This window comes from Paenibacillus sp. P5_B5 (genome assembly GCF_056400365.1).
The window spans coordinates 57,672-167,345 of sequence record NZ_JBFULK010000014.1 but is presented as its reverse complement, the minus strand read 5'-3'; the positions used below and the strand labels follow the sequence as shown (position 1 = coordinate 167,345).

Genomic DNA, 109,674 nt, shown 5'->3' with positions numbered 1-109,674 from the left:
GACTTGCTATAATTAGAGCTGATTGCTCAAAATTTCTTGCTAGCTTGTCTCAATCACTTACGCCGAAGCGCTCGTTCTCTCAACGTTTTGAGGTTAATAACCTCTTGTATTTCTTCACTCGTTGTTCAGTTTTCAAAGGACAATTTGTTGCTGTATTTCTCGTGTGTTGCCGTGTTGTTCAGCGGCGACTTAAATAAGATAACACAGATGTAATTTTGAAGTCAACCCTTTTGGCTCTATAGAGCCAAGCCAAAATATTACAGTAGTTATAGGGATGCTAGACTAGGACAAATTTCAGAGCCCCGAGCAGAACAACTCCCGGCAACCCTAATAGTCCTATAACCCCTAATGTCACTAGGTTTATCGGTAGTGTTAGATGAGTGTAATCTGCGAATAAATTGATCCCAATTAGAACAATAGCTCCTATCACTATATGCAAAGCAAACCGCGATAACGCACGTCCAACTTTACTACGATTTGTAAACAACTGATACAACAAACCTGCAGAAGAGATGAATAATAGTCCCCACATTACCGTTTTCATGTTACATCACTCCTCAGACTATCCTGTTGAAATTTATAATACTGTTTAGCTCGTTTATATAACGTCATATACTTTATCTCAGCTGCATTCATTAAGTAGATAATATGATCGATCTCATCTGGATCAACGACATTGTCGAACATATACTGGGCTGTAACCCAATCATGATGGGCTTTTTGAATTTCCTCTTTCAATAGCTGCGCTTCACTCCGCTGTTCATTTAGTAGTTTGCTTCTTATTCGGTTTTTTCGCCAGTTCATCCTATTATCACCTACTACTCATCCTTATTCTAAGAAACTCGTCCTACTCTATAGATATTGAGAATCATAGTTTTTAAGAACTAGCAGTTTCAGGAATTACGAATAACGAATTGTCTGGTGACGAAGTAATTGTTTAACAATGCTTGTGTAAAAACAAAAAAAGAGCCTCTCGGCTCCTTCTTGTTCCATACATTATAATTCACGTCTACCTTCAAGCGCTTTGGATAATGTGACCTCATCTGCATACTCCAGATCTCCACCAACTGGCAGACCATGAGCAATACGAGTTACTTTAAGACCAAAACCTTTGACTAACCGAGATAAATACATAGCTGTTGCTTCGCCCTCAATGTTCGGATTCGTTGCCAGGATAAGTTCCTGCACCTTCTCGTCACCGAGACGTTTGAGTAATTCAGCTACATGTATCTGATCGGGACCGATCCCCTCCATAGGAGATATAGCTCCATGAAGCACATGGTAGTACCCTGGGAATTCTTTGGTGCGTTCCATCGCAACAAGATCTTTAGATTCTTGGACCACGCAGATCACAGAAGCATCACGTGTTTTATCTTGGCAAATACGACAAGGATCAATATCCGTTATATTGCAGCAAATAGAGCAATAGTGTAAGTTTCTTTTGACATTAATTAACGATTTGGCAAAATCGACGACATCCTCTTCTTTCATGCGAATGACATGGAACGCAAGCCGTCCAGCCGTTTTGGGACCCACGCCAGGTAAGCGTGAAAAAGCATCGATCAATTTGGATATCGGTTCAGGATAATACACTGTGTTTCACCTTTTTCTATGTGAGGCTATATGTAGAACCACCTTTGACTCCTATTCAAGGACGAAAGCGGTTCTATATACTATATATTTCAAGAAGAAACGGATTCGTCTTCTTAATGCAACGAGTCCGTTTCTTAAATTAATACTAGATTTAATTGTTAGATTCTATTGTATCTATAAAACCAAGTGATTAGAACAATCCAGGAAGATTCATACCACCTGTGAATTTACCCATTTCTTGTGAGCTTGTTTCTTCAGCCTTCGTCAAAGCGTCGTTAATAGCTGTTAGTACAAGGTCTTGAAGCATTTCTACGTCATCTGGATCAACTGCTTCTGGCTTAATTGCAACAGCAAGAACCTTCTTATGACCGCTCACTGTAACAGTAACAACACCGCCGCCAGCAGAACCTTCGAATTCGCGACTACCAAGCTCTTCTTGTGCTTTCACCATTTGTTGTTGCATTTTTTTTACTTGCTTCATCATTTGATTCATATTGTTCATTGTTAGTTCTCCTTTGTTATCTTAGTTTCGATATAACGTTGTCGTACCCAATTAGTCTTCTTTAAATACAACCAAATCTTCACCAAAAAGCTTCAACGCTTCATCAACGTGAGCTTTCTCTCCGGCTGAGTCATCAGGAGCTTCTAGAAGAAGGTCCTCAGCAGGCGGAGGATTTGAAACGGTCTGCGCATCTTGCCAGTCTTTGACCATTGCAGTGAGTAATCTAACAGGCTTACCGAGCACTTCTTGCATAACCTGCTCAATGACCCCTTTGTTAGCAGGCTTCTCGGTTGTATCCCGGTGCATACCGCTACGGAAAATAACAAGTAGCGTATCACTATCATACGATACAGGCTCGCCATCTACAAGCCAAGCATGCACAGTTATCTTACGTTCCTTAACAGAGCTAAGTACTTGACTCCACTTGGCAGCCGCAGCTCGGAAATCAGCGCTAGTTACCCCATTGATAAATCGATCGAGCTGAACTTTCGTCCGAGTAGCTGATGACGTCCGGCCACCTGTTGAAGCAGCGCGTGACGGCACGCCTATTGAACTGCCGCGAGGAGCGCTATTAACGCTTCCTGCTCCGCCTTGGAGCAACTGATTAAGCTGTTCCTCCATACGCTGAATGCGCTGATTAAGTTCAGAGGTATCCTGACCTTGTGCTCCATGCCCATGTGGTTCGGCTGTAGGAGACACGGTAGAAGTCGCACTAGCAATACCAATGTTTCTTGGATCATTCTTGGCCGTACATAAACGCATGACAGCAATTTCAAGCATGAGTTGCGGCTGTGCAGCGAATTTCATTTCTCCTTGATAATGATTAAGTACATCAATCATTTGCATCAATTCACTCGAAGAGAAATCCGTAGCCAATGCTTGAAGCCGCTTAGCATCAAAAATTTGTTCAACAAGTATACTTTGTTCCGGCATTAATTTAATTAACAGTAAATCGCGGATAAAATGGATAAAGCCTTCTATAAATTTATCAGCACTCTTACCTTCCTGCATGAATCGATCAACAAGTTGCAGGGCTTCACTTACATCTTGCTTCTGCACAGTTTCGATTAGTTGCTCATAACTTTCAGACGGTAATCCACCAGTCATAGCAAGAACATCATCAATTGTGATCCGGTCGACACTAAAAGAGGATACCTGATCGAGCAAACTAATAGCATCCCTCATGCCCCCATCAGATAGCCTTGCAATATAATGCAAAGCTTCATCCTCAGCTTCAAGCTTCTCTTGCTCACACACGTAACGAAGCCAATGTACTTGATCCTCAAGAGATACACGTTTGAAGTCAAAACGTTGACAGCGCGAAAGAATCGTTGCTGGTATTTTCTGCGGGTCAGTAGTTGCTAGAATAAAAATAACATGCTGCGGCGGTTCCTCTAATGTCTTCAAGAACGCATTAAAAGCCCCTTGCGAAAGCATGTGAACCTCATCAATAATATATATTTTGCAACGAACCTCTGTCGGTGCATACTTCACTTTATCACGCAAATCGCGAATTTCATCTACACCATTATTAGATGCAGCATCAATTTCCACGACATCCATGAGTGTACCTTCCAACATTCGCAAGCAAGCTGAACACTCATTGCATGGCTCTTCAGCCGGTCCATTCTCGCAATTGACTGCTCTAGCTAATATTTTCGCTGTACTCGTTTTACCTGTACCTCTAGGTCCAGTGAACAAATAGGCATGCGATAAACGATTTTCTCGAAGCGAATTTTGTAAAGTTTGTGTGATATGCTTCTGTCCGATTACTTCGCTGAACGTTCGCGAACGCCATGTACGGTATAACGCAATATGTGCCATATTCTCCTCACTCTAATCCTAATAAATTCCTTCCTCGATCATACCAAAGAAAGGACGCGTAGGGAAGTCACTGATATGGAATACAGATTGTAAAAGAGGTACCAAATCCCTTAGAAGCTACTCGAATACTGCCACCTACATCATGAATGATGCGCTGACATACCGATAATCCAAGTCCTGTGCCATTATCCTTCGTAGTGAAAAAGGGATCAAATATCTTATCCATAACGTAGCTTGGAATGCCCGGACCTGAGTCATGGATTTCAATCCAAACATACCGTTCATCTTGATCAACTTTCTCTGTAACCGTCAGTGTGCCCCCTCCATCTGTCATTGCTTCGATGCCATTCTTGCAAATATTCAGAAATACTTGCTTGAGCATTTCTTTATCAGCTACTACAAGCGGTAAGTTAGGATGTGGAATATACTCAAGCTGGACTGTATGTAGAAGTGCCTCACCTTGAATAATTGGGAGAATATTAAGCAATACATGAGAAATATTAGTTGGTTGATACTTCACATTCTTAGGTTTAGATAACATCAGAAATTCATTCAGTAATTCATTAACACGGGTAATTTCAGCTAGCATCAAATCCACATATCCCTGCTCTCGCACCATTCCCCTTCCTTTGAATGAATTCCGGAACAATTGAAGAAAACCCTTGATAGAAGTAAGCGGATTGCGAATTTCATGTGCCGTTCCAGCAGCAATCTGACCGATCATCGAAAGTCGATCGCTTCGCTGAACCTGCTCTTCTAGTGACCGAAGATTGGTTACATCTTTAAAGAAAAGATAAGCACCTACTATTCTGCCATCATCATCCCGAAGAACATTAGAATCAAGCAATAGCTCATACCGCTTCTGATTATTGGTCCATGACACAGCGTGATTGCGCACAATAATGCCATCAAGTAAGGTTCTTTGTACTAATTGGTATTCGATTGGAACAGAAGCAAACACCACTTCCATTGATTTACCTACAATTTCATCTTTTTCGAGACCGAGAATTTTGCAGGCCATCTCACTAATTTCAACCAGACAGTATTCAGAATTAATCAGGATAACGCCTAGATTCACATCTTGTAAGAATGTTTTGGAAAAGCGCTGAAACAGGTTCTGTGCAGCCTCTTCTATCTGACGAAACACAATCATGTAAGCTTGTGATTGACCTTTTATGTTAATAACGAAGTATTCCATAGGGATTTTCTGATCTGAGATTGACGTAGCGTATGCAATACGAGAATTGTGCAAAGAAAACTCAGAAGCCTGCTTATGGGCATTCTCAAAGACTGCTGATGTAGACACATCAAACTGGACGATTTCGTCTATAGGTTTATTCGTCAATTGATCTTCTTTATATCCCAGCAGAGTTACAAAGCTGTGATTGTATAAAGTAACCGACTTCTCGACGTTAACCAAAATCATCGGATACATGAAATATAAATTCCAATAATGATTAACATCATGTAAATCATTTGTACAGTCTATATTTGTCATCTATATCACAGCCCCCTTAGGCGCGCTTAAACGATAGATCTGTAATCTTTAAAAAACTTAATTCGTTAAAACTATTTAATTTCCTGCTAATATTTCCAAAAATAAACAAAAAAAGCCGATTTTTCGTTAAATGGTTCATAACGAGTTATCGACTTAATAGTAAAACCTATATTTACTTAGTAAATTAGCCGTGCACCTGTTATTGTTCTTGCGACATAAGCGGACCTTTATCGTTAGCTCAAATCAGGTAACCCTTCGGCACATGAATAATCCTACTTACGGCTGCTTCCTTCCGGACCTGACCGGGTTCATAGGCATTCATTGCGAAGGACCCGACTCTCAACACCACGTGTAAAGGGCGGACCCTACATCTACAAGATCTCTAACAGGAATTCAACCCCGCTATAGCGGATTGCGAGTTACAGGACACCGCTACCTCCCCGTCTAGCACGGCAAAACTAAGTATAGCGGATAGTTGGACAAATATCAACTAGTGGATACAATATCCAATCATTTTTTGATCACATATCCAATAATTAACATAAAATCGCAAAAAACCTCCCAAATCACAGCGTAGCGTGTTCGCACGAATGTACGAGACTGGCTTTAGCCGCGATAAGGAAGGTTCTATTATGCAAATAATTAAATACCGTATTTCTTCTTGAAACGATCGACACGACCGCCAACATCGATAAACTTCTGCTTTCCAGTATAGAACGGATGGCAGTTCGAGCAAATTTCTACGCGAAGGTTCTCTTTAACAGAACCAGCCTCGAATGTACTACCACATGCACAAGTCACGTTAGTAATATTATAGTTCGGATGAATAGCCTCTTTCATTACGTTCACCTCTTTCCGCCCTGAACCATTATGCGGCCCAGAGTTAAATTGACACATGATAGCATTATATCATGCAAAACAATAATAACGCAATACCATTTCTTAGTTAGACGAAAGCAATCGTTACTTGATTACTTACTCATAAAAAAATCTGGCGTGTGGGTGTAAGAACCAATTTTGACATTTGGTAATTCTTCCTGAAAAATTTCGATCATTTGTTTCATCCCGAGTACTTCTCCCTGAGCTTTCGGAATTAGAGAGAGATAGCTCTCAGGGTCAATATTCAAGTTGCGCATTTGAATTAATTTCAAATCAGTCTTACGTACGAACTCAATCATTGCCTCGATTTCTTCTTCCCTATCTGTAACCCCAGGAAAAACAAGATAATTAATTGATGTATATACACCCTTCTCTGCAGCGTAACGAAGTGATTTCGCCACATTCTCAAGTGTATAACCACGTGGTCTATAATACGCGTTATAATGGTCATCCAGCGCTGAAATCGTACTAACACGCATTAAATCAAGACCTGCGTCTACGATGCCACGAATGAAATCAGTTAAACCTGCATTCGTATTAATATTAATGTACCCTAATTTTGTTTGACGACGCACTTCCTGCATCGCAGGAATAATAATTCTAGCCTGTGTCGATGGTTCTCCCTCACAGCCTTGTCCGAATGATACAATACTCTTTGGAGTTTTGAGATGTTCAAGCATAACCTCAACAAGCTCTTCAACAGTTGGTTTAAAGTCCATTCGCGTCTGAGGAGAAGGGAATCCACTATCGTCTGGCTGCTCTGAGATGCAACCGAAACAGCCTGCATTACAAGAGCTAGAGACCGGAACAGAACCTTCCCACCTACCAAGGAATGTGTTAGAGGCAGTGAGACACTCGTATTCGAGCGCACAATTGGATAAGTGCGTAAATAACCGATTGTCCGGATATTGCTCACGAAGTCTTTTGACGCCAAGTTCGAGTTCACCCAAATCACAATTACGAGGATCCCATAGCTCAGGATCATCAGTGGAATGAGCGGCAACATAAAATCCGTTATCCTTCCAAACCACTGCTGTGTATCCAAACAAAGGAAATAGCTTGGTTCGATCTGTTTTGACATAACTCGGCACAAGTAGCCGAGTGTATCCTTGGGGCAGCAAAGCACCGACTGCCTGCATGCCACTTAATCGTTCCATTGCTCCAGTAACGGGATTCATTCCGACTGCCTCTGTAAACGGTAAGGATACGAGCGTTGCTCCTTGAGGCAATGGGATTAGTTCATCATCCATAATCTCAACGATCATATCTGCACTTCGTGCTAACGCTATATAATCGGGGTGGTCATACACCTGCCCGGTTTGATCTGCAAATACCAAGTTCATGCTCATGATGCTCCTTTATTTCAACGTACCTGTTACTCTGCTTTCTCTGCCACGTGATACGCTTACGCCATTGCCAGAGCCTTTAATTGTTTCCAAGCTATCTAAGAACTCTTGGTTTGTTTTGGTATTCCCTAATTTCTTAATTAAGGCTTCCATATATTCGTTCGAATCAATCATGCCTTTACGTAGCGTCCACACCTTCTCAAGCTCTTCCTTACCAAGAAGCAGCTCTTCATGACGTGTTCCTGAACGACGGATGTCGATAGATGGGAAAATGCGACGTTCTGCTAACTTACGATCCAGATGAAGCTCTAAATTACCAGTACCTTTAAATTCTTCATAAATCACATCATCCATACGTGATCCTGTTTCAACTAGCGCAGTTGCAAGAATCGTTAAAGATCCGCCTTCTTCGATATTTCTAGCTGCACCGAAGAAACGCTTAGGACGGTGGAAAGCTCCAGGATCAATACCACCTGATAACGTACGTCCGGATGGAGGAACTACTAAGTTATAAGCTCTTGCTAAACGTGTAATACTATCGAGTAAGATAACAACATCTTTCTTAGACTCAACTAGGCGTTGTGCCCGTTCAAGTACAAGCTCTGCTACCTTGATGTGATTCTCAGGCAATTCATCAAATGTCGAAGCGACAACCTCACCTTTGACAAAACGCTGCATGTCAGTTACTTCTTCAGGTCGCTCATCGATTAGTAGAACAAACAATTCAATATCAGGATAATTAGTAGAAATGGAGTTAGCGATTTCTTTAAGCAGCAACGTTTTACCTGCTTTGGGCGGAGCCACAATCAGTCCACGTTGTCCAAGGCCAACAGGTGCAAGCATATCCATAATACGTGTTGATAGCTTATTAGGAGTCGTTTCTAGTGTAATTCTAACTTGTGGGTACAAAGGTGTAAGTGCAGGGAAGTGTAACCGTTCAGCAGCAGTATCTGGACTTTCTCCATTAACCGCTTCTACATGTAGCAATCCAAAATAACGCTCATTCTCTTTAGGTGGTCGACACTTACCTGAGACCATGTCTCCGCTTCTCAAATCAAATTTACGAATTTGTGATGCGGAGATATAAATATCTTCTGCACTAGGTAAATAGTTTATCGGTCGAAGGAAACCAAATCCCTCAGGCAAAATTTCTAATACGCCCTGCATAAACATGAGACCCCCATGCTCAGCCTGGGCTCTTAAGATAGCAAAAATGAGTTCTTTCTTCTTCATTTGGCCGTAATACGGAATTTGATATTTTTTTGCAAGTTTATAAAGCTCCGTTAGTTTCTGTGTTTCTAGCTCACCTAAATTCATATCCATGGTTCGGTTGATCACCACACTTTTTCTTATTATTATATTTCATCTCAATTTACCGCTCTATAGAAATACTACTTAGTTTGACCGCAGTTCATGTAATTTATTCCAAATCATGTAGCGTTAAAGCGAATATCTAGCACCCTATTCTTGTTCACGCCAAATCTCAGCACCTAGTGTAGTCAAATTTTCTACTAGATTGTCATATCCACGCTCAATGAACTCAAGACCGCCCACTTCTGTAATACCATTCGGAACTACCAGACCCGCTATCACCAGAGCAGCCCCTGCACGGAGGTCAGTTGCCTTAACTTTAGCAGCACTTAATACACTGCTTTCGATAACCGCTGATCGGCCTTCTAATTTAACCTTAGCTCCCATACGAAGTAACTCCGGAACTTGTTTGAAACGGCTACTATACACATGGTCAGTAAGAATACTAACCCCTTTGGCTTGTGTTAATAGAATAGACATCGGTGATTGTAGATCAGTAGCAAAGCCTGGATACACGAGTGCTTTCACGTCTACACTGTTATATTCAGGTTGACCTACGATACGAATGGATTCATCCATTTCATAAACATGAACACCCATCTCGATTAGCTTAGCAGTTACAGCCTCCATATGTTTCGGAATTATCTGATCAATGGTAACATCGCCACGCGTTGCTGCAGCAGCAATCATGTATGTGCCTACTTGAATCCGGTCCGGAATAATCGAGTGATGACATCCATGCATCGAGTCTACGCCTTCAATACGAATCGTTTCCGTTCCGGCACCCTTAATTTTGGCACCCATTGCATTTAGTAGTGTAGCTACATCAACAATCTCTGGTTCCTTGGCAGCATTCTCAATCACGGTTGAACCCTTAGCTCTAGAAGCCGCAAGCATAATATTAATCGTTGCACCTACACTAACCATATCTAAATATATTTTAGCACCACGGAGCTCATTGGCTTTAATCCGCAACGCACCATTTTCGTTCGTTACAACTGCACCTAAAGCTTCAAAACCTTTAATGTGTAAATCTATTGGACGCGGTTCGAAATTACATCCACCGGGTAAGCCTATCGTCGCTTCCCCAAAACGGCCAAGCAAAGCTCCCATTAAATAATAAGAAGCACGTAATTTGCTCACTTTTCCATTTGGCATCGGAATTGATTGTAAATCTGAAGGATCAATTGTCATTTGGTCTTCGTTCCATGATACCTTAGCACCAAGCTCGCCTAGAATATCTGCATACACTTCCACATCACTTACATGTGGTAAATTATCTAAAGTAACCGCTGATTCCGCCAAAACAGCAGCTGGAATGAGCGCAAGAGCGCTGTTCTTGGCACCGCTAATACGAATGGTGCCTCTTAATGGGCGACCACCGGCTATCATAAGTTTGTCCATATCTTTTCCTATTCCCCCTACAAGCCAAACATGGATAATTCCTGGAGTTAATCAATGAAGGATTCTAAAAGAAATGGCTTCTCTATCCTTTACAGGATGGATGCATTTCTTAAGGTTATACCGAATTTATGGAGCAAAACTTATAAATTCTGTATAACTAAGCGGAAACGACTACACCATTCTCACGGACGGGTACGTTTCCTAGATGTTAATAGAAGAAGGAAATGGTGTTGGTGCTTGCAAGGCAAGCACCAACAATAAATCCATTTCCATAATTAGTGGCTTTGGAACTTTATGCTTTACCTGCACTACCGAATAGTTGAATTTTGGATTTAACCACTTCAACCATTGCTTTACGAGCAGGAGTTAGATATTTACGAGGATCATACACTTTGCCGTCAGCATTAAGTACATCGCGAATAGCTTGTGTCATAGCAACTTGATTCTCAGTATTTACGTTGATTTTGCCTACACCAGCTTGAACCGCCTTACGGATCATTTCGTCTGGCACGCCTGAACCACCGTGCAATACAACAGAAGCAGGGATTGCATCAACAACTGTTTTAATAATATCAAAGTGAATGTTTGGCTCGCCAGCATACATGCCGTGTGCAGTACCTACAGCAATTGCCAATGCATCAACTTTAGTTTCTTCATAGAAACGAATAGCTTCTTCTGGCTTAGCAAGGCTTGCATTCTTCTCGTCAACAGAAATATCATCCTCTGTTCCGCCGATTGTACCAAGCTCACCCTCAACAGAAACGCCCATTGCGTGTGCTGCTTTAACAACTTCTTTAGTCAAACGAATGTTATCTTCAAATGAGTGGTGGGAACCATCGAACATAACTGATGAGAATCCAGCACGGATACATTTCATAGCTACTTCGAACGAACTACCATGATCTAAATGAAGTGCAATCGGTAATCCAGATTGCTTAGCAGCAGCTTCTGCAATCGCAACTGTATACTCGATACCCATATATTTCAAAGCACCTTCTGATACACCAAAAATAATCGGTGAATTTAATTCCATTGCAGCTTCAGTAATCGCTTGTGCAAACTCTAGGTTGTTCATGTTAAACTGACCTACTGCAAATCTTTCTGCTTTAGCTTGAGGTAAAAACTCATTCATAGATACAAGTGGCATTCTTAACTCCTCCTAGTCGATTGTGTAAGCATCTTTATAATCTAAAACACACGCTGATATTATAGCACACTTCATACCAAATATTAAACGACGCTTGTGATAAAACTAACAAGTTAATATGATCGGCTATTTTTAACGCGAGATTTCGTTAGGTATATCGGTGAATTGCTCGTTTACTGCATGACGTAGTTCATCGATATCAAATGGCTTCGTAAAATGCATCAAAGCACCATTCATGGTTGTTTCTTTGATCATATCCAGTTCACCATATGCTGTCATCATAATGACTTTAATCGACGGATCAATATCCTTAATATGTTTTAAGATTTCTAAACCATCCATACCTGGTATTTTCATATCGAGCAATACAAGATGAGGTGATTCTTTTCTAACTAGTTCAAGCGCTAATTTACCGTTCGAAGCTTGAAAAGTCGTATAACCTTCCGTCATAAACAATTCGGTCAGGAGTATGCGGATCCCATGCTGATCATCAACAATTAACAGCTTCTTTTTCAACTATATCCCCCCCTTGAATTGAATAGCGAACTTTCATTTAAATCGCACTTCTCATTTACTGAGATTAATTCGCTACTCATTTGGAAAATCCTTCTATAGTCAAAGGGGGAGTTATATATTTCAATTCATTCTACAAATGTTGTTTTAGGGCTGCCTTAACAAATTCGCGGAATAATGGTTGTGGACGATTTGGTCTTGAAGTAAATTCCGGATGGAATTGAACAGCAAGGAACCATGGGTGATCTGGCAATTCCACTATTTCTACTAGGCGACCATCAGGTGATGTACCCGTAACTCGTAGACCAGCTTCTTCAATCGCATCACGATATTCGTTATTAAACTCATAACGGTGACGGTGACGCTCATACACTAATTCATCTTCATAGCAATCCGCTGCTAATGAGCCTTCAACCAATTTACATGGATATAAACCTAATCTCATCGTACCGCCAAGATTTTCAATATCCTTCTGTTCAGGTAGAAGATCAATAACTGGATATGGTGTTGCAGGATTAATTTCTGAAGAGTTAGCTCCAATAAGTCCTGTTAGATTGCGTGCATATTCTATAACAGCTACTTGCATGCCAAGACAAATACCAAAGAACGGAACTTTGCTTGATCTTGCATATCGAATGGCTGAAATCTTACCTTCAATACCACGATCGCCGAATCCACCAGGCACAAGGATACCATCCACTCCAGCTAGGCTTTCAGCAACGTTATCATCCGTTAATTCCTCAGCATCAACCCAGCGGATCTTCACCTCAGAATTAACTTGGAATCCAGCATGACTAAGGGATTCAACAATACTTAAATAAGCATCATGCAAAGCAACATATTTACCAACAATAGCGATTTCGGTCGTATGCTTTAGGTTCTTAACAACTTCAACAAGACTTTCCCACTCGCGATTGTCTGGCTTTTTCGTCTCAAGCTTCAAGTGATTAACGACGATATCGTCTAATCCTTGTTCATGTAACATAAGTGGCACTTCATAAAGTGTATCTGCATCTCGACATTCAATAACTGCATTCGCATCTATATCACAGAACAAGCTTACTTTATGTTTGATGTCTTCAGACAAAGCATGTTCTGTCCGGCATACGATAACATGAGGTTGAATTCCTAAACCACGCAGCTCTTTGACACTGTGCTGAGTCGGCTTCGTTTTCACTTCACCTGCTGCCTTAATATACGGAATTAATGTTACATGAATATACATCACGTTATCGCGGCCAATATCACCTTTAATCTGACGAATGGCTTCAAGGAAAGGTAAGCTCTCAATATCCCCTACTGTTCCACCTATTTCCGTAATTACAACATCAGAATGTGTTTCACGTCCTGCACGAAACACACGGTCTTTGATTTCATTTGTAATGTGTGGAATGACTTGTACCGTTCCACCTAAGTATTCTCCGCGGCGTTCCTTCGAAATAACAGATGAATATACTTTACCTGTTGTCACGTTGGAATTCTTAGATAAATTAATATCAATAAAACGCTCGTAGTGGCCTAAATCGAGATCCGTTTCAGCACCATCATCAGTTACAAATACTTCACCATGTTGATAAGGGCTCATTGTTCCTGGGTCCACGTTAAGATAAGGATCGAATTTTTGGATCGTTACTTTAAGGCCGCGGTTCTTAAGCAGTCTTCCAAGAGATGCTGCTGTAATCCCCTTGCCTAAAGAAGAAACTACACCACCTGTAACAAAAATGTATTTAGTCATTGATTGATAAACCCTCCCACATCATTATGATTGTATACTTTCTGATTCACTCAATTCTTTGTCCAATGAGCATATAAACATGAAAAAACAGATTCGTATCCTTTATAGGACGAAAAGAACGTTTCTTCAGGAAACCGTGATGTCTGTCCATCTTTATATTGCTTTACAAACGGTTTCCTAATGTATGCAAATCGGATAAACCACTATAAAAAATAAAAAAAGTGACACCCGTATCGTTAACGGGGGCACTTTTTGTAGTTTCTTTAACTTCTATTTTTCAAGTAAAGATGTATTGCCATTTGAAGCCCATGCAATAGTTTACTCTGAACCAAGCAGGCTGTCAAGACAAGATATTTAGAAGTTATTTATCATCTTCTTCTGAATCATCGTCGTCCTCAGAGTCGTCAGCAAATTCATCTTCCTCTGCAACAACAATCTCTTCAGTATCAATTTCTTCGATTTCTTCTTCCTCTTCGACCTCTTCATCTTCATAGAAAGCAGGATCGGCCTCTGTTTCGGCTTCGCTGTCAAACTCACTATGCGAATCATAATTATCGAATCCGGAATCATCGTAGCTTTCCTCTTCTTCCACATAATCATCAAGATCGTCATCTTCATCATTGATGATTCTTGGACGCTTAGCCCCTGCTACAGAGTCTTCGCCCTTCTCAACAGGATACCAACGCTTGAGTCCCCACAAATTCGTGCCGACACAAGCAAATCGTCCGTCGATATTTATTTCCGTATATAGTTGTGCAATCACATCCATCATTTGCTGATCAGATAGTCCTTTAATTTTCGCAATTTCTTGCATTAGGTCACGATAATAATACGGCGTATTTGCCGTTTTCAACAATACAAAAGCTAGATCCACCATGGGCATTTCACGAGCTTGATCCTCGGAAATTTTGAGCGTAATTGGGCTGCTCATCACTAGCACATCCTTTCGACTACTTTTCTATAAACAACATACTTAATACCTTATCCAATATCTTCATTAAGTAAAACCTATTTTATGTAAAAATGCAACCCTAGCTAGAACTCCACTAGGATGGAATGAATTTATCCATCTCTGTTAGACAAATGCCCCATTAAAAAGGACAAAGCGAAGGTTACCCTTCGCTTCAGACTGTATCCTGCAAGAGACATAAACAATAATCTCTCCCTTCCATCGTATGATGTTCCCCTCCTATTGACACGGCATCAAACCAATTTATTTATAAAAGGCAAACGCTCGGTCAGGTTGTATCGCATGTACATACAATGTTGAAAATTCGATACAAGGTGTGTACTGGGGGAATGAGAATTTGGACTCTACAGACTTGTTCGACACGCTACAAGAAGAAATCCAACTCTCACAAGGGGCAATGGACAAACACATCATCCGATTTCACACCAAAGAAGACTATGAGGCATGTATCGATTACATGAACGAATTGAATGATGTGGGTAACGAGCTTGAAGAAATACAGTATCTTGGCATTATAAGTGCTATCTCTTGTTCCATACGATCTCATTCCGCACTTTTGAAATTTCCTCATATCAAGTCAATTGAAGAAGATACTCGAATAAACATTCATTTCGCATCTGTTACTAGTAATAACACACTCGAAATGTCTCGAAATAAACTGTATAACGGCACACAGATGATTCCATGGGGAGTTAACCAAATTAAAGCCCCCCAAGTTTGGAAAAAGTCTCAAGGAGGCAAAATCAATATTGGGATCATTGATACAGGAATTGATCCAACTCATCCCGATCTTAGATCATCTGTTTACCAAGGAATCAATTTAATATTTCCTGGTATGCCACCAACGGATGATAATGGCCATGGGACTCACATTGCCGGTATCATCGCAGGAGCATCAACACGCCAAGGGATACTTGGGGTTGCACCACTCTCTGCCATCCATGCTGTCAAAGCATTCGACAGATTTGGAAGCGCCTATGTCTCAGATATAATAGCTGGCATCGACTGGTGTGTTGAGAACGATATGGACATCATCAATATGAGTTTCGGAATGAAATCCTATTCACTTGCTCTAGAGAGCACAATTAAATCCGCATATAAAGCAGGTAAAATCATCGTTGCATCATGTGGAAATGAAGGTAGAAAAGCATCAATCGACTACCCAGCCAGGTTCCATCAAGTCGTCTCTGTTGGCGCTACAACTCGTACAGGAAAAGTCGCAAGCTTCAGTAATAAAGGTAAGCGTATCGATATCTATGCTCCTGGCGAGAAAATTTATTCCTGCTGGTTGAATAGCAAATATAACGAGCTCAGCGGGACATCAATGGCCACAGCGCACGTTACGGGTGTTATTGCACTCATGCTTGGAGCGAAGCCGAGTTTGAAGCCGCTTCAAGTGAAGCAGGCTCTCAAACGGAATTCGATCTCCTTCACAAAGGAGAAACGAGAAGGCATTCCCGGACAGCTCAATGCTAGACGGGCTCTAAGCTCCATTACACGCTCCACATCCAAGAAGGGTACAACAAGCAACAAGTCCGACTAATTAATTTATTCATACACATTATTCCAAGTTTCTTATATCGAACCTCACATCATTACATGCGTTCTGGCGCAGATACTCCAACAGCAGCAAGTACGTTGCGAAGTACGATCTGTAGCGCACGTAAGAGCGCAAATCTTGCTTGTGTCTGCTCTGCGTCTTCTGTAATAACTCGCTCTGCTTTATAGTAAGAGTGGAATTGGCTCGCAAGTTCGTAGACATAACGAATCAAACGATGCGGCGCATACTGGCGAGCTGCTTCCGCAACTTCTTCAGGTAGCTCACCCATTTTACGAAGTAAGTCGAATTCCGCTTCAGCCGTTAGACGTGAGAGATCAACTTCCGAGAGCTCTTGAAGAACAACTCCTTGTTCTTCAGCCTGTCTGAAGATTGAACATATGCGAGCATAGGCATATTGCACATAGAAGACAGGGTTTTCATTGGATTTTGATACAGCTAAATCCATGTCGAAATCTAGGTGTGAATCCATACTGCGCATCGTGAAGAAATAGCGAATGGCGTCGACACCAACTTCATCCATCAGGTCTTCCATTGTCACAGCTTTACCTGTACGCTTCGACATTTTGACCTTCTCACCATCTTGGAACAAGGAAACCATTTGAGCAATCAGCACGGTTAGCTTATCTGCATCATAACCAAGTGATGACATAGCTGCTTTCATCCGTGGAATATAACCGTGATGGTCTGCTCCCCATATGTTAATCATTTGATCGTATCCACGTTTATATTTATTCCGGTGATAAGCAATATCAGGTGTTAAATAAGTGAAAGTCCCATCATTCTTAATAAGTACCCGATCCTTGTCATCACCAAAATCCGATGTCCGAAGCCATGTAGCACCTTCATGCTCGAATACATAACCACTTGCTCGTAGATCTGCTAGTGCGAGTTCAAGTTGTCCGCTTGTATAAATTGAGGTCTCTGAGAACCATTCATCGAACGTAACACCGAAGCGACCCAGATCACGTTTGATTTTATCTAATTCGCGTGACAGCCCGTAATCTCGAAAGAACGTAAGTCGTTCTTCCTCTGACATGCTTAACAGGCTATCTCCCTTCTCAGCTACAAGCTCATTAGCAAAGCCTTTAATATCCTCGCCGTGGTAGCCATCCTCTGGCATATCTACTTCACGACCTAGTGCTTGCAAATAACGAGCTTCGATTGACTTAGCAAGGTTCCCGACTTGGTTACCGGCATCATTAATATAATACTCACGTGTCACTTCGTAACCAGCCATCGATAGTACATTACAAAGTGCATCACCTACCGCCGCACCACGTGCATGTCCAAGGTGTAAGGAACCCGTAGGGTTAGCACTTACGAACTCCATTTGCACTTTACGTCCTCCGCCAACATCAACAGAACCGTAGCGATCCTCTTGACTGAGCACTTGACCTATAACAGGATAAACATAGCTTTTATTCATATGAAAGTTAATAAAACCAGGTCCCGCAATTTCAATCTCGGAAATATGCGCTTTATTTTTATCGATCTCAGCAACTAGCTTCTCAGCGATTACACGCGGGTTCTGCTTGGCAATCCGAGTTAATTGCATCGCAATATTAGAAGCAAAATCACCATGTGTTTTATCTTTAGGGATTTCAAGTACGATCTCAGGCAATTGGTCAGCAGTTACTAAATTGGTTGCTACAACGGCTTCAATAATGGCTTCCTTCAAATCATTCTTTACTTGTTCAAGCACGTTCATTAGGTTAACCCTCCATTTTTATATAGCTATATCTGTAATTGTTAGTTTAATTGTAAAAAGACCAGCAGGATCATCCATTACTTCCAGATCATATTCCCATTCAACCAAACCGTTGCCACAATCATCTAATTTCGTATGTAGATAATGTGTGTACAAGCGTAAATTCATCTTCCCATGGACAGTCTGATAATATCCATTCATCCACTCTCCGGGCAAAAATGTTTGCTCAGCGGAAATTTGACCATGTCGAATAATTTTCATACGATCAACATCTATTTTCATAGTCGTCGTCGTTCGCCCCGTCTCAGGCTGAGTTTCCTCATATCGAATATAGATGTGGTCGTTCTTCAGATATAAGTCACCCTCAGCTTCTTGCACGATGTGCTGTCCCATATTCGCGCTATCTAACGTAATACGCACCTTACGTTTAGCTGTCATGACTCTGCTCCCTTAAGTTAAGTTAGCTACTAGTGTATAGCATCATCGTAGTAAATTCAATGGCGCCACTTCTACTTTCTTACAATCCCGATCATCTTCCTTAAACGAAAAAAAGCGCATCAATCCTAATTAGGAATGAAGCGACTTCTATGATTCTACATAATTAATAATTAATATATAAATTTAAAGAAGAGAAAGCTTTCTAAGCATACCAATGCATGGCAGCTGTATTATTAGGAACCTTGTGAGCACTTACTTGATTCAGCTCCTGCTCCGAACTTCCGATGACTTCAATTAGGGCTCTCTGTTCCCTTGCTGTCACCCCGATAAGGGAAGCCTTCCCATTAGCAACAAGTGTAACCACCTCTTTATTGCGCATTAAATAATCCACCATTCTCTTAAGCATATATCTTCACCCCAACTAAGTTAACAAGAGTTAGTACTGTATCAACTAAAATTACTCTAACATAATTTGATTTAGCTTACACCGCAAACTTTTTGCGGCATACCGCAATCGATTGCGGTGTTTTTAACTATCTTAATCATTAATGTAAAAAATAGGGATATAATGTCGTCTAATCTCCTTGCTTTTGTCGATATTTTACGATGAAACCAAGAATTATGACAATTAATAAGAGCGACAAACTATTCGTTATCAAAAAGGCATATCCCACTCCATCCGCGGCTAGCTTGATGCCGTAGATCTCCATTAGACTTATCCCTACAAACAGAGACCAGAATGTTCTTTTATTCAAATCTTTAACTGATTTGGTCCGTATAATTTGCAGGATTTGTGGAATCCAACCGAATGCTAGTATAGCTCCACCAATTAATTGAAACAAGTCAAAAATCATCCGTCCCCCTCCTCCAGATACCTTATAATTACTATACTCTTGAAGGAGACGGATATATGCTGTTTAAGGCAAGGGCGGATGCGTTTCTTAAGGTGATACTTAGAATTTATAAGCTGAAAGATATAAATTCTATATCACCAAAAAATACGATGCTTTATCAACATCGTATTTCTTAGGTTATACATTAAATTAGGTTCTAAATCATAATCATCATTTGCCTGCAGGCACAAGACCAAGCAGGATCTCACGAATGACTTTAGAAGCAACGATTTGTGTTTGTTCCGTTGGATCATATACTGGTGCAACTTCAACGAGATCTGCACCAACGATGTTGATACCAGAAGCAGCAATTGCATGGACAGCTTCTAATAACTCTTTAGAAGTGATACCACCTGCTTCTGCAGTTCCAGTGCCAGGTGCTGCTGACGGATCGAGTACATCAATGTCGATCGTTAAGTAAACGGGACGACCTGCAAGTGATGGTAGAACCTTCTTGAGCGGCTCAAGTACTTCAAATGGATGGAAGTTGATATTCTCACGAGCGTATTGCCATTCTTCGCGTGAGCCTGAGCGAATACCGAACTGATAAATGTTCTTGCCGCCCATTAGTTCAGCTGCTTTGCGAAGAGGTGTCGAGTGAGATAGTGGTTCTCCTTCATACGATTCACGTAAGTCCGCATGAGCATCAAAATGAATGATGGCTAGATCCGGATATTTAGCATATACAGCTTGGAAGATCGGCCACGAACATAAATGCTCACCACCAAGACCAAGTGGAAATTTATCATCACGAAGTAAACCTTGTACATATTCGCCAATCACATCGAGTGATCGTGCTGGATTACCGAATGGCAGTAAGAGGTCACCTGCATCAAAGTAAGTGATATCAGTTAGGCTCTTGTCTAGATAAGGACTATACTCTTCAAGTCCAACAGAAACTTCACGAATACGTGGCGGACCAAAGCGAGAGCCAGGTCGGAATGATACTGTGAAGTCCATCGGCATACCGTAAATAACAGCTTTAGAGTTCGCATAATCATCAGAAGAGCAAATGAATACGTTACCTGAATAAGCTTGATCCAAACGCATGAATGACACAACCTTTCATTATTAAGAAGGGATTCGCTATCAGCGAGTCGCTATTATTTCACTAGATCTTCCACGAACTTCGGCAATACGAAGGCTGCGTGATGCAGGCGTGGAGAATAATATTTCGTTTCAAGTTCAGGAATTGCAGCTGCATCCACCGTTAGTGGATCATATTTCTTCGAACCCATTGTGAATGTCCATAATCCACTTGGGTAGGTTGGGATATTCGCATTGTATACACGAACGATTGGGAAGATTTCTTTCACATCACGATTAACGGTTTGAATTAAATCAGCCTTAAACCAAGGATTATCTGTTTGTGCTACGAAAATACCATCTTCCTTAAGTGCATCATAAATCCCTTGATAAAAGCCTTTTGAGAACAATTCTACTGCAGGACCAACAGGCTCAGTGGAGTCGACCATAATAACATCATACGTATTCTTATGATCATGAATATGCATATAACCATCACCAACAATGACTTCAACACGTGGGTTCTCAAGCTCACAAGCGATCGTTGGTAAATATTTCTTGGAGTATTCAATTACTTTCCCGTCGATATCAACGAGTACAGCCTTCTCTACCCCAGGGTGCTTCATCACTTCGCGAATAACACCACCATCTCCTCCACCAACAACAAGGACATGCTTAGGATTCGGGTGAGTAAACAAAGCTGGGTGCGCAACCATTTCATGATAAACAAACTCATCTTTAACAGTTGTCATTACCATATCATCTAGTGTAAGCATCGTGCCCCACTCTAGTGTTTCAATCATTGCAAGGTCTTGAAAATCTGTTTGTTCTCTTACATAGGATTCCTTTACCTTCGCAGTAATTCCATAACTCTCCGTTTGCTTCTCCGTAAACCATAATTCCATTTAGCATACCTTCTCTCTTTATATTTAAATTCACATTTTTTAGATCAACTCGAAAATTTCCGATCGGCTCAAATTGTATTATAGTAGATTGTTTTCAAAATGAAAACATTTCTAAGTAAATCACAATTTATTTTTGAAAAAATTGTCGTATTCGAGTCCTTTATTGAATACCTATCCCCTCACTTCTACATAATGGATAATGTAATTGGAAGCAATTGCAACTCGAACCATGATGAGGTGTTAGCTTTTGAAAAAACCTATGAAGAAGATTTTATCATTCACCATTAAATCATTGGTTGTATTCGTAGTCTGTATTGGTGGGTTAGCCGTATATCTCAGCCTACAATCGCTTCCAGTCTCCAAGGTGGAGCAAACGACCCAAATGGTTGATCTGAGCGGCGAGGTCATTGAAACTGGAGGCGTTGGCGAGAATCGACAAAGTGTGCCGCTTGAAGATATGTCCCCTTACCTTGTTAATGCAACTTTAGCGATCGAGGATCAGCGATTTTATCAACATATAGGACTGGATTTCAAAAGTATTGCTCGGGCTACTGTCGTTAACATAGAGCATATGAGCAAGGTTCAAGGCGCTGGTACGATTACACAGCAATTAGCACGTAACCTATATCTAACACATGAACGAACATGGACACGTAAGGTCAAAGAAATGATGTATGCTGTTCAGCTTGAATTCAAATACAGTAAGGAAGAAATTCTGGAGAAATACTTAAATCAAATTTACTATGGGCATTCGACTTACGGAATTGAATCAGCCTCGGAGCTGTTCTTTAATAAGCATGCCAAAGAGTTAACGTTAGCAGAAAGTGCCTTGTTAGCCGGCGTGCCAAAGGGACCTCGCTATTATTCCCCTTACTATGATGAAGAGAGGGCACTAGAACGACAAAAAATCGTACTTGCTGCGATGGTCGATAATGGGTTCATCACACAAGAAGAAGCAAATATAGCTGCTGCAGAAACCTTACAATTCATGCCTCTAGAAGCGCGCAAGCCTTCGATTGCTGCCTATTTTCGAGATTATGTACGTATCCAAGCTATTGATAAACTTGGAATGACTGAGGATGAATTCGACCAAAGCGGTGTTCGCATTTATACCACATTGGATTTAACAGCGCAGCGAGTAGCCGAAGATGTTGTGACCCGTAAAATAATGAGCACAAGTGAGCTGCAGGCTGCACTAGTTGCGATCGACCCACGTAATGGCTACATCAAAGCAATGGTCGGAGGCAAAGATTACAATACGAATCAGTTCAACCGAGCTGTGTCGGGTATGAGGCAGCCTGGCTCCTCCTTTAAACCAATTGTTTATCTAACTGCACTTGAGAATGGGTTTACTCCCCTCACCAAAATCAAAAGTGAGCCAACTGTCTTCTCTTATGATGAAGGCCGGCATACGTACATGCCAAGTAATTTTAACGAGAAATATGAGAATGACTTTATTGATATGCGAACTGCAATCGCCAAATCGGATAATATATATGCCGTACAAACACTCATGGATATGGGGGCTGACAAAGTAATAGCTGCTGCACACCGAATCGGGATTAACTCACCACTCAAACCTCTCCCATCACTCGCACTTGGGACGTTTCCTGTCTCCCCACTGGAGCTGACGACTGCATATAGCACAATTGCAGGACAAGGCATACGTACAGAACCTACGGCGATCATACGAATTGAGAACGCAGCAGGTACTGTGCTGTATGAAGCCAAACCACTCGCGGAGAAGGTAACCTCCCCTGCTGCTGCCTATGTCCTGACGCATCTCATGGAGAGCGTCTTCGAGGAAGGCGGCACTGGCGCGCGCGTATCCGCGATGATTAAGCGCCCGATTGCTGGCAAATCGGGCACAACCGACTCCGACTCCTGGATGGTCGGATTCACGCCTGAGCTGACGACCGCTGTCTGGGTCGGCTATGATAAGGGCCGCACCATCAGCGCGGCCGATTCCCACCTCTCGGCGCCGATATTCGCCGAGTTTATTGAAGGTGCTTTGGCGGCTGTTCCACCAAAGCTATTCACTCCGCCTGACGATGTTGTCACCGTCAGCGTGGATCCTGTCAGCGGCAAGCTCGCAAACGACGACTGCAAGGTAAGCAGCAGACTGGAGTCGTTCGTAGCAGGCAGCGAGCCGATTGCTTACTGCACCGAGCGCGGAGCGACGGGCACGGATCAAGACAACAGCAAGGCTACCCGCTCTTGGTGGAATAAACTAAAGCGTTGGTGGACTGAGGATTGAGCAGCTACAATCACTAGAGCAATAATTTACTATTTTTGTAAATTGCATAGTAAAACAACCAAGCGCTTACTTATGTTATAATAGTTAGTGATAATAAACCGAAAGGTGACAACTACGACTATGCACAATAAACGCTGGATACTATCGATTGCATCTGTGCTCGCCGGGTTGATTGCGATTACTGGATGTAGCAGTCCTATGCAGGAGCCTGGACCCAAAACAACCACACTTGCAGCCTTAAACGAACTCTCACAAGCTAACTCTTATGAGTTTAATAAAACCATACTGTTAAATGAGTTATCTACAAATGTATTGCTAACAGACACGATGGAGGAATCGGAGTGGATCTTCTCCTTCTTAAATAATTCCAAGATTAACATAGCCGGTACTTATCAGAAGGAACCGCTCCGAATAGAGATGAATTTAGATTTTAATTCTTATAATGAAACACCGTATGACATCCAAATGCCCATCGTGATGACGGAGGACAAGACCTATATCAAGATACCTGAATTACCAAGTTTGTCTTTTCCACCAACTGAATATAAAGATAAGTATGTAGAGATTGATAATGTTAATAATCCTACTCATTTTAATCCTAATAAGCTGATAGAAACGGAGCAAGCCATCTTCAGCAAAACACTCTCACAGTTTGATGAAAACACTAATTTCAAAAAAACAAATAAACGAAGTTCAGACATTCCACTCGAAATCGAAGCTGATCAAGTCATCACTTTCTCTGTAAATGAAGATACCTTCGATCAATTAGCTGTTGTGTTAGTTAATGATGTTCTGCCTAAATTTCTTGAACTGCTGTCTACTGCTCCCGATGAACATCATATCTTAGACAAAAATGAAATTATAAAGCTTAAGCAAGCATTGACTCAGATTCAGAAAACCGACATTCAAGCTTGGATTGATGGATTAAAGAAATCATTTAAGTTAAATGACTTCCATATAACAACGGCGATTGATAAGGCTGGCTATATTCGTTATCAAGAAACGATTGCAAATATGGCTTTCCTAAACGGTAATGACTTCTTTAAACTGGATATGGTTTATTCTGAGCAGTATAACAAGCTTAACGAGCCTGTCCAATTTACAATGAGCATACCAACCAAAAACAATATCATTAAAGAAGCAGAATTAAACCAAATATTAAATGACATAGAATATAAACCTACTAAGTTAGAAAGCATGCCTTGGGATGAATGAAGAAAATCAAATTGTCTAGCGTTAATATTTATCAGCTGACCAAGGCATATCTATCTACTTAAACCATTAAGCTATGCTATACAATGCAAAAAGGCATACCGAGCGTCCTCGGCATGCCTTTTTGCTGTCCTAGTATACGGGTATATACTAGCATTTAGTATACTCACTTCATGCATCCCCCACAATGGGTGACACATAATTTTCGAAAATTTTAATTAAATAAACTCATTATTAAGCTAGAGCTGTTTTTAACTCATCACCTGAATGGTTCCACATATCCAGATTATGATTCATCAGCATTTCTCGAAGTAATTGCTTCTCTTTATCGCCCAAATTCTCAACCATAATACGGCGTTTCATAGCTGCATCCATCCGATTCACATGATCAACGAGAAGCTTCCAGCCTTTCTTCGCTTCCTTATCAATTAACATCTCGCAAGCTGTTACGCCTCCGTAGAATTGACCTTCTTCATCGCGATCCACCGCAACCCAGACGAGCCAGACTGTTCGGCCATTTGGTACAAGAGATTTATCTGGAGAGAAGCGAATACGCATCTCCACCTTACTCTTCGCATGCAATGCACCTTCGTCTATATAACACTCATCACCATCAATAATAACGGAAGATACATTATTCAAATCAATTGCACCTGCGCCAAAGCCCTTGTGATTAATCTTAGAGCTTACAATATTAAGTGCAAGTGGCTTTTTTATCTTATTTTCATCCATGATAGGCACCTCTTTCGAATAGTGTGACAGTAAAACATGTACTTTCTTATTCACCGAAAAAATAATTCTTCTATCCTCTTATTATTTTAGCTAATAATCGCCTGATTGCAAACATATACATGCTGTAGATGCTTGTCAGGCGAGGTGAGGTTGATGAAGTTTCGTTTATCCGATCGACGAATCCAATGGTTTCTGTTATTTATTTTGGCGGGTTTACTGGTTTATACAGTTACAAATGCGCTACGCAGCAATGTTGAAGACACTCCGGCTTGGGCTCAAATCAAGGACACGCCTACTGGCATTAAGCTGAATGCACCAATTTCTGCTGGGCCAAATGAGGACAAACCACTTAGCAACCGGATTGTCGAGTACCACATGAATGTTGAATATGATCCAAATGCCAAAGCGCTTCAAGGACAACAGGTCATTACATGGAAAAACCCTGGATCTATGCAGGTGGATGAGCTCTATTTGCACACCTATCCGAATGCTTTCAGTTCCAAGAAGACAACCTTTATGAAGGAATCTGGCGGGAAGCTTCGAGATGATCGCGCCGTGGATGGCAGCTACGGCTCTATGAAGATCACTTCGATTACAACCCAGAAGGGACAGGACCTTGCAGGACGTATGTGGTATGTTCAGCCTGATGACGGTAACATAGATGACCATACACTCCTCAAGATTTCATTACCAGAAGCTGTCCAGCCAGGAGAGAGCATTACCTTCAGCACGAAATTTACCGTAGGTCTACCGTATCCATTTGCTCGAATGGGTGTAGTCAATGACTTTGTCATGGCTGGTCAATGGTTTCCCAAGCTTGCAGTATATGAACCAGCAGGTACACGCGGCCGCACTGAGGAAGGCTGGAATCTACATCAGTATCATGGTAATTCCGAGTTTTACGCTGACTTTGGCATCTTTGATGTTCGCATTAAGGTGCCCTCAGATTACATTGTTGCAGCAACGGGCTTCCCAACAAAGCCTGCAACAGAGGATGCTGCAACCAAGACGAAAACATACGCATTCTATGCTGATGATGTTCACGACTTTGCCTGGTCTGCTTCACCCAATTTCCGTTACTATGAAGAGCCTTTTGCCGCGAAACAAATTCCTGGTGTGAAAATCAAACTGTATCTTGACCCTCGTCATGATGCACTCAAAGAACGCTATTTCGCCGCAGCTAAGAAAGCACTCACTCGCTATAGCGAATGGTACGGTGAATATCCTTATGCGACCCTATCCATTGTTGTTCCACCACAAGGTGGCAATGGTGCAGGTGGAATGGAATATCCAACCCTAATAACCTCTTGGAGTGCTGAGAGTGAAATGCCATCCTTAGCGCTTGAGCGCGTTGTCGTTCATGAAATTGGTCATCAATATTGGTACGGCATGGTTGCTTCGAATGAATTCGAGGAAGCATGGCTTGACGAAGGATTCACCTCCTATGCCGAGGATGCCGTCATGGAAGCAGAATACGGAGCTAGATCAAATCTCCCTATTGAAGCAAGCTATATCACTTCACCTGCTGCACTCAAGCTAAATAGCTGGGGTTACCGCGACCATAATCATTACGCTGACAATGTATACATTCGCGCTAAGCTGGTGCTTAAATCGATTGAAAGCAAGGTTGGCAAGCAAACAATGGAGCGTATAATGAAGGTGTATTTTGAGCGCTGGAAGTTCAAACACCCGACGACGCGCGATTTCCAAACCGTTGTTGAGGACGTAACGAAAGAAGACTGGGATGACTACTTTAAGCAGTATGTATATGGATCTCTTATGATGGACTTCTCTGTCGATTCGATAAAGGTTAAGAAATTAACTCAAGACGGCTCAACTGTATATGAGAGCACTGTTTCGATTCGTAAACGCGGAGGAACTGCGCCGAAGGTTCCAATTCTGTTTCATTTTACAGATAAACAGAACACAGAACGTATTTGGAATGGTACTGGATCGCAAACAAATTTTAAGATCTACCATACTTCACCTGTAGAATGGGTCATGGTCGACCCAGGTTACTCCCTCGTACTAGAGAATAAACATATTAATAATTTTTACAAAAAAGATATTGATCCCAAATGGCAGGTCCGCTGGAATCTTGGCATTTCGCAATTTATCGAAACCGTATTTTCTTGGATAGCTTGGTAGACTGGAGGTGAGCTCATGATCAGCTATATAAAGAATGGCTTTATTGCCGCATGGAAACAACCATTTGTAGTCGTTACTCTGTTCCTGTACCAGCTAATATGGAGCGTCATTTTGTATAAATTAATTAGTTCTATCATCGTACCGATCCTACACCGATATCCGAATGCTGAACAAGGTTCAATGGCTAAGCGCCTATTCTTTGCTGAAGGACAATTTCAATTATTAAAAACCGATCTACCTTACACCTTCGTCTGGCTCGGACTTGGCTTACTAGCCATCAGAATGATCCTACATCCTGTGCTGAATGCTGGCGTCTATTACTCTTTAGCAAATAAACAATTAAATTCCGGTTATCGATTTGTTACAGGCATTAAGCAACTTACTTTACCTTATCTACTTTATTATCTGATTCAAACGACTCTTACCGTCCTCCCCATCATTTGGTTATGGCCAAAATTTGCAGCAATCGTTTCACTTGGTACCAATTTCACACAACTTGGAATAGATTTATTACCTTGGTTAGGCGGTTATCTGGTTTACGTCTATCTCGTGCACTTTTGTTTTATGTATATTCAATTCGGTCGAGTGCATCAAGTTAGAGCGTTCCCCTCTCTATTCAAGTTATTGCGATCCAGTCCTACTATCATTTATTTAGCGCTAATTCTTCTACTTATAACAGGTGCCTTTACGATAGCAGCTTATACGGCTTCTTATATTTGGGCAGGCTTTCTTGCCTTAATTGTGTATCAAATATTCCCGCTACTGAATATGTTCTTTCGTGTATGGTCAATTGCGTCACAATACGAGCTATGGAGTACTAGAGTAAGCAAGCATTAAATAAATGAATATCTACATTCGTTCCCTTGAAAAACACCCTCGACGCTCATCGAGGGTGTTTCATTTTTGGACCATTACACTATATACGAATTTATTGAAATATTGTAAAATTTAATTAATATAATAATAGTTTCAAAGATTATTAGCATTATAAATAAGTTTCACGAATTTAGATTATTTTGTGAACATTATGTGACAAAAGAGGTTTTATTTGTGTAGTGTCGAATTGATATCCTTTGTGAAGTAATAAAACTAAATGCCGAGTTCCTGCTTTATGTGGGGAAACGGGGGAACCATACTTTGGGTGAATTGATCTCGATTTAGAGTGATCATAGGGAACCTTCAACCGAACCCTTAGCTAACCTCGTAGGCACCGGAAGGGGCTTTATATTTGAAGAAGTTAGTAACAATGCTGTGTAGTTTGGTGCTTGTACTTAGCTTTGGTACTGGAAGCGTTTTCGCTTCTAGCACGCTCGATAAGACAGTTGAAGAATTGCTTGGAACGAAATACGTTGCTGGAGGAAGCACTACTAAAGGTTTTGATTGCTCCGGATTTACATCGTATGTGTTCAAACAATTTGGAATCAAACTATCTCGCTCATCCGACGACCAAAGCCTAGATGGTGTTAAGATCAAGAAAGCAGACCTTATACCTGGCGATCTAGTGTTCTTTGACACTAACAGCAGTGTCAACAACGGAACAATCTCACACGTAGGTATTTATTTGGGAGATGACGTTTTTGTACATGCTGCGTCTGGATCCAAAAAGCAAGCAGGTCGTGTAATGAAGAACAAGCTCAGCGAGAAATATTACGCTAACAGCTATGTTACCGCTGCACGCGTGCTGAGTGAAGACGAGTTCAAGAAGCTAGCTAGCGAGCTCGTGCAAGCGGCAAAGGAAGAAACTAAAGTCGAAGTCAAGTAAGAAGCATAAAGGTTTCAATAAAACCTCATTCATCCATTTCTATGGATAAATGGGGTTTTATTGTGTTTACATGAGGGTTCCATTAGCTTCATGGTCTAAGACGAAACGTAGCGCCTTCTACTTTTTAGCAAAATGATCAGCGCGATTGGCAATAAGATTAACACAAGCAATAAACTCATGATGATATCTTGGGTATTAATCAGCCGTTCAGCGAATAAACGATAATAGGTATAAACGGAATATGGTAATACAACGATAATAGACGTAACAACGCCTGGTGTATAAATTCGGAAATAAATCGTTTGACCAACATGTGTAAACACATGGACAAAGAAAACATGAAGAAGTACTAAGAATAATAGGTAAACCTTGAAGAAGACCGTAATTGCTGTCACAGTCACGATCGTTATATAGACCCATAATACGTCCTTTGCAAAGTGATGTGTATTCATTTGAAAGGAAGAATGGTACATTGGCTGAGCAAAGCGGGGTAATCGTTTATATACCCCCTCTCCCTTCGTCTTTATCCATTGCTCAATCGTTAGAATCTCTTCGAAGTCATGGAACATAAACAGAATCGGAAATAACCACAGCAAGCTTAACAAGTGAATTTGAGAATCAAGGGTTTCTAAGATCATCCTGATCCAGCTCCTATCTTTTCAATAAAATTCCGTTGAGGAATAAATTTGCAAACTGCTGACCCAATTCCTCTTTCGATCTCTCTTCAGTAATACTAAAGCGATACACTAGTCTCTCAACCGATGCAATGACTGATTCAGCCACAATCTCCGGATCTACGATAGGATTCACAATACCTAGTGACTGGTTGTTCTTCATATTTCCTACAATTCGGTCAACCAACTGCTTCCGAAATCGCTCACTCTCTGCTGTCCCCTGCAAAGCAATTTTGGTCGCATTCACATTCTGACTCAAGAGATCAAACAAACGGATAAAGGTTCCCGTAACATAAGTCTGTAGTTCTCCCTCTGGCAATTGACCTGCTTGCCTTCCTGCATCACTGTATGTCAGCATCATGCGCTCGAATTTATCCAGTATTTCCTTTAGAATGTCATCCTTGCTTTTGAAATAAAGATAGAATGCTGCCTGCGTGAGACCTGCATTAGCCACGATTTGACTCACCGTTGTAGCCGAGACTCCTTTCAAAGCAAATAATTCTTCTGCAGAGTCAAGCAACCTCCCTCTACTCAGTTCTCCCTTAGATGTAAGCATCATTTCAACTCCCCCTTAAAAAACTAACTAATTAGTTAGTTATATGATAACTATAATTTTCGGAAAAGTAAATGCCAACCTGATTAATTCTTAGATTTTTGAAAATTTAGATAAATTATTGCAATGCTTGTGATAAAATGTAACTGAGAAATCTAGTTCAAGAAGATTTTAATAACTTGTAAAATACATTAGCATTGCTTAGTGATATAGGAGGAATAACATTGCTACATCCCGATCAGGCTTATCCCATGCTGGATCAGCTATCCCCCGAAGAACTGCAGCAATTAGATCCAGAGATACAAGAGCATCAATACTCAGTGGGTCAACTGATCATGGAGCATGGCGCAGTTAGTGAGCATGTCCATATTATTGTGTCAGGTCAAGCTCGCGTATTTATAGAGCACGAAACGAAGGTTGAACTAGCTATATTGCAAAGTGGACAATTCTTTGGCGAGATGTCTTGTTTGACGGGAGACCCTGTGAGTGCGTATGTTGAAGCCGTTACTAATGTCCATACGATTACAGTATCTCGTACGGGTATGCTGCTGTTAATGGATAAGAATGCTGATTTCCGCAAACAGTTGATTGAAGCTATGATCAAACGAATTCAGGGCTCCAACGAGCGTCTGTTAGAGGAGCATACGAAGAGTCTATTACTTATGAAACAGCATGAAACCGAGGAGCAAGAACGCTATGGCGAGCTTATCGGGGTAAGTCCAGCCATGCAACAGCTACTAATACATATCGAACGCTTATCCATCAGACAAGAGCATGTTGTCATTGTAGGTGAGGATGGCACAGGTAAGATGAATGTTGCTAGAAAGCTCCATTACACAACAACACAGGGACACTATCCATTATTGACCCTTAGTAGGAATGACTTTGATTTACTTACTTGGGATACGAAAGTACGCGCAGCTAAAGGCGGTACCATCATCATAGAACAAGGGGATCAGTTACCTCATGATATTCTCAAACAACTCATAGAAACCAGTACACAGACTCGAATTGTGATAACCACTACAGTGGACTTAAACCTGCCTAACATTTCGACGCTCCGCATCCCCCCTCTTCGCGAAAGGGTTGAGGATATTCCCTTATTAGCCCAATATTTTGCTAGAAAAGCAGGTGCTGTGCAAGAAGAAATGGCGATCTCTCAGGATGCATTACGGCTACTTAGTCTTTTCCCCTACTTAACTAATAATGTTGAGGAATTACGGAGAATTGTACAGGAAGCCTATATTCTAAGTGAGGGGCGTACGATTTATAGCAATCATCTGCGTTTTGGCCGAATACGCAAGGCTGGAGAAAGACCAACTATCGGACTAGCTTTAGGTAGTGGTTCACTCAGAGGAATGGCTCATCTTGGTGTATTGCGCGTACTCGAGGAAGAGGGTATTCCGATTGATATGATCGCTGGGACAAGTGTCGGTTCTTTAGTTGGTGGTGCTTATGCAGCTGGAATACCAGTCGAGGAGTGCGTACGTATTCTCTCATCGTTGAGCTGGGGGAAATTAGTTAGACCAACCTTACCCAAACGTTCATTTGTTCATAATACACCGATGATTGGATTTATCGAGCAGCATCTAGGTGTCTTAAATATTGAAGATCTACCCATTCCCTTTGCTGCCGTCGCATCAGATGCCTCGACAGGAGAAGCTCACATCATGCGAAAAGGCTTACTAGCTCATGCGATCAGTGCAAGTACAGCAATCCCTGCCATTATGCGCCCAGTGCAATATCAAGGTAAGACCCTTGTCGATGGAGCAGTCGTCCATCCCGTACCAGCAGCGCTAGTCAAAAGTATGGGAGCTGATATCGTGATTGCTGTAAACGTATGCACGGAGTCATTCGCTAAGGGAGCATCAAGAAATTTTATCGATTCATTAATGAATACCATCGATATGATGAGCGCCAAGATGGTGAAGGAAGAGCTTCAGCTCGCGGATGTCGTATTGCGTCCTGATCTTGGTTACTATCAAATCAGCTTCAAGGATTCGGCATTTTGTATCGCTGCAGGTGAAGCTATAACACGAGAAGAGATTATTCGTATTAAGCAGAAGCTTATTGTGGTTCAGTAGCGGTTTAAGTAACACAACCAGTCATCTAAAAAGAAAAAAGAGCTGAGAGTTACTCGCAGCATAAAAAATACATCGCCAAGGCTTACAACCCTTGTGGCGATGTATTCAGCATTTACACACTACTATTCACATAGTCCTTAAACCCTCTTGCGATTGTGATCGAAGATGTGTCTACGATATTCGTAACACTGGGTAAGAGGAAGTCGTTTGTGCGGCCGTGCCGTTCACGGGCAGCAATCGTCAGATAAGGCGCTATTGGTTCGGGTTCGGGTTCAGGTCCGTATCCGTATCCGTGTCCGTGTTTGGCGTTGGTGCCGTTGATTTCCCGTTGACAGCCTTCACACTAGAAAAGTCATTGCCATTCACGAAAACCGTGGCAGGATTTACTCCCGGTGGAACGATCAGATTAGTGATAGAAGTGGAGGCTCCCAGATCAAGCTGAGGATTGCCTCCAGTTATCCAAAGACTTCCGATCGTCCCCTTTACATCCAGGCTAACTTGTCCGGCATTGCCGAATACTGTCATCTGTCCGATATTCGCTGCACCGGTGAAGGAGGTGCTGCCGGGTGGTGTATTGAAAACCGTATTCGCATTACCGATGTTCAACGTACCGATTGGTGCTGGACTTAAATATCTCACTTCAAAGCCAGGCTGAAGGGCGAGTGTATTAATCGTAGAGGACGTATCGGCGCTGAGTTCGGTATTCGCCGCCGCCGTAACCGTGGCGTCTATGTTTTCAACCTTAAGTCGAACGGCGCTCACATCAGGAGCCGAATCGCCAAAGACTCCGGAGTTTGTACCACCCGCTGCGTAAAAACTTCCAGCAATAAACGCAAGACCTGCCGAATCTACTTCTCTTCCAAATAAATTCGAGAATGTATCGCTGCCAAATACTCCTCCATCTTGACCGCCAAAACCCAAGAAGCCGCCGGATCCCGTAGAAACGACGGTTCCCTCATTACCATTAATGGCGTTTCCCCAATATTGAAGGCCCGCGGAGTCGTCAGGGCGGTTAAAGTATGAAACATAAAGTTGTTGGACGTCGTTTATGTAATCTGTCGCTGCCAAGGTGCGGACTTCTCCCTTTGACTTGGAGCTTGACTTAGACGTCTTGTCTGCACTTCTATCAACTTTTTTCACTAGAGCGCTGTTAAACAAATATAATTTGCCGAGATAGCTATGCTCGAACCATATATTTGTGATCTGTGATTTCGGACGACCGTTATCTTTCAGGAAAACCGTTTTGCCTTGAACGAGTACATTGAAGGCAAAGAAATCCGACTGTACTGCCGGGGTCAAATTTAAATCCCCTTTAACTTCCAAGTGAGCTAGCGCGACTTGATTGGAGCTCACCATTACGGTTCCGTTGACCGTGTTGCCTTTGGCATCAAATATGATAGGTGCATCCATTCCGGTTAATGCGTCTTTGTATCCGATAATCAACCCTTCAACAGAATTTATCGTATCCCCCTCATAGGTGAACTGAATCGCCGCTTTGTGCAAAGCAGCTTTGTTCGACGATTGAAAAATGCCTTGTACCGATGCGCCCGCGCGATAGGTCTGGCCATCGATCTTAATTGTGCCGTCATTGCCAATGTCTTGAATGATAGACGGACTGAAGAAGGAGCGATAAAGCAGAGTTATCCCTTCGGCCAGCACAATGTTTGCATTTGGGTCGAAGTCATCCTTCGATTTCCCGTACGCAAAACCCGCTTTCGTCAAGGCGCCTACTGCGCCAGCATACCAGCTTTTCTGCGGAACATCACGAAATCCACTACCGACTTGCGGCTCTGGCTTCAGCTTCTTGGCCGTAACAATCAAGCTCGCCACTTCAGCCCTTGTAATCTCTAAGTTCGGACGGAACGTGCCGTCCGGGAAACCTTTCGCCACTCCCGCATCATGGAGGGCAGCAACATACCCAGTTAATGCGCCGTCAACAGGCATATCCTTAAACGGTGAGGCGCTTTTGGACGGGGATAGACTTAGTGAGATGGCAAGAAACTTAGCAAAATCGCCGCGTGTCATAACAAGCTGGGGACTCAGCTTATCTCCTTGCTTCGGATTAAGAATTCCCAGCATAATCCAAGTGTTAACAGCCTCTGCGTACCATGCTGTATCTGGTACATCCGAATAGCGTTGCTGGTTCATGGGTTGTTGGGCAGAAGTAGCAGATCCAACTTGGCTTCCCTGCGGCTGCGGAGATTGGGCTGCAACACTAAAAGGAAAGCAGATGGTCAGCAACAGCAACGAAACGAGCGCAACAGTCAGCCATTTTGTACGATTAATATTAAATAACATTAGGATTCTCCTTTTTGGTCGTCCAATAAAATACAATTTTTGAAAATTCAATTATCGGTTCGCGAGAGGCAGCAATAGCTCCTGAAGGAATCCAATACGATAGACCTGATAAGAGCCGCTGCGGTCACCTTGCACCATCATTTGTTGATTATGCGTTGATTTCATATTGCAATCTGCATAAAGTGTTGACTTTGCATCTATGTTAGAACTGAGCTTCAAGATGTGTCTACGTTATTCCACTGGGTAAGAGGAAGTCGTTTGTGCGGCCGTGCCGTTCACGACAGCAATCGTCAGATTAGGCGCTATTGGTTCGGACTGTTCGGGTTGTCCGGACTCGGGCTCGGGCTCGGGCTCGGGTTCGGGTCCGTATCCGTGTCCGTATTCGTATCCGTGTTCGAGTCTGTGTCCGGGATCGGGCTCGATGTCGGTGGTGTAGTGGTCTTAGGTTTGGTGACTAAAGATCTGTCTACTGTAACCGGGATCGGTTTATCCCCATCATTTTTCACCGAGTTGCCAAATAGTGTCGACAGGTGGTCGGTTATATCTATCAACGGCATTTTGTCCGGATTAAATGGTAAAGCCTTGTGCAATCTGATAATAATAGACTTCTTGTCCTCGGACAGCTCGAAGCTGTCTAGCTTCGGATCGAGCGCCACACCATTGATTTTGATCTTAGACAGGTCGATAGACTTTGGATCTATCATCCCCGTGAACTTCAGATGCAAAATGTCTCCTGTTTCAAAGCGTGCTCCTGCCGGATGCACAAGGCTCAACTCTTCGACCTTTTTAGCGGATTCAAAGGCTCCAGTAGCGAGCTGTCCTCGATCTGCTGGTGTATTTCCGCCGAACGTACCTCCCGTACCTCCAGCACGGTTACCTAGTAAATTAAGCCTGAGTGCCATCTCTACGTAACCTTTAGCCCAATTGGAAACGGTCGGATCGTCAACAGCTGGGGCTGGGGCTGTCTTTGCTTCCTCACCCTTGCCTAATCCTTTAACTAGAAATGTGGCTAATTGCTCATTGGTCACCATGCCCGCAGGGTTGAATGTACCTTCACCATAGCCAGCCGTTATTCCTGCACTCTTCATCGCCTCGATATAGGGTAACGCATAGCCGAAGTCGGGAGTGTCGATTTCTACGTCTGTGAAGGATGATTTCTTGAGATCCATGTCGACTTTTAGGCCAAAAATTAACGCTGCCACCTTCGCGAATTGGGCGCGATTCATCTCTTCTTTCAATCCGAAACTACCATCGGATATACCGTCAAAGATGCCTGCTGAAAACAACGCATCGAACTTGGCCTTCGTCGCTGCGTCCAAGTCCTCTAGATCGCTGAAATCTGCCGATGTCTTCGCTGAAATCATGCTGCCGCCAAACGACGCGGCAGAGGTCAAACCAAGAGCCAATACGATAGTCCTAATAAGAGATTTCTTGTTCATGATCGTAACTAAACCTACCTTCTAGTAATATTTTTTTACTTACCACATGTCATATATCATCCTAACAATATTTACATAAAGAAATCTTAATGAAATCTTAATGGATTTCCACTTCATAAAGTGTTGACTTCTAAACATAAAAATACATCGCACCGAGGTACTTGCCTCAGTGGCGATGTATTCAGAATTTACATACTACTAATCAGCTTACGCCTTCTCTTCTTCCCCCACAGCCACCGGATTTCCCTCGTAGCTAATCCAATCGCTCCATGAACCGGAATATAGCTTAACCTTCGGATAACCCGCTTCTTGTAAGGCGATGACATTCGGACAAGCAGATACACCTGAACCACAATAAACGATAATCTCATCCTCTTGGTTGATCGCATTAAATCGCTCTGCTTGACGCTCTGCACTACCCCAAGCTCCTGCAGCAGTCAGCGTATCTTTCCAGAAATAATTACGTGCCCCTGGAATATGACCTGCGACAGGATCAATCGGCTCTTCTATTCCTAAGTATCGACGCGGCTCTCTTGAATCAATGAGTACCATGCCAGTAGTTCCTAGCTTATCTCTTACTTCCTCCACAGAAGCTAACATTTGACGCTGCACTTTAGGAGAGAATATACGTGTCTCAACTGTGGTCGGAACCTGATCCGTTACTGGATAACCTTCTGATTTCCAGTTAGAATAACCCTGATCTAGCACATAGACTTCCTTATGATTAAGAAATTGCAGTAGCCACCACAGCCGTGAAGCCATTACGCCTCCTTGATCATCATAAGCAACAACCACTGCACCTTCTCCAATTCCTATAGAGCCAAAGTGCATTGAAAGTGTTCCTAAATCAGGCAATGGATGTCTTCCTCCATGCTCTCTTACGGGTCCAGATAAATCTTGCTCTAGATCAAGGTAGTATGCTCCTGGTATATGATCCTCTTGATAGGCTTTTCTTCCTGACTCTGATTGACCAAGTGCAAACCGACAATCCACAATAATTAAATTGGACTCTTGCAAATGTTCCGATAACCACTTAGGGCTTACAATCGATTTCATCTTCATACACTCTCCCTCAAAGTAATTTCTATATCTTCCCTGTCTCTCTTATACTATACGATAATTTAGCTGTCTAAAAAGAAAAATTCTAGTATAAGTTCTTTAACCTATATGCTGAACAAGTAGAAACGGTTTCACTGTCCTTACAAAGGCAGATGCGTTTCTTAAGGTGATACTTAGAATTTATGATTTGAAAGTTATAAATTCTATATCACCAAGAAGAAACGGTTTCACCGTCTTTACAAAGGCGGATGCGCTTCTTAAGGTGATACTTAGAATTTATGATTTGAAAGTTATAAATTCTATATCACACAGAAAAACCCGTCTAAAGTCTAGTTTTTGCCTAAACTTTAAGATGTTTTATAAGTTAGCTTTATAGTGTAAAGTATACTTAAGATGAATACGCTTATGGAGGTTCAGTATGCAAGATAATACAGTATTACAGCTTCGTAATGTCACGAAGAAGATTGGTTCGAAAACAATTGTCGATCACCTGACATTCGATATTCCGAGTGGGGAAGTATTTGGCCTACTTGGTCCGAACGGTGCTGGTAAAACGACTACGATTCGTATGATCGTAGGGCTTATATCTATGACAGAGGGCGAAGTATACATCAAGGGTACTTCTGTTAAACAAAATTTCGAACAAGCGATGAGTCAGCTTGGGGCTATCGTAGAGAACCCAGAGATGTATAAATTTCTTACTGGTTATCAGAACTTAGTTCATTTTGCACGTATGCATGATGGAGTAACGAAGGAAAGAATTGATGAAGTAATTGAGCTTGTTGGACTAAAGAACCGTATTCACGAGAAAGTGAAGCGCTACTCACTTGGTATGCGTCAACGTCTTGGGGTAGCACAAGCGATTCTGCATAGACCGTCTGTGCTTATTCTAGATGAGCCGACCAATGGTCTTGATCCAGCTGGTATTCGAGAGCTTCGTGACTATCTACGTCATTTGGCACAGTCAGAAGGAATTGCTGTTGTCGTCTCTTCTCACATGCTGTCCGAGATGGAACTCATGTGTGACCGTGTCGCGATTATTCAGAATGGCAAACTAATCGATGTCCGTTCATTAGAAGAAACGAAAGAGAGTGCAGCACTCAAGCGCGTAATTATCGAAGTGGATTCACCAGAAGATGCGATTAGAGCGCTCGCTTCAATCTCAGAGAATATAGCTCTTACGGTCACTTCAAGTGGTGTAGAGTTACAGGCAGACCGAGAACAAATTCCTGAAATAACCGTGTTACTTGTTCGCGCAGGTATCAAAGTATATGGAATTCGATCTATTACTAAATCATTAGAAGATCAATTCCTCGAAATGACAAGGAGTGAGCAAATTGTCTAGTTCCATCGCCCTTATTCGTAATGAAAATATGAAAATATACAGAAGGCCTCGCACATGGGTTATGTTCTTAATTCTAGTTAGTGTGCTAATTCTTATGACCGTTCTCTTTCAGGTGCTCGACAAAGGCGGTAATGAACCAGTCGATTGGAGACAGCAATCTGAACAATCCATTCAACAAAATAAGCAAAGTATCGCTGACATATCAGGTGATCTTTCAATAGGAGCAGAAGCTTATGTCAAAAATATGGAAAACTCTATTAAAACAAATGAGTATGCGCTAGAGCACAACATTAACCCTTACGAAGAAACCATGTGGAGTACAATGGATACATTAGCAGGAATGATTGGACTCGTCACACTCCTCACCATCATTGTTGCAGCCGATATGATTGCAGCTGAGTTCTCATGGGGAACCATTAAACTTCTGCTCATTCGTCCAGCTACACGGACCAAAATTCTAGTGAATAAATATATTGCTACACTATTATTCTCAGTAGTTCTATTAATCGTTATGTTCATTGTCTCCTTTATACTAGGAGCAATAACGGAAGGGTTTAGTGGAATTACCCAAGTTCAACTATATGTAGGTAGCGATGGATTAGTTCATGAGCGTTCGATGCTTGTTAAAGTCTTGCAGACCTACGGCTTTCAAATCGTTTCACTTATTATGTATGTAACGCTTGCGTTCATGATCTCTTCTGCATTCCGTAGTTCAACGATGGCAATCGCCTTCTCACTTGGACTCATGTTAGTCGGTAATACCGTAGTTGGCTTGTTTAGCCATTATGATTGGATTAAATATGTGCTGTTCGCCAACATTGATCTAAACCAATATTTTGGCGGCAATCCACTAAGACCTGATATGTCATTGGGATTCTCAATAGCCATATTAGCTATTTACTTTATCATCTTCCATCTTATTTCCTGGATTCTATTCATTAAACGTGATGTTGCAACCTAGTCTAGTGCCGCTTACCGAAGAACATGGTCGTTACATCTGTTCGTGGCGTTACCCAGAGCCATACAACGTATACAATTGGCCTTCATGGGATGAAATGGTTCACAATCAAGCAGAATTTGCAGATCCTTTTATCCGTGAAACACAGTATATGGCTTATGTCGATTCAAACGAAACCCTTATTGGCTTCATCCAGTTGTTCCCTATGCAAGGTGTAACAAGACTAGGGCTAGGTCTTCGCCCTGATCTCTGTAGTAAAGGTAGTGGTGTAGCTTTCGTGCAAACCATCGTCCAGACTGCAGCCAAACTAAACCCCGAGCATCAAATCGATCTGGAGGTTCTCACTTGGAATCACCGAGCTATCAAGGTGTATGAACGTGCTGGTTTCACCATCTCAGACACCTACAAACGCTCAGCAGGAGAAAGTACTATTGAGGTGCATTGTATGGTGATTGGGTGATTTCATTAAAACCCCAAGAAACGCATCTGTCTTTAATAGACGGATGCGTTTCTTTAGTTGATTGGGCGATGAAACCAAAGATCGATAGAAGTAATTCTCCGACTAATGTCGTGGGCTTTAACAGGATTTTCTCCCTGTAATTTCATAAGTGTAAGGCGATAAATTAGAATAGCTGGAAATCCTCCTTCTATTTCGATAGCGACAGACTGATTCGTTAATAAAACCTGCAAAAGGCAGGAACATTTCCCGCTAAAACTATCATCAAGGTTGAATTCACAGAAATTAACATGATTAATTCCTGTTAATGAAGTTGGATAACTTACATCAAAAAGGAGCTCGTCCCATAAGTAGAGAATTCTACTTATGGGACAGCTCCTATATTTTTACGAATAATAGCTATTCAAAAGCCCCTACATCATCTGAGAACTCAATATCACTTGCATATTGACGCAGTAACTCAAGGAATGGCTCCCCGTATTTGCGATACTTCGTTTCGCCGACTCCCTTAACAGAAAGCATATCGTATGAGGTGATCGGGCACCGCTCACTCATTTCACGCAGCGTTGCATCGTTGAAAATAAGATATGGCGGTACCTTCTCACGCTCAGCAATTTCCCTACGAAGCAGACGAAGCTGTTCGAATAGTGTGCTGTTCGTCGCCGCTGCAGCATGACGTTCTGGTCGACTCACCTTCTGGAAGACGCGAGTTGTCCCTTTGAGCACATCTACTGCGGGCCATTCTAGCTTAACCGTTGGATATTGACCTTCAGTTAGACCAAGATACCCCTCTGCAATCAAGACGTTAATGAGATCCGCTATAGCTTTCTCGGTCATCGTATTCAGTGCACCATGAGTCGGCAATTTATCGAATCGATTCTGCATAATACGCTGTGCACGTGAACCCTTGAGTACACCAGCCACAAGCGTAACACCGAAGCGTTCTCCCATACGACGGACACAGGAGAATATTTTCTGTGCTTCAACTGTGATATCTACTGTTTCTCGTTCGTCCTTACAGGATGAGCACTCCCCACAATTCACTGCTTCACCAGCATCGCCAAAATACTGGAGAATATAAGTGTGAAGGCATTGTGGTGTATAGCAGTAATCGACCATCAGCTGCATTTTGCGATAATCCTGCAGCTTGCGTTCATCGCTCTGCGTCCCCTGCTCGATCAGAAATTTCTGTGTGATGATATCCTGTGCGGAGAATAATAGAAAGCATTCACTTGGCTCTCCGTCACGTCCTGCACGGCCTGCCTCCTGATAATAGCTTTCCATGTTCTTCGGCATGTTGTAATGGATCACATAGCGAACATTAGACTTATCGATTCCCATGCCAAATGCATTGGTCGCAATCATGACACGAATGTCATCATAGAGGAATGCTTCCTGCGTGTGAGCACGCTCGCTCTCAGGTAAGCCGGCGTGGTATTTGCCGACGGCGATGCCGTTCTTGCCTAGGTGGGCGTGTAATTCGTCCACCTCTCGTCTTGTCGCGGCATAGATAATGCCGGGACGATGGGTATGAGCGCGGGCATAGCTGAGGACGAAGTCCCGCTTATTCTCCCCGCGCAGCACGGACAAGGCGAGGTTCTCACGACCGAAGCCAGTTACATGTGCCTCTGCTGAGCGCAGCCGCAGCAGGCGGGCAATGTCCTCCGTCACCTCTTCGGTGGCGGTAGCTGTAAACGCAGCGACTAGCGGGCGCTGCGGCAGTTCGTCAACAAACGGCGCGATGTTCGCGTAGCTCGGCCTAAAATCGTGACCCCATTGGGATACACAATGGGCTTCATCTACAGCAATAAGCGGGATGTTAAGAGCCGCCATCCGCTGGCGAAACCCACTTAACTCAAGCCGCTCAGGTGCTACATAGAGCAGCTTGAGCTTCCCTTGCATCGCATCTCGAATACGCTGCTCGACTGCTTGCCAGTCTAGAGTGGAGTTAATATAAGCAGCGGGAATCCCTACCTGATTGAGCGCATCCACCTGATCCTTCATAAGTGAGATCAAGGGAGATACAACAAGCGTTACGCCTGGTAGCATTAAAGCAGGAATTTGGTAGCAAATCGATTTACCTCCACCAGTAGGCATGATCCCAATGACATCATGTCCTTCTAATAAGCTAGTAATAATCTGCTCCTGCCCTTTACGAAAATTGGGATACCCATAATATTGTTTCAGAAGCGTTTTGGCTTCTATTAATCGTTCCATAAACTTGCTTTCCTTTCAGGTGTCGCAAAATAAAACACAGTTTAGATCAAATGAATTAGTTTGGTTAATCCACCTTGAGAGGACACTTTAATCAGATGGCGACTAGCATCGTAACGAATCGTCCCTTGCCCGATTTCAACCTGTGCATCTGAACCTAACGCATAGAAAATATCATCCGTTAATGTCCGAATGCATTCCTGTTGCTCCTCTTCCTCTAGTCCCTGCCAATCGGCAGATGACATTTCAAAAAAAGCATAGACTTCATCAATTCCAGCGACTGCCTCGGCGAGCTCACGGTGAATGTCTTCATATTCTCTGGCAAACTTTACTCCCATTCGTTTCGTTCCTTTCCAAACTGATCGTTATCGTTACGAGTGTACCACATTTTAAGTCTAGATTCCTTACCCAAGTAGAACAGTCTTCAATATCTGATCCAAAAAATAAAATGAAAATGGGCTTTTATTCTTAAAATTTGGTATGATAAAAGGATCAACATTTTTACAAAAATGGTTTCGGAGGCCTCTTTATAATGTCGAAGCTTCAAATTCCGAAAAATCGCATAAATTATTTGCTTAAGGAGCTATCCAAATACAACGAGCCTGATGAACTTGAGCGTGGCTGGTCCCTTTACCATAAGGGTCATGTTGTGAGTATGCAGCCTAAGTTAGATATTCTTCGAATTGAAGCTGTTGTTCGAGATGAGCAGCTCTTTGAAGTTACGCTAGACTTAGCCAAATTTGATGCTAGCACATGCACTTGTGATGCTACTCAAGCTTGTGAGCATATAGCCGCTGTCGTATTTAACTTATACGCTGCACATGGTCGACCAGAGCTCTTGCTTCAAGAGCTTAAGCTACTCGCAGCCAAGAAGCCACGTTCGCTTAAATCGCGTGCAGATCAGTTGAACAAGAAGATCGAAGCCCCTTTGGAGTCAGGTACTTCACAGGATTGGCAACGTTTCTTTGATATGCGATTCCGTGGGTTTGCGATATCGCATTCCTATACATTCGATATGTTTGCTGCAGCAGTATGGGATTCACTGTCTCCTTATGGAAATACTTGGTCTAAGCCGGTTCAGCAGATCTATTTGCTAAATATCATTATTTTCACCTTACATAAAATCGATGAATTCTACCTGACCTCTAAATCGTCTTATCTTTCCTCTTACCACGAGACGAGCTGCAAACAAGCGATGATTTTCTGTCAGGATAAATTGAATGAGCTAATGGATGCTGTCCAGAAGACAGAATTACGACCACAAGACGAACGTTCTTGGCATAATTCGCTTCGATTACTGGGTGTAACAGCATTACAAGGTAAAGAATCCCCTATCGACTGGCTATATGTTTATAGACGAATATGGTCGAGCCTAAGTAGCCGTAAACAATGGATCACGGCAGAAGTCCGTCGATTAGACGAAGAAATAAGGAAACAAAAACAATTACATATCAAATCTGTAAATGATCAGACTGGTAAAGTAGCCCCTACCTCTTCCAAACAAGATGTATTACTGCTCGCACGAGCACATTTTGAAATTATCGCTGATCGTATTGATCCAGCACACCAATTGCTAAGTGGATTACATAAGCGTCACGTGAGTGATTACTATTTATATCTAGAGCAGTATGCAGCAAACGGACAATGGGAATTAATGCTCAAGTGGTTGCGTTGGCTATATCCAGTGATGAAAACAGCAAGTCAGGAAGATTTCCGTGTCTTATGTCAATACTGGACAGAAACAGCTGAACAGACAAACACGGATTACGAATGGGTACAGACGATGGAAGCTCTACTACCTCGTTCCTATTACTATTACACCTCCTATTTGTTGAAGTCCAAGCGTTATCGTCAATGGGTAGACCTTCAACTGGCCACTCGTGTATCACCGCTGAATCTATATGCGCTGGAATTACGTGCAGTAGAAGAATTCGAACCGAAGTTATTGCTACCGCTCTATCATCAAGCAATCGAAAGATCCGTATTAGAGAAAAATCGTGCATCTTACAAAATAGCAATGAAGCTGCTCGGTAAGCTCTCAGAATATTATCGCAAGCTTGGAATGACAGTAGAATGGACCTTGTTCATTCAAGAGCTGGGTGATAAATTCAGCCGGTTACGTGCATTTCAAGACGAATTAAAGAAAGGACGCTGGATGTCATGATCGATACATCTGCACTCACCGTCCACTCCAGTACGTTACCTGATGGGTCCTTGTTTCTGTGGGGACTTCGAGATAGCGGTGGCGTCTGGGATGTACTCGACTTTAAACATATTATGTTCGCTTGGGATTCTGCTTCCTTCTATGGAACATTCGTAACCGAGAAAGAATGGCAGGGCCGTGAAGGTGTAGAGCTATCTCCACTTGATGCTCTTGACTATCTAACTGCTCCGGCACATGCCGAGCATGTGCGAATGAAATGGAATGAGACAGCGGCTTTAGTTCGTAAGCTTGCTCCAGCAATGAAAGAAGCGCTGATGACTGAACGCTTCATGCCAAGTTACGAAAGCTGGAACAAAGGCGAGGTTGGCTGGAAACTATCACTCCCAGAGGAATTGCAACCGTTAATTAATGAGGATGCAGAGAAGTGGATTGCAGCGGTAGTTCCAGCATGGGTGGAAACTCATGGCGGAGGCGAACGTCTGCGAAGATTAGAACAAGCATATCCATTAATGAAGCAAGGAGAGCTGCCAAGCAGCCTATGGCTAGATGAGGAAGACTGGCTTCTTGCGATCGGTTGGAAACAAGATGCCTTGCCATTCCGTACCTGCCTCCAGCTCTCAGAGCCGGATAACGGACGGAACTGGCAGCTTGGCATCGTGCTGCAGGATCGTTCAGAACCTGGCTTGCTGCGGGCTGTAACGAGCAGCGGCGAGCTGATGCCAAGCGAGCTTCCAATACCAGAAGCTTGGCTGCCGCACATCGCCAAGGTGCCCCGTGATGCCAGCAAATGGCTACGCCTATTGCCATGGCTGCCCGCCACGGAGGATGGCGAAGCCGTGGATCTTCCCGTCGTGCTCGGACACGACGGCGCTTGGCGCTTCCTTGTTGAAGGAAGCGGTCGACTGATCGCAGCCGGCTACACTGTATTCTTGCCGGCTTGGTGGGATCGCGTCCGCCGCTTACGGCCGCGGCTCCGCGCCAAAGCACGTGCGGCCACAGGTAACGGCCGCGCAGCATCGGCAATGTTCGGGCTCGGTCAAATTATGCAATTTGACTGGAAGCTCGCCATTGGCGACTTAGAGCTGACGGAAGACGAATTCCGTCAGCTGCTCGAACAAAAGCGCAGCCTCGTCGAAATCCGAGGTCAATGGATTCAGCTTGACCCTAAGATGATGGAACAGATTGAGGCCATCATCCTCAAAATGCAAAAAAATCAAGGGATCAGTGCCCGTGACGCAATTGCCCTGCACTTGATTGGCAATAAGAATATAAATGACAACGATGCGTTAGGTTTAGCTGAGGTTGATCTAGATGTTCATCCAATAGAAGATGATTTAACTGAACTTGGTAAGCTTCAATTGGAAATTGAGTTATCCGATCAATTAGAGAAGCTAATCGAAACCCTTACACATACCTCTCAAATTCCACTTGTAGAGCCAAGTGCTGATTTCAAAGGTTCTCTGCGACATTATCAGCAGGAAGGCTTCTCGTGGTTGTTATTTCTACGACAATTCGGCTTAGGCGGATGCCTAGCTGACGATATGGGTCTAGGTAAAACGATTCAGTGGATCACGTATTTACTTGCCATCAAAGAGGAAGCGAAGCATGCCATTGAGAATGAAGCTTTAGCAATAGCTACCGCTTCTTCCCCATCTGCGGACAGTCCAATTAGACAGGCCACTCCATCCCTACTGATTTGTCCAACTTCGGTGCTTGGTAACTGGCAAATGGAGCTTAAACGATTCGCTCCTACGCTAAAGGTTCACCTGCACTATGGTCCTCAGCGACTTAAGGGGGAGCAATTTGTAGAGTATCTTGTGGATGAACAAATCGATCTTGTGCTGACCTCCTATAACCTTTCTCACTTAGATGAAGATGAGCTAGTAGCGATTAACTGGAATTCGATCTGTCTAGACGAAGCACAAAATATTAAGAATGCTTATACCAAGCAAGCATCTGCCATTCGCCGATTATCAGGCTATCACCGAATTGCGATGACAGGAACACCGATTGAGAACAGACTCTCAGAGCTATGGTCCATTTTTGAGTTTATCAATCCCGGCTATTTAGGCACTGAACGAGATTTCAATCAACGATATGTCAATCCAATTGAACGAGAGCGTGATCCTGAATCTCTGAAGGCTGTACAACGACTCATTCATCCGTTCCTGCTGAGAAGAGTGAAGAATGATCCTGCGATCCAGCTCGATCTCCCTGAGAAGAACGAGAACAAAGTATTCATATCGCTGACAGCGGAGCAAGGATCTCTATACGAAAACTATATTCAAGACCTCTTCTCGCGTCTGGATAAACTGTCAGTCATGGAACGCCGGGGCTACATTCTAGCTGCACTCACTAAACTCAAGCAGCTCTGTAATCACCCTTCTCTGCTACTTAAGGAGGGAGCAACAGCACCATGGCGTCTGCGATCCAATAAGGTTGAACGCTTAACTGAAATGGTTCATGAGTTGCGACAAGAAGGTGACAAATGCCTCATCTTTACGCAATACGTAGAAACAGGAAACCTCCTTCAACGTATTCTGCAGGAAGAGCTTGGCGAGCCTGTGTCGTTCCTCCACGGAGGTACACCAAAGCAAGCGCGTGATGCAATGATCGCCCGTTTCCAGGATAGTGAACAAGAGCCCAAAGACCAGATCAACGTATTCATCCTATCTCTAAAGGCTGGCGGAATCGGTCTCAATCTCACAGCGGCGAATCACGTCTTCCACTTCGATCGTTGGTGGAATCCCGCTGTAGAGAATCAAGCCACCGACCGAGCATATCGCATCGGTCAATCCCGTAACGTTCAGGTTCATAAATTCATTACCTTAGGTACACTCGAAGAGCGTATCGATGAGCTTATCGAAGGCAAACTCAGCCTCTCTGAAGGCATTGTCGGCGGCGGTGAGCAATGGATTACTGAGCTTTCCGAAGGTGAGCTTCGAGATCTATTCTCGCTACGATCAGAATGGGTCGAACCACAGTAAGAAACTACTGAGCCCAAGCAATATAATTTCTTCAGGTGAATACTAGATAGTATACGTGTAAAACTTATACTTTCTTATTCACTAACGAAAACCAACACCCCCTTTTACATTCAGTTGTAAGAGGGGGTGTTGGTTTTCTCTATTCTTGAGCATGCATAAACACTCATTTATCATTTAAATTACATAATTTGGTTATATATGCAAACCTAATAATTTGAATTGCACAACTTTTAATACTACTTTAACAAAAGTACAGACTGGATTTTACAAACTAATTTTATAGTAGAGCTGCAAAGACCAGAATTATGATTATAATTCTACTACATCTACATTCTATAATTGGGGGAGATTTGCAAATGAGAAAGTTCATCACGTTATTAGCAGTTGTTATGGTTATGCTTACATCAGCTTGTTCAGGTACAAAGTCAGCGAATGATACAAATGATGGAGGTAATTCGCCAGCTCCTACTCCGGTTGTTGAAGATACAACACCAGTGAAGATTCAGTATTGGCACTCGCACGCAGAGGCTCAGATGGCAGGCGTAAATTACATGATCGAAGAGTTTCAGAAAAAATATCCTTACATAACAGTAGAACCGGTATTCCAAGGCGGATACGATGATCTACATAAAAAATTACAAGCTGCTGTAGCGGCGAAGGATGTTCCTGCTGTAACAAATGTCGAAGTTGCTTCACTTCCGAACTTTGCCGATAGTGGTGTATTTCAAGATTTAACGGAGTTAATCAAGCGCGATAAGGTAGATGTTGCTGATTTTTCACAAGGTATGTTGAATGCATATGCTTTTAATGGCAAGCAATTTGGATTCCCATTAATCGTAAGTACAAGTGTCATGATCTATAACAAAACGTTGTTTAACGAATTAGGTGTCGAGCCTCCACAAACATGGGATGAAATAGAAGCATTTAATAAAGCAGTCACGAAAAAAGAAGGCGATAAAGTTACTCGTCATGCCTTCTCCGTACCAGGTTGGGACGTATGGTACTACGATCCATGGAACCTCAATGGCGGTGGTTCAATTCTTACAAGTGATATGAAAAAGGCTGCAGTTGATTCTCCTGAAAGCTTACGTTATATCAAAAACTTCAAAAAATGGTCAGATGAAGGCTCCTTGCACATCGGGTATGGTAAAGGTGCTTCCGACACCATGCGTCAAATGTTCTTAGAAGGCAAAATCGGTATGGTTCAGCACTCCTCCGCTATTATCAAAACCTATGTACAGAATGCTAAGTTCGAAGTTGGCGTATCCTTCCTCCCAGGTGACAAGCAGCGCATATCTAACATTGGAGGCGCAGGTATCGTAATGATGGCAGGCGTAAAGGACAACCAGAAGGAAGCAGCTTGGAAGTTTATCCAGCATATGACTTCAGCTGAACATAATATCAAATGGGCAGAGTACGTTGGATACTTGCCAACACATAAATCAGTAATCGATACAGAAGAAGGTAAAGCGTATCAACAAAAATGGCCGCAATATAAAGCCGTTCTGGACAACTTCGATAACGTAAAACCTCGTATGCAGCATGTTGGTTATTCAGAATTCAGTAGCTTCTATAAAGAAGCAATGGGCAAAATGGTGCTTGAGAAGGCAGATCCTGAAGCAGCTATGAAAGAGGCTGCTAAGAAAATGAATGAAGTCCTAGATGATCTTTAATCAATAGTTTGAGAGTTTGAGAGTTCGACCAAATAGTTTGACAATAGTAGGTGCGAATTTTATTTCGCACCTACCATTATTATGATCTATGTATGAAATGGGGTTAATGAATGGAAACACACACAAATGTAGATCAATTTATCGTAATAACCAAACGCAAAAGATTTAATTATCAGTTTTTTGATAAACTAAAAGACTTTTCATTTGCAGCCCCTGCTCTTATATTCCTAAGTGTATTTATTTATTATCCACTGCTTTATTCCCTGTATATTAGCTTTACGAATTGGAACATGACGAAGCCTAACAAAACGTTTATAGGATTCGAGAATTATGACAAGCTGATCCATAACGAGCTCTTCTACAAAGTGTTAGGAGTAACCTTTACTTATACCATTATCGATGTTGTATTAACGCTTGTGATCGGTCTTCTATTCGCTTTATTGTTTAATTCAACAAAAAAAATCTATAATTTCATGCGGATGATCGTATTTATGCCTTACTATATCTCGATGGTTATTGCCGCTATGATATTTGTTTGGATCTTTAACTCTCAGTTCGGATTAGCTAATCGCATCATCGAAGTATTTGGCTTTGATCCCGTCAATTGGCTAACGAATCCAAGTACAGCTTTGTGGTCACTGATCACCGTTTCTCTCTGGAAAGGCGTAGGATTTGCTATGCTCATATTTATCGCAGGCTTGCGTGGAATTCCAGTTGAATACTATGAAGCTTCAGGTATGGATGGTGCAAGTAAATTCAAACAATTTATCCATATTACTCTTCCGCTTCTATCACCGATTACACTTTTCTTGGTTATCACTAACTTTATTTCCTCCATGCAGGTATTCCAATCGGTAAATGTGATGACAAATGGTGGACCGCTTAATGCTACGAAGGCAATGGTCTATTGGATTTATGAAATGGCATTTACAGAATTTAAGACAGGCAGGGCATCAGCACTCGTTATTATATTCTTCTTGATCATCATTCTATTAACAATAGTACAGTTTATGGTTTCTAAAAAACGAGTTCACTATGAAGGGTAGGCAGATAGATGACATTCCGAATTTCTAAAACCCTACGTATACTGACAGCAATTATTGTGACTGTAATTATGTTTTTTCCAATCTATTGGTTGCTTATTACCTCTTTGAAATCCTCTCATGAGCTAAGACAAGCTATCCCGACTTTCTGGCCTGAGCAGTTCAACTGGTCCAACTATGCAGATGCGTTTAAAGCAGCTCCTTTTGATCGTTTCTTTCTCAATACGGTCATTCAAACAGGAGGTATTCTATTTTTACAAATTAATATTGCCATCATAACTGCATTTGCGTTTGCTAAGGGGAACTTCTGGGGGAAAGACAAGCTGTTCTTATTAGTGCTTGCTGCTTTAATCGTACCGGATCAAATTACGTTTGTACCTGTTTATGTGATGATGGCTAAAGTGAGCTGGCTGGACACGTTCTTTGCGTTAATCATACCTCATGGCGCATCTGCTTACGCTATCTTCCTACTCAGGCAGTCGTTTAAATCCATTAATAACGATGTCGTAGAAGCAGCTCGTGTAGATGGAGCAGGCCGTCTGCATATATTGTATAAGATATTAGTTCCTTTGGCGAAACCAACCATTAGCACACTTGTCGTTCTTACTTTCATCTCAAGCTGGAATTCTTATTTTTGGCCACTTGTTATGACCAACTCGAATACAATGCGCGTTCTAACTGTAGGTATTTCGATGATGAAAGACTCTGTCGCTGGTGATGAAGCTCTTAACTTCCATCTGATCAGTGCAGCAAGTGTGATGATTATTCTACCAATCGTTCTCGTATTCATACTCGCTCAAAAGCATATCGTAGCTGCTATGGCTCACTCTACATTTAAATAGCCTAAGGAGAAGGATATAATGAAACGATTTCTCTCTCAGCTTGTCAGGCGTAACTGTCAATAAGAAATATGTCTGGATAAAGAACCTTCAATTCCACTTTTCATATCGGTTTTGAAGGTTCTTTTGCAACCCTGTGGTGAATGATAGGAATTCTATTCTTTCCAATCTATATTAACCTCTTTAATGCCATCGATTTGCCAGATGTGATCGAATAAGTCTAGCATTCCTTTGCGTCTAGAGGTGTGTATTCTAAATTCCATGAATATTCGCTTATTATTAATTGGATCTATCTCTTCCCTGACGGCCATTTGTTCAACAGCCATCTTCTCCTTTTGCAACAAGGACGTGATTACTTCTACACTTTTGGGTCTGTTAGCCATGACTATTTTGAGGCTACCATATTTCTTAAAAAGAATAAGCTTGCTCTCTAATTTATCAATTAACCAAATCATCAGCATGATAATGAGAATCGTTATAACAGCTGGCCAGTAGAATCCCGCTCCTACACTTAAACCAATAGCAGCAACTAACCACAATGTAGCAGCTGTCGTTAAACCCGAAATCACATTATTCGAACGCCTTAGAATTGCACCTGCCCCCAAAAAACCAATACCGCTAACAACTTGCGCGGCTAAACGAGCAGGATCGAATCTCGCATTGGGATGATTCAGTAAATGATCACTAAACCCATAAATCGAAGTTAGCATAATTAAAGCTGAACCAACTGAAACGAGAAGATGCGTTTTAAAACCGGCTTGTTTATTCTTTCTCTCTCGTTCCCAACCAATAACTCCCCCTAACAGCGCTGCTAGGAGCAACCGAAACACGATCGTCCCTATACTTATTTCAATGTTATACATGAGTCAACATCCCCTTCGAAGCTACAATTAAATGATTGTATTATTATGTAAACGATTTCAAATTACTTGACCAAGTGTATCTCCCTATCTATTCCTCCCCCAATCTAAGACATCTTACTTCTACAAGAAGATCTCTATAACAGGACAGAGTTGTTACAGAATGAAATAAAGAACCCTTTCGCATAGAAATACACATACATAAATAGTGCGTGTAATGCAAAAGGGTTCTCAATGTCTCCGCCCATATCTCATTATATTAAGCAATATTATATGCCGTTCATAGTCATATGTCTACCGCTTTATGACATGCTTCGCATGAAGGTTCCACTTGTGATTGTGACAATCACGACCACGCACTTGCACTAGGTCCTTGTATACTTCCACTACTAACCCCTCACTGCTACCTTGAATCGCTGGAATAGGCATATCTGCAGAATTCCAAGGCTCATAAACGGAAGAAGAGTTGATCATCGTGAATTGATCTTTAACAACCATATTCGGCAGCTTTAATTCCCAGTGGGTGTGACCTGTAAATAAAATCACCTTTGGATACTCAGCAAGCAGTTCCTTTAACCTCTGATGCTGCACGACTCCCCTGTAATTGGGTACACTACTTCCCGCTACCGTACCCGGTAATGGTTGATGTAGAAATACGAATGCCGGTCTCGATCTTTCACCTTCGGTAAGCTTGGTAGAAAGCCACGTTAATTGCTGTTGTGATAAGTAAGCATCATCCCCTACACCCGGATCTGTCTGCCGATATCTCTCCGAACCGAGCATAATAAAGTGATACCCATTAACCCATCGATCATAATAAACCTTCTGTTCTCCTGTCAGTTGCAGAAACCGTTCGATCGAAGAAGTCTCCTGCTCCCCATTGGGAAAGGAATCCTTACTCCATTCTCCATGCCTGTTGTACCAGGCCTTGTAAAACTCATGATTACCTATCGTATAAAACAATTGCTTAGGATGTACCTGACTGTTCATCACTTTGTTCAGTGTTGCATAATCCTCAGGACGCCCATTGCCTAGATCACCATTAATAACAAGAGCATCTGACCTAGGAGATGCCAATTGCAAATCAATTAACGCATTACGAAACTTGCTTACTGCAGCATCCGTTACCAAATGAATATCACTCAGTACTTGAAATGTCAGAACTGGGGTCTCATTGTCTGCAGCAATGGCAACGCTCCGTGTATCGTACCCTGCTGTTACTAGGAAGGTCATCGTAAGTGTTAATGTCATTAAACGTTTCCATAATCCCATTCCATTACATCCCCCTGAATCATAAATATGGAGTTTCTCTTAGCTCCTTGTATAGGTTTCCAACTTTTGTCGTATTTTATAAAGGCGAAGTTAACACAGAGTAGGAAGGGGGAAGGATGATTTGGTAGAGAATAAATCACATGCTGATAATTATGTAGGCACAAGCAGTATGAACGCAGAAAATCAAGACATGGAGTTTGTAAACGATACATTGCAGCTCGCTGAGGATAAGAAAGCTATTGTAAATGAAGAGGAAGAGGCACTAGAAGAACATGAGTAATTCACAACTGACTCTCTAGTTTCTGAAGGTATTTTCTAAAAAATACTCAAAAAACTGCCTAGATGGATCATCTAGGCAGTTCTTTAATCCCATATAACTAAGTACGTACAATCTCAGTTCTACCTAGTTTCAACGACTACATCACGACTTAGCTCATTACCTTGTATTTTATCAACTACTATATTCCTTATATTAAAGGGATTCCCTATCAAAATTACAATAACAATTACAAATGTGATCAACAGCCCTTTAGGCATAGTCGTGTTTACGTTCAAGTTGATCTCCACCTTTCTTCATCTTATAACTCTAGCCTACCTGATAGAGTTGAAGGAAGTGATAAGAAAAGTTAAAGAAAATCTTAAGAATAGAATAGGGACAAAGAAAAAAGACTGTATCAAGAGTTGATAGTATCCCCTTAAAGCAGATAAGCCTCCTCTTAAGACAGCCCTGTAGCGCTTATTAAATTCTTGAACAAATGGAATCGAGTCGATTGATGAACGCTGCGTGGACGGATTGTCCTTACGATCGCTGCCGTATTTATTAACCTCTTTTAATCCAAAAAACACTTCTCTTCCGTGCACTCAGCAGTAGTCCCATTAAGAACACAACGAGTACAAGCAGCACTTCTGTAAGGTTCGAAAGGCTTACCTCTGGCATCCATTCATCAATGATGTGTACAACATATATATCAACAACAATTCGAAACAGACTAAACAAAATCCTTGTCGCCTGACTCGGCTGCAGCAGCATCTTCGTTAAGCTTCCAATCATCTTGGTTGCTTCGTTATCACTACCGAGTGAATTGCGGAAAATTCCAAAACAAATGATTTTAAAAGCAAATAAACCGATCTTGATCGCAATCTTGAACATGAAGAACATCGCGAGAAAACCAAGAATAGCTCCCCATGACGTATACTCAACCCCGACAATTTTGAAAATCCCGACTTGTACGAAGAAGAACAGCCCAAAGAATAATAGACCAAGGAGCAGTAGAACAAGCAATATACTTGTAATTAACACCGTCTTTTGCTTGCCACCGAAACGAATAATTTTGATTTTGGGCTTGTTCTGATCTTTGTTGTATGGATCTTTGTTGTATGGATCTTTGTTGTATGGATCTTTGTTATATGGATCCTGATCATCCATTTATTATTTTCCTCCCATCTGTCACACACTGCTTATAGGTTTTTAACACTATGTTATAATAAAACAAAGGAGTGAAGCCATATGATGACTACAATAGGACTCATTAGACACGGTATTACCGACTGGAATGTCGAGAATAGATGGCAAGGCCATTCAGACATACCTCTTAATAAACAAGGCATTGAACAGGCCGAGGCAATTGCTGGTCGTTTAACAGGTGAGCACTGGGACGTCATTGTCGCAAGTGACCTGTCCCGCGCTAAGGCTACCGGTGAAATGATCGGTCAAGCACTTAATCGTGAGGTATTAGTTGAACCAAGGCTGCGCGAACGCTTCTGTGGCGAGATTGAGGGTACAACTTCACCCGAGAGACTTGCTAAATGGGGTCCTGATTGGATGGATCTGGACTTAGGCTTTGAAAGTGATGAAGCTCTTGGAGCACGTGGTGTGCAAGTAATTGAAGAATTAGCTTTTACCTATGAAGGTAAAAAGATACTTATTGCCACTCATGGTGGGCTTATTCGCACTACTTTAAACATCCTGATTCCTAGTCTTCAAATCCAAGTGGCTGGAATTGGAAATACCTCGCTCACTATCTTACATAAAAAGAATCAAGATTGGGAGTGCTCCCTCTATAATTGTACCACGCATCTAGATGCATAATCGAATTTCCTACTCCCATATCTGAGATAGATCGAGATCAGCGGCAACAATATGTTGCCGCTATTTCTCGTATTTCATCATAAATCCCAATCTTTTGACATTATTTAAATTGTCAGAACACATTTTCGCTAAATTCATCCTATTACAGACAAAAAGAATTATAATAAGATAACATTGTATTTTTCCGACTATTTAATTACTGAGATGAAGGAGTATGTTAATTTTGAAACAAAAACTTTTTTATGTACTCTCTGCTTTAAGTGCTCTCATCATCATATTTCTTCTAAGCAATATTGATAAAGGAATTATAATCAAACCCGTTGAACAGATGCAACTCGAATTCAGCGCACTTACACCTGTAACAATTGAAGAAATTAAAGAACGCCTGCCCCATATTACGATTGAGGATGCTGAACAAAACATAATACGGGTCGATCCTCAGATGTTTATGAAAACCATCAATGATGTGAAGCTAATACCTGGTGTTGTGCATGTAAACTTAGTTCCAGGAATGCCTGATTTCTCCTGGCATAATTACGGACAAGGTATCGCTGAACAACTATCCAAAGTCCTAAATGGTGATTTAGGGACAGTCATCTCTAGGTCTCAAGGCAAGGAATCTCCACTGACAGATTACCTTCCTACTATGATCGCAACCTCCTTCTCATATTTAATTCCAGGTCTACTACTAGGTATCCTAATTGGAATCCTATTTGCGATCTTTGCATCTTTGCGTCCTAAGATTGGGTATTGGTTTGATCAAATACATAAAGTGTTTATTCTTTTCCCTGATTTTGTAGTCGTGGTCGCTCTGCAATTAATAGTAATTTATTTAACCAAGTTTGCATCTGGTCGGATTATCTTGATCGCTCAAATAGGTACTGAAACACCATTTCTTCTCCCCTTATTGACGATTTCATTCATACCAGGCGTTATGGTTTATGGCACGGTTCGGGCCGCAATTGTACGAGAACTAGCAGAATCATATGTAAAAACCGCTTATGCCAAAGGCTTATCTGCTATGCAAGTCCTTATACGGCACATTATGCGGAATGTAATGGAGGATTTATTCGCTATTTTACCAAGAGCTACTACATCAGCAGTAACCGCTATGGTCATTGTTGAGGTCATGTGCTTAATCCTAGGGGTCGGCGGGTTTGTGCTCAGCAAATACTATGTCTCCATAGGTACACTACCAACTATTTGTATAATACTAGCTTTGTTCACCATCGCAATGCATCTTATCTTCGCCTGGCTTCGCCAAAAATTCGTCATTCCTACTGGGGAGGTTGATAGAGGATGAATAAATACCGACTTCCTTACTTACTTGCATGGACTCTCATGATACTTATGATTCTCGTTGCTATATTCGGCTTTTGGCTTATGCCTCATGGGATCACGATTAATGATCAGCTCTTTTATATCGATCATCCAAATCCAAGCATTCATAAGAAAATAACACCGCCATTCGGACCCAATCAAGCATACTGGTTAGGTACCGATCACCGTGGGTATGATATGCTGAGTCTCATTCTGAATGGAATGAAGTATACATTAGGCATCGCTTTCTTGATTACTCTAATTCGGTTTGTGATTGGCATTCCAATTGGTTTGTTATCTGGCGTTACTGGCAAAGGTCGTACTGTCTTATCGACACTTAAATGGATTACGACTTCTTTGCCGCCGCTGCTGTTCGTATTCCCTTCCCTGTTCATTATCTTTCGAGCATTGCGTCTAGAGACAGGGATACCTGAAGGTCACCCTAATCAGATCGTATTTCACATTATATTTGTTGCTATGGTAGCGCTTATTGGCTTATTCCCACTTGCTTATCAGTTTAGCGAAAGGGCTCGTTTTTATCATGAGAAGCTATATGTTACATCTTCTACTATACTTGGAGCCTCGGTGAAGCATCGGATTACCAAGCATCTAATTCCCAATCTTAAATCTGAGATGTTGTATGCTTTCCTTACCGATTATGTTCAGGTCTTATTTCTGATGGGTCAGCTCGCTTTATTGAATGTATTTATTGGGGGTGGTGAATTGCTGAAATGGGATGTCGGTATAACAATTCCGATGACTACTTCTGGCGAATGGTTTGCGCTTATCGCACAGGGACTGCCTAAACTACGCATTTACCCTTGGTTAACTGTTGCTCCAATGGCATTCTTTGTCGCGTGTTTATTTATTATTCAATTTTTCATTTCTCAAATCAAGAAGGAAGGCGCGTTACGTAATAGTCATTAATATTATCCATACGGAATCCGCAAGACTGATATAGAGATAAGGCTCTCTCATTCTCAGTTGCAACTTCTAGTATAATTTGATCATCAGGGGCTTCAGCTTGGATTCTCTTAATTGTATGAAGAAGCGTGTATCGTCCAAATCCAAGTCCGCGGTATTCTGGCAGCATGCAAAAACCAAAAATAAAGGAAACACCTAGAAAGCTTTGATATCGAATATTACCAACGGGCACATTATTATAGTTAACAATTAGGGTCGTTATATAATCGTTATCCGAAACACTTAGAAGATGCGTTCGAACATCCTCTTCATCGATCCCAAACCCATTCGTATGAATATGAACAATCGTCTCGATATCTTCTGATGTATTTGTAGCGACCCGAAGCTGAATATCTGAGCGTGGTATCACTGAAAACTCACTAACATTGGATTTCTCAAGCTCCATCCAGTATTCAGATAAATGATATACCGCTCCATATTGCTCTAAGAAGGCCTTACCCGATATTGAACCACGCTGATTCATAAATATCATTTGAGGGAAGCCTCTACTCATACATGCCTCGCGTGCTTGTTCCACAAGCAGGCGAAATATACCTTTACGCCGATGATCAGGGTGAACCATGCCACTAAGTTCGGCTTCAGATAATGTAAAATAATACAGTCCGAGGAAAGCAATGAGCTTACCATCTTCATAAAATAGCCAGTCATTTGTTTCCTCTGAACTACGTGTTTCAAGAGAATCCCAATTGAGCTTTAGACGAATTTGATCATGATCATTACAAATCTCAGAAAGCTGCCTAATTGCGGCAAGTTGTTCCTGATTTAGTCTTTGACATGCTAATAAACCATTCATAATCGCCATAAAGCAATCTCCTTTATCTGGATATTCTTTATACATACATTCTTTTAGCAACATCGCAAAACCTCTTTTATAGTCATGTATAATTGACTTCACATATATGATTATGATTTTTGGATTAATTTTGGCCTTTTTAAAGTGATGGTTTTTTTGTTAAAATACGATAGTGCAGTTTTGGCAACTAGGAGAGGACGGTTATATGTTAATTATAGGGATCGCAGGGGGAACAGGCTCTGGCAAGACTTCCGTTGCAGAAGCAATTGCAAGTCAATTAGGCTCTGATAAAGCAGTTATCATTTCGCATGACAATTATTATTTAAACCATACGAATTTATCATCTGAGGAGCGCGCGCGGATTAATTACGATCATCCTAACGCTCTTGACAATGATTTATTGCTTGAACATCTCATGATGCTTAAACAATGTAAAGAAATCTCTATCCCTGTTTATGATTTTGTGAAGCACGAGCGTTCATCACAAACGATTCAGGCCTTACCAAAGCCCATTATTATCGTTGAAGGCTTACACGCATTATCTGTTGAGAGCATTCGTGAAGTGATGGATGTGAAGGTATTCGTTGATACAGATGCGGATATTCGTATCCTACGACGCGTAGTTCGTGACATGAATGAACGTGGACGCTCACTTGAATCGATCTGTAAGCAGTATATGACGACCGTGAAACCTATGCATGATGCATTTATCGAACCTTCTAAGAAATATGCAGACGTTATTATTCCTGAAGGGGTAAAGAACGAAGTAGGCGTGAATTTATTAATGACGTTAATGGAACAGCATTTAAGTCTTTAGAACCCTATCATAAACGATTCCGAAAATTGCTTTATTCCTGAGAAAATAAACAGAAGCACAAATAAGAAGCATAACTTGTCCATTATCAAGGACGAGTCATGCTTCTTTCTGTTGGTTCTAAATAAGATCAGTACCTGTGCAAAATACAATCGTGTTGATCGATGACCGCTGCGCGGACGGATTGTCCTTACGATCGCTGTTGTGCACTATACACTGATTATGATTTAGAGTCATACTTACTTGGATTAATTAAGCTTGTATCCACAATCACTCATATAACGAGCAAATGCTTGTTGCCCCTCTGTATCTTGTTTATAGACACCACAATATTGCAATACTTCAAGGAATTTATTCCCGACCTCTTGCTGAACTACCTGAACTGCTTGTTCCGACGGTAAGTGTGTACCGTTGTTCTCAACTAATTCTGTGATCCATTCAGTATGATGCGGCAATGCTTCTTGAACATCACTAGCCTGCTGCTCACCACTTAATGCAGCTGCAATCGTTTGTAGTTCTGTGTCTAATCGAGATGGAAGTACAGCTAGCCCCATTACTTCGATTAAGCCAATATTTTCTTTCTTAATGTGATGCAAGTGTCGATGTGGATGATAAATACCTTCTGGATGCTGTTCATCCGTCCGATTGTTCCGAAGGACAAGATCAAATTCATACTCTCCTTGATCATTACGGCGAGCAATTGGTGTGATCGTGTTATGTGGCGTTTCACCACTAAACGCGTGTATACCGACAGATGGGTCACTATAATTCCGCCAGCTACTAAGCATAGCTGTTGCCGCTGCATAGAGCTGCTCCCGATTATGACTCGCAAGTCGTACAACAGATAATGGCCATTTTACAATTCCACCATGAACTTCCGAGAATTCAGGGTGTGTAAACTCGGTGATGATTGGTGACTCTTGTAGCGGGAAGCGATGTCTGCCGCCCTGGTAGTGATCGTGAGTGAGAATCGAACCACCTACGATTGGTAGATCTGCGTTCGATCCTACAAAATAATGCGGGAACGCATCAAGGAAATCGAGTAACCGTTCGAATGTTCCTGGTGTAATTCGCATGTCTTCATGCTTACCACTAAAAACAATGCTGTGTTCATTATAATAAACATAAGGTGAATATTGTAGATACCAATCGCTGCCACTTAATTCAAGCGGAACAACCCGTAAATTCTGTCTTGCTGGATGATCAAGTCTACCTGCGTAGCCTACGTTATCTAAACATAGAAGACACTTGGGATAAGACGTCTGAACGACATTCTTCATTAAAGCAATTTCTCTAGGATCCTTCTCAGGTTTAGAAAGATTGATTGTAATTTCAAGCTTGCCATAAGGTGTTGGACTGAACCATATCTTATTCTTCTTAATGCGGTCCATACGAATATAACAAGCATCAATTGCAAGCTTATACCAATAGTCTGTAGCCGTTTGAATACCTGTTTCTTGTTCCTTAGCACGGAATTTTCGGATTGCATCCGATGGTCTAGGAATTAATAATCCCATCAGCTTCGTATCTAACAGGTCACGATAGGTAACCGTATTATGTGGTAGAATCCCTTCTTGAAACGCATAATCAAGCAGCAGATCAAGTATGGCAAAAGGTGTATCCTTATCTTCATTCTCCAGTTCAGGTGACCCCGAGGTCTGCTCGCATAAGAGATGTGATGTCCTAGCTTCCGGTGAAGAACACGGCGCTGTGAGGCTTAATTCAGCAAGTAAAGCATTACGCGCAACAATCACATCAAGACCTTCTAATAGTTCTTTGCGAAGCGCATATTGGAGCAGCTGTTCAACGGCAAGTGCCGCCTGTTCAGTGGTAATCGTTCTATTAGGTACGGATGCTAATTCCATCGCCGTAATCCTCCTTCAGTTATGCGTGTAAGTGCTGGCGAAGTAAGTCTAGGAAGATGCTGTAGCTACAGCATCTTCCCGCCTAAGTTAATCTTATCCCCGATATCCTTGGGGATGTGTACTGTGCCAGCGCCATGCACTGGCAATGATGTCGTGCAAGCCTGGTCGCTGCGGAATCCAGCCGAGCTCCGTGCGAGCTCTGTCTGCGGATGCTACCAGCACCGCTGGGTCGCCCTCACGGCGGCCTTCCATCGCCGCCGGAATCGGGTGGCCCGTTACTTCGCGGGCCACTTCGATTACTTCACGGACGGAGAAGCCGCGTCCGTTCCCTAGATTGTAGACGGTGCTCTCGCCACCGTCTAACAAACGATCAAGCGCACGAAGATGCGCATCAGCAAGATCGCTTACGTGGATATAGTCACGTACGCATGTGCCGTCAGGTGTCGCATAGTCATCACCGAATACGGAGATGTGCTCGCGTTGTCCAAGCGCCACTTGCAGTACTAACGGAATCAAATGTGTTTCAGGATTGTGATCTTCACCAATCTTGCCGCTCTCATGCGAACCTGCTGCATTAAAATAACGGAGAGCTACGAACTTCATACCATGAGCTACATCGAACCAGTGCATCATTTTTTCCATAGATAGCTTGGTTTCGCCATAAGTATTTGTTGGTAAGGTACGATCACTCTCTTGAATCGGCGTACGTTCTGGTTCCCCATAAGTTGCTGCGGTTGAAGAGAAGACAATCTTGTTAACACCCGCATTGCGCATTGCTTCTAGCAAACATAGCGTACCGTACACATTATTATGATAGTAAGCATAAGGCTCTTTCATACTGACACCAACAAGTGAGTTCGCTGCAAAATGAACGACCGCTTCAATCTCGTGATCGCGAAATACCCGTGCCATGAAGTCAGTGTCGCGAAGATCGCCAACTTCTAACGTACCACCGATTACCGCATCACGATGACCCTGCTGCAAATTATCAACGACTACAACTTCCTTACCACGAGCTAGTAATTCTGCTACCGTATGAGATCCAATATAACCTGCGCCACCTGTTACTAATATCGCCATGATTTACGCCTCCACTCTATTAACGCCGTCGCCAATGCCACTGACGTAGAAATCTGCTTCCAAGTCAGTCTGTTCCTTATAGGCTGCACCTACACGATCGATAAACTCTTCAATATGATCCTCGTGAACAAGTGATACCGTGCAACCACCAAAACCAGCACCGGTCATACGTGATCCAAGAACACCCGGAATCGTAAGCGCTGTATCCACAATAACATCAAGTTCATGACAGGATACTTCGTATAAGTGACGCAGAGATTCATGCGATTGCACCATCAGCTTACCGAATCCTACTAAATCACCTTGGCTTAATAGTTCAACTGATTGAAGCACTCTAGCATTCTCTTCTACTACATGCTTCGCTCTGCGACGAATGACCTCATTAGCTATTAAGCTTTCAACCTCTATATATAGATCGGGCGTTAATTCCGCTAATACCTTCAATTCTCCAAGGCCTGCAGCCTTCTCACGAAGTATAGCAACTGCCTGCTCACACTCAGAGCGGCGCTGATTATAAGCGGAATGTGCCAGTTGTCTCTTCTTATTCGTATTTCCTATTACTAATTTATAGCTACCACTCTTGAATGGAACATGCTGAAAATCCAAATCACTGCAACGCAGCAATACAGCATGATCTTGCTTGCCTTGTGCTACTGCAAATTGGTCCATGATCCCGCACATTACGCCAACATATTGATTCTCTGTCTTCTGTGCAAGTAGTGCGATATCCGTCCGGCTCATTTCCTTACCTTCCTGATCAAGCAAGCCATATGCTGTAACCACTTCTAACGATGCGGAGGAGGATAAGCCTGCACCATTCGGAATATCACCGTGGAATAACATATCATATCCACGCTGTACTTCTATGCCATGCTCCCTAAGCATAACAATGATACCTTTAGGGAAATTAGTCCAATCATCACTTGTATCAAATGCCAAATCTGATAAGGATTTTTGTACTCTCTTATCAAAGTTCGTTGAAGCCATGTTCACTAGATTATCCGTACGTGGGCGAATCAGCATTGTTGTTCCAACCGTCAGAGCTGCGGGAAATACATATCCACCATTATAATCGATATGTTCACCTATTAAGTTCACTCTTCCAGGAGCACAATACATGGCTGTATTAGCCAAATCTCCACCAAAAATTTGAATAAACTGTTCTTGCAAATGAGTAAGATCTTTATTTAACATGCTCATACCCTCCATGGCCATTGAACGTCTTCGTTCGAGTGAATTGCTTAACTCAAGTATACAGAATGATATAGCTAATTCCCAATGGATTCTTGTTAGATGCATATGGAAAAATGTGATTTTTAATAGTAAGATATATGAATCAATTTCATAATACCTTTAGCTGCTTCAATCAAGGCTATATATAGATCAAAACGGTTTAATTTGTCTATATATAGTTTCAATTAACTGGTTTCAATGAGTTATGAAATTGATTCAAATGGATGCTAAATAATAAATCGCATGAGGAGGTACCCCGTGTCACGCTTTGAGAAAGGTTACTCTGTCTCTTCTAACCCATATCCGGAGCTTTACTGTGACCCACAGGTCTTATTTGCTGGCGAAAGCAGCACCAAGCCTGGACATGTTGTCGGACCCAAAGTACTCGACTATTATTTATTGCATCATGTGATATCTGGACATGGTGTATTTAGTTGTGGTGGAAAGGAATATAAACTTCAGGAAGGGGATAGCTTTCTGATCGAGCCTGAACAGCTTGTTTCCTATATAGCTGATCTAGAGCAGCCATGGCATTACCATTGGGTTGCCTTTCAAGGGGAATCTTGCTCAAGGTTACTTAACGGTATCGGGTTTACTTCGATGCAGCCAGTTGTGCATGGCCTACTAAATCATGAACTTCCAAGATTATTTCAACAAATCCAAACTGCATTTTATGAAAAAAGAGCGTTCTCTCCCTATGAGGCCGCAGGTAATCTATATCTACTTCTATCCTCTTATGGAGAAGCACTTGGTCCCCATATTCATAACGAAACGACTCTACCAGAAACATTAGCTGCCAGTACGGTTCGGCAAGCCCTACATTACTTATCTACGCAATATGCGGAAGAAATCACGATGGAGACAATGGCAGATAGTCTTGGTTACAATCGCGCTTATTTATCTCGTTTATTCAAAAGTCATACTGGTGTAACACCGATCACATTCCTGCTTAAGCTTCGAATCGATCAAGCTCGCCGCCTATTAAGAGAACGTGAAGATTTAACGATTGAGCAAATTGCCTTTTCAGTTGGATTTCATGATCCACTTTATTTCTCTAAACAGTTCCGTCGATTGCTCGGCTTGTCGCCTTCCGAGTACCGTGTACAGTCACATGGGCAGATGTAGTACACATGAAATAGATAATGTGATTAACTTCCCTACTGTCATATGATACAATTAATGTAATATTTAGATAATTATCTACGTTAAATTGGAGGTGATAGGATTGATAAATGAAGCTGCCGCTGCTTCTCCAGGTATTTTGTTTTACTTCCTTCCATTTGCAATGCTAGTATTCTATATTCTCTTAATAGCTGGTGTAATTTTTGCTGTTGTATACGCACTCCGATGTCTCAAAAGCATGAGTACTAGTCTACAAAACATCGATCGTACGCTTAGTTCGCAGAATACGCCGAAGTATGAGCCACCTCATGATGTGGCTCAATGAGCGCATCTAAAGCCCAAACTATAGGGAACTGTCCTATAGGTGAATTTTTTGCTTTGTGATTCGAGTTAGCTTGTACCATAAGTAAATTTGTGCTTTGTGATTCAATTTAACTGGAATTCCAGTTAACGTCCTGAACAAAGCACAGTTTGCTGATTTTAACATGATATTTTCCAGTTAATGCAATCCATTCATCCCGTGATTTCCCACTCTACCCCTGTTCATCTTATGTCGAACAATAGGTCGACATGTTGAATTCCTGCTTTCCAATCAATTCTTACCGCTTACCAGGTTCGTAAGGTTCACCAAGAGCTGCAGGTGGATAAGCACGACTAACTACACCTATGAGAACCAGAATCGTTAACACATAAGGTAGCATGTATATAAATTCCGAAGGAATTCGTTCAGCTAAGCCATACATTTGAAGTAAGTCCTTTAGTGCTTGTGATAAACCAAAGAAGCAGGCTGCTCCGAGTACACCGATTGGATGCCACTTACCAAAAATCATTGCAGCAATCGCAATATAACCTTGGCCAGAAATCGTATTATGCGAGAACATACTTGTGGTCGTTAACGTTATCGTTGCACCGCCCAATCCCGCTAGCACTCCTGAGAGCAAGACACCAATATAGCGAGTCCTTAACACTTTAACCCCTACTGTATCCGCTGCGCTTGGATGCTCCCCAACTGCCCGAAGTCGTAATCCAAATGGTGTTCGATAGAGCACATAGTAAGCTACAAATACCAATATGACCGCAAAATACGTTGTAGGATACGCATGTAGAACAGATCCTAGGAATGGAATATCGGTCAGTCCAGGAATCGCGACTTTACTAAAAACATGCTGCAAGGTTGGGGATTGACCAGATCCTTCAAACAACAGCTTAACTAGATATACCGACATACCTAGTGCAAGAAAATTAATTACAACACCACTGACAACCTGATTTGCCTTAAAGCGAATCGAGGCAACCGCATGAATCCAAGCAAAAACTAAACCAGACAGCATTGCTGCAAGCAATCCCATATAAGGGGAAGCAGCACCCATACCCGAAGTTTCTGCATAGTGAGTAGCAACAGCAGCACCGAAGGCGCCTGCAATCATGAGCCCCTCTAAGCCGATATTCACAACTCCTGAGCGTTCAGAGAAAATCCCACCGAGTCCAGTGAAAATTAGGGCAGTTGAGAAAACTAAAGTGATATTGATGGTTTGTCCTAATAAATTCAGATATTCCACTTTAATTTCCCCTTTCAACCTTATGTTTAGTGTAGAATGGTGCGATTACCCATCGTACAATTCCCTGAGCAGCAACGAAGAAGATAACAGCACCGATAACGATGCGAATAATCTCTGGCGGTACATCAGCTGCGAAGCTCATCCCAGCTGAGCCATATGTGAGCATACCGAACAAACAAGCAGCGAGCACAACACCAAGTGGATTGTTCATACCTAGCAGTGCAACGGCAATGCCATCCAGCCCATATCCAGGAAAAGCTGAGGCGAGAGATTGATAGTGGAACACACCTAAGATCTCGAACGCACCAGCGAGCCCCGCGAATACACCACCGATGAACATCGCTTTAACAACATTCCGCCCTACATTCATTCCGGCATATTCAGCAGCATGTGGACTCAGTCCAACAGCACGTAACTCGTAGCCTTGTTTTGTTTTCCACAAAATCAGGTAGAACACAAATGCAGCAATAAGTGCTATAATCGTTCCCCAATGTACTCTCGCACCGTCGAACAGTTCAGTGAGCCAGTTGGCTGTTAGAAAAGCACTAGGCTTGATGACACGTGAATCTTGCATGCCAGGTTCAAGCAGAAAGGTTCGAACAATATAGTTTCCTAAATAAAGAGCAATCCAGTTCAGCATAATCGTTGAAATAACCTCATTCACACCTCGTTTAGCCTTTAGCCAGCCTGCTATTGAACCCCATAAACCGCCTAAGAGCGCGCCAACAATAATGGCTAACGGTACATGGATGAGTCCAGGTAAACTGAGCCTATCTCCAATAAACGTCGCACCCGTCATCCCAAGGATGAACTGCCCTTCTGCTCCAATGTTGAAGAGGCCTGTGCGAAAAGCGAAGGCAACTGATAACCCTGTTAATATCAAAGGTGTGATTTGACGAATCGTTTCACCAAAGTCATATACGCTACCGAACACGCGATTAAACAGGGCCGAGTATGCCACAATCGGATTATAGCCACCGACGAGCATAATCACCGCCCCTGTTAATAAACCAAGCAGAATTGCTATAAGAGGAATAAGCACAGAATCCCCAGCTGCAAATTTAATGATTCGACTCATGCTTATCTCCTCCTCTCTTAGCCTGCTTACTACCTGCCATCATTAAGCCTAACTCCTGATCGGTTGTTTCATGCGGCTGCACTTCACCCACAATCTTACCTTCATAAATAACTGCGATTCGGTCAGATACGTTCAGCACTTCATCAAGCTCGAATGATATTAAGAGAACTGCCTTTCCTTTATCACGTTGCTCAATGAGCTGCCGATGTACGAATTCAATCGCTCCAACATCAAGCCCTCGCGTTGGTTGTGCAGCGATTAGCAAATCGGGATCCCGATCAATCTCTCGTGCGATGATCGCTTTCTGCTGATTCCCACCAGATAATGAACGTATCGCACTATGTATACTAGGTGTACGAACATCGAATCGCTCAATTAATTTCTTTGCATGCCCATCAATCGCCTCGTAACTTAGAAATCCGTTTTTATTAAATTGTGGGTAAAAATAAGTTTCAAGCACCAAGTTCTCACTCACAGTGAAATCTAATACGAGTCCGCGTTTATGACGATCCTCCGGAATATGCGCAAGTCCTGATTCGGTAATTTTCCTCGTGGACAGATTCGTTACATTCTTACCATTAAGTGTTACCTCTCCACGCTCTGCCTTACGGAGTCCCGTAAGCGTCTCTATCAGCTCACTTTGTCCATTACCATCTACACCGGCAATTCCTAGAATCTCTCCAGCTCGTACCCCAAATGTAATCCCATTCAAAGCTTTATTCCCCCGATGATCAAGGCAGAATAATCCTCTAACCTCAAGCACTGGCTGCTTAGGTACAGAAGGCTTCTTATCCACATGAAAGGACACTTCACGACCTACCATTTTCTCCGCTAATTGCTGAGGGTTCGTCTCCGCTTTCTTAACCGTATCTATGACCTTGCCACGACGAATAATGGTTACTGTTTCTGCAATCGTCATAATCTCTTTTAATTTATGTGTAATCAGAATAATGGACTTGCCTTCTGCGACGAGCTTACGAAAAATAGCCATTAATTCCTCAATCTCTTGAGGCGTCAGAACGGCTGTAGGCTCATCGAATATGAGAATATCAGCCCCACGATAAAGTGCTTTTACAATTTCCACACGCTGTTGCATACCAACAGAGATATCTGCGATTCGCGCATTCGGATCAATCTTCAATCCATATTGCTCAGAAAGCTCTCTTACCTTATCCGATGCAACCTGGTAGTCAATATTAAGACCTTTGCGGGGCTCCATTCCAAGCACAATATTCTCTGTCACTGTAAACGTCTGCACAAGCTTAAAGTGCTGATGCACCATACCTATTCCAATAGAGATCGCCCTATTTGGTGTATCGATTGTAACTGGAACGCCATTGATATGAATTCGGCCTTCATCAGGCTGATACAAACCAAACAAAATATTCATCAAGGTTGATTTGCCCGCTCCATTCTCCCCAAGAAGTGCATGGATTTCACCTTTATACAGCTTGAGTGAGATTGAATCGTTCGCAACAATACCAGGAAATCGTTTAGTAATCCCTATTAATTCAACTACGGGTATACTCGTATCCATTCCATCACCTGCCGTGTCAACTTGCTTCATCCTTACTTTTCCGGAACTTTAATTTCACCACTAATAATTTTGGCTTTATATTCCTCTACCTTCTTAAGCACATCTTCTGGTACGTTCACATTCGATGTATCTGCGATTCCTACACCATTGTCTTTCAAACCAAGCGTAGTTAATTGCCCACCACTAAACTTACCTGCAATTAAATCATTACAAACCTTATACACCGCTTCATCCACTCGTTTAATCATCGATGTCAACGTAATATCTGTCCCATATTCAATCGATTGATCTTTATCAACACCGATTACCCATACCTTCTTACCCGTTTTCAAACGATCCATGGCTTCATTAAAAACACCGTTACCTGTTGCTCCAGCGGATGGAAAAATGATATCTGCCCCTCCGTTATAAATCGTAGCAGCAGCAGATTTACCTAAGTCTGGTTTATCAAAATTTCCTGTATAATTGGTTTTTACAACCGCTTTAGGATTCACCGCCTTAACACCTGCCTTAAATCCAGCTTCAAATCGCTTAATAACAGGAATATCCATCCCTCCAATGAAACCAACGATATTCGATTTCGTCATCAGTCCAGCGACGATCCCTACTAAGTAGGAGCCTTCATGCTCGGCAAAAGTAACCGACATTACATTAGGCAACTCCACAATGTTATCGACAATCGCAAGCTTGGCATTTGGATTGCTTTCTGCCACCTGTTTTAAGGCTTTTTCAATCATGAATCCAATACCCCAAGTCAGGTTATAATCCCCTTTCACAAATTGATTGAGGTTCGGAACAAAATCAGCATCTGATTTACTTTGTAGATATTTGACCTTGGCGCCTGTATCCTTCTCTAGCTTCTGCAAAGATTCCCAAGTACTTTGGTTAAACGATTTATCATTAACTCCCCCTACATCGGTAACCATCCCAAATTTAAAATCCTTCCCCTTACTCGCACCCGGAGCAGGCGACCCACTTGCCGCTGGTGTAGGACTTGCAGTAGACGAGCCACCACCACAGCCAGAAAGTACAAGTGACATAACAATCATGAGTAACGCTGAACATTTAACGAGCTTCTTCATACAATTTCCCTCCAAAACAAGAATGTTCTTTTCTGTCCATATCATGAACACAACCTATTCGGTAGTATGCAGATCAGTTGTCTTATTTATGTAAAAAAAAGTACCCTTCCTTCTGCTATTAGCAAAAGAAAAGGTACTCGATGTAGATTAAAAACTATAAAATTGGCTCTTAATTATAATCAGTGCTTGCTAAAGTCAAATCCATATGCAGATCGTAGCGGAGGGGACGGAATTGTCCTGGAGAAGCGAAGCGTTCGCCTTTGCCACCAGATTTCTACCACTATAAGCGGTATATGATCAAGAAATCTGGTGGCAACAGCGATCGTAAGGACAATCCGTCCACGCAGCGGTCATCTATTGGCAACATTACAATTTTTCAAGCACTGATTTTAGTATTGAGCCCTTAAATTAACAATTTAAATAATTGTGGATCTTGATTAATCTCAATAAATTCAAAGTCGCGATCGGATAAGCGATTAATCAAGCCTTCGTAATCATCTCGATTCTTAAGCTCAATACCGACAAGCGCAGGAGCGTTCTCCCGATTCGTTTTCTTCATATATTCAAATCGTGTAATATCATCCGTTGATCCAAGCACTTCTTCCAAGAACTCACGTAAAGCACCCGCGCGCTGAGGGAAATCAATAACAAAATAATGCTTAAGCCCCTCATAAATCATCGAACGCTCTTTGATTTCCTGTAAGCGATCAATATCATTATTACCACCCGATATGACACAAACAACGGTTTTACCTCGAATTTGCTCTTTATAGGCATCCAGTGCTGCTACAGGGAGTGCACCCGCCGGCTCAATCACGATCGCATTATTATTGTATAACTCCAGAATCGTCGTGCATTCTTTACCTTCAGGAATTATAGTGATTTCATCTAATACTTTCGTACAAATTTGATACGCGATTTCGCCTACCTGCTTAACAGCCGCTCCATCTACGAATTTACTAATTGTTTTGAGAGTCACAACTTTACCGCTATCGAATGCAGCCTTCATGCTAGCTGCTCCTTCTGGTTCTACACCAACTATCTTAGTTGAAGATGATACACTTTTAATGTAAGATCCTATGCCCGCGGCAAGACCACCGCCACCAATTGTAGCAAATACATAATCCGGTGATTCGTGAAGTTGGTTCATCAGCTCCATACCAACGGTACCTTGACCAGCGATCGTTCCATAATCATCAAAGGGATGAATAAATGCCATCTGATGCTCCTTGCAATAGGCGATTGCTTTGGTGCAAGAGTCATCATACGTATCACCAACCAAGATGACTTCTACATTCGATCCGCCAAAAAAATTAACCTGTGAGATTTTCTGTCTCGGAGTTGTTGTTGGCATAAAAATCTTGCCTTCAATACCTAGTAATTTACAGGAGTAAGCTACTCCTTGCGCATGATTTCCAGCGCTAGCGCAAACGACACCACTTTTTCTTTGCTCTTCAGTAAGCTGGTGAATCGCATTATAGGCGCCTCGAATTTTGAAGGAACGGACGACTTGCAAATCTTCACGTTTGAGATACACATTGCAATCATACTTCGTCGATAACAGTTCGTTGTGCTGCAGCGGAGATGGCTCAATAACTTTGCTTAACGCATGACTAGCTTTCATAATGTCTTCTATGTAAACCTTATGTTCTTGCTGCATTGCTGCTTTCCCTTCCTTCTCCTGAATTACTTATTTAGCGTCTATTGTAACACACAATATAGAGGACAAGCCCCCATTTTATTCTATCTATCTAAGTAAGAGATTAGCATAATATTTCTCTTATATCCTATGACAAAAAGCGCCCCCATCACTGGTGACGCTTCCTAAAATCATGTATTTTCTATTGCGATCAATAGTTTGCCTGCACCTGTACAATTGAGCGTTTCTGCAAGTAACGATAGAATGCACTTGCTGCTTCAGCACGAGTGACTTCTTTGCTTGGGTTAAACTTACCATTATCGACAGACATAATACCAAGTCCTACGGCTAGTGCTGCTATCCCAGGATTCTTCACATCAGCAAGATCAGTAAAGCTCTTATTATACATAGCTTCGTACTCTGCGAGTTTATTGAATCCAAGTGCCCTTACGATCAACTCTGCCATTTCGTAACGTGTCATTTGTTGATTGGGATTGAATTTATCACTTTTATCAATTAAACGTCTATCAAGCGCTAGTTCTACGAATAGGAAATACTTCGATGAATTGGTTACATCAGAGAAAGAGTTTTTACGAGCTGCCATATCGTATGCAATTGGAATATTGCCACCATTCATGGCGATAACAAGCATTTGGATCATTTCACCTTTGGTGATAGATTTATCTGGTGATACCTTACCATCCTTCACATCAAGTGCTTGGTAATCTAACATAAGCTGTAAAGCATCTTTAGCCCAATGGCCATCGATATCCGTTACTTTAACTTTATCTAATGAAACAGCATCTCCTGTTGACATGCTTTTCCAAGTTCCGCTAACTGCATCTAGGAAGAACGGTTCCCGCTGATATTTAGATACAAGCTGATAAACTAGCTTCGCTTCTGGTGCCTTCGTTGAAGCTATTTGACCTGGCTTAATTTCACCTGATGCAACCATTAGTTTATACTTCTGATCCGTAATACCAATAATACCCATTGGCTGATATTGCGTAATATAGGCAAGCTCAACATCATATTGGGAAAGCAGTAAATCCTTTGCTTTATCTTCTTTAATAACCTCTGGCTTCTTAGTTGGATATTTAGTTAGTGAGAAATTAGCATTGTAATTGGTAATGTCTCCGGTTTCCTTATCAATCGTTATGTTCAAATTGTTATAACCAATCGTTACACCATCGATAATCTGTTTGAAATTATATTCAATCATTCTATTATTCTTATCTTTAATAATATCCTCTGGTGCAGTTGGACTAGTAAGCACAAGTTCATGCGCATAGTATGGCACCATTTTCTTGGCAAATTCAATCGCTTTCTTGGTCGCATCTTCTGCTGTGATCTTGGCTTCAACTGGGATTGGCTGCCCTGTTACCGGATCGTAGTTGTTCATGTAATAATTATAGTTCAGAATCTCGCCAGTTGTTGCATTAACATTCGCATAAATAGTTGAATTTAATGGGCGTTTGCTAAGCGCTTGCTCGCTAGGTGATATATTCCAGGTCAAATTCCAACTGCTTGTGTTCTCATTATTCTCTGGGTTGAAATACTCATTATACGAAGCATTCTCCAATGTATAACCACTTGGAATGGTAAATGACTGCTCCACTCTCTTCACAGCATCTTCTTTACTTAGTTTAAGATTCGATGCTGGCTTCTCAGCTAATGGCTTATCCGCAAGTGGTTTTCCCGCCTTAGTTTGTGAGAGAGGCTCTCCAGATTGTGACCACCATTCACCAGTCTTCGCGTTCAGCATGAAGGTATCCATTATATAAGCTGTATATGGCTTCTCCTCCCCTTTTCTCTGATAAGGAACTTGATAAAGCAAGGACAGGTTCGATTTATCTCGAAAAATTTGGGTTGCTTCTGACTTCGATATTATCTTGTCATTATTCTCGAATTTGATATTTTCCGTCCAATTCGAATAATAACCGACAATATTACCATCGCCATTCACATTCACACTTAGGGAATCCTGCGGAAAGGGTACCCCATTAACCATACGCACATAGGAATAATTATATTGTACATTACCATCAAGCGGTGGCTTAACTTCATTCTCATAACGACTGTTATACTTCAGTTCGCTGTATTCCTTCGGATTAATATTAGCTAGCCACTTATCGGCAATATTCTTAGCGTCATTAAAGTTTACTTTGGGAGGAAAGCTTGGTTTCGCATCTGGATCATTATCGTAGCTGCTAAAGCTCTGTAGTCGGCCTGTATTGCCATCTATATTGACACTGATGTTACCATATGTCCGATCATTCACTTGCTTAGCATAATACAAATACCACACACTGTGAGAGCCGGTTATACTCCAATCGGAGTTCAAATTAGCCGATTGAAGCGTATAGCCACTCGGAATTTGGACATATTTCTTCACGAACTCAATTGCTTGCTCTTTGGATAATTTAGCCTTTACCTCTGGATTGGTAGTATCATCTAAACGCATGGTAGAACTCAATGCTGTATCCTTAGACATTTCTGATGTGCTCGAAGCCATTACCGAAGGCGCAACAGATGACAACAATAAAGTAGATGCTACTGCCACTGAACTAATCATTTTAAGTAATTTCAAGTTTAACTTCCCCCTTATTAATAGAATTACCACATTCTACCTCAATAGACGAGTGGCATTTAGGAAAAGTTTCATTATTTTATCGTTAGCTAGTAATAATTTACAATCTACTTTGTGTACTCGATTGTCTTGAACAAGACATCCAATTCTTCCTGAGTTAAATCGCGCCATTTGCCAACAGGCAAGCGATCCAATTCAATATTCATAATACGTACACGCTGCAATCGCTTTACATTATAGCCAAATGCCTGACACATTCGTCTGATTTGTCGATTAAGGCCTTGTGTAAGTATGATTCGGAACACGCGATCATTGACTCTTGTCACTTCACAGGGCTTCGTCCGCTGGCCCAGAATATGTACACCGCCAGACATTCCGCGTACAAATGAAGGTGTGATCGGCTGATCCACAGTAACAATATATTCTTTCTCATGATTATTCTCTGATCGAAGGACACTGTTTACAATATCACCATCATTGGTCAGTATAATAAGCCCTTCTGAATCCTTATCGAGTCGTCCAATTGGAAATATCCGCTCGGCATGATTTACAAAATCAACAATATTACCCTTCACTGAACTTTCTGTTGTACACGTAATGCCAACAGGTTTATTAAGCGCTATGTAGACTTGCTTTGGTTTAGATCCTAAGGGTCTGCCATCCACTCTTACATCATCACCAGACTCGACAACAGAACCAAGTTCAGCTATTACACCATTAATCGTTACACGTTTTGCTTCAATCCAGCGATCTGCCTCGCGTCGAGAGCAGATGCCTGTCTCACTCATATATTTGTTAATTCTCATATAAGTTCACCTCTATGCCGATTATACGTCATAATGCCCTTAAATCAAAAGAGCTCGCACAAAGCTATTTGTTCTAGCTTTGTGCGAGTTTCTAGACTAGATCTATGTCATTACAGTGTTTGCTGTTTAGGAAACATTATGATCCTGCTTAGCATCTGGGTGTATCTGCTGACCTTGCTGTAATTGATACATCCCATAGTAGCGACCACGATGCGCCATGAGCGAATCATGATCACCACGTTCAACAATTTCTCCCCGATGTAGTACAAGTATCTGATCGGCATTACGAATCGTTGACAGTCGATGTGCAATGATAAAGGTTGTTCTACCTTTCTTAACAACATTAAGTGCTTCTTGTATGATAGCTTCTGTCTCCGTATCAATACTTGCAGTTGCTTCATCTAGAATCAGAATTGCTGGATCAAATGCAAGTGCTCGTGCAAACGAGACAATCTGTCTCTGTCCGGCAGATAGCGTACTTCCCTTCTCTAAGACCGGTTCATCAAACCCCTGAGGTAAGTTCGCTAGCACCTTGTCAGCTCCAACATCACGGAGCGCCTTCTCCACCCTGTCTCTTGAGATGGAAGGATCATTCAAGCTTACATTACTCGCTATCGTGCCTGTGAACAGGAAGGGATCCTGCAATACAATCCCCATATGCTCACGAAGCTCTTGCTTCGGAATGTCCTGAATGTTCATCCTATCTACTGTAATCGAGCCTTTGAAAGCGTCATAGAACCTGAACAAGACGTTCATAATCGAGCTCTTACCAGACCCTGTATGCCCAACAAGTGCAACTGTCTGCCCTTGCTTTGCTTCTAATGAGATATCCTTCAGAACGTATTCCTCTTCTTTGTAGGCAAACCAGACATTCTCGAATTTGACATCCCCCTTATAGCGCGGAATGGTTCCCTTCGCAACATCTGTACCTGAATCATCCATAAGCTCAAATACACGCCCAGCAGAGACACGCGCTTGCTCAAGCTGCGCTAATTGATTAACGATCCCGGTAATCGGGGAGAACAGACGGTTTAAATAATCGATAAAGGCATAAATAACACCTACCGATAGAACTGTACCAACTCCAAGCGCTGCTCCACCAAAATACCAAATGATCAATGTGAAAGCTGTGTTACGAAGCAGATTCACTAGGTTGTGCGACGTTAATGAGTTCAATCTGAGCATTTTCGTCTGATATTTAAAATAGTCTTGATTGAACTCCTCAAACTCGCGCTTCGTTTCTTTCTGTCTACGGAAAGCTCGAATAATCGGCATCCCTTGAATCGATTCGTTAAGCATTCCATTCATATCACTAAGCCTTGAACGTACAATCACATTATATTTCATCGCTAGCTTACGATAACCAATAATCCATACAAACAAGATCGGTATAATAATTAAACATGATAGCGCTAGTCGTATGTCCAATAAGAATAGAGCGACGAACACCCCGATTATATTAATAAAGCCAGAGAAGAAGTTCGTTAATACGGAAATAAATAAGTCCTTAACCGCTTCGGTATCGTTGGTAACTCTGGATACAATTTTACCTGCTGGTATATTATCAAAATAATTAACAGGCAACCGGTGAATCTGTCGATAGACATCGACCCGCATTTTTTGAATGACACGGTTGGCCGAAATCTGCATTAAATACCGCTCTCCATATTGAAATACAGATGCAAATAGCAGAATACCAATGTAAAGCGCCATCAGCGTAATCACACCACTGACCTGTGGACGGTAAAATTCATACAGCTCTGAATTATTCAACATGAGCGCAGGATATTGAACCGATTCGCTACCATTTGTGATCGTTAAGGTGCCGCTTCCAGCATCAGCACTGGCACTAATCTGGCGTGCACCACTCCGCGTAATTGCTGATTCAACAAGTATAAATTGACGACCGACTTGGAGTACGGTTACTTCATTACCATGCGCCTCATCAGGTCCTAGATTATCTTCACGCACATATGTTTTCCCACGAAAGGAAACCGCTTGGGTATTACCCAATGCCCCTTGAGGTAGCTCATACCACTTCTTCTCGATTCCAAGAATATGGGTATCTATCATTGTCTTGGCGATAAAGGGACCCGTTAATTCTGCAGCAACCGTAATGGTTAGCATCAAAATAGCTAGAATAAAGCCTTTCTTAAACATCCAAGCATATTGAAATAGCCTTTTACCTACTTTCATTCCTTCTCACACCCCTTCTTACTCTAAATCCGCTTCCGTCTGCTGTCTATCGAATTGCTCTTTATACCATCCTCCAAGAGCAAGTAATTCCTCGTGAGTCCCCTGTTCCACCACTTGGCCTTCATCCATTACAAGGATATGATTCGCATGCTGAACAGCTGAGAGACGATGCGTTACGATCAGCGTCGTGCGACCTGCTCGCTCACGGCGAATATTCTCAATAATACGAGCCTCTGTCCTCGCATCAACTGCCGACATGGCATCATCTAAGATGAGAATATCTGGGTCAGCCATAAGTGCACGTGCGAGCGATACCCGCTGCTTCTGTCCACCAGATAAAGCCATTCCCTTTTCTCCAACAAGTGTCTGAATTCCATTTGGCAACACGCTGATATCTTGACGGAAAGAAGCTAATTCAAGTGCATACAGAACTTCATCCTCCGTCGCATCCTGCTTACCAAAGCGAATGTTATCTTGTATGGACTTAGAGAACAGCATGCTATCCTGCGGCACATAACCGATCCAGCTGTGCAGACGATCCGCCGCGATATGAGCAATTGACTCGCCAGCAATAGCAATTTCACCGCTTGCTGGCACTGGATATTCACGAAGCAATTGCTTCACGAGTGTTGTCTTACCCGCTCCAGTCCGTCCTACAATACCAAGTGTTTCTCCACGTGTTAAGGTAAAGGTTACATCCTGCAGATTATCCCTCTCTGACGATGGATAACGGAAGTTAACATCACGGAACGTGATCGTCTCTGGATGCTTAACATCAACCGTTTCTGATGCATCCTGAACATCCGGTGTATAAGCGAGTGTCTCATTCACGCGATCAAGTGAAGCACCGCCGCGCTCCATAATATTAATCAATTCACCAAGAGCAAACATCGGCCAAATCAGCATACCAAGATATACGTTGAATGAGACTAGCTCACCAAGTGTAATTTCATTGTGAAATACCAGATAAGCACCATAACCAAGACCAATTAGATACGAGCAACCGACTAATATTTTGATCGTTGGATCGAATAAAGCATCAATCTTTGCAACGGATGCATTCTTCTGATACACATCATTCGTTACATCCTCAAACCGTTTATGATCTGCTTGCTCCTGCACGTAAGCACGTAAGACACGTACACCTGCAACAGACTCAAGTACAGAATCATTCATTCCGCCAAAAGCTTTCTGAGCAGCATCGAACCGATCGTGAATTTTGGAGCCATAGTGCTTGATTGCTAATGCAATAAGAGGTAGCGGCAAGAATGCAGCTATCGTCAGCTTCCATGAGATGAATGCGCCCATCATAACGAGAATGGTAAGCAGAAACATCGTTGAATCAGCCAAAGTTAGAATCCCAAAGCCAGCTGTAATTGAAACGGCTCTTAAATCGTTCGTAGCTTTAGCCATCAAATCCCCTGTACGATTGCGTTCATAGAACGTTGGAGTCATCCGTAATAAGTGAGACATGAACTTCGTGCGAAGAATTCGCTCGACTAGAAAGGAACCTCTGAATAAATTGTAATGCCAAGTGTAGTTAATCCCATAAGCGATGACGACAATACACGCGCCGATCCCAATATACAGCCAATATTCATTCGTGGTCAGCGTACCCAATTGAATAGCATCAATCATGAGTCCAAGTAGCTTGGGTGGAACAACCTCGAATACGTTAGCTACCATTAAGAAACCGATGGCAAGCGCATATCTTTTCCATTCCAGTTTAAAAAACCAACCCAATTTCATAAAAACATCAAACATATTGTCACTTCCTTTCAAACCCTAAGTACAATTTACTTACCTTTCTTATTCACAAAAAAAGAGACGTATCGCTATTGCTAGCGAGATACGCCTCTCAGGTATAGAACCATAAAAAAGCGCAGTAGCTGCAGTCTATCCTGCAACCCTGCGCGTCATATGACGACACTTATTAATACCTTTAGTGAACAGTTCGCTTGCTAACTTACTCTCACTATAGGAAGGGTTACATGAAGTTTATATGCAATTAGTCGTCGTGTATTCGGCATAAATTGTTTCATCTTGACGCCCTCCTTTAAATCAGAATAATTTACCAAGTTTTAACTCATGTCGAGAATTCTAACATTGCTTAAAACAATCTGTCAACACATAATTTAGGAAAATTTTCTAGCTTCAACAAATTCCATTCATGCCTATATTTACAAACCATCTACACGCTATCAAGATTTTCCTGTTCTTCTTGCAGGGCAGATTTCAAACTTGTAACAGCTGCCTGGTTCGGATCATTGTCCGCTCCATCAACCGCATGCTCTGCTCTTAGCAGTGCATGCTCCGCATCCTGGATGGTTTCCTCATTCGGATGACTCATTGCATGAGAAATTGCATTATACGCATGATCTAACGAGTTTTGCGCTTGTGCTAACGGACTTTGGGCTTGAACACTTGAATCGTTGTCTACCATAACTTAACCCCTCCACTTTGAAGTGATTCTTCAACAACTAGCGTTCGCTTTATCAACCCAACTTATTCAAAACACCAGACGCTGTAGATCTTAACTAAACTAGAACGTAAATAAAAGAGTTCCTTAATGACACTAAATGTCTTTAGGGAGCTCTTTTCTGTTGTTTACTTGATATGCTCTGAGCCATTACGTTACAATCAGTTTAATCTTTATTACATTCTTATCCAATTGAGAGGGGAAGCATCTATGCCAGGAAGAGATTATTTGCTAAGGCAGATTGAACAACTTACTTCTGTATTAAGCACGATTCTAGGATTAAAACAAGAGCAAAAACCAAAGCTTGCGATGCAGACTATTGATGAATTCCTCAAAGGTGAATTTGGCCTGAGCTCTAAACTATTAAACTCACTACACGTGCAAGAGCTCGTTCGTATGTGTAGTCTAGATACCTTAGCTGGAAGAGACAAGTTATACACGCTCGCCACTCTTCTCAAAGAAGACGGTGAACTACAACGAATGGCTGGCTACGAAACTGCTGGCAATGAGCGTTCGTTGAAATCTCTTCATCTCATGCTTGCTTATGCTGCCCTACCAGATGAAGAACATGTTTCCCAAGCAGTTAATTCTATCGAATCCTTGCTACTACAGCTACATGATTATGAGATCCCCCTCGATACATCGCTCGGTCTTCTCGGATACTTGGAACGTACAGGCCAATATGCTAATGCCGAGAACGTCCTTTTCGATGCTTTAGAGAGAATTAGTGAGCTAGATGACAATGAGCTTGTTCATTGGATCGCGAAGGGCAACGCCTTCTACGAACGATTACTAGCACTTGATGATAAGCAGCTTCTACAGGGTAACTTACCACGACAAGAAATTTACGATGGTATCGAAGAGTTAGACCGCCTCACAAAAGCGGTGACATAAGCCTCGCAGCAGATTCAAGGAATCGAACACCATAGCGTCTTTTCTTGATCTGTTCACGATTGATCATCGTAGATTCAAGTAGATCAGCTTGATAATCAACAACTAACTTCTGCGTACTTTGCGTTCCATATAAAAATGCATTGACCTCGAAATTCAAATGAAAGCTACGCATATCCATATTAGCCGTTCCAATCGATGCCATGACTCCATCAACGATTAGGATTTTGGAATGCATAAATCCCCGTTCATACTCATAAATACCAACCCCAGCTTCAACTAACCCAGGAAAATAAGAATGTGACGCGAGATAAGGCAACCATTTATCTGGTTTTTTGGGAAACAGAATTTTGACATCAATTCCAGACATTGCAGCTACCTTAAGCGCGGTAAAAATATCATCGTCCGGGATGAAATAAGGCGAAGCAATCCAGATCGACTTCTCTGCTGATGTGATCATAGAGAAGAATAAATTCTTCAGTGTTCTTACTTCCTGGTCTGGACCGCTTGCTATGATTTGTACCGCACCATCATTCAGTGTTTCCTCTAATGCCGGCGACAAGTAAGCTTGATTGGAAAATGTCTGACCCGTCATGTGATACCAATCAGACATGAAAATAAATTGTAAAGTTCTCACTGCCTCGCCTTTGACAAGGATATGCGTGTCACGCCAAAAGCCGTATGTTTTGCTCCTGCTTAAATATTCATCTCCGACATTTAATCCCCCGACAAATCCAATCCGCCCGTCAATCACAATAATTTTACGATGATTTCGGTAGTTCACCTTGCTTGAGAATAGAGGGAAAGAAACAGGATCAAATGCGATTGCCTCGATCCCAGCCACACGCATTTCCTCCACAAATGACAAAGGAAGCTTATAGCTTCCCACCGCATCATATAGAAAGCGTACCTTGATCCCGTCCTTCGCTTTCTGAATGAGTATATCCTTAATTTGCCTGCCGATTTCGTCATCACGGTAGATATAATACTCAATGTGAATATGATGGACAGCTTTATCTAACTCTTGTATAATCGCCGCGAAGGTCATGATCCCATCTGTCAGAACTTTCGTTTTAGTTGCTGTGGAGATATGGCTTTTGGATACTTTATTAGCTAGATGAAACAGACGCTGTTGATTAATCGGATAATGCTGATAATCATATATTTTATCCTTCTGTAAATCCTCGAAGGAAATATACATCTGGGCATCCTGCATCGCTTTGCGATCGAACTTGCGACGTTTGCGATAATTTTGACCGAATAACAAGTAGAATATAAAACCGACAACAGGCACTAAAGCTAATATTAGAATCCATGCCATCGTGCTCGAAGGATTGCGATTCTCCATAAAAATAACTAGGCCCACAAATAGAACAGTTAAGGAAGTAAGAATACTTGTAAAAAAAGCAATCTGCCCATACAGATGTTCATTCATGTAATAGAGCGGGCTCGTTACTGCAAGTAATAGTATGGCAACTTGGACGGATCGTTTGAGCATCAAGCTCCCCCCTCTCATTAGTATCTATGCTTAAGTATAACAAATCGTTGACTTTAAAGACCAGATATGAGATATTTACTTCGCCTAACGATCGTTAGGTAGTTAAACTTGAGGTGAATGTATATGACTGCTAATCGGATCAAAGAAGTGGCCTTAAAGCATTTTGCCACATCTGGCTATTCAGGCTCATCACTCGCACATATTGCAGAAGAAGTTGGGATTAAGAAGCCTTCTTTATATGCACATTTCAAATGCAAAGAAGATCTGCTTCTCCATGTTATTGAAGATACTTTTGCAGCAGAAACCCTTGTATCACAAGCATATCTAACCGAACATTCGAATGATTCCTTCGAAGAACTATTGTATGGTTTTCTTCTCTATTATCAGGAACGTTACGAACAAAGTGAACGCACAAAGTTTATGCTGCGTATGAGTTTTTTTCCGCCTACAGCTTTGTATGACCAAGTAATGGTCTATGTATACACTTACCTAGATCACTTAGAGGCGCTACTCGTTAACCTATTTACCCCAGGAACACATTCTGGGTACCCTAATTCATTCAATCCACATAAAGCTGCTAAAGCTTATTTATGTCTAATGGACGGTGTGCTCGTCGAATTGCTGTATGGAGGGCCAAGTCGGTTTAAACAAAGATTAGAAGCGAGCTGGGACTTTTATTACCTTGGTCTGCAAGCTTATATACAACAATCGTACTCAGAATCGAGGGATCAACTATGAATCGCAACTGGATGTATGTCTTTATGGGAGGGGTACTCGAGGTCGTATGGGTTTCTGGACTCAAGCATGCTGTGCATATGTGGCAATGGGCAATCACCATACTCGCCATCGCAGCTTCATTCGACCTACTCATTCGTGCAGCTAAGAAGCTCCCGCTTGGAACTGTATATGCCGTATTCACTGGGCTAGGAACATGCGGAACCGTTATTGCTGAAATCCTGATCTTCGGCGAGCCCTTCAGCTTTATTAAAGCTATTTTTATTCTAGTCTTACTTTCAGGCGTACTGGGCCTCAAGCTCATTACCAAGGAAGAGAATACATCAGCAAACCAATCTACAAAACATATCAAACAAGAAAGGAGCTGAAGCTTAGATGGCATGGATCGCTCTTTTTATAGCTGGTGGATGCGAAGTCCTTGGGGTACTTGCGATTAATCGGGTAAACCACAACAAAAATATTCTATCGTACCTATTCTTAGCTGCAGCATTCGGGATGAGCTTCTTCCTCCTTTCCTATGCGATGAACACCATCTCTATGGGAACCGCCTATGCGGTTTGGACAGGAATCGGGACTGCCGGAAGTGCTGTTCTTGGTATGCTTGTATTCGGTGAATCTAGAGAGTGGAAACGGTTCTTATTCATTTCGATGATCTTAGTATCTGCTGTTGGGTTAAAGCTGTTAGCTTCCTAAGTGTAAATAGAATATCTCCTTAATAAAAGATTTTGATTGATCATGTACAAGAACTTCAACTTCTTGTAAAATTGATTTAATTTCTGAGTGGAGGTTAGCCTGAGATGAGCATAGTAGAAGCAAAGGGTTATTTCGGTCAATTCGGTGGTAGTTATGTACCACCTGAACTGCAAGAGGTCATGGATCATTTAGAAGAGAATTTCGAGAAGTACAAAAATGACCCCGAATTCCAAGATGAGCTTAGGTATTACATGAAAGAGTATGTTGGGCGTGAGAATCCATTAACGTATGCGGAGCGTCTAACGAATAAGCTAGGTGGCGCCAAAATTTATCTCAAAAGAGAAGATTTGAACCATACTGGTGCACACAAAATTAATAATGCAATCGGTCAAATCCTACTCGCGAAGCGTATGGGTGCCAAACGTATCATTGCTGAGACTGGCGCAGGGCAGCATGGTGTTGCAACTGCAACGGCCTGTGCAATGTTCGGCATGGAATGCGTTATTTATATGGGTGAAGAAGATACGCGCAGACAAGCACTTAATGTATTCCGCATGGAATTACTTGGTGCAAAGGTTGTAGCCGTTACTAAAGGGCAAGCTAGACTAAAGGATGCTGTTGATGAAGCGTTAAATGATTTAATCGCTAATTACAAAACAACCTTCTATTTGCTAGGCTCAGCTGTCGGTCCACATCCATTCCCAACGATGGTTAAGCATTTTCAGTCGATTATTAGTGAAGAATCTAAGCGCCAAATTCTTGACAAAGAAGGACGCTTGCCTGACGCGGTAATCGCTTGTGTCGGTGGTAGTAACGCAATAGGTGCATTCGCTCACTATATCGATGAGCCTTCAGTACGATTGATTGGTGTAGAACCAGATCAAGCTCCGACAATGAAAGAAGGCATACCTGGTGTCCTTCATGGATTCAAATGCTTGCTTCTACTCGATGAGAACGGCGAGCCCCGCAAAACGTATTCCATTGCAGCAGGACTTGATTATCCTGGAGTTGGACCCGAGCACAGTCACTTGAAAGAAAGCGAACGTGCTGAGTATGTCACGATTAGAAATAATGAAGTACTCGAAGCCTTCCAAGTGCTTTCTCGTACAGAAGGTATTATCCCAGCTCTCGAAAGCTCTCATGCCATTGGACATGCAATCAAGATTGCACCAACCATGCCTAAAGACAGCATCATCATTGTGAATCTGTCAGGACGTGGCGACAAGGATGTTGAGCAAGTGTTCCAAATGCTTCAAAAGTAAATTGTGGGAGGTTGAATGTCATCCAGATCTTAGAGACTGAAAGATTGATCATTCGTGAATATGTACCAGAGGATTTAGTACAGCTTCATATGATTCTTTCTGACCCCATGACGATGTCTTTCTGGCCAGCTCCCTTCACCCTTGAACAGGCGGGAGATTGGATCGAAGACAACCTCTATAATTATGATGAACAAGGCTTCGGAAGATGGGCGATTGTATCCAAAGAAACTCGAATGATCATTGGCGATTGTGGTATTAATCAGATCGAAATTGATGGTCAGATTGAGAATGATCTTGGATATATCATTCATAAGTACTTGTGGAATGAAGGTTATGCTTCAGAAGCTGCTGAAGCCTGTAAGAATTACGCTTTTGATGTATTAGGCTTGAACCGATTATGCGCTAATATGCCTACGAATCATATCCTGTCACAGCGAGTTGCCGAGAAAATCGGAATGACGCTTGAAAAAGAGTTCCCTAATGAACGCAATCGCGGGATTATTACGAGGTTGTATGCCATAGAGAAACATCAGGAGTAATTTCTCAGTTAGTATGCTAAGAGAAACAAGAACAATAACAGCTCAGCTGTTTGCAAAAATTAGCCGATCAGGTTTATACCGGGTCGGCTGTTTTGTTCTTCTGGGGCTGATTCTTCATACCACAAAGTATAGAGGCATAGCTCAAACTTCCCTATATTCCTCTTACTTTCCTACCCTTCTTGTTAAATAAAAAAGGATGGCGATGCTTTGCAGCATACGCCCTCCTTTATTTTGATATGCAATTGATATGCAATATATTTTACGAAATCGTTATGATCTCATATTCACTCGCTAAGCGAATGAAGTCATTCATTCCACCAATCTTACCAGCGGTGAGGTCTTGTTCTACGCCGTAGTAGTCCACACAGGTGCGGCAGGCGATGACCTGCACACCTTTCTGCTCTAACTCGTGCAGATGCACCGAAGTTAGTGAAGCGCTTGTCAGTGCCTTTACACCGCTGTTCATGCAGAACACAGCATGAGGTAATGCTTCCTGCTGCTTAAGTAAGGTAAAGAATGTTTCGAGCACAGTTTCACCAAGTTCGCGTTCTCCTTTACCAAAGGTATCAGAAGCAACTAGAATGACTTTCTTATCCATACTCATGTCACACTCTCCTCATGATCATGTTTCGATTGAACTATATTAAACGACAAACGAGCTTTTTAGGGATACCGTCTGATTGAATACGAGATGATCTGCTGTCGTTAGCTTAGGATCAACATTAAAATAACCATGGCGGAAAATCTGGAACTTGTCATTCGGGCCTACGTCCTTCATGTTAGGTTCAACAAACCCGTTCAGGATTTCAAGTGAGTTCGGATTCACATTGCTTAGGAAGTCGCCTTCTTCATTGCCATCAAGGATCAGCGGCTCATAGAGTCTGAACTCTGCAGGAATCGCTTGTGTTGCCTCAACCCAGTGAATTGTGCCTTTGACCTTACGACCTGTAAAGCCACTACCACTCTTCGTTTCAATGTCATACGTACAATGCAGCTCGATAACATTACCGTCAGCATCCTTAATAACATCTTCACATTTGATGAAGTAAGCATTCTTCAAACGAACCTCGTTGCCAGGGAACAGACGGAAATATTTATTTGGAGGATTCTCCATAAAATCGTCTTGCTCAATATAAATTTCACGTGAGAATGGAATTTGGCGCATGCCCATTTCTAGATTCTCTGGATTAATCTCCGCTTCAAGCATCTCAACTTGACCCTCTGGGTAATTCGTAATAACGACTTTAAGCGGATTAATTACTGCCATCGTACGTGGAACAGTTAACTTCAAATCTTCGCGAATAAAATGCTCTAGCATCTTCTCGTCAACTAAGCTGTTGCTGCGAGTAACACCGATTTCACGGCAGAAAGTACGAATCGCATTCGGTGTATAGCCTTTGCGGCGTAAGCCAGAGATCGTCGGCATGCGAGGGTCATCCCAACCGTCTACGAAGCTTTCGTCGACTAGTTGCTTTAGCTTTCTTTTGCTCATAACGGTATTCGTAATATTAAGGCGAGCGAACTCGTATTGATGCGGACGGGAAGCCATCTCGCATTCCTCAATTACCCAATCATATAAAGGTCTATGATCCTCAAATTCGAGAGAACATAAGGAATGCGTTACACCTTCAATCGCATCTTCAAGTGGATGTGCGTAATCATACATCGGATAGATACACCATTTATCTCCTGTATTGTGATGCTCAGCATGCGAAATTCGGTAAAGGGCTGGGTCACGTAAATTCATATTGGGAGAAGACATATCAATTTTGGCGCGTAACACCTTGGCTCCATCTGGGAACTCACCAGCCCTCATACGCTTAAACAAGTCGAGGTTCTCCTCTACACTGCGATCACGATAAGGACTATTCTGACCAGGCTCTGTTAATGTACCGCGTGTCTCACGCATTTGTTCAGCATTCAGATCGCATACATAAGCTTTACCCTTGCGGATTAACAACAAGGCACACTCATACATTTGGTCAAAATAATTCGAAGCAAAGAATAATCCGTCCCACTCAAATCCTAGCCACTCTACATCAGCTTTAATGGATTCAACGTATTCCACATCTTCTTTGGCCGGATTCGTATCATCAAACCGTAAATTCGTGCGGCCTTTAAATTCATCGGCCAGCTCAAAGTTTAAACAAATGGCTTTGGCATGTCCGATATGTAAATAACCATTAGGCTCTGGCGGAAACCGTGTTACAATTTCTTTAACGGTATCATTACGCAGATCCTCCATTATAATATTCTTAATAAAATTAGAAGAACTCGGTTTACTCTCCATCATCCTCAACCTTTCTTATTGACGAACCCATATCTAATGTAAGCCTGAACTTTTTCTTTGTATTCCATCATACCTATTACGGGCTAAGAGTTCAATATCTTACAAAATGTTGATTTCATATTCCAAGAACTTCACACAAATGTTACAATTAAAGTGGTTTTTTTGAAGGGAGAGTCTGACTGTTTCATGCAAAATTTAATAACTATCTTACTTTTTCCATTTGTTACTATTTACATGGTCATTCCCTACTTTATTACGCGTATTTTTGGCTTCGGTGTTTTCAGTAAAGGAAGAAAGGGCAAGCAGATTGCTTTTACGTTTGATGATGGACCCGACCCCAGGTATACACCAGAGCTTCTTGAATTGCTACAACGTAATAATATGAAGGCCACTTTCTTCGTTCTAGGGAGTAAGGCAGAGAAATATCCCGAACTTATACGACACATACATGAAGAAGGACATCAAATAGGTATTCATAATTATACCCATAATGCCAACTGGTTCATGACGCCTTGGAAAGTGAAACGCATGCAAGTCGAGCGAACAGCTGATATTGTCGAGCAAATCATCGGGGAACGACCAACCTATTATCGCCCACCATGGGGCATTCTGAATATGGGTGATTTTATTACCTTACGTAAGTCCTATCGGATTATTCTGTGGTCAGTTATGGCTCGGGATTGGAATGAAAAGGTTGGCGCAGATAAACTTAAACGTACGTTAATCAAGAATATTAAACCAGGCTCCATTATTCTACTGCATGATAGTGGGGATACTCCCGGTGCAGATGAAGGTGCCCCTCGTAATATGCTTCAAGGGCTAGCTGGTGCAATCGAGCATATTCATGCACGTGGCTATAAAGCTGTTCGAATTGATCAATTAATGGACAAGACGAACAACAACCCATTCAAACAGCTGAAATGGTCCAAAAAACTACTCATCAAGCTATGGTTAGCTTGGGACTACTGCTTTTGCAAACTATTCAAGGTTCGTACTGTGAATGAGCAATTTCCGTTAATTAAGCTCAGAATGCGTAAATATACAGGTTCAGAGACAATTAACTTACAGGGCGGCGAATCCATTGTGAAAGGCGATACAATCGCTGAGCTGCATTTTGATAATCGAATGTTCGTACATATGAGCTTGGAATATAAGAATAGCGTTCAACTAGCTACCAAAATTATTAGACAAACACAGAAGAGCTTACCCTATGTTCTTCACAAGATAGTAACCGATCCTCACAGTAATAAAATCAAAGGACTATATGGTGTGTCCATGATTCACCGTGGTGCTAAACATCTCGGGTTCTCGGTTTATGATTTGCCAGATGGATTATTTGCCCGCATGACTCAGAAATATTTAAAAGTGCTATTATTTGCTCTTCATCCTGATGGTAATGATCGGCTGAAGCTTCGTTCCGAGATGCTAGTTCCCAAAACAATCGCGATGTCTCGTAAAACTTTAGAGGAACGTTATGCACAAGCAATGGAAAATTAAAATACAAGACAAATGCAAAGGCAGAGACCGTAGAATATTCCGGTTACTCTGCCCTTGTCACATTGCATTGCTTATCATGATAGCTAATGGTACTACTTATGGTTATTTGCTTATCGTTATACCTTATGAAGCTGTGCTTCAACTTCCTTCTCATTCAGCGCAACAGCTATCTTGGCCGCTACTTCAACATTATGTTTAACTAATGCAACATTTGTCTCCAAGCTACGACCTTCCGTTAGCTGTTTAATTTTGGCTAAGAGGAACGGCGTTACTTTCTTACCTGTCACATGTAATTGCTTGGCTTCCTCTAATGCTTGAAGGATCGTTGATTCGATTTCATTGTAAGGTAGAGCAGCTGCTTCTGGAACTGGATTCGCAATAATTACACCACCCTGAAGCTCTAAATCCCACTTCGTGTGTAAGAAGTCTGCCACTTCACTAGGCTCATCCATACGGAAGTCAACGCCGTAGCCACTTTCTCTGGAGTAGAAGGATGGGAATTCACTTGATTGATACCCAACCACTGGTACACCGTGTGTCTCTAAATATTCCAGTGTGCGACCGATGTCTAATATCGACTTCGCGCCTGCACAAATAACAGCTACATTCGTCTGCGCAAGCTCTGTTAAATCAGCAGATACATCCCATGTAATTTCACCTTCGCGATGTACGCCTCCGATACCACCTGTAGCAAATACTTTAATGCCCGCCAGCTGTGCAGCAATCATCGTTCCTGCTACAGTCGTCGCCCCAATACGCCCTGTTGCAAGTAGATAAGCAAAATCGCGACGGCTTACCTTCTCTACTGTTGAATCCGTAGCAAAGCGTTCTAACTCCTCTGCATTCAGTCCAATCTTAATTTTGCCGTCCATTATTCCGATCGTAGCTGGAACTGCGCCTTGATTACGTATAATCCGTTCAACATCACGTGCCATTTCTACATTCTGTGGGTAAGGCATCCCATGTGAAATAATCGTTGTTTCAAGTGCGACAATCGGTAAATGATGATCTAGTGCATGCTGAACTTCTTCTGTATAAGTAAGGTATGATTTCATGAAAATTGCTCCTCTACAAGTCGATTTAGTTGATCTACACTTAGATCAGGCCATACGGAGTAGACGGTCTGCAATGTCAATGCAGATGCGGCTACGCCTAAGCGGCAAGCATCCTCAATGTTCTTCCCTTGTGATATCCCATAAAGCAGTCCTGCTGCGAATGCATCCCCGGCACCAGTCACATCAACAACATCTACCATCATGGCTGGAATATGAGCATCCCCATCAGGGGTGGAACAATAAATTCCTTGTGCACCTAATGTAATAATTACATTTCGGGCTCCTCGTGCGCGGATAGCTGCACATGCTTCACGACAATCAGCAATTGTGGTAATTTGCATCCCACTCATCGTTTCCGCTTCATCCCGATTTGGTAGAATCGCTTCTATACCAACAAGTGAACTCGGCAGCTTCATAGCTTTAGGAGTGGAAACGGGATCTACATACAGCGCAATACTTTCTGCCTGACAACGCTGTATAATATGCGCTATACAATCTACTGGGAAATTCGTATCTAGCAACACCATATGGGAAGAAGCGACTATAGACCATACCTCGTCTATCATATCCGTAGTCATTAAATCGTAAATATCCATATTAGCTAATGCAACGAACATCTCACCAGATGTATCTAACAGCGCAGTGTACGTACCGGTGCGGGCATCATTCATTGTTCTGATCGAATCGACTTCTATCCCGAGTCTTATCGATTCCTCTTTAATATAACGACCTTCCCCATCATCACCAATGCAAGATAACACCCCGATCTCACATCCAAGACGCACGAGATTCTCTCCGATATTGCGAGCGACTCCCCCACAGGATTCACTCATCACAACGGGATTCGACGTATGTATGACAAGCGGCTGCTTTGCGATTGCTTTGCGATCCAAATTGACCGCACCGATGCAGGTAATTCGAGACTTGAGTTGCAATAACTTTGTCTGTTGCATGTGTAAGCCGTTGTTCATAGCGCAAATCCCCTTTATCTCATAATTCTATCATTTTAACAATTTATCTACTAGTCTGATTAATTAGATAGTTTAAGCGATAAGTAGTGGTTTCACCGTCTTGATCAGATGGGATGCGTTACATAAGGTGATACTTAGAATTTATGATCTGAAAGTTATAAATTCTATATGGCTCTAAATCATAATCAGTGCTTGGTATAGACAGAACCATATACAGATCGTAGCGGAGGGGACGGAATTGTCCTGGAGAAGCGAAGCGTTCGCCTTTGCCACCGGATTTCTACCGCTATAAGCGGTATAAGATCAAGAAATCTGGGGGCAACAGCGATCGTAAGGACAATCCGTCCACGCAGCGGTTATATATCGGCACCATTACAATTTTTCAAGCACTGATTTTGGTGTTGAGCCTTCTATATTACGTAAAAAAACCTCCTGTAGGAATCTCATAGATTCAGCAGGAGGCTTGATGGACAAGATTATTTAAGGTTGGACTCCATTACCCTTCTGAAACAACCTTCGGTGCAGTGTTGATCGGTTCTGCTCTATGCTTAAACAAAGGCACAATTACTATAACACCGATTACGAATAAGACGGCTGCAGCACCATACAATGGCACCAAGGTGAACACATCCTTGAGCCAGCCTGCCATAGACATCGTAATAACCATGGAGCCCATGAAAAGAGGATTCAGAATTCCATTTACTCTTCCTAAATGAGATTCTGCTGTATTCTGCAAAATCATTGTATTAATACCAATTTGTATACAAGGTAATACCAATGAACTGAAGAACTGTACGACCATCGTTAAATAGAAGTTTGTTGATAATCCGAAGATCAACAGTGTAATGGCATTCACTGCCATCCCAAATGCTAGTAGCTTCTGAGGTGATACCTTCTTAGAGAAACTCATCGCTAGTATGCCACCTATAATCATCGCTACACCAGCTACAAGCGTAAACCATTGTAAATTCTCTTTGGGCAATCCTAAACGTTCCGTTACAATAAAGATCCCCAGTGGATTAATGATCCCAAGACCAAGTCCTGCTGCAACAAAGGCACCACCTAGCTTGGAAAGGATTTTACTAGACCATACATAGCGGAATCCACCCTTCATTTCTTCCCATATGTGTGATTCCGTTTTATCCACTTCCACTCGGCGATCTTTGGGGATGAATGTAAGTGTAGCTGCAGATAACAGAAAAGCGACGCCCATAATACCGATTGCAACTTTGATCCCATAGTGTTGGAATACGAATGTTCCGATTACCGGACCTAGAATCATAAATAATGCAAACATCGTTTGATATAGGGACATTCCCATTTGGATTAATGCCTCAGGTACATGCAGCTTGAACAGCTTCATACCTGAAGGCTGAGAGAATTGAGAAAGAATTGACGAAACTAAAGTAGCAAAGAATACTATTTGCCAAGAACCGACTGACATTGCTGCGAGTACGCCAACAATAGATACTGCGCTCAGAATATCGCACCAAATCATCGTACGTTTCGGCATCCACCGATCGGCAAATGTGCCCCCGATGAACGAGAAAATAAAAATTGGTGCATATTCCGCTACTGAAATTAACGATACTGCCTTTGCATCTCCATTCGTCATCTCCATCACATAAAGTAGAATGGAAAAATTACGAACCCAAATTCCGATCTGCAAGAAAAAAGTTGAGATTAATATTGCCTGCACAAATCGATTGCGAAAAAATACTGATAAACTAGGTGAACTAGGTGTTGCTACGTCACTCATAAAATTCTCCTTCCGATAACTCTCTCTAAATTAGCTAATTATTGAACATTCATAGTCTACTATAATATCCAATATAAGGAAAGGTACGATGGATTGAGATTAATCTCAGTCTCAAGACCGATATACAACCTCTAACCTCTCTAATTTTCTCCTCTAAAGTATGTATGGTGAAACAGCTTATTTAAGTCCAACCGTATCATCAATAAATGCAGCTAACTCACGTTCATATAAAGCCTTGTCTTTGCCGTAGGCAACCGCATGTACAGCCCCTTCCACGAGTAGAAGTCTATTCTCTCCTTCACGCTGCTCCTTGTACATCTCTTCACTCATATAAGTTGGCACAAATGCATCTGCATCACCATGAATAAAGAAAATGGGAAGTTTGCTATTCTTTATCGAACGAATCGGACTTACACCTTGAAATTGAAAACCCGCGCGTGCAAATACCATTCGTTCAATCCACATTAAGAAGGGAAATCTAGGTACTGAGTTAAGCTTGAGAAGCTGATGCTCCATAAGCTTGGTCATATCTGAATAAGGACAATCGGCTATGATAAATTTAACCTGTTTCTCATGTCGATTCATACCTGCGTATTCGAGCACGGTTCCACCACCCATGGACTGACCGTGAAGTCCGATTAAGCAGTCTTCCCCTTTGTGCTTCACTACCCAATCAATCCATAAGCTTAGATCGTACTTCTCTTTATATCCATAGGTTGCAAATTCGCCTTCACTAGCACCATGCCCCCGATGATCGAAGAACAGTACATTAAACCCATGTCGCACATAAAAATCAACAAATTGCAGCATCCACGGAAATGCGACTGTATATCCATGTACCAAAATGATTACGCGATTAGAGCTGGGATGACTATCGACATAGTAGCCGCGTAGCTTGAGACCATCGCTACTAATTAACTCAATGGACTCTTTATTCAGCTGCTCAAATTGTTCCCTTGTGTATAACCCTTCAGCTTCAACCTTATTAAATAATTCGTCATGTGTTGATCTTCTCATTCGAGTCACTTGATTAAAGGCATGCCTAACAACCAAATAGGCTGCAATCCCAAGTGCCAATAAAACCAAAATTGCGATAATAATACCAATCGTCATTGTATCTCTCCTTTTTAGACTTCTATATCATTAAGAAAAAAAGACGCCCTTCTTGCGCGGCGTCCTTTAATTAACATCATCAATCATTAACTGCATGACTTATACCGGAATAGGAAGCACATAAAGCAGAATCATGAAGAAATGTGCAATCGCACCAGCAAGCACGAATAGATGCCATACTGCATGATGATAAGGGAATACCTTCCATATATAAAAAATTGTGCCCAGTGTGTAAAATAAGCCGCCAACAACAAGCAGTGTTAAGCCGCCACCAGCAAGTCCAGCCGCAATTGGTTTCCATGCGATCACAATAAGCCAGCCCATTGCAATATAGAATATAGTTGAGAGGAACAGGAATTTTTTGGTGAAGAACGCTTTAAACGCTACACCTGCTATCGCTGTACCCCATATGATTCCGAATAAGGTCCAACCCATTCCGCCTTTGACGACTACAAATAAAAGCGGCGTATATGTTCCTGCTATAAATAAATAAATCGAAGAGTGATCAAATATCTCGAATAAATCCTTAACCTTCCCTTCAGGGAAGCTATGCACGAGTGTTGAGGAAATAAACAATAACAACATAGACACGCCATAAATTGTAAAGCTTACGACATGCCAAGCAGAGCTATATAGGCTAGCAAATACAATCAGAATCACAAGAGCTGCTACACTAAGTATGGCTCCAATTCCATGCGTGATCGCATTTGCAATTTCTTCTTTACGTGAATAGGTATGCGTATTAGCCATTATGAGATCATTCCTTTCAGCGCGGTTATCTATAGTATACTCTCTTTCCAAAGTTTGCGCCAAAAAGACCATTTCCGAGTATTGATACTGCCTTGCCTATAGAATTCTGATAGGAGAAAAAAACAATATCTCACGAAACCACTAGAGGAGCCGTGATTTCGTAAGATAATTGCTTAGATACCGTTGTCTCATAAGATAGCTTCGAGCGTGCTTTTATATCCTACTTCGCTTTAGTTCACTTCATTTACTTTACTTGAACGATCCGCTGGCCAACTGTTGGCGCTATTTTGTCCATTTTGCTAAGAGTACCCTCCATCAAATCGTAGAAAGTGATGCCGGTATTCAGCATTTTGGACTTTTTGAATGTAGCATAGCCATCTCCACCAGCTGCAAGGAAATCATTCGTTGCTACACGGTATGTTTTCTCTGGATCTAACGCCTTGCCACCAATTTTGAGCTCGGTAATACGCTCACCAACTGGTTTCTTAGCATCAAAAACAAGTGACATTCCACTGATTTGTGGGAAGCTGCCTGCTTTCTCTTCTACTTTACTTAGCCCGCCTTCAAGCGCGATCTTCAAGTCGCTACCCTTCACTTCTACAACAGCTAGTGTATTAGGGAATGGGAATACGGTTAACAGCATTTTCTTCGTGATATCACCTGCTGCAATAGAATCGCGAATTCCTCCGCCATTCGTTACTGCTACATCTGCTTCAAAGCCAGGTAAGGATTTCGTACGCTCGAGCATAATGTCCGTTAGTAGGTTACCCAGATTCGTTTCTTTGGTACGTACATTCTCGCGTGCACCATCAAGAGCGACTTCTGTTTTGGCAATAACAACTTTCATCACTTCATCAATATCCTTAGCGATTACGTCTACCATCTTAGCTACTTCTGGATCTGCTACTACACTCTCGTCATATTGCTTAAGACCACCTGAGAATGAAACAAGTTCTTCTCCTAAATAATATAAGTCTGCACGGCCTAATGATTTACCATATTCCCAATCCTGTACGATATAAGTGCCATTAACAACTTCAGGTGTCTTAAGCGGTGTATGTGAGTGGCCGCCAACTATCATATCAATCCCTGGAACATTCTTAGCGATTTCGCGGTCAACGTCAATACCAACATGCGAAACTACAACCACATGATCTGCTTTCTTCTTCAGTTCTGGAACTAACTTCTTAGCAATTTCTACTGGATCCTTGAATGTTAATCCCTTAACATTATCAGGATGAGTTACAATCGGAGTTTCTTCTGTAACAAAGCCAAGGAATGCGAATGTTTTGCCACCGATTTCGGCGTAGTGAACAGGCTCAAGTAGATTCGACCCATCCGCCTTAAACGTATTCGCATTAATCATTGGGTATTCAAGCATGTCTTCTAGCTTCAAAACTTGCTCCCAGCCGAAATCAAATTCATGATTACCTGTTGCCATCGCCTCATATTTCAAGTAATTCAATATGGAAACAATCGATTCACCTTTGGATTGATTTACATAAATGGATCCTTGAAACGTATCGCCTGCATCTAGCAATAGGAAATTCTTGTTTTCTTTGCGCCAGTCGTTAATGAGTGTTGCCATTTTGGCATACCCAAACTCTTTGGAGCCTACATTCTCCGTAATATGTCCATGAACATCATTCGTATGACCGAGCGTAATATGTACAGTAGCCGCGCTACCAAGTGCTTCTAGGAACTGCTTACGTGTTACAGTATCACCATCTACAATGTCTAACTGAACACCAAGCTTAGTGGCAATTTCTTTGATTCGTTTGGAGGAAAGTGGTGCATCTGGTTTCATAGCCTCATCCATAGTTATCGCCTGCATTTTGACAGCTGTTTCAAGTGCTCCTCCCGCCCAGTGAGGGGTTGTTGCAGTAGCATTCAAATTAGGCAAGCCAGCTAATCGACCAACGAACGTAACAGCCTCAGCCAATGTTATTGCACGTTCTAAGGCGAGGTCCCCACCTTTATCCCCAACAACAATTGCCTTCTTCTGCATCCAATCTACATGAGAAACTGGCTGTAGCGGGGCTGCGTTTGCAGTTCCAATCATGAGCAATGAAGCGATCGTACCCGTGACTAAGATCTTACTGAACTTTTTCACCAAAATGATCTTCTCCTCTCAAATTTAACTACCTCGAACTCATTTCAATACGTGTTCCAAAGACGCTGAAATAGATTCATCAAACACCTTAATTCTAAACGATTTGTCCCGAAAGAGGAATCTTTAATTCGGAATAATTAAATAACTTAACGAGAATGGTTTACATGATTTAACAATTGATGTATAATCAGGTAGTAATTCGGAATGTGATTCTTACCAAATATGAAACAAGGAGGATGAAATTAATATGACTAACTTAATCGTTCAATCCCAGCAATTAAATATCGATATCATCCCACCTTCTGTGAATCATCATTAATTTTCATTAATGAAATTGAGCTTACAAGCCACAGGTTGTGCAAGATGACGCCTATGGCTTTTTTGATGCTTATATATGCTAACTGGTAGCATATATATAGTGAAGGGGCCTAGGCAGGCCCCTTTTTGCTGTTTAATTTTATCTTGAACCAATTGAAATTGATTCATCTATACAAATAATGGAGGTTACACAATGGGAATTATTCAAATTCAGATATATACACCTGAGTTGGCATCAGCAGTTGCAGATATGTGGAACGCAAGCAGAGACAGCTGGGGTGGCGCAAGTAATATCAAAACAACGGAACAGGTACTGCAAGAAGAGGCTAATTCCGATTCGATGTTCGTATTCTTAGCTTTGGATGAAGATCGGGTCGTTGGCTACTGCAGCTTATGTGAGTACCGAGAGGATACAGGAGCTCTATACATTGGTCTTCTTAATGTTGATCCAGGCTATCATGGTCAGAAAATCGGTAAACTACTTGTTCTTGAATCGATTAATAAAACCATTGAGCTTAGATGGCCTAGACTCGACCTATACACATGGACAGGAAATACCAAAGCAGTCCCACTCTATAAGAAATGTGGCTTCTTCTGGGAAGACCGTGATGATACAACACATCTCATGAACTTCATTCCGACCGTTCTGAGTACGGAGGCGATCCAGGAATTTTTCCGAGAAGCGGACTGGTATCAAGACTGCACAAGACAAATCGTCGTAGAACCGGATGGGCGGAAAGATAATGGATATGATTACTTTGAATATGAATGGAAACATAACGAAAACGAGCTCCGTGTTGAATTCGAACGCCGAGGCAGAGGGCTGCGATTAATCGAAACGAATGATTACAGGATCGTTGCAACTGTTCAGAACTTAGATCTTGTATTTGGTTCGAACTATACCATTACGTACGAGATTATCAACAAAACGGGTAAACCTCTAGATGTCTCATTAGAAGGTATGAACAACCGTAATATTACCTTCGATTACAAGACTGAAGTTAACGTAACAGATCGCACCGTTCTTACAGGTCAATTCTATGTAGGACCCGTTAACGAAGAACAAAGCATTTGGAGAACACATCCTTGTGTTACTACAAATGTTCTTATCAATGGTCAGAAAGCATTGTTCCTAATCGGTATCAATCCGAAATATCCTGCCAAAATAAAAACTATTGTGCCTGGCACACTGCAATTTCTTCATAAAGATGCTGTGCTCTATCTGGATATGGAAAATAGCTTTACAGAGAATGCTGTATTTACATTTACACTGCCAACGAGTTCCCTATTTCATCTTGGACAATATGAATACACTATTGCCTTGGGTAGCCAAGAACGTCAATCCATCCCTATTGCTTATCACTTGCTCGCGCATGGTTTTTATGAAGCAGAAATAGAGATTACAGCACAGCTCGGTGATCGTCAAATACGATTCCACAAACAAATCGGAATACCGTTCGTAGGTATAGGCGCACAGCTTGCTGGTGAGTGTGAGGATTATTGGCTAATTGCGAATGGGAAGCATATTTGTAAACTGAGCAAGCTAAATAACGAATTGGTACTTGGGCATACAACCAAAGATGCAGCTACCGAAATCCTACAGCCGAAGCTTGGTAAGCCATATTCCAGTGAATTCTCCAAGAGAAGACCGGAACAAGTAGAATTCTTTGAAGAAGGCGGAGGAATCGGAATGGAAGCAACCTACCATTCCACAGATTTTAAATCCATTGTGCTAAGAGCTTATACACTATTGTACGCAGATGGAACCATTCGTCACTGGTATGAAATCCATAATCGTTCAGAGGAGCAAGCTTCGTTAGAGTTATCACTCCTAAATCCAATCTACCATAGCTTACATCGATCTATTCTTCCTTATAAGGGACAATGTATTGAGATGGAGGATTCGCAAGGAAGGGAATACAATGATTGGGATGCTAATCTCGTTAGTGAGAACTGGTTGTTCTCCAAAGGAAACACTTCTTCACCAAGAGGAATCTGTTGGTCGAATTCACATACCATTCATTTTCAGGGCTGGCATTTCACTTTGGAGTCCGCTATTGGGATCTTACAGCCGAAGGAAACAAGAACTACCGATCCGATATATATTTCACTTGGAGGATTTGCTGATTGGGAGGAGTTTCGCACTTTCGCACTACAGCAATCCGTGCCATCTCAAGCATTACCTGCGCTTGTTCAGCCGTTAGAGCTGGATGTGAATAATCACAATCCCTTCATAGGATTACATGACGAAGCGATGTTGAAACTGAAGGAGCATAAACTGCATTCACTTGAAGGAGAAATCAAGGCTGGTTTAGATCATAATAGGGTGCATATAGGGCAATCTCATATTTATACAGAAGATCAAATGGCTAGGGAAGCAAGCTATACAATACCCATGCCGCTAACTACTAAATCCACTGCAATACCTCTAATCGCAAATGTGGATGCGAAGTTTGCGACGCATACGGCCAAATTAAATCAGGTGTTGTTTCCTATTCAGAAAGCACACATTGTTCTAGACCAAACTACTCAATCTGCCAAAAGCATACTATCTGCTGATAATGGGATCATCCGAATTCAAGCATCTGCTGACTTCTCCCCTTCCCTCTTCTCTATGCAATATAAGGAGAATGAATGGCTCGATACTGCATTCCCAGAGATGATTGCCAAGTCGTGGTGGAATCCTTGGATGGGGGGAATATCGAGCAGCCCTCAAGGCTTGAATGCATATTCCCAGCTAAAAGAGCATACCGAAGCGGAATTTACGACGTTAATCGATTCCAAGCAAAATACGTGGCAAGGCATTAATATGCGACATCAAGTAACGAAGCATGAGCGCTACAAAGGACTTACATTTGAACAATATTACATCCTGCTTCCTGGTGTACCTGTACTTGCCTATACAACTAAGATTGTGCAGAATACAGGCACTTACTTTAACAATCTTGAATGGTCTACTAACATGTTCCTGCGTCCTGCTGAGGATAAAACCCAAGGGTGGTTCAAAACCATAAATCCGAACCAAATGGAGCTGACTTATTGGGATCAAGGTAAAGAAATCGAAGCATTAGAGCAATCTAGCTACGTATTTGGATCGAATCAGCGTCAAGAAATGCTGCAAGTTGTTACAGATGAGGCCTCCATTCGTTCTGGTGCTTATCTCAACAAAGAGATTGTCAATTTAACGTACCATCAATTATTGAATATGAAGAATGGGGATACGCTATTCACTTCACCGGTATTCTATGTATTTACAGAGCAGATCATAAAGGAAAGTGCCCTATCTGCTTTAAAAAAAATTCGATTTGGTGTCTAAAATTCGATAAATCGAGTAATTCCCTTTCATTGACTGAATTTTCCATCTTTATTCACCTACTATTTCGTAGTAGAATGAGAAGAGCAACAAGACACAACAAGACATTTAAGAATCAATTCCGCAAATGATTCCCACACTAACAAATTCACAAAAGGGGTATAATTCTATGTACAAAGCATTAACTATTGCTGGCTCAGATACAAGCGGCGGTGCAGGCATTCAGGCAGATCTCAAAACGTTCCAAGAACGTGGTGTGTACGGTATGACTGCACTTACAGTCATCGTTACAATGGACCCTCATAATAACTGGTCTCATGGTGTATATCCGATTCCAGTCACAACACTTGAACCTCAGCTTGAAACAGTACTTGCCGGTATTGGCATTGACGCATTCAAGACTGGGATGCTCGGATCCATCGATATTATTAAGCTAGTAGCTGACAAAATCGATCAATACCAATTAAAGAACTTCGTTCTTGATCCGGTAATGGTATGTAAGGGGCAAGACGAAGCACTTCATCCAGAGACGAACGATTGTCTTCGTGATGTACTCGTACCTAAATCATTAGTCGTTACACCTAACCTGTTCGAAGCTGCTCAACTCGCTGGTATGGCACCTATACATTCCGTTGATGAAATGAAGGAAGCTGCTATTGCAATTCACGCTTTAGGCGCGAAATATGTGTTAGTAAAAGGCGGCAACAAGCTTCCGAACGAAGAACAAGCGATTGACGTATTGTATGATGGAGAATCCTTCGAACTACTTGCATCCGAGAAGATCATTACGAACAACACACATGGTGCAGGCTGTACGTATTCCGCAGCAATTACTGCCGAGCTTGCCAAAGGACGCAGCGTCAAAGAAGCAATCTATACAGCGAAAGCATTCATTACAGAAGCTATTCGTGAATCGTTCCCATTAAACCAGTATGTAGGACCAACCAACCATGCTGCATATCGGAAGCTAGATCAATAGTATATACAACCATATACATTCAAGTATATCAAACGGCCCTAAGGAACACTTAGTGGCCGTTTTTTGTGTTTCTTCAGTGCATTCTCTCTGAATTCTAATCATTCTCTAATGATTCAGGTTGGATATCTATGGTAACGTTAGGATAAGAAATCATACATAACTAAAACACAAGGAGGACATTACTTGAAATCGATATTTAAAATCATTACGTTGTCTACTGCAATCCTCGGAGCAGGACTACTTATAAATGGTCAAGCAGAAGCAAGTTCAATCACAAAGTCCGATGTCATTACACAAGTAAATGATACCGTAATCCCTGCGAGTGAAGTACAGTCCGTATGGGTTGATAAAGAATCCTTATTCGTTCCAATTCGTCCCTTATCCGAAAAAGCTGGATACGGATTAGACTGGTATAACGAAGGTGGAGAAAGCGTCGTCACATTCACGCATGGCGATAACATCGTAACGGTCAAAACCAATGACCATACAGCAACAGTTAACGGCAAGCCCGTTAAAATGGATAAAGCACCTTTCAAAGTTGAAGGTTATACATATGTTCCACTTCGTTTTATCGGTGAATCACTAGGCCATCTCATTCAGTGGGATCAATCAAATGGACTCGCTATTTTAGCAACAGATGGTAAGTTCCATGCACCTGCATATTATCGTTATGCTGCAGCTGAACTAAGTAATCAAATTATCGAAACTGCTAAGCTCTACTTGGGCGTCCCTTATGTTTACGGTGGAACGACTCCTAGCGGATTTGATTGTTCAGGTTTCCTTCAATATGTGTTTAACCAATATGGAATTGACCTCCCACGTACAGCAGCTGATATGTACGCATCAGCAGGTACACATGTCAAAGGTAACTTAGAGCGCGGTGATCTTGTCTTCTTTAAACAAGGCTCAAAAGTATCTCACGTTGGCATGTACATCGGGAATAACCAGTACATTGATGCATCATCTGGCAGTAGAATGCGCGTCACATTCAGTGATCTAGGTTCTAGCTGGAGCATGAACTATTATATTGGTGCCAAGCGAGTTCTTTAAGCTTATAAATACTTAACCATAATAAAGACCGGTTAAACGCCATAACAGCGTTTAATCGGTCTTGTTGTTTTACTCTTCCTTAAACTTAAAGCTCCTCGCAATATATAGGAACGGCGTTGAAGCCATAGAAATTACAAACTTGATTAAGTAAGTCGTAACAAAAATATCAAGCCACACATTCCAATCATATATGCCAGTAAAAGCAATCGTACAGAAGATCGTGGTATCTACGAGCTGACTAACCGCTGTACTTCCGTTGTTACGAATCCACAACTGATTTCGTCCTGGGACGATCTTTTTGAGAAATGAGTAGATTCTAACATCAAGGAACTGACTAACAAAGTAGGCTGCTAAGCTGGCAAGTGCAAGCCTTGGCATAAGTCCGAAGATCGTTTTAAGCGCTTCATTAGCAAGATCTCCTGGCTGTGCTTCGAATACGAGCACCATTTGCATAATGATCGTCGTCATGATCAGCGAGAAGAATCCAAACCATACCGCATGCTTCGCATCCTTCTGACCATATTTCTCATTCAGCAAGTCACTGGTCAAGTAAATCGTCCCGTACATTGTATTTCCAAGCGTCATGACTAGACCAAACATCTCAATTGTTTTGGTTACTTGAATATTCGCAAGCACCGTCGCAACCCCGATCCATGCATACAGCCCTTTTTTACCAAAAAAGCGATAGCAGATCAAAAACAGTATAAAGTTCACAAGTACGAACCCTACACCAAAGATAAAATTAAACATATAATTCCCTCCTAGTTTTGATAACGCGGGAAGATTTCGAACCGCGACTCCCTTATGAAGCAAACAATACTATACCATATAAAATGCCATTTATATAATGGAGATATATGTTTTTATAAAGAAAGCAGCTATAGGTATTATGAAATTGATTCACCCATCATTATAAATGAACCGTGTCCCTCTTACGGGTTATTTATGTTTTCATGCTTATATAAAAACAGGCATGGAATTGTTTTCCACGCCTGTTTCTAATTCGGATTTGCTTATTTTACACCCTTCATATAGCTTTGAATCTTCGGAGCAAGTAGGAAGAGCAGAAGACTCAGCACAAGAGCTACCCCACCAATAACACCAAAGTAAAGCATCTCGGTTTCTGGGGTATAGAACTTAACGATTTGGGCGTTAATGCCTTGAGCGGCAGCATTGGATAAGAACCATAAGCTCATTGTCTGAGCCGTGAAGGCAGCAGGTGCGAGCTTGGTAGTAGCCGAGAGGCCAACCGGCGACAAGCATAACTCTCCGAGTACAACGACGAAGTAGCTGAGCACGAGCCACAACGGGTTAACGAGTGAAGAGGCACCGCCAAAGTAAGCCGGCAGCAGAATGATCAAAAAGGACAGACCGGCAAACAATAAGCCAAGTGAGAACTTTTGAGGTATGGTTGGCTGTCGATTTCCGAGCTTTACCCACAACCAAGCGAATACAGGCGCGAAAATGATAATAAAGAGCGGATTCAGCGACTGAAACCAGGCGGGTGAAATATGAATGCCCGCGAACTCCAATTGTGTACGCTTATCAGCGTAATTGGCTAGAATGGTAGCCCCTTGCTCCTGAATCGCCCAGAACATAATCGAAGCAATAAACAATGGAATGTACGCAATAATTCGGGAACGCTCGACAGGCGTTGTTTTAGGACTGCGGTACATAACCACGAAGTAAAGGGTAGGAATCAGAAGGCCTAAAACTCCAACCAGCTTGATAAAGGTATCAAAGGTGAGAACACCAAACATAATGGCAATCGTGATTAAGACGGCGAGAACAACAACGCTCGCACCTAGGATGGTGAACACTTTTTTCTTCTCAGTGGGTGACAGCGGGTTAACTACAATCGTACCTGCAAGACCTAAATTTTTAGGTTTGGTTATCATAAAAACGACCAATCCCAGGAACATCCCGATAGCGGCAAGACCGAAACCTAGGTGGAAATTCTTCAACCCAACGGTTCCTACAACTAAAGGAGAAAGGAAACCCCCAAGGTTAATCCCCATATAAAAAATACTGAAACCCGCATCTCGGCGGTTATCCTCTTCACTGTAAATATCTCCGATCATACTGGATACATTAGGTTTCAGCAGGCCTGTACCTAGCACAATCAAGATCATGGATACAAAGAACAGCGTAATATTTCCCGGTATGGCCAGTACGATATGACCGAACATAATCAAGATACCGCCATAAAAAACAGACTTCGACGCACCAAATATCCGGTCAGCCAACCAGCCCCCGATGATGCCGGACATATACACGAGTGATCCATAAATGGACATTATGGAGAGTGCGGTGTTCTCCGGAATCCCGAGTCCGCCCTTTGTCACTTCATAGTACATAAAGAATACAAGGATAGCCCTCATTCCATAATAGGAGAATCGCTCCCAGAACTCGGTGAAAAAGAGGGTGAGCAGGCCTTTGGGATGTCCAAAAAATCCCTTTTGTGGAACGCTTTCTACAATCTTTTTCCTGTCAAAAATTGGCATTACAATTCTCCTTTGATGTCGACTCAATGATGCTAGATTTTTTAATTATAATACCCTTGGCAGTTAAACTGCAATCTTCCCGAAGTGACAAAATAAGTAAATTAAATATTATCAATCTCTGTGAAAACTCTACGGGTTACAGTTCAAAAGGATAGATGCATTGCTCCTTACTAAAATTAAACCTCTACTTGCCGTTTGGCAAGCTCAGCGCGTACCTGTGTATGATGCTCTCTCGTGAGTGGATACAGAATAGCTGCAATCAGTCCGATTACGATGAAAATAGTCGGTGCAACAGCCATCGTGATGCGAATCGTTTGCATAGTTCCATCACCAAGCGGGATTTTGGCTACATAACCTGCAACCTGTAGAATAATCCCGATTAGGAACATCGCAAGTGAATTGATAACTTTCATCAATAAATTCATTACGCCCGCATATAATCCTTCACGCTTCTGCCCCGTCTGCAGTTCATCTTCATCCAGTACATCAGGTAGCATCGACCATGGGAGCACGTGTGCAACACCATAGCCAAGTCCAACAATTGCACCAACTATGTATACGATATAACCAGGTGATGCTGGTGTAATGAGAAAGAAGGCAAGCTGTGAGATTGCCCAAATCGCCAGTCCCATAATTAGCGCATGCTTCTTACCGAGCTTAACTGATATACGGCTCCAAAGCGGTAAAGATACGATACCGAAGCCTACAACCATAACAAACAATATTGGCATATCAGCTTCTCGATTGAGCCAGCCTGCCATATAGTAGATCACGAAACCTTCTACTACATTCGCTGCTGCATAACAACCAACATAAATCAGGAGCAGATAGCGGAAGGTTCTATTTTTATAGATCATAAAAAATTCTTTCATATAATTCTCTGATTTATTAACAGCTAGCTTCGTTTGGCGCTCTTTGGTGGTCTTAAAAAGTATGAAGGGGATTACGAAAATAAATACCGCAATCGATAATCCCAGCATCAGATAACCGTCAGATGGATCTCCATAGGAGTCAGCAATCATCTTAGGAACAGTTGCCGCCACTAGTCCAAAGAACAGCTGAAAGAAGATCCTGTAATTGTTCACACTTGTCCGTTCATGATAATCATCTGTCATTTCAGCCATTAAGCTTAAGTAAGGAATATAGAAGGAAGCCAGTGAGGTCATGAAGAACACATAAACAAGCGTATAGTAAATAATTTGGATCACTTGATTATCCGTTGAGATTGGAAACCACAGAAAGAAGTAAAGAACAGCAATGGGAACAGCGGATATGAGAAAGAAAGGTCTTCTACGCCCCCATCGTGTTCGAGTCCGGTCACTGATCATGCCGACAATCGGATCGAATATGGCATCCCATAGTCTGCCAACCATGAAGATTGTACCCGCAATCGCTGGTGCAATGCCCACCACATCCGTTAAGAAGAACATAAAGTAAAGCCCGATCACCGTACCGCTCATCACGGATACCGTCTCCCCTAGTCCAAAGAACGTCTTAGTTCCAAAGGATAGCTTACCTGAATTTTGGCTCATGCTACGTTTCCCTACTTCCTCATTCTGACGATTTATAAGTGCCAAACTCATCTAACATGTTCAGTAGAAAATCCCTCACCATTCCACGGTCAGGCAAGGTACCGACCATCCCATACATCGCTGCGCTCCCTGCTTGGCTAGCTACCTCAGAATCTGTTTCCATTAAGGTAACTGCCTTCTGCAAATCACCTAGGAATACATCGACGATCCCTTCATGTGCAGGAGTAACCATGAAATGTAAGCAGTCTGGACTATGCTGACGATCCATATGCCAGCCATAGCTTTCCATAAGATCAGCTAACACCAGCACATTATGGGTTTGCGAAGCAAAAGCAAACACACTCATATTCGGTTTACCGAGTATATATAACCCCGGAATCGCCTCAATTCCTTTCATTAGAGCCTCCGTTGTCTCCATGGTCGACTTCGCGAGTGCGACATACCCTTCTTTGCCTAAGTAATTCATGACCGCCCATGCTGCTGCGATCGCTCCACCTGGTCTTGTCCCAGACATCGAAGGGGAAATAAAGGCACCGCCCGGCCAATCAGGATAAGCAAATAACTGATGCATACGCAGCTCTCGATTGCGATAGAGGATAACAGAGGCGCCCTTAGCTGCATAGCCATACTTATGGATATCAGCTGATATCGAAGTTACGCCTGGGACTTGAAAATCAAATGCTGGCATAGGATATCCCAATTCGCGAACAAATGGCAACATAAATCCACCCAGACAAGCATCAACGTGACATAGAATATGGTTCTCTTGCGCAAGCGCTGCGAGTTTCACTATTGGATCGACCACACCATGGGGATAAGCGGGAGCAGAACCGACGATCAGGATGGTATTGCTTGTCACTAGCTCTCTTGCAGCTACTGCATCTGCCCTGTAATCCTCTGTTATTGGAATATGAATTGGCTTAACATTAAAGTAATGTGCCGCCTTCATGAATGCAGGATGTGCTGTTATAGGTAGCAGCATTTCCGGCTCCGTTACCTCTGGCCTTACCTTACGTGCCCAATCTCTCGCTGTCTTTACCGTCATCATCACACTCTCAGATCCACCTGATGTCATATTACCTACGACTTGTTCATCACCGCCTAACATATGAGCTGCCATAGCCGTAATCTCTGATTCAAACTGACGTAAAGACGGGAATGCAGTTGGATTTAAAGCGTTTTCGTGAAAGAACATATTGTAGGCTTGCTTGACAAGTTCCGTTAATTCTTCACCTGCATAGTAAACAAGACTCCATGTCCGCCCCTTCTCGTAATTAGCATCTGCATTTTTCAATTTCTGCATAGCTGCCATTAGTTCGTCTTTGTTCTTGCCACCTATAGGGAATTGCATTCTTTGACCAGCCATTTATCTCGCTCCTTAATCTAGTTAATTAATTAATTAAATATATTAAATATTCTTACTATTAAAACGGATTATTCGCCCTGTAAAGTAATAAATCCTCCTTCACTCAATATCCATCAATTGGACCGAGAGCTACAGAGGAAACAGGATGAAGCGGCTTCGCCGTCCTATAGGACGGATGCAGTTCGTAAGGTGAATATTAGAAAGTATAGGTGTATTACTTATACTTTCTTATTCACTAAATATTGCCTTCAATCTTTAATTCTTCAACTTCGGATCAAGCACATCACGCAGCCCATCCCCGAACAGATTAAATCCAAGTACAGTTAGCATGATCGACAAGCCTGGAAAAATAACAGTCCAAGGCTCGCTCGCAAAAAATTGCCGTGAATCGGAAATCATTTTTCCCCACTCTGCCTCAGGCGGTTGGACTCCGAGTCCCAGAAATCCAAGTGCTGCTGCTTCGATAATCGCAGTCGCAATACCTAGTGTGGCTTGAACAATAATTGGGGCTAAGCTGTTCGGAAGCAAGTGAACGAACAAAATTCTACGATCTTTCATGCCTAGTGCTCTAGCAGCCACGATGAACTCTTCTTCTTTGAGGCTAAGCACCTTCGAGCGCACAAGCCTTCCGAATGTCGGTACATTGACAATTGCGATTGCGAGCAGAGCATTCTGTAAAGATGGCCCAAGAGCTGCAACAACTGCTATCGCAAGAAGAATACTCGGGAAAGCAAGTAGGATATCAAAGAAACGAGAGATGATGGAATCCACCCATCGTCCATAATAGCCTGCAATAACGCCAAGAATTGAGCCTGCAACCATCGACATGATAACGGAGAAGAAGCCGACTGTAAGTGAAATTCTCGCTCCATAAACGATCCTTGCAAACAAATCACGCCCTAGATCATCTGTACCAAACCAATGCTCACTGGATGGAGGTAAAAGTTGATCTTCAAGAGCTGGGGTTTTATAGTCGTAAACTGTAATAACCGGGGCAAGTGAGGCAACAGCGACAAAAAATAAAATAATGATTGCGCCGATCATTGCAAGCCTATTCTTACGCAAGCTTCTCCACGCATCTCGCCAAGGAGAGGAGACCTCTTGGTCTTGCAAACTTGGTTGTTTAGTTAGTGGTTGTATCGATAACTCAGCCATGGTACATCCTCCTCATCGATAACTTATTCGAGGATCAATATAAGCATATATCAAATCCACAAGTAGATTGATTAACACGAAAATCACGGCAATGACGAGTATACCTGATTGGATAACAGGGTAATCCCGGAAGGAGATTGCATCATATATATACCGACCTACTCCAGGCCAAGCAAAGATCGTCTCTGTTAGAACGGCTCCGCCAAGCAATAACCCAGATTGAATGCCGATTACAGTCACAACAGGAATTAACGCGTTCTTCAAAGCATGTTTATACACAACAAAAAATTGTGATAAGCCCTTTGCACGTGCCGTCCGAATAAAATCAGACCGCATCACTTCGAGCATACTGGACCTTGTCATACGAGCAATTACCGCCATCGGGATTGTCGCCAGCGCAATACTTGGGAGGATTAAATGCTTCATTGCTACCCATAGCTGGTCAACTCGGCCAGAGAGAATGGAATCAAGCACATTCAGCCCTGTAATCGTTTCAATAGGGTCGCGTACATTCATTCGCCCTGTTGTAGGGAGCCATTTCAGTTCGACTGCAAAAACCCACTGTTCCATCAGTCCTAGCCAGAAAATCGGCATGGATACCCCAATGAGTGCAATAACCATACTCATATAATCAAACCAAGAGTTCTGTCTCCAAGCACTTAGAATACCAGCATTCACACCGACAAATACAGCAATCGCCATACTTACGATCGTGAGTTCAAAGGTTGCTGCTAAATAAGGT

93 protein-coding genes, 1 other RNA gene and 1 riboswitch (1 of these 95 cut by a window edge) are annotated in these 109,674 nt (G+C 42.1%); of the genes, 33 read left to right on the top strand and 61 right to left on the bottom strand.

From position 1 onward, the window contains the following. On the top strand, positions 1–197 hold a 197-nt coding region (locus AC1DOK_RS18380; protein WP_477555763.1), incomplete at its 5' end, for a hypothetical protein. Positions 198–277: 80 nt separating this feature from the next. Here the strand turns inward: AC1DOK_RS18380 and AC1DOK_RS18375 are convergent. From AC1DOK_RS18375 to rpoE, 15 genes are all read right to left on the bottom strand, one after another. Next, positions 278–544 carry a pro-sigmaK processing inhibitor BofA family protein gene (locus AC1DOK_RS18375; protein ID WP_477555762.1) on the bottom strand — a complete coding sequence of 89 codons (267 nt, stop codon included), beginning with the start codon at positions 542–544 and terminating at the stop codon, positions 278–280. Further along, positions 541–804: a DUF2508 family protein gene (locus AC1DOK_RS18370; RefSeq protein WP_477555761.1), complete on the bottom strand. Its 264-nt coding sequence runs from the start codon at positions 802–804 to the stop codon at positions 541–543. The genes AC1DOK_RS18375 and AC1DOK_RS18370 overlap by 4 nt, the downstream gene beginning before the upstream one ends. Before the next feature lie 192 nt (positions 805–996). Beyond that, positions 997–1,593, bottom strand: coding sequence for a recombination mediator RecR (gene recR / locus AC1DOK_RS18365; protein WP_477555760.1), 597 nt, complete (start codon positions 1,591–1,593; stop codon positions 997–999). 190 nt (positions 1,594–1,783) lie between these two features. Then, a complete protein-coding gene (locus AC1DOK_RS18360; RefSeq protein ID WP_477555759.1) occupies positions 1,784–2,095 on the bottom strand; it encodes a YbaB/EbfC family nucleoid-associated protein in 312 nt (103 codons plus the stop codon). Positions 2,096–2,146: 51 nt separating this feature from the next. Then, complete coding sequence (gene dnaX / locus AC1DOK_RS18355; protein ID WP_477555758.1) at positions 2,147–3,919, bottom strand: DNA polymerase III subunit gamma/tau; 1,773 nt, start codon at positions 3,917–3,919, stop codon at positions 2,147–2,149. A 67-nt stretch (positions 3,920–3,986) separates the two neighbouring features. Then, complete coding sequence (locus AC1DOK_RS18350) at positions 3,987–5,417, bottom strand: ATP-binding protein (RefSeq protein ID WP_477555757.1); 1,431 nt, start codon at positions 5,415–5,417, stop codon at positions 3,987–3,989. Between the two features lie 188 nt (positions 5,418–5,605). Continuing rightward, positions 5,606–5,870, bottom strand: an RNA gene (gene ffs / locus AC1DOK_RS18345) — signal recognition particle sRNA large type. Positions 5,871–6,059: 189 nt separating this feature from the next. Next, positions 6,060–6,257, bottom strand: a complete 198-nt coding sequence (gene rpmE, locus AC1DOK_RS18340) for a 50S ribosomal protein L31 (RefSeq protein ID WP_477555756.1) — start codon at positions 6,255–6,257, stop codon at positions 6,060–6,062. A gap of 131 nt (positions 6,258–6,388) precedes the next feature. Continuing rightward, positions 6,389–7,639 (bottom strand): radical SAM family protein, encoded by a 1,251-nt coding sequence (locus tag AC1DOK_RS18335; protein WP_477555755.1) that lies wholly within the window; start codon positions 7,637–7,639, stop codon positions 6,389–6,391. Positions 7,640–7,654: 15 nt separating this feature from the next. After that, complete coding sequence (rho, locus tag AC1DOK_RS18330) at positions 7,655–8,965, bottom strand: transcription termination factor Rho (protein WP_477555754.1); 1,311 nt, start codon at positions 8,963–8,965, stop codon at positions 7,655–7,657. Positions 8,966–9,103: 138 nt separating this feature from the next. Next, positions 9,104–10,357 carry a UDP-N-acetylglucosamine 1-carboxyvinyltransferase gene (locus tag AC1DOK_RS18325; RefSeq protein ID WP_477555753.1) on the bottom strand — a complete coding sequence of 418 codons (1,254 nt, stop codon included), beginning with the start codon at positions 10,355–10,357 and terminating at the stop codon, positions 9,104–9,106. Between the two features lie 292 nt (positions 10,358–10,649). Continuing rightward, on the bottom strand, positions 10,650–11,504 hold the full coding sequence (gene fba, locus AC1DOK_RS18320; protein ID WP_477555752.1) for a class II fructose-1,6-bisphosphate aldolase: 855 nt from the start codon (positions 11,502–11,504) through the stop codon (positions 10,650–10,652). A 132-nt stretch (positions 11,505–11,636) separates the two neighbouring features. After that, complete coding sequence (locus AC1DOK_RS18315; RefSeq protein ID WP_477555751.1) at positions 11,637–12,020, bottom strand: response regulator; 384 nt, start codon at positions 12,018–12,020, stop codon at positions 11,637–11,639. Positions 12,021–12,150: 130 nt separating this feature from the next. Next, positions 12,151–13,752, bottom strand: a complete 1,602-nt coding sequence (locus AC1DOK_RS18310) for a CTP synthase (protein WP_477555750.1) — start codon at positions 13,750–13,752, stop codon at positions 12,151–12,153. Between the two features lie 361 nt (positions 13,753–14,113). After that, positions 14,114–14,683: a DNA-directed RNA polymerase subunit delta gene (rpoE, locus tag AC1DOK_RS18305; RefSeq protein ID WP_477555749.1), complete on the bottom strand. Its 570-nt coding sequence runs from the start codon at positions 14,681–14,683 to the stop codon at positions 14,114–14,116. 376 nt (positions 14,684–15,059) lie between these two features. Here rpoE and AC1DOK_RS18300 point away from each other — a divergent pair, with 376 nt between their 5' ends. Continuing rightward, on the top strand, positions 15,060–16,265 hold the full coding sequence (locus AC1DOK_RS18300) for a S8 family peptidase (RefSeq protein ID WP_477555748.1): 1,206 nt from the start codon (positions 15,060–15,062) through the stop codon (positions 16,263–16,265). A 52-nt stretch (positions 16,266–16,317) separates the two neighbouring features. Here the strand turns inward: AC1DOK_RS18300 and argS are convergent, their stop codons facing one another. The 6 genes from argS to speE all read right to left on the bottom strand — a co-directional run bounded on the left by argS (position 16,318) and on the right by speE (position 21,253). Further along, on the bottom strand, positions 16,318–17,991 hold the full coding sequence (gene argS / locus AC1DOK_RS18295; RefSeq protein ID WP_477555747.1) for an arginine--tRNA ligase: 1,674 nt from the start codon (positions 17,989–17,991) through the stop codon (positions 16,318–16,320). An 18-nt stretch (positions 17,992–18,009) separates the two neighbouring features. After that, positions 18,010–18,429 (bottom strand): YwiB family protein, encoded by a 420-nt coding sequence (locus AC1DOK_RS18290; protein WP_477555746.1) that lies wholly within the window; start codon positions 18,427–18,429, stop codon positions 18,010–18,012. 202 nt (positions 18,430–18,631) lie between these two features. Next, positions 18,632–18,835 carry a competence pheromone ComX gene (gene comX / locus AC1DOK_RS18285; protein WP_477555745.1) on the bottom strand — a complete coding sequence of 68 codons (204 nt, stop codon included), beginning with the start codon at positions 18,833–18,835 and terminating at the stop codon, positions 18,632–18,634. A gap of 169 nt (positions 18,836–19,004) precedes the next feature. Further along, positions 19,005–19,283, bottom strand: coding sequence for a PQ-loop domain-containing transporter (locus AC1DOK_RS18280; protein ID WP_477555744.1), 279 nt, complete (start codon positions 19,281–19,283; stop codon positions 19,005–19,007). Positions 19,284–19,493: 210 nt separating this feature from the next. Continuing rightward, entirely contained in the window at positions 19,494–20,372 is an 879-nt protein-coding gene (gene speB / locus AC1DOK_RS18275; RefSeq protein WP_477555743.1) for an agmatinase, read from the bottom strand. 53 nt (positions 20,373–20,425) lie between these two features. Then, positions 20,426–21,253, bottom strand: coding sequence for a polyamine aminopropyltransferase (gene speE, locus AC1DOK_RS18270; RefSeq protein WP_477555742.1), 828 nt, complete (start codon positions 21,251–21,253; stop codon positions 20,426–20,428). 259 nt (positions 21,254–21,512) lie between these two features. Here speE and AC1DOK_RS18265 point away from each other — a divergent pair, with 259 nt between their 5' ends. Together AC1DOK_RS18265 and AC1DOK_RS18260 are read left to right on the top strand one after the other, a co-directional pair. Beyond that, positions 21,513–23,510 (top strand): transglycosylase domain-containing protein, encoded by a 1,998-nt coding sequence (locus AC1DOK_RS18265; protein ID WP_477555741.1) that lies wholly within the window; start codon positions 21,513–21,515, stop codon positions 23,508–23,510. A gap of 120 nt (positions 23,511–23,630) precedes the next feature. Next, the gene (locus AC1DOK_RS18260) at positions 23,631–24,725 is read left to right on the top strand and encodes a hypothetical protein (protein ID WP_477555740.1); all 1,095 of its coding nucleotides are present in this window, start codon (positions 23,631–23,633) and stop codon (positions 24,723–24,725) included. A gap of 231 nt (positions 24,726–24,956) precedes the next feature. On the opposite strand, the gene AC1DOK_RS18255 is transcribed toward AC1DOK_RS18260, so the two are convergent. Further along, entirely contained in the window at positions 24,957–25,454 is a 498-nt protein-coding gene (locus AC1DOK_RS18255) for a YwhD family protein (protein WP_477555739.1), read from the bottom strand. A gap of 153 nt (positions 25,455–25,607) precedes the next feature. Between AC1DOK_RS18255 and AC1DOK_RS18250 the strand changes: the two genes are divergently transcribed. The 3 genes from AC1DOK_RS18250 (at position 25,608) to AC1DOK_RS18240 (ending at position 29,364) form a co-directional block, all read left to right on the top strand. Then, complete coding sequence (locus tag AC1DOK_RS18250; protein ID WP_477555738.1) at positions 25,608–27,602, top strand: M1 family metallopeptidase; 1,995 nt, start codon at positions 25,608–25,610, stop codon at positions 27,600–27,602. A gap of 15 nt (positions 27,603–27,617) precedes the next feature. Then, positions 27,618–28,439 (top strand): hypothetical protein, encoded by an 822-nt coding sequence (locus AC1DOK_RS18245; RefSeq protein WP_477555737.1) that lies wholly within the window; start codon positions 27,618–27,620, stop codon positions 28,437–28,439. A 247-nt stretch (positions 28,440–28,686) separates the two neighbouring features. After that, positions 28,687–28,827, top strand: a riboswitch (cyclic di-AMP (ydaO/yuaA leader). Between the two features lie 3 nt (positions 28,828–28,830). Further along, entirely contained in the window at positions 28,831–29,364 is a 534-nt protein-coding gene (locus tag AC1DOK_RS18240; RefSeq protein WP_477555736.1) for a C40 family peptidase, read from the top strand. A 95-nt stretch (positions 29,365–29,459) separates the two neighbouring features. Here the strand turns inward: AC1DOK_RS18240 and AC1DOK_RS18235 are convergent, their stop codons facing one another. Next, positions 29,460–30,002: an HXXEE domain-containing protein gene (locus AC1DOK_RS18235; protein ID WP_477555735.1), complete on the bottom strand. Its 543-nt coding sequence runs from the start codon at positions 30,000–30,002 to the stop codon at positions 29,460–29,462. 13 nt (positions 30,003–30,015) lie between these two features. Continuing rightward, positions 30,016–30,597 carry a TetR/AcrR family transcriptional regulator gene (locus AC1DOK_RS18230; protein ID WP_477555734.1) on the bottom strand — a complete coding sequence of 194 codons (582 nt, stop codon included), beginning with the start codon at positions 30,595–30,597 and terminating at the stop codon, positions 30,016–30,018. Between the two features lie 218 nt (positions 30,598–30,815). Between AC1DOK_RS18230 and AC1DOK_RS18225 the strand changes: the two genes are divergently transcribed. Continuing rightward, complete coding sequence (locus AC1DOK_RS18225) at positions 30,816–32,675, top strand: patatin-like phospholipase family protein (protein ID WP_477555733.1); 1,860 nt, start codon at positions 30,816–30,818, stop codon at positions 32,673–32,675. Positions 32,676–32,927: 252 nt separating this feature from the next. On the opposite strand, the gene AC1DOK_RS18220 is transcribed toward AC1DOK_RS18225, so the two are convergent. The 3 genes from AC1DOK_RS18220 to AC1DOK_RS18210 all read right to left on the bottom strand — a co-directional run bounded on the left by AC1DOK_RS18220 (position 32,928) and on the right by AC1DOK_RS18210 (position 37,468). Then, complete coding sequence (locus AC1DOK_RS18220) at positions 32,928–34,973, bottom strand: S-layer homology domain-containing protein (protein ID WP_477555732.1); 2,046 nt, start codon at positions 34,971–34,973, stop codon at positions 32,928–32,930. Between the two features lie 302 nt (positions 34,974–35,275). Beyond that, positions 35,276–36,142, bottom strand: a complete 867-nt coding sequence (locus AC1DOK_RS18215; protein WP_477555772.1) for an S-layer homology domain-containing protein — start codon at positions 36,140–36,142, stop codon at positions 35,276–35,278. A 477-nt stretch (positions 36,143–36,619) separates the two neighbouring features. Next, entirely contained in the window at positions 36,620–37,468 is an 849-nt protein-coding gene (locus tag AC1DOK_RS18210) for a sulfurtransferase (protein WP_477555731.1), read from the bottom strand. Between the two features lie 421 nt (positions 37,469–37,889). On the opposite strand from AC1DOK_RS18210, the gene AC1DOK_RS18205 reads away from it, so the two are divergent. The 3 genes from AC1DOK_RS18205 to AC1DOK_RS18195 are packed head-to-tail and all read left to right on the top strand — an operon-like array spanning position 37,890 to position 40,234. Then, positions 37,890–38,816: an ABC transporter ATP-binding protein gene (locus AC1DOK_RS18205; protein WP_477555730.1), complete on the top strand. Its 927-nt coding sequence runs from the start codon at positions 37,890–37,892 to the stop codon at positions 38,814–38,816. Further along, positions 38,809–39,777 carry an ABC transporter permease gene (locus AC1DOK_RS18200; RefSeq protein WP_477555729.1) on the top strand — a complete coding sequence of 323 codons (969 nt, stop codon included), beginning with the start codon at positions 38,809–38,811 and terminating at the stop codon, positions 39,775–39,777. The genes AC1DOK_RS18205 and AC1DOK_RS18200 overlap by 8 nt, the downstream gene beginning before the upstream one ends. Beyond that, positions 39,764–40,234 carry a GNAT family N-acetyltransferase gene (locus AC1DOK_RS18195; protein WP_477555771.1) on the top strand — a complete coding sequence of 157 codons (471 nt, stop codon included), beginning with the start codon at positions 39,764–39,766 and terminating at the stop codon, positions 40,232–40,234. The genes AC1DOK_RS18200 and AC1DOK_RS18195 overlap by 14 nt, the downstream gene beginning before the upstream one ends. A gap of 396 nt (positions 40,235–40,630) precedes the next feature. Here AC1DOK_RS18195 and recQ read toward each other — a convergent pair whose 3' ends face one another. Both recQ and AC1DOK_RS18185 read right to left on the bottom strand, forming a co-directional pair. Continuing rightward, complete coding sequence (gene recQ / locus AC1DOK_RS18190; protein ID WP_477555728.1) at positions 40,631–42,448, bottom strand: DNA helicase RecQ; 1,818 nt, start codon at positions 42,446–42,448, stop codon at positions 40,631–40,633. 41 nt (positions 42,449–42,489) lie between these two features. Beyond that, positions 42,490–42,783 carry a hypothetical protein gene (locus AC1DOK_RS18185; protein ID WP_477555727.1) on the bottom strand — a complete coding sequence of 98 codons (294 nt, stop codon included), beginning with the start codon at positions 42,781–42,783 and terminating at the stop codon, positions 42,490–42,492. A gap of 194 nt (positions 42,784–42,977) precedes the next feature. Here AC1DOK_RS18185 and AC1DOK_RS18180 point away from each other — a divergent pair, with 194 nt between their 5' ends. From AC1DOK_RS18180 to AC1DOK_RS18160, 5 genes are all read left to right on the top strand, one after another. Continuing rightward, positions 42,978–44,609, top strand: a complete 1,632-nt coding sequence (locus AC1DOK_RS18180; RefSeq protein WP_477555726.1) for an SWIM zinc finger family protein — start codon at positions 42,978–42,980, stop codon at positions 44,607–44,609. Beyond that, the gene (locus AC1DOK_RS18175) at positions 44,606–47,596 is read left to right on the top strand and encodes a DEAD/DEAH box helicase (protein WP_477555725.1); all 2,991 of its coding nucleotides are present in this window, start codon (positions 44,606–44,608) and stop codon (positions 47,594–47,596) included. Before AC1DOK_RS18180 ends, AC1DOK_RS18175 begins: the two co-directional genes overlap by 4 nt. Before the next feature lie 350 nt (positions 47,597–47,946). After that, positions 47,947–49,269: an ABC transporter substrate-binding protein gene (locus AC1DOK_RS18170; protein WP_477555724.1), complete on the top strand. Its 1,323-nt coding sequence runs from the start codon at positions 47,947–47,949 to the stop codon at positions 49,267–49,269. Between the two features lie 110 nt (positions 49,270–49,379). Continuing rightward, the gene (locus AC1DOK_RS18165) at positions 49,380–50,315 is read left to right on the top strand and encodes a carbohydrate ABC transporter permease (RefSeq protein WP_477555723.1); all 936 of its coding nucleotides are present in this window, start codon (positions 49,380–49,382) and stop codon (positions 50,313–50,315) included. 8 nt (positions 50,316–50,323) lie between these two features. Then, positions 50,324–51,154, top strand: a complete 831-nt coding sequence (locus AC1DOK_RS18160; protein WP_477555722.1) for a carbohydrate ABC transporter permease — start codon at positions 50,324–50,326, stop codon at positions 51,152–51,154. Positions 51,155–51,306: 152 nt separating this feature from the next. Here the strand turns inward: AC1DOK_RS18160 and AC1DOK_RS18155 are convergent, their stop codons facing one another. After that, complete coding sequence (locus AC1DOK_RS18155) at positions 51,307–52,014, bottom strand: MgtC/SapB family protein (protein ID WP_477555721.1); 708 nt, start codon at positions 52,012–52,014, stop codon at positions 51,307–51,309. 291 nt (positions 52,015–52,305) lie between these two features. After that, positions 52,306–53,283, bottom strand: coding sequence for a metallophosphoesterase family protein (locus AC1DOK_RS18150; RefSeq protein ID WP_477555720.1), 978 nt, complete (start codon positions 53,281–53,283; stop codon positions 52,306–52,308). A 121-nt stretch (positions 53,284–53,404) separates the two neighbouring features. Between AC1DOK_RS18150 and AC1DOK_RS18145 the strand changes: the two genes are divergently transcribed. Beyond that, a complete protein-coding gene (locus tag AC1DOK_RS18145) occupies positions 53,405–53,563 on the top strand; it encodes a hypothetical protein (protein WP_477555719.1) in 159 nt (52 codons plus the stop codon). A gap of 540 nt (positions 53,564–54,103) precedes the next feature. On the opposite strand, the gene AC1DOK_RS18140 is transcribed toward AC1DOK_RS18145, so the two are convergent. After that, positions 54,104–54,709, bottom strand: coding sequence for a YrvL family regulatory protein (locus AC1DOK_RS18140; RefSeq protein WP_477555718.1), 606 nt, complete (start codon positions 54,707–54,709; stop codon positions 54,104–54,106). Between the two features lie 81 nt (positions 54,710–54,790). Between AC1DOK_RS18140 and AC1DOK_RS18135 the strand changes: the two genes are divergently transcribed. The 3 genes from AC1DOK_RS18135 (at position 54,791) to AC1DOK_RS18125 (ending at position 57,619) form a co-directional block, all read left to right on the top strand. Continuing rightward, a complete protein-coding gene (locus AC1DOK_RS18135; protein WP_477555717.1) occupies positions 54,791–55,372 on the top strand; it encodes a histidine phosphatase family protein in 582 nt (193 codons plus the stop codon). A gap of 223 nt (positions 55,373–55,595) precedes the next feature. Further along, positions 55,596–56,675 carry an ABC transporter permease subunit gene (locus tag AC1DOK_RS18130; RefSeq protein ID WP_477555716.1) on the top strand — a complete coding sequence of 360 codons (1,080 nt, stop codon included), beginning with the start codon at positions 55,596–55,598 and terminating at the stop codon, positions 56,673–56,675. Continuing rightward, a complete protein-coding gene (locus tag AC1DOK_RS18125) occupies positions 56,672–57,619 on the top strand; it encodes an ABC transporter permease subunit (protein ID WP_477555715.1) in 948 nt (315 codons plus the stop codon). Before AC1DOK_RS18130 ends, AC1DOK_RS18125 begins: the two co-directional genes overlap by 4 nt. Here AC1DOK_RS18125 and AC1DOK_RS18120 read toward each other — a convergent pair. After that, positions 57,585–58,532: a GNAT family N-acetyltransferase gene (locus AC1DOK_RS18120; RefSeq protein ID WP_477555714.1), complete on the bottom strand. Its 948-nt coding sequence runs from the start codon at positions 58,530–58,532 to the stop codon at positions 57,585–57,587. The genes AC1DOK_RS18125 and AC1DOK_RS18120 overlap by 35 nt on opposite strands. A gap of 142 nt (positions 58,533–58,674) precedes the next feature. Between AC1DOK_RS18120 and udk the strand changes: the two genes are divergently transcribed. Then, complete coding sequence (gene udk / locus AC1DOK_RS18115; RefSeq protein WP_477555713.1) at positions 58,675–59,286, top strand: uridine kinase; 612 nt, start codon at positions 58,675–58,677, stop codon at positions 59,284–59,286. Between the two features lie 245 nt (positions 59,287–59,531). On the opposite strand, the gene AC1DOK_RS18110 is transcribed toward udk, so the two are convergent. From AC1DOK_RS18110 to AC1DOK_RS18100, 3 genes are all read right to left on the bottom strand, one after another. Then, positions 59,532–61,148 carry a UDP-glucose--hexose-1-phosphate uridylyltransferase gene (locus tag AC1DOK_RS18110; RefSeq protein ID WP_477555712.1) on the bottom strand — a complete coding sequence of 539 codons (1,617 nt, stop codon included), beginning with the start codon at positions 61,146–61,148 and terminating at the stop codon, positions 59,532–59,534. 93 nt (positions 61,149–61,241) lie between these two features. Continuing rightward, positions 61,242–62,228 (bottom strand): UDP-glucose 4-epimerase GalE, encoded by a 987-nt coding sequence (gene galE, locus AC1DOK_RS18105; protein ID WP_477555711.1) that lies wholly within the window; start codon positions 62,226–62,228, stop codon positions 61,242–61,244. Between the two features lie 3 nt (positions 62,229–62,231). Beyond that, positions 62,232–63,422 carry a galactokinase gene (locus AC1DOK_RS18100; protein WP_477555710.1) on the bottom strand — a complete coding sequence of 397 codons (1,191 nt, stop codon included), beginning with the start codon at positions 63,420–63,422 and terminating at the stop codon, positions 62,232–62,234. Between the two features lie 297 nt (positions 63,423–63,719). Here AC1DOK_RS18100 and AC1DOK_RS18095 point away from each other — a divergent pair, with 297 nt between their 5' ends. Together AC1DOK_RS18095 and AC1DOK_RS18090 are read left to right on the top strand one after the other, a co-directional pair. After that, positions 63,720–64,586: an AraC family ligand binding domain-containing protein gene (locus AC1DOK_RS18095; protein WP_477555709.1), complete on the top strand. Its 867-nt coding sequence runs from the start codon at positions 63,720–63,722 to the stop codon at positions 64,584–64,586. A gap of 100 nt (positions 64,587–64,686) precedes the next feature. Further along, a complete protein-coding gene (locus AC1DOK_RS18090; RefSeq protein WP_477555708.1) occupies positions 64,687–64,908 on the top strand; it encodes a hypothetical protein in 222 nt (73 codons plus the stop codon). Positions 64,909–65,182: 274 nt separating this feature from the next. Here the strand turns inward: AC1DOK_RS18090 and AC1DOK_RS18085 are convergent, their stop codons facing one another. The 10 genes from AC1DOK_RS18085 to AC1DOK_RS18040 all read right to left on the bottom strand — a co-directional run bounded on the left by AC1DOK_RS18085 (position 65,183) and on the right by AC1DOK_RS18040 (position 79,513). Next, on the bottom strand, positions 65,183–66,142 hold the full coding sequence (locus AC1DOK_RS18085; RefSeq protein ID WP_477555707.1) for an ABC transporter permease: 960 nt from the start codon (positions 66,140–66,142) through the stop codon (positions 65,183–65,185). Position 66,143: 1 nt separating this feature from the next. Beyond that, a complete protein-coding gene (locus AC1DOK_RS18080; RefSeq protein WP_477555706.1) occupies positions 66,144–67,220 on the bottom strand; it encodes an ABC transporter permease in 1,077 nt (358 codons plus the stop codon). Further along, complete coding sequence (locus tag AC1DOK_RS18075; protein WP_477555770.1) at positions 67,204–68,757, bottom strand: ABC transporter ATP-binding protein; 1,554 nt, start codon at positions 68,755–68,757, stop codon at positions 67,204–67,206. The genes AC1DOK_RS18080 and AC1DOK_RS18075 overlap by 17 nt, the downstream gene beginning before the upstream one ends. Before the next feature lie 32 nt (positions 68,758–68,789). Beyond that, positions 68,790–69,839, bottom strand: a complete 1,050-nt coding sequence (locus AC1DOK_RS18070; protein WP_477555705.1) for a BMP family lipoprotein — start codon at positions 69,837–69,839, stop codon at positions 68,790–68,792. A gap of 403 nt (positions 69,840–70,242) precedes the next feature. After that, entirely contained in the window at positions 70,243–71,499 is a 1,257-nt protein-coding gene (gene ilvA / locus AC1DOK_RS18065) for a threonine ammonia-lyase IlvA (RefSeq protein ID WP_477555704.1), read from the bottom strand. A gap of 190 nt (positions 71,500–71,689) precedes the next feature. After that, the gene (locus tag AC1DOK_RS18060; RefSeq protein WP_477555703.1) at positions 71,690–74,068 is read right to left on the bottom strand and encodes a YcdB/YcdC domain-containing protein; all 2,379 of its coding nucleotides are present in this window, start codon (positions 74,066–74,068) and stop codon (positions 71,690–71,692) included. A 107-nt stretch (positions 74,069–74,175) separates the two neighbouring features. Further along, positions 74,176–74,874 (bottom strand): 23S rRNA pseudouridine(2604) synthase RluF, encoded by a 699-nt coding sequence (gene rluF / locus AC1DOK_RS18055; RefSeq protein WP_477555702.1) that lies wholly within the window; start codon positions 74,872–74,874, stop codon positions 74,176–74,178. 126 nt (positions 74,875–75,000) lie between these two features. Continuing rightward, the gene (locus AC1DOK_RS18050) at positions 75,001–77,070 is read right to left on the bottom strand and encodes an ABC transporter ATP-binding protein (RefSeq protein ID WP_477555701.1); all 2,070 of its coding nucleotides are present in this window, start codon (positions 77,068–77,070) and stop codon (positions 75,001–75,003) included. 18 nt (positions 77,071–77,088) lie between these two features. Next, complete coding sequence (locus tag AC1DOK_RS18045) at positions 77,089–78,834, bottom strand: ABC transporter ATP-binding protein (RefSeq protein WP_477555700.1); 1,746 nt, start codon at positions 78,832–78,834, stop codon at positions 77,089–77,091. Positions 78,835–79,261: 427 nt separating this feature from the next. Beyond that, the gene (locus AC1DOK_RS18040) at positions 79,262–79,513 is read right to left on the bottom strand and encodes a hypothetical protein (RefSeq protein WP_477555699.1); all 252 of its coding nucleotides are present in this window, start codon (positions 79,511–79,513) and stop codon (positions 79,262–79,264) included. A gap of 246 nt (positions 79,514–79,759) precedes the next feature. Here AC1DOK_RS18040 and AC1DOK_RS18035 point away from each other — a divergent pair, with 246 nt between their 5' ends. Further along, positions 79,760–80,443 (top strand): DUF6483 family protein, encoded by a 684-nt coding sequence (locus tag AC1DOK_RS18035; RefSeq protein ID WP_477555698.1) that lies wholly within the window; start codon positions 79,760–79,762, stop codon positions 80,441–80,443. On the opposite strand, the gene cls is transcribed toward AC1DOK_RS18035, so the two are convergent. Next, a complete protein-coding gene (gene cls / locus AC1DOK_RS18030) occupies positions 80,424–81,938 on the bottom strand; it encodes a cardiolipin synthase (RefSeq protein WP_477555697.1) in 1,515 nt (504 codons plus the stop codon). The two genes, AC1DOK_RS18035 and cls, sit on opposite strands and share 20 nt — an antisense overlap. Before the next feature lie 123 nt (positions 81,939–82,061). Between cls and AC1DOK_RS18025 the strand changes: the two genes are divergently transcribed. From AC1DOK_RS18025 to AC1DOK_RS18005, 5 genes are all read left to right on the top strand, one after another. After that, positions 82,062–82,676, top strand: coding sequence for a TetR/AcrR family transcriptional regulator (locus AC1DOK_RS18025; RefSeq protein WP_477555696.1), 615 nt, complete (start codon positions 82,062–82,064; stop codon positions 82,674–82,676). Then, a complete protein-coding gene (locus AC1DOK_RS18020) occupies positions 82,673–83,041 on the top strand; it encodes a DMT family transporter (RefSeq protein WP_477555695.1) in 369 nt (122 codons plus the stop codon). Before AC1DOK_RS18025 ends, AC1DOK_RS18020 begins: the two co-directional genes overlap by 4 nt. 7 nt (positions 83,042–83,048) lie before the next feature. Then, on the top strand, positions 83,049–83,366 hold the full coding sequence (locus AC1DOK_RS18015) for a DMT family transporter (protein WP_477555694.1): 318 nt from the start codon (positions 83,049–83,051) through the stop codon (positions 83,364–83,366). Between the two features lie 104 nt (positions 83,367–83,470). Further along, positions 83,471–84,628 (top strand): tryptophan synthase subunit beta, encoded by a 1,158-nt coding sequence (gene trpB / locus AC1DOK_RS18010; RefSeq protein ID WP_477555693.1) that lies wholly within the window; start codon positions 83,471–83,473, stop codon positions 84,626–84,628. 11 nt (positions 84,629–84,639) lie between these two features. Beyond that, positions 84,640–85,167: a GNAT family N-acetyltransferase gene (locus AC1DOK_RS18005; protein WP_477555692.1), complete on the top strand. Its 528-nt coding sequence runs from the start codon at positions 84,640–84,642 to the stop codon at positions 85,165–85,167. A 259-nt stretch (positions 85,168–85,426) separates the two neighbouring features. Here AC1DOK_RS18005 and AC1DOK_RS18000 read toward each other — a convergent pair whose 3' ends face one another. Both AC1DOK_RS18000 and AC1DOK_RS17995 read right to left on the bottom strand, forming a co-directional pair. After that, complete coding sequence (locus AC1DOK_RS18000) at positions 85,427–85,765, bottom strand: DsrE family protein (RefSeq protein WP_477555769.1); 339 nt, start codon at positions 85,763–85,765, stop codon at positions 85,427–85,429. A gap of 45 nt (positions 85,766–85,810) precedes the next feature. Beyond that, on the bottom strand, positions 85,811–87,457 hold the full coding sequence (locus tag AC1DOK_RS17995; RefSeq protein WP_477555691.1) for a glutamine--tRNA ligase/YqeY domain fusion protein: 1,647 nt from the start codon (positions 87,455–87,457) through the stop codon (positions 85,811–85,813). A 186-nt stretch (positions 87,458–87,643) separates the two neighbouring features. On the opposite strand from AC1DOK_RS17995, the gene AC1DOK_RS17990 reads away from it, so the two are divergent. Next, positions 87,644–88,954, top strand: a complete 1,311-nt coding sequence (locus AC1DOK_RS17990) for a polysaccharide deacetylase family protein (RefSeq protein WP_477555690.1) — start codon at positions 87,644–87,646, stop codon at positions 88,952–88,954. Positions 88,955–89,070: 116 nt separating this feature from the next. On the opposite strand, the gene AC1DOK_RS17985 is transcribed toward AC1DOK_RS17990, so the two are convergent. The 6 genes from AC1DOK_RS17985 to AC1DOK_RS17960 all read right to left on the bottom strand — a co-directional run bounded on the left by AC1DOK_RS17985 (position 89,071) and on the right by AC1DOK_RS17960 (position 96,715). Further along, the gene (locus tag AC1DOK_RS17985) at positions 89,071–90,009 is read right to left on the bottom strand and encodes a pseudouridine-5'-phosphate glycosidase (RefSeq protein ID WP_477555689.1); all 939 of its coding nucleotides are present in this window, start codon (positions 90,007–90,009) and stop codon (positions 89,071–89,073) included. Next, positions 90,006–90,962, bottom strand: a complete 957-nt coding sequence (locus AC1DOK_RS17980) for a carbohydrate kinase family protein (RefSeq protein WP_477555688.1) — start codon at positions 90,960–90,962, stop codon at positions 90,006–90,008. Before AC1DOK_RS17980 ends, AC1DOK_RS17985 begins: the two co-directional genes overlap by 4 nt. Positions 90,963–91,476: 514 nt before the next feature. Next, entirely contained in the window at positions 91,477–92,739 is a 1,263-nt protein-coding gene (locus tag AC1DOK_RS17975; protein ID WP_477555687.1) for an MFS transporter, read from the bottom strand. A 177-nt stretch (positions 92,740–92,916) separates the two neighbouring features. Continuing rightward, positions 92,917–93,852: an alpha/beta hydrolase gene (locus AC1DOK_RS17970; RefSeq protein WP_477555686.1), complete on the bottom strand. Its 936-nt coding sequence runs from the start codon at positions 93,850–93,852 to the stop codon at positions 92,917–92,919. Positions 93,853–93,951: 99 nt separating this feature from the next. Next, entirely contained in the window at positions 93,952–94,602 is a 651-nt protein-coding gene (gene trhA, locus AC1DOK_RS17965) for a PAQR family membrane homeostasis protein TrhA (protein ID WP_477555685.1), read from the bottom strand. Between the two features lie 244 nt (positions 94,603–94,846). Then, complete coding sequence (locus AC1DOK_RS17960) at positions 94,847–96,715, bottom strand: bifunctional metallophosphatase/5'-nucleotidase (protein WP_477555684.1); 1,869 nt, start codon at positions 96,713–96,715, stop codon at positions 94,847–94,849. Positions 96,716–97,226: 511 nt separating this feature from the next. Here AC1DOK_RS17960 and AC1DOK_RS17955 point away from each other — a divergent pair. From AC1DOK_RS17955 to AC1DOK_RS17945, 3 genes are all read left to right on the top strand, one after another. Continuing rightward, entirely contained in the window at positions 97,227–100,349 is a 3,123-nt protein-coding gene (locus AC1DOK_RS17955) for a GNAT family N-acetyltransferase (protein WP_477555683.1), read from the top strand. A gap of 124 nt (positions 100,350–100,473) precedes the next feature. Next, positions 100,474–101,325, top strand: a complete 852-nt coding sequence (gene pdxK / locus AC1DOK_RS17950) for a pyridoxine/pyridoxal/pyridoxamine kinase (RefSeq protein ID WP_477555682.1) — start codon at positions 100,474–100,476, stop codon at positions 101,323–101,325. Positions 101,326–101,508: 183 nt separating this feature from the next. Continuing rightward, a complete protein-coding gene (locus AC1DOK_RS17945; RefSeq protein WP_477555681.1) occupies positions 101,509–102,375 on the top strand; it encodes a C40 family peptidase in 867 nt (288 codons plus the stop codon). Positions 102,376–102,444: 69 nt separating this feature from the next. On the opposite strand, the gene AC1DOK_RS17940 is transcribed toward AC1DOK_RS17945, so the two are convergent. The 6 genes from AC1DOK_RS17940 to AC1DOK_RS17915 all read right to left on the bottom strand — a co-directional run. Next, the gene (locus tag AC1DOK_RS17940; protein WP_477555680.1) at positions 102,445–103,125 is read right to left on the bottom strand and encodes a queuosine precursor transporter; all 681 of its coding nucleotides are present in this window, start codon (positions 103,123–103,125) and stop codon (positions 102,445–102,447) included. Positions 103,126–103,388: 263 nt separating this feature from the next. Further along, a complete protein-coding gene (locus AC1DOK_RS17935; protein ID WP_477555768.1) occupies positions 103,389–104,879 on the bottom strand; it encodes a peptide MFS transporter in 1,491 nt (496 codons plus the stop codon). 176 nt (positions 104,880–105,055) lie between these two features. Next, positions 105,056–106,462, bottom strand: a complete 1,407-nt coding sequence (locus tag AC1DOK_RS17930; protein ID WP_477555679.1) for an MFS transporter — start codon at positions 106,460–106,462, stop codon at positions 105,056–105,058. After that, positions 106,431–107,777, bottom strand: coding sequence for a pyridoxal phosphate-dependent decarboxylase family protein (locus AC1DOK_RS17925; protein ID WP_477555678.1), 1,347 nt, complete (start codon positions 107,775–107,777; stop codon positions 106,431–106,433). The genes AC1DOK_RS17930 and AC1DOK_RS17925 overlap by 32 nt, the downstream gene beginning before the upstream one ends. A 255-nt stretch (positions 107,778–108,032) precedes the next feature. Beyond that, positions 108,033–108,932: an ABC transporter permease gene (locus AC1DOK_RS17920; RefSeq protein ID WP_477555677.1), complete on the bottom strand. Its 900-nt coding sequence runs from the start codon at positions 108,930–108,932 to the stop codon at positions 108,033–108,035. A 12-nt stretch (positions 108,933–108,944) separates the two neighbouring features. Further along, positions 108,945–109,674: the 3' portion of an ABC transporter permease gene (locus AC1DOK_RS17915; RefSeq protein ID WP_477555676.1), read on the bottom strand. 275 nt of this gene lie beyond the right edge of the window; 730 of the gene's 1,005 nt are visible here — the last part of the coding sequence; its start codon lies off the right edge, out of view — the gene reads right to left on this strand; it ends in the stop codon at positions 108,945–108,947.

Bases quoted from the DNA above. Each gene is read 5' to 3' on its own strand.
- AC1DOK_RS18375 (WP_477555762.1), bottom strand. From the start codon at position 544: ATGAAAACGGTAATGTGGGGACTATTATTCATCTCTTCTGCAGGTTTG.
- AC1DOK_RS18370 (WP_477555761.1), bottom strand. From the start codon at position 804: ATGAACTGGCGAAAAAACCGAATAAGAAGCAAACTACTAAATGAACAG.
- AC1DOK_RS18360 (WP_477555759.1), bottom strand. From the start codon at position 2,095: ATGAACAATATGAATCAAATGATGAAGCAAGTAAAAAAAATGCAACAA.
- dnaX (WP_477555758.1), bottom strand. From the start codon at position 3,919: ATGGCACATATTGCGTTATACCGTACATGGCGTTCGCGAACGTTCAGC.
- AC1DOK_RS18350 (WP_477555757.1), bottom strand. From the start codon at position 5,417: ATGACAAATATAGACTGTACAAATGATTTACATGATGTTAATCATTAT.
- rpmE (WP_477555756.1), bottom strand. From the start codon at position 6,257: ATGAAAGAGGCTATTCATCCGAACTATAATATTACTAACGTGACTTGT.
- AC1DOK_RS18335 (WP_477555755.1), bottom strand. From the start codon at position 7,639: ATGAACTTGGTATTTGCAGATCAAACCGGGCAGGTGTATGACCACCCC.
- rho (WP_477555754.1), bottom strand. From the start codon at position 8,965: ATGGATATGAATTTAGGTGAGCTAGAAACACAGAAACTAACGGAGCTT.
- AC1DOK_RS18325 (WP_477555753.1), bottom strand. From the start codon at position 10,357: ATGGACAAACTTATGATAGCCGGTGGTCGCCCATTAAGAGGCACCATT.
- fba (WP_477555752.1), bottom strand. From the start codon at position 11,504: ATGCCACTTGTATCTATGAATGAGTTTTTACCTCAAGCTAAAGCAGAA.
- AC1DOK_RS18310 (WP_477555750.1), bottom strand. From the start codon at position 13,752: ATGACTAAATACATTTTTGTTACAGGTGGTGTAGTTTCTTCTTTAGGC.
- rpoE (WP_477555749.1), bottom strand. From the start codon at position 14,683: ATGAGCAGCCCAATTACGCTCAAAATTTCCGAGGATCAAGCTCGTGAA.
- argS (WP_477555747.1), bottom strand. From the start codon at position 17,991: ATGAACGTGCTTGAACAAGTAAAGAATGATTTGAAGGAAGCCATTATT.
- AC1DOK_RS18290 (WP_477555746.1), bottom strand. From the start codon at position 18,429: ATGACAGCTAAACGTAAGGTGCGTATTACGTTAGATAGCGCGAATATG.
- comX (WP_477555745.1), bottom strand. From the start codon at position 18,835: ATGCTTAAGAGAATGGTGGATTATTTAATGCGCAATAAAGAGGTGGTT.
- AC1DOK_RS18280 (WP_477555744.1), bottom strand. From the start codon at position 19,283: ATGATTTTTGACTTGTTTCAATTAATTGGTGGAGCTATACTAGCATTC.
- speB (WP_477555743.1), bottom strand. From the start codon at position 20,372: ATGCGTTTGGATCAAGCTTATTCAGGTAACGTATTCATTTGCTCTTCT.
- speE (WP_477555742.1), bottom strand. From the start codon at position 21,253: ATGGAATTATGGTTTACGGAGAAGCAAACGGAGAGTTATGGAATTACT.
- AC1DOK_RS18265 (WP_477555741.1), top strand. From the start codon at position 21,513: ATGAAGAAGATTTTATCATTCACCATTAAATCATTGGTTGTATTCGTA.
- AC1DOK_RS18260 (WP_477555740.1), top strand. From the start codon at position 23,631: ATGCACAATAAACGCTGGATACTATCGATTGCATCTGTGCTCGCCGGG.
- AC1DOK_RS18255 (WP_477555739.1), bottom strand. From the start codon at position 25,454: ATGGATGAAAATAAGATAAAAAAGCCACTTGCACTTAATATTGTAAGC.
- AC1DOK_RS18250 (WP_477555738.1), top strand. From the start codon at position 25,608: ATGAAGTTTCGTTTATCCGATCGACGAATCCAATGGTTTCTGTTATTT.
- AC1DOK_RS18245 (WP_477555737.1), top strand. From the start codon at position 27,618: ATGATCAGCTATATAAAGAATGGCTTTATTGCCGCATGGAAACAACCA.
- AC1DOK_RS18235 (WP_477555735.1), bottom strand. From the start codon at position 30,002: ATGATCTTAGAAACCCTTGATTCTCAAATTCACTTGTTAAGCTTGCTG.
- AC1DOK_RS18230 (WP_477555734.1), bottom strand. From the start codon at position 30,597: ATGATGCTTACATCTAAGGGAGAACTGAGTAGAGGGAGGTTGCTTGAC.
- AC1DOK_RS18220 (WP_477555732.1), bottom strand. From the start codon at position 34,973: ATGTTATTTAATATTAATCGTACAAAATGGCTGACTGTTGCGCTCGTT.
- AC1DOK_RS18215 (WP_477555772.1), bottom strand. From the start codon at position 36,142: ATGGATCTCAAGAAATCATCCTTCACAGACGTAGAAATCGACACTCCC.
- AC1DOK_RS18210 (WP_477555731.1), bottom strand. From the start codon at position 37,468: ATGAAATCGATTGTAAGCCCTAAGTGGTTATCGGAACATTTGCAAGAG.
- AC1DOK_RS18205 (WP_477555730.1), top strand. From the start codon at position 37,890: ATGCAAGATAATACAGTATTACAGCTTCGTAATGTCACGAAGAAGATT.
- AC1DOK_RS18195 (WP_477555771.1), top strand. From the start codon at position 39,764: ATGTTGCAACCTAGTCTAGTGCCGCTTACCGAAGAACATGGTCGTTAC.
- recQ (WP_477555728.1), bottom strand. From the start codon at position 42,448: ATGGAACGATTAATAGAAGCCAAAACGCTTCTGAAACAATATTATGGG.
- AC1DOK_RS18185 (WP_477555727.1), bottom strand. From the start codon at position 42,783: ATGGGAGTAAAGTTTGCCAGAGAATATGAAGACATTCACCGTGAGCTC.
- AC1DOK_RS18180 (WP_477555726.1), top strand. From the start codon at position 42,978: ATGTCGAAGCTTCAAATTCCGAAAAATCGCATAAATTATTTGCTTAAG.
- AC1DOK_RS18175 (WP_477555725.1), top strand. From the start codon at position 44,606: ATGATCGATACATCTGCACTCACCGTCCACTCCAGTACGTTACCTGAT.
- AC1DOK_RS18165 (WP_477555723.1), top strand. From the start codon at position 49,380: ATGGAAACACACACAAATGTAGATCAATTTATCGTAATAACCAAACGC.
- AC1DOK_RS18160 (WP_477555722.1), top strand. From the start codon at position 50,324: ATGACATTCCGAATTTCTAAAACCCTACGTATACTGACAGCAATTATT.
- AC1DOK_RS18155 (WP_477555721.1), bottom strand. From the start codon at position 52,014: ATGTATAACATTGAAATAAGTATAGGGACGATCGTGTTTCGGTTGCTC.
- AC1DOK_RS18150 (WP_477555720.1), bottom strand. From the start codon at position 53,283: ATGGGATTATGGAAACGTTTAATGACATTAACACTTACGATGACCTTC.
- AC1DOK_RS18140 (WP_477555718.1), bottom strand. From the start codon at position 54,709: ATGGATGATCAGGATCCATATAACAAAGATCCATACAACAAAGATCCA.
- AC1DOK_RS18135 (WP_477555717.1), top strand. From the start codon at position 54,791: ATGATGACTACAATAGGACTCATTAGACACGGTATTACCGACTGGAAT.
- AC1DOK_RS18125 (WP_477555715.1), top strand. From the start codon at position 56,672: ATGAATAAATACCGACTTCCTTACTTACTTGCATGGACTCTCATGATA.
- AC1DOK_RS18120 (WP_477555714.1), bottom strand. From the start codon at position 58,532: ATGTTGCTAAAAGAATGTATGTATAAAGAATATCCAGATAAAGGAGAT.
- udk (WP_477555713.1), top strand. From the start codon at position 58,675: ATGTTAATTATAGGGATCGCAGGGGGAACAGGCTCTGGCAAGACTTCC.
- AC1DOK_RS18110 (WP_477555712.1), bottom strand. From the start codon at position 61,148: ATGGAATTAGCATCCGTACCTAATAGAACGATTACCACTGAACAGGCG.
- galE (WP_477555711.1), bottom strand. From the start codon at position 62,228: ATGGCGATATTAGTAACAGGTGGCGCAGGTTATATTGGATCTCATACG.
- AC1DOK_RS18100 (WP_477555710.1), bottom strand. From the start codon at position 63,422: ATGTTAAATAAAGATCTTACTCATTTGCAAGAACAGTTTATTCAAATT.
- AC1DOK_RS18080 (WP_477555706.1), bottom strand. From the start codon at position 67,220: ATGAGTCGAATCATTAAATTTGCAGCTGGGGATTCTGTGCTTATTCCT.
- AC1DOK_RS18075 (WP_477555770.1), bottom strand. From the start codon at position 68,757: ATGGATACGAGTATACCCGTAGTTGAATTAATAGGGATTACTAAACGA.
- AC1DOK_RS18070 (WP_477555705.1), bottom strand. From the start codon at position 69,839: ATGAAGAAGCTCGTTAAATGTTCAGCGTTACTCATGATTGTTATGTCA.
- ilvA (WP_477555704.1), bottom strand. From the start codon at position 71,499: ATGCAGCAAGAACATAAGGTTTACATAGAAGACATTATGAAAGCTAGT.
- rluF (WP_477555702.1), bottom strand. From the start codon at position 74,874: ATGAGAATTAACAAATATATGAGTGAGACAGGCATCTGCTCTCGACGC.
- AC1DOK_RS18050 (WP_477555701.1), bottom strand. From the start codon at position 77,070: ATGAAAGTAGGTAAAAGGCTATTTCAATATGCTTGGATGTTTAAGAAA.
- AC1DOK_RS18045 (WP_477555700.1), bottom strand. From the start codon at position 78,834: ATGTTTGATGTTTTTATGAAATTGGGTTGGTTTTTTAAACTGGAATGG.
- AC1DOK_RS18040 (WP_477555699.1), bottom strand. From the start codon at position 79,513: ATGGTAGACAACGATTCAAGTGTTCAAGCCCAAAGTCCGTTAGCACAA.
- AC1DOK_RS18035 (WP_477555698.1), top strand. From the start codon at position 79,760: ATGCCAGGAAGAGATTATTTGCTAAGGCAGATTGAACAACTTACTTCT.
- cls (WP_477555697.1), bottom strand. From the start codon at position 81,938: ATGCTCAAACGATCCGTCCAAGTTGCCATACTATTACTTGCAGTAACG.
- AC1DOK_RS18025 (WP_477555696.1), top strand. From the start codon at position 82,062: ATGACTGCTAATCGGATCAAAGAAGTGGCCTTAAAGCATTTTGCCACA.
- AC1DOK_RS18020 (WP_477555695.1), top strand. From the start codon at position 82,673: ATGAATCGCAACTGGATGTATGTCTTTATGGGAGGGGTACTCGAGGTC.
- AC1DOK_RS18015 (WP_477555694.1), top strand. From the start codon at position 83,049: ATGGCATGGATCGCTCTTTTTATAGCTGGTGGATGCGAAGTCCTTGGG.
- trpB (WP_477555693.1), top strand. From the start codon at position 83,471: ATGAGCATAGTAGAAGCAAAGGGTTATTTCGGTCAATTCGGTGGTAGT.
- AC1DOK_RS18000 (WP_477555769.1), bottom strand. From the start codon at position 85,765: ATGGATAAGAAAGTCATTCTAGTTGCTTCTGATACCTTTGGTAAAGGA.
- AC1DOK_RS17995 (WP_477555691.1), bottom strand. From the start codon at position 87,457: ATGGAGAGTAAACCGAGTTCTTCTAATTTTATTAAGAATATTATAATG.
- AC1DOK_RS17990 (WP_477555690.1), top strand. From the start codon at position 87,644: ATGCAAAATTTAATAACTATCTTACTTTTTCCATTTGTTACTATTTAC.
- AC1DOK_RS17985 (WP_477555689.1), bottom strand. From the start codon at position 90,009: ATGAAATCATACCTTACTTATACAGAAGAAGTTCAGCATGCACTAGAT.
- AC1DOK_RS17980 (WP_477555688.1), bottom strand. From the start codon at position 90,962: ATGCAACAGACAAAGTTATTGCAACTCAAGTCTCGAATTACCTGCATC.
- AC1DOK_RS17975 (WP_477555687.1), bottom strand. From the start codon at position 92,739: ATGAGTGACGTAGCAACACCTAGTTCACCTAGTTTATCAGTATTTTTT.
- AC1DOK_RS17970 (WP_477555686.1), bottom strand. From the start codon at position 93,852: ATGACGATTGGTATTATTATCGCAATTTTGGTTTTATTGGCACTTGGG.
- trhA (WP_477555685.1), bottom strand. From the start codon at position 94,602: ATGGCTAATACGCATACCTATTCACGTAAAGAAGAAATTGCAAATGCG.
- AC1DOK_RS17955 (WP_477555683.1), top strand. From the start codon at position 97,227: ATGGGAATTATTCAAATTCAGATATATACACCTGAGTTGGCATCAGCA.
- pdxK (WP_477555682.1), top strand. From the start codon at position 100,474: ATGATTCCCACACTAACAAATTCACAAAAGGGGTATAATTCTATGTAC.
- AC1DOK_RS17940 (WP_477555680.1), bottom strand. From the start codon at position 103,125: ATGTTTAATTTTATCTTTGGTGTAGGGTTCGTACTTGTGAACTTTATA.
- AC1DOK_RS17935 (WP_477555768.1), bottom strand. From the start codon at position 104,879: ATGCCAATTTTTGACAGGAAAAAGATTGTAGAAAGCGTTCCACAAAAG.
- AC1DOK_RS17930 (WP_477555679.1), bottom strand. From the start codon at position 106,462: ATGAGTTTGGCACTTATAAATCGTCAGAATGAGGAAGTAGGGAAACGT.
- AC1DOK_RS17925 (WP_477555678.1), bottom strand. From the start codon at position 107,777: ATGGCTGGTCAAAGAATGCAATTCCCTATAGGTGGCAAGAACAAAGAC.
- AC1DOK_RS17920 (WP_477555677.1), bottom strand. From the start codon at position 108,932: ATGGCTGAGTTATCGATACAACCACTAACTAAACAACCAAGTTTGCAA.